Below are 115,343 nucleotides of genomic sequence, written 5' to 3'. Positions count from 1 at the left end.
CCAGCGGAACCAGGTCGCAAAAGTATTACTGTAGCCCTGCGGCTCTTTGTAACCCTTCACCCATCCATCGTAACCGCGCTCACCAAGCAGGGTGTCCGGGAACCCTCCATCTGCATTCTGGAAATCCAGTAATGCCACCAACATACGACGCAGCCAGTGTTCAATTTCATCACGACGATGCGGACAGCGCGTATGGCCGTGCGCCAGAATATCGATAATATCGACATCAATACAGCTGCTGCGGATGGCTAAGGGCTGCTCCAGGCAGCGGCTCATTGACTGGTTAAAATTGGGAATATCTTCCTCAAGGGCATAGAACACGTGCAAATTATGCGTTGCACCGCAGAGCGCAAATAGAAGTGCCTCCTGGCTGAACTGCTGCCCGGGTCCCCAGAAACCGGAATAGGGTTCACTCTGCTGGTTATGCCAGAAAATCATATCCTGTAATCGCTGCGCCGCGGGTCCCTGCGGATCGCGTTGCTTTTCAAGCAGCAGGAAGCTGCCAATATTGACGATGTTGTTACCTTCAAGCCACGGATCGCGCATGTCACGTTGAGCCAGCCATGCCCAAAAATACTGAGGATCGAGATACGGTTTTATAAAAGGCAGTTCCAGCCTGTTGAGCTGATCAAGCACTTCCAGCGCCCCCATACAGTAATTCGTCGCGTGAAAACGCATGTACTGGCGCGTTTTATTGGCATCCGGGCCTTTCCATGTTTCGCTCCAGTTTAAGCCCGGCAGTTCGAAATATCCGTCCTCCCGTTGATGGCGCAATATCCAGTCCGCCAGCGCTTTTTTCTCCGGGATGTTATCTCCTAATAACGCGCGCGCCATCGTACCATCATAAGTTCCTGGCAGAAGCATTTGCGGCCATTGTTCAGCCTGGTGTCGTTCGCTCACACGCAATACGCCCGGGGTTGCGTTCTGAAGTTGCATGCTTTTTAACCAAAGCAGACTTTTATCTTTAGCCGCAAGAATACGTTCCTGTAATAAATTATCGGTTAATGACATTTTTTGTACCTGTGAGATCAATATTATTTAAATTTAGCAACCGACATGGTTGGAATTAATACGTGCATAATCAGGAAACCCAGCAGATAGGCAAATCCGCCCATCAGGAAAATAGACCAGTAGCTGCCCGTAGCCTGCAAAATATGTCCTGTCGCTTGGGTAAAGAGAATGGAACCAAGCGAGCCTACCAGGCAGCCGATACCTACCACGGCACCCACCGCTTGTTTAGGAAACATATCCGATACGCTGGTATAAAGATTGACGGACCAACCCTGATGCGCCGCGACGGCAATACCAATTAACGTTACCGCCACCCACAGATTAGAAACGTTGGAGACCAATAAAATCGGGAGCACGCAGATTGCGCATAATAATAAGGTGAACTTACGCGCCTTATTTACTGCTATTCCACGGTTAACCATCCATGCCGGGAGATAGCCTCCTGCAAGACCGCCAAGTGTTGCCAGCACATTGATGAGCACCAACGGCATCGCCATATGGGCCATATCAATATCGCGAGCGTCGTGTAGCCACTTCGGGATCCAGAAGAGGAAGAACCAAAAAATAGGGTCGGTAAGGAATTTACAGACGGCGAATGCCCAGGTTTGCTTATATTTCAGCAGCCCTAACCAGCTTATTTTTTGCGTGGTTTGCGCTGCCGTCTCAGCATCATCATCCTGATGGATCCAGGCCAATTCTTCTTTGTTTACTTTCTTAACTTTCTCCGGTTTTCCATACAGCAGTAGCCAGAAAGCAATCCAGATAAGCCCTACCGCGCCCGTCACGATAAAGGCTTCACGCCAGCCCCACTGTAAGGCTATCCAGGGAATAATGACCGGCGCAAACACATTCCCGACATTAGAGCCAGCGTTAAATATGCCCGTTGCGAATGCGCGCTCTCGTTTGGGAAACCACTCTGCGGTTACCTTCACGGCTGAAGGGAAGTTGGCGCTTTCACCCAGTCCAAGAAAGATGCGTGCGTAAATAAACCCAACAACCGTACCGACCATGCCGTGCGCCATCGCCGCGATACTCCAGAGTGCGAGTGCAATGGGCAAGACCAGGCGGGCGCCATAAACATCAACAATACGTCCGCACAGAAATAAGCCTACCGCATAGGCCGCCTGAAATGCGGTAACAATATTTCCGTACTCAATCTCATTCCAGCCAATATCCTTCTGGAGCATTGGCGCGAGCAAACCTAAAATAGATCTGTCGAGATTATTAATGGTGACGGAAAAAAAGAGTAATGCGCAAATTGTCCATCGATATCGACTGGTTGTCGATCCTGCCTTTACTGCCTCATTACTGACACCGCTTTGCAACTGCCCCATCGTATTTCCTCCGTCACGATAAGATAATGTATCCAAACAGACCCAATACAAATAACTGTTAACTTTTCGCCATTGTAAGTGACCGGGTCAGAGTCCGTGACGGGTTAGAAATGGAATTGAGATCCCCGAAGTTCCCCTCTGAATTTATGTGAGTAATATCGCTCCCCGTAAATGCTAATGTGATAAAGATCACGCTGATAAAATTTATAATGAGATGTCGATCACGTGAAAACACGCTCCATTTTCGACATCCATCACATTTACAGTTTTTTCCCACTTTCGATTCCGTCAGTGATTGAGGAAGCAGCCCTGAGTATGAATTTGAACCGTTATCCTTCAGAAACACCTCATTTAGGAAGGATATCTCATGCTGGAAAAATCGGACCTGGCTGAAAATGCCGTAGAGTGCTTACACAACGAGCAATATGACATTCCGTACAATACGCAGAATTTTAATCACACCAATCTGTTGTTCACCGGGGGGCGTGACAGTGAAAGCCTGAGTGGCGAGTGGCGCTTTACGCTGGATCTCCATGACACCGGGCTAAGACAAAAGTGGCATCTTCTGGAAAAACGCGATCCTGAAACGCGCCGCGATCCTTACGACTACGATCCTTTTGCTGGCAATTCCGTACTGGTTCCGGGATGCTGGCAGATGATGAACGAAAAGTGGTTCTACTTTGAGGGGAGCGCCTGGTATACCCGCGAAATCGATTATATCGAACGGGATGCGGACGAACGTGTTTTCTTGCGCATTGGCGCGGCTAACTACGATTGCAAAGTATTCCTCAACCACCAATTTATTGGCAACCATTATGGTGGCTCCACTCCATTTTGCGCAGAGTTAACCTCCGAAATTCAGCAGGGAAATAATGTGCTGATGATCTGCGTAAATAATACGCGTACCACTGATCGTTTACCCTTACGAAATAACGACTGGTTTAACTATGGCGGGATATACCGTGAAATTGAACTGTATCGCACCCCGCCATCCTATATCCGGGATCTGTTTGTCTATTTAGTGCCTGATGGGAAATATAACCGGATCGCGGTAAAAATTGCCGTGGAAGGAGAAGCGAAGGAGGTTAACTTAACGATCTCAGAGCTGGGTATTGCCGTCATGCTTCCAGTGATTAACGGCGTGGCGAACGCAGAGCTGTCTGCCATGCCGCAGATCTGGTCCCCTGACCGTCCCAAATTATATCGCGTGATAGCATCGCTGGGACGTGACTACGTGAGCGATCGTGTCGGCTTCAGGCAAATAGAGGTCGTGGGGACGGATATTCGTCTGAACGGCCAGTCACTCTATCTTCGCGGCGTTAACTGTCACGAAGACGATCTTCTGTCCGGAAAAATGACCAGTGAAGCAGATATCCGCCGCCGGTTTCACCATGCAAAAGAGCTTAACTGCAACTACCTGAGGCTGGCACATTATCCACATCATGAGATGGCGGCTCGCATAGCGGATGAAGTCGGCTTGTTGCTCTGGGAAGAGATCCCAAACTACTGGGCGATAGATTTTAAAAATCCGGCTACCCAGCGCGATGCACATAATCAGCTGATGGAGCTGATTTATCGCGACCGTAACCGTGCCAGCGTGATTATCTGGTCGGTCGGCAATGAAAACGCGGATACCGATGAACGGCTGGACTTTATGACCATGCTGGTTGACGCCGCTCGTCAGGCCGATCCAAGCCGTTTAATTTCTGCCGCCTGCCTTGTTAACCATGCCAAAATGAAGATTGAAGATCGCCTGGCGGATCATCTCGATATTATCGGCCTTAACGAGTATTACGGCTGGTATGAAGAGAATTTCGACGATCTGATTATGCTGGGAGAAAATTCATCACCCTCTAAACCCGTCGTTATTACCGAAACCGGGGCTGAAGGGGTTATCGGTGATAATGCGCCGACGTCAGGGCCGTTCTCGGAAAACTATATGGCGGAGGTATATCGCAAGCAGACCGAATATTTGCCAAAACTTAATTACGTTCGGGGTTTTACCCCGTGGTTATTGTATGACTACCGGACAGAACGCCGTCAGAATCCCTATCAGAAGGGATTCAATTGCAAGGGCCTTATTACCGCTGACAAGGTAACGCGTAAAAAAGCATTTTATATCCTGCGTGATTTTTACCAACAGCTTAAAAACACTGACGCGTAAGCTATTCATTTTCAGTCAGACTGTCTGCCAGGCTAATCAGCCTGGCAGGATCAAATAGCATCGCCAGATAATGGGGCTGCTGCTGTTCTTCCTTATCCATCCATTCTGAAAGTCGTGTTGCCAGCAGGCGCAGTTCATTAATTTCTTTCGTTAATTCAAATAAAGAAATACCGCTCTGATGACCATAATTGTCTACCATCATTTTCATGGCAACGCTGCGTGAGACGCGGTTAAACATTTCGGTGTACCAAGGGACGCGTTCCCAGACTCGCTTAAACAGCTCCCTCTTCTCGTCGGACATCGCAACAGAATGGATGATTTGATAGAGCCGGTTACGCGAATCCTGGGCAAGGAAAAGAGCGCGCTCTTTTTCAAGTACCAACTGCTGGAATTGCTCACGTCCTCTATCGGGATCGTTTACCGGAAACAGGGTCGACAGGGCATAATCATCTGATTTGCGCACGTGCAGCTGAAGCTGCTTCACGGCCTGGGCATAGCTCTCCGGCACCTGGCTGTAATGATGCAGAACATGCCCCAGAATGTAGGGGGTCTTTCTCATCCATTCGTAGCTGCAGGTGTACAGCTGGTGGAAAAGGTTCACCTCAGCCGTCCCCACTTTATGCTCAAGCATATCCGTCAGCCAGCAGTGAAACGCCTGTTTTTCGGTCATAAAAATTTCGCGGCCAAACATCGCCAGGCCGTGCAAGTTGACAGAATTGACAGAGTTGATCAGCGAACTGTTCGAAATCCATTCCCAGTTAAGCCGTCCCGTTATAGCCTCCAGCTCTTCGCCCGCCATACTTTCTACCCAGCTTAATCGGCCCTGGATTTCTTCCAGCAAATAGCACGGAAGAAGCGTCCAGCCATATTCCAGCCCCCACATGTCAAATTCGATCCACTTTATTCGCCCATCAAGCTGAGTCAGGAGCGGATTATTAACAAACCCAGGGCGATATCCCTGCGCAACCGCCTTTATGGACACCCGCACATCTGGCGGCAGCACCTGCAAGGCATTAACCAATTGCCACGAGGCGGCTTCATCATCCATATAGTCACGTAACACCATTTTTTTTCCGAGGGTACGCAGCGTTTTATAGAGATATGGGAGTATTGAAACCCAGTTGGCTTTATAAGGCTGATGTCGAGGAAGATTAACAATTGCCCCATCAATATCCGGCAATTTTTCCAGAGCCTCATAAAGATCGTGCTGATAAAAATTCTTCCAGAAAATCTCATCCGCATTGCTGTTATCAATTAGCGGATATTCGGGGTATTTTTCCTGGATTTTAGCGCCACGGGGAAGCGCTTCGCCTTGCAGCCAAACCCGAATGCCGGAAGTACGACAATACCGACATAAACGCTGCAAATAAAGTAAATGCTCCTGATGTTCACGAAGCAGATTTTCACGACCATGCTGACAATATTTTGAAGGAGAGACTAACAAAGAAAATAAGTTCTGTTGGTTAATGACCAGTCCGTTAAATTGATCCCGTATCATCACTGCAATAACACTTTGCAAATACGGCCAGTGCCAAATCAGTGACGAGTTTACTTCCAGTAAACGCAACGGAACGGAAGCTTGCATTTAAAAAATTCTCATTATTTATGCCAAGGTGAATGGACATTTTATAGAGAATCCCCTGGTTGCGCTACTCCAGAATCTTTAAAATGCGCCATATGGTGCCGGTTTACTGATGTGGATTTTCTGGGAATCCCTCCGCCCATAGGAGTGTACAGAGTCCAGGCTCTAAGAACCTTCCTGTCATACTTCTTTTAGTAACAGAAATAGCACTTGCTTGTAACCCGTCCCTGGCGGCTCAACTGAAGGCGCAATGAATATGACAAACAGCAGCAGATACTTTGGCTACCGAAACGGGATCGCATACACCGCGTCATTTTGAGAATGCCAAATGCCAAAAATCCACACCTGTAATTTACTCAGGCATGTTCCAGCCAGTGCCTGAATATTGGGGTTTGCAGTATTCCTTGAAAATCAATCAACCCCGAACAACCAAGTTTCTTGATCAGATTTTGCCTGCTCAGGTAAATCGTTTTTAAGTGCAGGTTCAGCAAGCCAGAAATTTCAGAAATAGACCGCCCTTCCCCTAATTGCGTTAAGATGTATTTATCCCGTTCAGTCAGGACGACATTTATTTCAGCTTGCTGGTCGTGTTCAGTATCAATGCTGATAATTTCAGCGATAAATTTTTTGATTGAGGCTACGCCACTGTCTACAGGAAGCCTGTAGAATGAAAGTTCATTGAGGTACTGATACAGATGACCATCAATCAGAAGCACCAGCCGATGCGTCCTGAGATCATAGTTTTGTTTTTTTACAGTGTTGAAGTAGTTGATCGTAAAGAAAACAAGACGCACATTCTTATCTTTATACTCTATATCAGCGAGAATATTCTCCAGACCTTGCCTGATAAAAACATCATCAATCCATAAGTGTGCTTGTCTGGCGTGTTCCTGAACTGTATTCATCATTTATGACCTCTAAAAAATCACAATTAACCTGACGGGGTTCAGAACGAATAGCTGGTTGAAAGTGACTCATAATCTGCTTATAAAGATCGGTTAATATAGCATTCTTCTCATTCTTCAGCTGTGCACTGAGCGCCTGAACAAGAACATCATCACTGACATAACCCATTTTTAACATCACATTACGCTCTAAATTCTTGTATAAAGCGCACTGGAAAATATAATTTTCCGGAATTGAATTAATCATATCAAGCCCATAATAATGTAGTCTAATAATGAGAAGATGCTATGTGTAGTCTTAATTCAAAGTATACAAATACTCAGCACATACTATGGATGCTGGAGCTTCATGATTATATAATAATTTTATTAGACGTCGTCAGCTGTATAGCGCAACACTATTTCCAGTGTTTTTCTGATGATATCAGCCTGAACAACATCTGTTGTCGATTCCAGTGAAGCGATTAGGCTTAAAATGATGTTTTTATTATTAACATTATCGCCAGCTAAAATCACATTTGTTACTGCCTGCCCCAATACAACGGATTCATCTGCTAATAGCTCACCGGCATTACGGAAGTAACTCGACAAAGCCTTATCTGCAATTGCTCTGTGAACATTCATTTCCTGAAGCATAGTCACCTCGCTTGTATAGTATGGAAAATGGTCTCTAATGTAATTTAGGCTTTTTACTGCCACTGAATACACTCTCATCAACAGTTCTTTCCGGTTTGGGGTTCATCCTTGCCGGATTAGAATCTGTGAAATCATGAATTATGCTGTCAATAAGATGTCTACGCCCGGCATCCACTTCACTCGCCTTCATAAGACGTAATTGCTTAATCAATGCGGGTAATGATATTACCGTGTTTATGCGCAAAATCTGTATAACAGCTAAACCTGTAATTTCGTGTTTCAAGCGTTCATGGTCAGTTTTCTTCATAACTACTTCACTACTTTCCCCATTTATATGTTTTAGGGTGTCCCTTTATTCGAAGAGCAGGCCGATTAGGGCATTGTAATGCTTCTGTTCGTCCTCACCAGATGCTTTTTCAAGACGGTTCAAAAGCTTGGCACAGAGTGACTTTCGGCTCAGGTTGCGTCCATCTTTTAGTATCTCAGTGACGATTTCTCCCAATGTTTCCTGCTGTGTAGGAAGATGCGCTTTTGCAAAGTAACGAGAAATTGCGTTTGCGGAATCAGTGAGAACTCTGTGCTGCTGCATATGTTGCTCCTGTAACAAAATGCTGATGAGTATTGAGTTTTATAACAGTAGCAAAGTTGTACCAAAAATGTGTACACGAAGATAAAGCAAATTTTAACATAAAGTGCTATATGATATTTTTCAATGAATTAGAGTGAAAATAAAAAGTACAACACCTCCAGGTACTGTACAGCCTTTGTTTCCCGGGAGCGGTTACGGCGTCTGTACAGCCTTACACGTGTAAATTTATGGTTAAAATAATGTATTGAAAATCAGGACATAACCGCGTTTGTCTGATACTGTCCTTACCTCACCTCATCCCTTAATCCCGGACTGTCCATGCTCACGACCATTATTTACCGTAGCCATCTACGTGATGACGCCCCCCTCTGTGCGATTGAGGATATGGTGATGGCCGCAAATCTGAAAAACAGGCGCTCTGATGTTACAGGGATCTTGCTCTTTAACGGTCAGCATTTTTTCCAGCTGCTCGAAGGCCCAGAGGAGCAAGTGAAGGAGATTTATCGTTGTATCTGTAACGACTCACGGCACTACAATATTGTCGAGCTGATGTGCGATTATGCCCCTGCGCGCCGGTTCGGGAAGGTCGGGATGGAGTTATTTGATTTGCAAAAACATGAACGGGCTGAGGTCTTACAAGCTGTACTGAATCAGGGGACGTCAAAATTCCAGCTCACCTATGATGACCGGGCATTGCAGTTTTTCCGGACATTCGTACTGGCAACAGAAAAATCGACTTATTTTGAAATCCCTGCTGCCGATTTCTGGGATTTTATTACCGATAAAAGTTGTACAACCCTTAATGAAGCAGAGCTCACGTCAAATACCGACTACACCTTTGCCTTTCAACCAATTATCGACCCTATGTCACAACGCGTTATCGCTCTGGAAGCGCTTATTCGTGGTAAAGATGGGGAAACTCCGGCAGCGTACTTTGACAAATTAAGCACGGAAGAGATGTACACCGCGGATCTGGAAAGTAAAAAGACGGCATTTGCCATGGCCAGCGCTCTGAATCTTGGTGAAAAAATGTTGTCAGTCAATCTGTTACCCATGACGCTGGTGAACAGACCCGACGCTGTTAACTTTCTGATTCATGAAATAGCCGCAAATGGACTGGTCCCTGAACAAATCATCGTGGAATTTACCGAGAGCGAAGTCATCTCCCGCTTTGATGCTTTTGCACAGGCGGTAAAATCACTTAAAGCGGCAGGGATTTGTGTGGCAGTTGATCATTTTGGCGCGGGTTATGCTGGGCTTTTACTTCTGTCTCGTTTCCAGCCGGACAGAATAAAGATAAGCCGTGAACTCATTGCTGATGTCCATAAAAGTGGCCCAAGACAGGCCATCATTCAGGCGATCATTAAATGCTGTACTTCACTTGAGATTCAGCTTTCAGCCGTTGGCATTGAAAAACCCGAAGAATGGATGTGGCTTGAATCCGCTGGGATCGAGCTTTTCCAGGGTAACTTATTTGCAGCAGCCTTGCTGAACGGTACCCCTTCTGTGGCATGGCCTGAGAGAAAATAAATCGCCACACAATAAATCATTAATATTCAATGGATTATGAAAGTCATTTGTTACCTCCCCCTTTTCTGAGGTTAAAGCCAGCAATATTCTCACGCGTGATAGTAAAGTAAATCTTAATTTTGCTAGAATGCTCTGTATGTTTTGTACAATTTGATGCATGTTGTACAAAGTGACAGGAACCGCATATCGGTGACGGAGAATCAGGAGTGTTTGGGGGAACTATGGCTTATTACAGCATCGGCGACGTCGCAGAACGTTGCGGGATAAATCCTGTAACCCTTCGGGCATGGCAACGACGCTACGGTTTACTCAAACCTCAACGAAGCGAAGGCGGACACCGACTCTTTGATGAAGAGGATATTCAACGTATTGAAGAAATCAAACGTTGGATTAGCAATGGTACGCCTGTCGGGAAAGTGAAAGCATTACTGGAAACCAGTACCCGCGAAACTGATGATGACTGGAATCAATTGCAGGAAGAGATGATGAGCATTCTGCGGATGGCCAATCCGCCGAAGCTGCGGGCCAAAATGCTCTCTCTTGGCCGCGCGTATCCGGTCGATGCGTTGATTGACCGAGTCTATCTTCCTGTACGCCAGCGACTCATACTTGATCATAATACCTCTCGCATAATGAACAGCATGCTTGACGGCGCGCTGATCGAATATGTTGCGGTACTTCTGTCAGAAACGCGTCGCAAGTCAGGGAAAGATGCCATTCTGATGGCCTGGGATGTTGAAGACAGAACCCGTTTATGGCTTGAGGCCTGGCGCTTATCGCAATCCGGGTGGCATATCGCTATTCTTGCAGAGCCTATTGAAACACCACGTCCTGAGCTATTCCCCGGGCAAACGCTTTTCGTCTGGACCGGTACGGCGCCAACCAGACGACAAAATGAACTGCTGCAACACTGGAATGAGCAGGGATACAAAGTTATTTTCCACGGGCCTTAAGCCGACAGATGCCCAGCTTAATGCAATAAAGCAAACACATTTTATTATCATATTGTTTACTTTTAGAGGTGCGTCATAAATCTGACAAAATGTGTTTTTTGCAAAATGCGCATATTAAATCACTACAGCCTCGCAAAAAGTCATAAAGACAGCACAAAACAAGCATAGTTATTCATCTTTCAACTAAAGCCCATACTATCCATGCCGATAAGCTGCGTTGGCTGGGGGGGCTACTCCATGAAAAAAATGTTAAATTTAGGTGTATATGGTGAGATTCACTGTATACCACGGCCAAATTAAGAACATATTACTTTTATAACTAAGGTTTATCATGGATAAGTTATCTTACGCTTCAGATAGCAGCACATCTGCCTGGAATACCTACCTGCAACAAATCGAGCGTGTGGCCCCTTACCTGGGCGAACTTTCCCATTGGGTGGATACCCTGCGTCACCCAAAACGCGCGTTGATTGTTGATATCCCGGTACAAATGGATGACGGGACTATCCGTCATTTTGAAGGGTATCGCGTGCAACATAACCTTTCCCGTGGTCCGGGCAAAGGCGGTGTGCGTTTTCATCCTGATGTTGATCTTAATGAAGTGATGGCCCTGTCCGCATGGATGACCATCAAATGCGCAGCATTGAATCTGCCGTACGGCGGTGCCAAAGGTGGTGTGCGCGTCGATCCGTTCTCACTGTCTGAAGGCGAACTGGAGCGTTTGACCCGTCGCTATACCAGCGAAATCGGCATTATTATTGGACCACAGAAAGACATCCCTGCGCCGGATGTGGGTACAAACGGTAAAGTGATGGCCTGGATGATGGATACCTATTCCATGAACCACGGCACCACCGTGACCAGCGTGGTCACCGGTAAACCTATTCACCTCGGGGGCTCGTTAGGCCGTGATAAAGCCACCGGTCGCGGCGTTTTTGTCAGCGGTCTGGAAGTGGCTCGTCGTGCCAATATCGACGTTGAAGGCGCTCGCGTCGCGGTGCAAGGTTTTGGTAACGTCGGCAGTGAAGCCGCCCGTCTTTTCGCGGCAGCTGGCGCACGCGTAGTCGCTATTCAGGATCACACCGCGACGCTGTTTAACGCTACCGGCATCGACATGTCCGCGCTGTCAGCCTGGCAACTGGAGCACAAACAGATTGCTGGTTTCCCGGGGGCTGAAACCATCGCCAGCGAGGCCTTCTGGAGCCTGGAGATGGACATTCTGATCCCTGCCGCGCTCGAAGGTCAGATCACCCGTCACCGCGCTGAAACGCTGACCTGTAAACTGATACTCGAAGGCGCCAACGGTCCAACCTATCCGGATGCCGACGACGTTCTGGCAAGCCGCGGTATTGTGGTTGTTCCTGACGTAGTTTGTAACGCCGGCGGCGTTACCGTCAGCTACTTCGAATGGGTTCAGGACATGGCAAGCTTCTTCTGGAGCGAAGAAGAGATCAACCAACGCATGGATAAAATCATGACCGATGCGATGGTGCACGTGTGGGAAAAAGCCGCCGAGAAATCCTGCTCTCTGCGTACCGCCGCCTATATTGTCGCCTGTGAGCGTATTTTGCTGGCACGTAAAGATCGCGGAATTTATCCGGGCTAAGATTGGATCTTTTCCTGTTCATAAACCACCTGCCTGGCAGGTGGTTTTTTTTCAGCAAAACCCAGCGCGTAATCGCTTTCCCGCCTGATACTGCCCAATCTCACATTTCCGCTGTTTTTTGCGGCCATACGTTTCAATATGGAACATATTGAGATAGCAATGTTCCTTATTGAAACACCACCAACAGCAATTTTCTTTTGCATACCCGTGTGCAAAATTACTTTATCGGCAGCGAGCGGTCGCCGTAGCGTTGTACAAACCGATACCCTACATCAGATGACTGCAGAATTTTGGCAGCATCCAGGACTGTCTGCGGAGCATAAATAATGAAAAAATTGATCAACCGTGTTGAAGACGTACTGAATGAACAACTCGCCGGACTGGCGAAGGCTTACCCCTCCCTGGCGCTGCATCAGGACCCGGTGTACGTCACTCGCGCAGATGCGCCGGTGATGGGCAAAGTGGCGCTCCTTTCCGGCGGCGGCAGCGGACATGAGCCAATGCACTGCGGTTATATTGGGCAGGGCATGCTCGCCGGGGCCTGCCCGGGTGAGATTTTTACCTCACCTACGCCGGATAAAATGTTCGAATGCGCCATGCAAATTGACGGCGGTGAAGGCGTCCTGCTGATCATCAAGAATTACACCGGCGACATTCTTAACTTCGAAACCGCCGCCGAGTTGCTGCACGAAAGCGGTATTAAAGTCACGACCATGGTGGTGGATGACGACGTCGCGGTGAAAGATAGTCTGTATACCGCCGGTCGTCGTGGCGTGGCGAATACCGTATTGATAGAAAAACTGGTCGGTGCGGCAGCCGAACGCGGTGACTCGCTGGAAGCCTGCGCGGCACTCGGGCGTCAACTGAATAACCAAGGACACTCCATTGGGATCGCCATTGGCGCCTGTACCGTTCCGGCCGCCGGGCAACCGTCGTTCACGCTGCAGGATAACGAAATGGAGTTTGGCGTGGGTATCCACGGGGAGCCGGGCATTGACCGCAGAGCCTTCACGTCTCTCGACCAAACCGTAGATGAAATGTTCGACACGCTGCTGGAAAACGGCAACTACAGCCGCACGCTGCGTCATTGGGACAACGTCCAGGGCGCGTGGCAGGAAGGCAAAGAAAGCAAGCGGGCGTTGCAAAGCGGCGATCGCGTCATTGCGCTGGTCAATAATCTCGGTGCGACGCCGTTGTCAGAACTCTTCGGCGTGTATAACCGCCTCGAAAGCCGTTGCCAGGATGCGGGGATCGTCATTGAGCGCAACCTGATCGGCTCTTACTGTACCTCTCTGGATATGACCGGTTTCTCAATCACCCTGTTACAGGTGGATGACGAAACGCTGAATTTATGGGATGCACCGGTTCACACCCCTGCTCTCAACTGGGGTAAATAAGGAGATTCATGATGTCCCTCACCAGAACGCAAATTGTTAACTGGCTCTATCGCTGCGGCGAAATATTCACTACCGAAAGTGATTTTCTCACCGGGCTGGACCGGGAAATCGGTGATGCCGACCACGGTCTGAACATGCATCGTGGCTTTAGTAAAGTGGTCGAAAAACTGCCGTCTATCGCCGATAAAGACATCGGCTTTATTTTAAAAAATACCGGCATGGTCTTGCTCTCCAGCGTTGGCGGAGCCAGCGGCCCGCTGTTCGGTACCTTTTTCATCCGCGCCGCCCAGGTCACGCAAGCCCACCAGAGCCTGACGCTGGACGAGTTGTATCAAATGATTCGCGATGGCGCAGAAGGCGTCATTAGCCGTGGTAAAGCTGAGCCTGGCGACAAAACCATGTGCGACGTTTGGTTGCCGGTGGTGGAATCTTTACGTCAGTCCTGCGAGCAAAAGCTAAGCGTACAGGCGGCGCTGGAAGCCGCAAGCCAACAAGCGGAAGCCGCGGCACAAAGCACCATCACCATGCAGGCACGCAAAGGCCGCGCCAGCTACCTTGGTGAACGCAGCATTGGCCATCAGGATCCTGGCGCAACGTCCGTCATGTTTATGATGCAAATGCTGACTCAGGCGTCCAGAGAGTAAGGATAAAGCGATGGTAAACCTGGTTATTGTGTCTCACAGCGCCCAACTGGGCGAAGGCGTCGGCGCGTTAGCCCGACAAATGTTAATGGGCTATGGCTGTAAACTCGCTATTGCCGCAGGCATTGACGATCCTGAGAATCCCATTGGCACCGATCCGATTAAGGTGATGGAAGCCATCGAGTCCGTGGCCGATACGGATCACGTGTTAGTGATGATGGATATCGGCAGCGCGTTACTGAGTGCGGAAACCGCCCTTGAGCTGCTCGACCCTGACATCGCCGCGAAAGTCCGTCTGTGCGCCGCCCCGCTGGTTGAAGGCACGCTGGCCGCGACGGTTAGCGCTGCTGCGGGTGCTGATATCGATCAGGTCATCCGGGATGCCATGCACGCCCTCGACGCCAAATGTGAGCAACTGGGTTTACCTTCGCCCTCGGCAGCAAAGTCCGCTTCTGCCGAACTATCACCCGACACAGATGCCCGTTCGATTGCCATTGTGGTGAAAAACCCCAACGGTATCCACGTTCGCCCGGCCTCACGGCTGGTATCTACGCTGTCTGGCTTTAACGCCGACATGTGGCTGGAAAAAAACGGCAAGTGCGTCGTTCCTGATAGTCTCAATCAGATAGCCTTGCTGCAGGTGCGTTGTAACGACACGCTGCGCCTGATTGCCAAAGGCGAACAGGCAGAAGATGCCCTGGCCGCGTTCAAACAGTTGGCGGCAGAGAATTTTGGCGAATCGCTCGCACCAATGCAGGCGAAAAACGTGGCGACTCAGGTCCCGTCACGGGTAACGGGGACGGTATTTTGTTACACGCCATTCTCACCCGAGATAAGCCCGCAGCCCGCAGCGTCATTGCAGGCTGAGCAGCAGCGATTACAGGCCGCCATCCAGAGCACGCTGAACGATTTAAGCGAGCTAACCGCGCTTGCTGAAGAGAAGTATTCCGCCGATATCGCCGCGATCTTCTCCGGTCACCACACGCTGTTGGACGATCCCGAGCTGTTCGATATGGCGTGCGACGTAATGCGTGAAAAGCAGTGTAGCGCCGCCTGCGCCTGGCAGCAGGTGCTGAGCGAACTCAGCCAGCAGTATTTACAGCTCGACGATCCCTACTTACAGGCGCGATATATCGACATTGAAGATTTACTGTCTCGTTCGCTGCAGCATTTAACAGGAGCGACGGCGCAAATCCCGACGTTCAGCCGCCCGACAATCCTGGTCGCGGACGTCATTTACCCGTCTACGGTGTTGCAACTCGACCCGCTGACCATCAAAGGGATCGGTCTGCGTGCCGGGAGCGAGGCTTCTCACCCCGCGATTATCGCCCGTGAAATGGGACTTTGTTGGATGTGTCAGCTTGGGGAGACCCTCGATAGTATAAAGACGGGAGATACGGTCACTATTGACTGCGTGGCGCATCGGATAACCCATACAGGTTAATGGCATCAGCACACCCTTTCTCAACAGGGTGTGCATCTTCCTGGCGCGTCGGGAAATGTCTGTTTATTCGCAAAATGGGGAGTCGATCACGCGCAACGGTCGATCCTGAACTAAGGTTTTCTCATGGTAAATGCCGCTGCTTCGGCACACCGCTAAGGAGATTAACCGATGATAATACCAGCAATTCGCCATTCCGGGCTGCTTTCTGTTGCGATAAAACTGACGTTTGCCAGTACCCTTTTTGCCTTTACCTCTTTTACCGTCAATGCGGAGGACGCGCCAGCAACGACACCGCAACCACCTGATATTCTGCTCGGCCCTCTGTTTAACGATGTACAAACGGCCAAATTGTTCCCTGACCAGAAAACCTTTGCTGACGCGGTTCCCAATAGCGATCCGTTAATGATCCTCGCCGATTACCGAATGCAAAAGAATCAATCTGGATTCGATTTACGTCATTTTGTCGGAGTGAACTTTACCTTACCAAAAGAGGGTGAGAAATACGTCCCCCCTGCCGGGCAATCGCTGCGCGAGCATATTGATGGTCTGTGGCCGGTGCTAACCCGCTCAACAACAGACGTTGAAAAATGGGACTCGCTGCTGCCGCTCCCGGAGCCATATGTGGTGCCAGGCGGGCGTTTTCGCGAAATATATTATTGGGACAGCTATTTCACCATGCTGGGGCTTGCCGAAAGTAATCACTGGGACAAGGTCTCCGACATGGTGGCAAATTTCGCTTACGAGATTGATGCCTGGGGACACATTCCTAACGGCAACCGTACCTATTATCTGAGCCGTTCTCAACCGCCGTTCTTTGCCTTTATGGTTGAACTGCTGGCGCAGCACGAAGGGGATGATGCGCTGAAAAAATACCTCCCGCAGATGCTCAAAGAGTACACCTACTGGATGGAGGGCGTCGAAACGCTCCAGCCCGGTCAGCAAAATAAGCGCGTGGTCAAGCTGGATGACGGCACCATTTTGAACCGCTACTGGGATGACCGCGATACACCGCGGCCAGAGTCATGGGTGGAGGATATCGCCACCGCTAAAAGTAACCCGAACCGCCCGGCCACCGAAATCTACCGCGACCTGCGCTCCGCCGCCGCGTCCGGCTGGGACTTTAGTTCCCGCTGGATGGATAACCCCAACCAGCTAGGTACCCTGCGTACCACCAGCATTGTGCCGGTCGATCTCAATGCGCTGATGTACAAAATGGAAAAAATGATCGCCCTCGCCAGTAAAGCCGCTGGTGATGATGCCAAAGCTGCTCAATATGACGGTTTTGCCAATGCCCGACAAAAAGGGATCGAAAAGCACCTGTGGAACGACAAAGAAGGCTGGTATGCCGACTACGATCTAAAGAGCCACAAAGTACGTAACCAACTCACTGCCGCCGCCCTGTTCCCGCTGTATGTTAATGCAGCGGCAAAAGATCGCGCCAGTAAGGTCGCCGCGGCAACCCAGGCGCATTTGCTGCAGCCCGGCGGTCTAGCTACCACCTCGGTGAAAAGCGGCCAACAATGGGATGCGCCAAACGGCTGGGCCCCTCTCCAGTGGGTCGCGGCAGCCGGGTTACAGAATTACGGTCAGGATAACGTCGCCATGGACGTAACCTGGCGATTCCTCACCAACGTGCAGCACACTTACGATCGCGAGAAAAAGCTGGTTGAAAAGTATGACGTGAGTACCACTGGCACCGGCGGCGGTGGCGGTGAATATCCGTTGCAGGATGGGTTTGGCTGGACTAACGGCGTAACGCTAAAAATGCTCGACCTGATTTGCGCCAAAGAAAAACCGTGTGACAGCGTCCCCGCATCGCGTCCAGCCCCGGCAGGGACGGCATCAACTGAGCCTCAAAAGCAGACGCAACCGACGCCATAACGAACTTTCTATTCCAAAGAAACGGCCCCCAGAGGGGGCCGCTCACTCAATCTCGTCGCACAAGCCGGAAAACACCCAGCACAACAATCGCGCCGACTACGGCCACCAGGAAGCTGTGGAGATTAAATCCGCTGACATCACCGCCGATACCAAACATTGTTGCCAGCCATCCGCCGACCACAGCGCCGACAATACCGAGAATACAGGTCAGGATAAATCCACCGCCATCGCGCCCCGGCATAATCAGTTTGGCGATAATACCTGCAATCAGACCAAAAACAATCCAGGCAATAATTCCCATTTTCAGGCCCTCTTTCCAGTGAATGTGCGCTCGTTATTCCCGCGCCAGTGCATTAAGTATAGGCAAGCTGTTGGATGACGTTTTTCCACACAGACTTAATTCATTGGCTTTGGCAAAAAATTTCATTCATTTGTCTTAAGTTCCGTCGTTTGATGCCGATAATCCAACGATAAACCAGGCATCCAGGAGTCATTAGGTGTGAGCAACTACAATGAGCAGTTCCTGAAGCAAAATCCGTTAGCGGTGTTAGGCGTTCTCAGGGACTTAAATTCGCAGCAGGTTCCACTGCGTATCTCCTGGTCAGGTGGCCAGTTCATTAGCAAAATACTGGCGGTCACCCCGGACGAACTGATCATGGACTTTGGCAGTCAGGAATATGAAAACCAGGCCGTGCAGCGGGCCAGCCAGATCTCAATTATCGCCGAAACGCAGGGCGCCAAAGTGGAATTCACGCTGCCGCAGCTTAAAAAAGGCGAGTATCAGCGACTACCGGCATTTATCTCAACGCTGCCGCCTTCCCTGTGGTTCATACAGCGTCGGGAGTATTTCCGTATCGGCGCGCCGCTGCATCCTCCCTATCGCTGCGCGGCAAAGATGCCGGACAACAGCATTCTGCATTTTCGCCTGTTCGATTTGTCTCTCGGCGGCATGGGTGGACTGTTAGAAACGGCAAAGCCAGAGGGACTGGTAGAAGGCATGCGCTTCTCACAAGTTGAACTGAATATGGCGCAATGGGGTGTGTATCACGTTGACGCCCAGCTGATTTCCATCAGCGAGCGCGTGGTTATCGACAGCAAAAACGAAACCATTACCACTCCCCGCCTGAGCTTTCGTTTTCTCAACGTCGGCCCGGCGGTGGAGCGGAACTTACAGCGGATTATTTTTTCCCTTGAGCGCGAAGCCCGGGAAAAAGCAAATAAGGTGCGCGGGTAGCATTACATGAACTACATGACATCCAGCGCTTGCTGGAGCTTCCAGATATAGCGCGGAGCCTGCGGCGCCGGATGATTATCAGCCACATGTTCAATAAATTCATCCGGGCTGAGATCGTTGATCTTATTAATGGCTTTTTTTCTGTCGGAGGAGAATGTTCGCAGCAGTGCGCCCGCCCCGTTAGCGTACGACACCACCAGCGCATATTGCATCACCTGAGGATCTTCAATTCCGGCCAGAGGCCCGGTCTCAAGAATACTCAGGTAGGCGGCTCCCATCGAAATATTACGCTCAGGATTTTTCAGCTCGCTGGTCGACGGCTCTCCGCTCCATCCCATACGACGGTAAACATCGCGTCCTGACGTGGACGCTTTTAACTGCATCAGACCAATCGCATTCGATTTACTGACCGCATTCGGGTTTCCGCCAGATTCAATGGCGATGATAGCGGTAATCAATTGTGGGCTGACACCCCAGGCCGCACCGGCTTTTTCACTGATCGGCATCCATTGCATTGCGCGTTTGACCGGAACTTCAGCATTCCATGGCGGATTTTTGTAATCCTGTTTTGAACTACAGCCCGCAAGTAATACAACCAAAAAAGCAAACCATCTCAATTTCACGTCATCTATCCTTATAGCCGGAACCTGTCGCTGAGGTGACAACGACATACCTACGCGGCATGATATACATTTGGTTTTAGTTGTAGCAAGGAAATGCCATGTCCCGGTTTCACTTAATTGCCCCTTCGGGCTACTGTATCAACCAGCAGGCTGCATTACGTGGGCTTGCGCGGCTTACTGAGGCCGGTCACCAGGTCGATAATTCAGCGGTCATTGCGCGCCGATGCCAGCGTTTTGCGGGCACAGAAGCAGAACGTCTGGCAGATGTGAACTCGCTCGTTAATCTGCACACGCCTGATACTATTGTGATGGCGGTACGCGGCGGCTATGGCGCGAGCCGTTTACTGGAAGGGATCGACTGGCAGGGACTGGCTGCTCGTCAGCAACAAAACCCGCTACTGCTGTGCGGGCACAGCGATTTTACGGCGATTCAGTGCGGTTTGCTGGCGCAGGGCAATGTGATTACCTTCAGCGGCCCAATGCTGGCGGCTAACTTCGGGGCCGCGGAGATGAACGCGTTTACCGAGCACCATTTCTGGCAGGCTTTGCGTCATCCCCAATTTACCCTTGAATGGCAGAGTAACGGCCCGGCGTGTGCAACCGAAGGTACGCTATGGGGCGGAAATCTGGCGATGATCATTTCGCTGATGGGCACACCGTGGATGCCCGCTATCGAAAACGGTGTGTTGGTGCTGGAAGACATTAATGAGCACCCATTCCGTATTGAACGCATGCTGCTGCAGCTATACCATGCGGGAATACTGGCCCGGCAGAACGCCATTATTCTTGGCAGTTTTAGCGGCAGTGCGCCCAATGACTATGACGCCGGTTACAGCCTTGATTCGGTTTGCGCTTTTCTACGCGACAGATTGTCAGTTCCGTTAATCAGCGGTCTTGATTTTGGTCATGAACAACGTACCGTCACCCTGCCTTTGGGTGCCAATGCGGTGCTGAAAAACGATAAAAATGGCGCTCAGCTCACCATAAATGGTCATCCGGTACTTAAATCGTAAAAAAAGCTGCCAACAGGGCTAAGTAAAACGCTGTTTCTGTCGTTATTATGTTAGGGTTTGTTAATACGAAACAGCGTAATTCAGGAGTAAACGAACGTTGGATGCCGCAGCAGTTATTAGCCTTTTTATTTTGGGTTCCGTTCTCGTCACCTGCAGTATCTTACTCAGTTCATTCTCATCACGTCTTGGCATCCCTATTCTGGTGATATTTCTCGCTATCGGGATGTTAGCGGGGGTGGATGGTGTAGGCGGTATTCCTTTTGACAACTACCCTTTTGCCTACATGGTGAGCAACCTCGCGCTGGCGGTTATCCTGCTCGACGGCGGCATGCGCACCCAGGCCAGCTCTTTTCGCGTCGCGCTGGGTCCGGCGCTATCGCTGGCGACCGTCGGGGTACTGATTACTTCCGGACTTACCGGCATGATGGCCGCATGGTTGTTTAATCTGGATCTCATTGAGGGGCTATTGATTGGCGCGATAGTCGGTTCCACCGATGCGGCGGCGGTCTTTTCCTTGCTTGGTGGTAAGGGGCTTAACGAACGTGTTGGCTCTACGCTGGAAATTGAATCCGGGAGTAATGACCCGATGGCGGTATTTTTGACTATCACGCTTATCGCCATGATCCAAAACCACGAGACCGGTTTAAGCTGGATGTTCGCGGTGCATATACTCCAGCAGTTTGGTTTAGGGATTGTGCTGGGTCTGGGCGGCGGCTATCTGCTGCAGCAAATGATTAACCGCATTTCGTTGCCTGCCGGGCTGTATCCGTTACTGGCTTTAAGCGGCGGGATCCTCATTTTTGCCCTGACTACCGCACTGGAAGGCAGCGGTATTCTGGCGGTTTATCTGTGCGGTTTCCTGCTGGGTAATCGCCCGATTCGCAACCGATTTGGTATTCTGCAAAACTTCGATGGTCTGGCCTGGCTGGCGCAAATCGCCATGTTCCTGGTGCTGGGGCTACTGGTCACGCCTTCCGATCTGCTGCCTATCGCGATTCCAGCGCTGATTTTGTCCGCATGGATGATTTTCGTGGCTCGCCCGCTGTCGGTCTTCGCCGGGCTGCTGCCGTTCCGTGGCTTCAATCTGCGCGAGCGTATTTTTATCAGTTGGGTGGGCTTGCGCGGCGCGGTGCCGATCATCCTTGCCGTCTTCCCGATGATGGCCGGCCTGGAGAATGCGCGTCTGTTCTTTAATGTGGCGTTCTTCGTGGTTCTGATCTCCCTGCTGTTTCAGGGAACGTCACTTTCCTGGGCGGCTAAAAAGGCCAAAGTGGTGGTTCCCCCGGTCGGCTGGCCCGTTTCGCGTATTGGTCTGGATATTCACCCGGATAACCCCTGGGAGCAGTTTGTTTATCAGCTCAGCGCGGATAAGTGGTGTGTGGGAGCCGCATTGCGCGACCTGCATATGCCGGAAGAAACGCGAATTGCCGCCCTGTTTCGTGACAATGTCTTGTTTCATCCGTCGGGCAGCACGCGCCTGCGTGAAGGTGACGTGTTGTGCGTCATTGGTCGCGAGCGCGATCTCCCCGCTCTCGGCAAGCTATTCAGCCAGTCGCCGCCGGTATCGTTAGACCAGCGCTTCTTTGGGGATTTTATTCTCGAAGCCAGCGCAAAATATGCCGACGTGGCGCTGATATATGGCCTCGACGATGGCACAGAGTATCGCGATAAACAGCAAACGCTGGGTGAAATCGTTCAGCACCTGTTAGGCGCCGCGCCGGTCGTCGGTGACCAGGTTGAATTTGCTGGCATGATCTGGACGGTGGCCGAGAAAGAAGATAATGCGGTGCTGAAGGTTGGTGTTCGCGTTGCTGAAGATGAGGATGAGTGACGTAGCTGTTTTTGCCGGGTGGGAGCTGCGCCTACCCGGCATACAAAAGTTACACCGTCACAACCGGTACGCGCAGCGCCAGCGAACACATCAGTTCGTAGCCCACCGTACCCGCAGCAGCGGCCACATCGTCAATTTTAATCTCTTTGCCCCACAGCTCTACCGGCGTGCCGATCCCCGCCTGAGGACATGGCGTCAGGTCAACCGCCAACATATCCATTGAGACCGTTCCGACCGTTTTGGTGCGTACACCATCTACCAGCACTGGCGTGCCGCTCGGCGCATGGCGCGGATAACCATCTGCATACCCGGTCGCCACAATGCCGATGCGTTGCTCCCCGCTGGCGGTGTAACGCCCGCCGTAACCGACCCGATCGCCGGCTTTCAGCGTTTGTATGCCGATAATTTCGCTGCTTAACGTCATCACAGGTTTCAGGCCCGTATTGGCGATGTCTCGCCACTGTCCAGACGGCGATGCTCCGTACAAAATGATGCCCGGACGAACCCAATCATAATGCGCTTCAGGATGCCACAGCGTCGCAGCCGAATTGGACAGTGACCGTCTGCACTCCAGCCCTTCTGTCGCCTGCGCAATACGTGTCATCGCTTCCTGAATGCCATCCGGGTGTTCTGCATCAGCGAAGTGCGACATCAGCGTCATTTCACCGACATTGGGCATGGCCCGCAGCTGTTGCCAGACTGTGGAAACTCTGTCTGGTAAGAAACCCAGCCGGTTCATGCCGCTGTTCACCTTCAGATAAACATCGAGCGGTGCGTTCAGGCGCGCATTCTGCAATGCTTTTAGCTGCCAGTTACTGTGCACACACGTTGTCAGACGATATTTGTCATATATCGTCAGGTCGTCGGCGTGGAAAAAACCCTCCAGCATTAATATCGGGCCTTTCCATCCCCGCTCGCGCAGGGTTATCGCCTCTTCAAGATTGAGCATGGCAAAACCGTCGGTTGTGCCCAGCGCATTCCATACTCGTTCAATGCCATGTCCGTAAGCATTGGCTTTCACTACCGACCAGACGCGGGCGTCCGGTGCGGCCTGGCGAGTAATGGCCAGATTTTGTTTCAACGCCTGCAGGTCAATGCTGGCCAGTATCGGGCGGGTCATCTCTCATCCTTATCAGTTATGTGCGCCGTGTAAATGCCGTGGCCGAGAGGGGGTAAACCCCGGGCTGTAACGCGCCACGCTCAAATCGTCGTAAGGAATGGCTGGGGTACGACCAGATAAAATATCGCTCAGCAGCTGGCCGGATCCACAGGCCATGGTCCAGCCCAGTGTGCCATGACCCGTATTAAGCAGCAGATTTTTAAAGCGGGTTCGTCCCACGACCGGCGTACCGTCCGGGGTCATCGGACGCAGTCCGGTCCAGAATGTAGCCTGCTCCACATGACCGCCGCGCGGGAAAAGATCGCGTACAACCATCTCCAGCGTTTCGCGGCGAGGCTGCAGCAATTCGGTATTGAAGCCAACAATCTCCGCCATGCCGCCAACGCGAATACGGTTATCAAAGCGGGTTATGGCGATCTTGTAGGTTTCATCAAGGATAGTAGAAACCGGGGCCCCATCATCCTGCGCCACAGGAATGGTCAAGGAATAACCTTTAAGCGGATAGACCGGAATATCAACAATACCTTTGAGCATCGCCGTGGAGTAAGAGCCAAACGCCATCACATAAGCATCGGCTTTAATAATTTCATCCCCACACTGGACGCCATATATTTGCTCCCCCTCGCTGAGTAGCTTATCGACCGGGGTGTTAAAGCGGAACGTGACGCCCGCTTGCTCGGCCATCTGCGCCAGGCGCTGGGTAAACAGCTGGCAATCACCGGTTTCGTCATTTGGTAAACGCAAGCCGCCGGTCAGCTTATGCGCCACTTCCGCCAGCGCGGGTTCGACTTCCGCCAGGCGGTTTGCTTCAAGCAACTGATATGGCACGCCCGCATCTTCGAGCACGGCGATATCGCGGGTGGCGTTCTCATACTGTTGAGCTGTACGGAACAGCTGTAACGTTCCACCCTGACGTCCTTCATACTCAATGCCGGTAGAGGCGCGCAACGCTTTCAGGCAATCACGGCTGTATTCCGCCAGCCGTACCATGCGTCCTTTGTTTTCCATGTAGTGACTGGTGTCGCAGTTACGCAGCATTTGCCACATCCATTTCAACTGGAACTGAGTCCCGTCGAGACGGACGGCCAGCGGGGCATGGCGCTGAAACATCCATTTAATTGCTTTAAGCGGTACGCCGGGCGCCGCCCATGGTGCTGCATATCCTGGAGAGATTTGTCCGGCGTTTGCCGCACTGGTTTCCAGTGCCGGACCGGGCTCACGATCAATGACGGTGACATCATGTCCAGCCTGACTTAAGTACCAGGCGCTGGTCACGCCAACGACACCACTTCCCAGTATGACAACTCGCATAGCCACTCCGTTAACAGTAAAAGAACAATCATCTAATTACATCTTGATAACTCAGTTGAAAATATTATTCAACATATGGCTTTTTTATGGTGACTTATCTCACATATAGCGGTGATTGCTGGGAACTCCCGGCTTTGGAATCTCATGCTGTGCGTTATTTTTATCCAGCATAAAATTTTGCGGATATGCCTTTTTTCTACGCTTCGCTAACGTGAAATCGCAAAGAAAAAATTTCTGCCGCAGCACGTTTTTTAACACCATGATCTATGCTTGAAATGAGGTACTCCACACAGAGAGTGCCGCCAACAATGAGGGTGCGCGAATGGCTACGATTGATTCCATGAACAAGGACAGCACACGGTTAAGCGATGGACCCGACTGGACGTTTGATCTGCTGGATGTCTATCTGGCGGAAATAGACCGCGTGGCGAAACTCTACAGACTGGATACCTACCCGCACCAAATCGAGGTGATTACCTCCGAACAGATGATGGATGCCTACTCCAGCGTCGGGATGCCAATCAACTATCCACACTGGTCGTTTGGTAAGAAGTTTATTGAAACCGAGCGCTTGTATAAGCATGGTCAGCAGGGGCTGGCCTATGAAATCGTCATTAACTCCAATCCGTGTATCGCATATCTGATGGAAGAGAACACCATCACCATGCAGGCGCTGGTGATGGCGCATGCCTGCTACGGACATAACTCTTTCTTCAAAAATAACTACCTGTTCCGTAGCTGGACGGATGCCAGCTCCATTGTCGACTATCTGATCTTCGCGCGAAACTACATTACCCAGTGTGAAGAGCGTTACGGTGTGGATGAAGTCGAAAAGCTCCTCGACTCCTGCCATGCGCTGATGAACTACGGCGTGGACCGTTACAAACGACCGCAAAAAATCTCGCTGCAGGAAGAGAAAGCCCGGCAGAAAAGCCGTGAAGAGTATCTACAAAGCCAGGTGAATATGCTGTGGCGCACGCTGCCGAAGAAAGAGGAAGAGAAAACCATTTCCGAAGCGCGGCGATATCCTTCCGAGCCGCAAGAAAACCTGCTCTATTTTATGGAAAAAAACGCGCCGCTACTGGAGTCCTGGCAGCGTGAGGTCTTACGCATCGTGCGCAAGGTCAGCCAGTATTTTTATCCGCAGAAACAGACGCAGGTGATGAATGAAGGCTGGGCCACCTTCTGGCATTACACCATCCTTAACCACCTTTATGATGAAGGTAAAGTTACCGAGCGTTTTATGCTGGAGTTTCTGCATAGCCATACCAACGTGGTTTTCCAGCCGCCGTACAATAGTCCGTGGTATAGCGGGATAAACCCTTACGCGCTGGGCTTTGCGATGTTCCAGGATATCAAGCGTATCTGTCAGTCCCCCACCGAGGAAGACAGGTACTGGTTCCCGGATATTGCCGGTTCCGACTGGCTGGAAACGCTGCATTTTGCGATGCGCGATTTTAAAGATGAGAGTTTTATCAGTCAGTTCCTGTCACCAAAAGTGATGCGCGATTTCCGCCTGTTCACCGTGCTGGATGACGATCGCCACAATTACCTGGAGATTTCCGCTATCCATAATGAGGAAGGATATCGTGAAATCCGTAGCCGACTGTCGTCGCAATATAACCTCAGCAACCTGGAGCCGAATATTCAAGTCTGGAATGTCGATCTGCGCGGCGACCGTTCGCTCACCTTGCGTTATATTCCGCATAACCGTGCCCCGCTGGATAAGGGACGCAAAGAGGTACTGAAACATGTGCACCGGTTATGGGGTTTTGACGTGATGCTGGAGCAGCAGAATGAAGATGGCAGCGTGGAGCTGCTGGAGCGTTGCCCGCCGAGGATGAACGGTCTGTAAATCTTATTGCCGGAGGCGGTGTAAACACCTTATCCGGCCTGCGCATTCGAGGCCGGATAACACGCTTTAGCGTCGCCATCCGGCATTGCGTAATTAGCGTCCCTGAATAGCTAAATCGCCCGGCAGGTTTTTCTGCATACGATGCCAAATCTCGCCGCTGTCGTGACCATAGCGGCGCACCGTTTCATAAACCTGCTCATGAGCGCCCTGCTCGCACAGTTCTGACAGCTTACGATAGAAGCTCAGCGCCAGACCACGCGCTTCTGGATTAGCAAAATAATGACGACCAATACGGGTATATAACCCTTTCATTCCGTTGAGGATCAGACCGTATATGGGGTTACCGGACGCAAATGCCAGACCGCGAAAAATGTTGTAGTCCAGATCGGCGAACGCATCAGCGTGGTCAGCTACCTGATTTGCTGTCGCCAACACCTCCTGCGCTTTGTCAGGATGCTGGCGAAACGCGGTGCGGATAAAGATGGTTGAAATGTTGGTGCGCACAGACAGCAGATTATCGATCAACTGCGGTACGCTCTCGTGATCAAGGCGCGCCAGCGTTTCAAGAATATTCAACCCGGAGGTTTCCCAGAAGTTATTCACCTTCGTCGGTTTGCCGTGTTGAATGGTCAACCAGCCGTCCCGCGCCAGACGCTGTAATACTTCGCGCAACGTAGTACGTGTCACTCCGATCAGTTCAGAGAGTTCACGTTCAGCGGGCAAAATAGTGCCAGGTGGGAAGCGGTTATTCCAGATACTCTCAATGATGTACTCTTCCGCGAACCCCGCCGGGCTTTGCGCCTTAATGACCATAGTAATAATTCCATTACACAGCAAAACATAGTTACAGTTATCATACCAGACGGGTTTCATAGCTGATAGCTGACGAAATGAAGAAAAAGTGGATCAAGGCTTCATTTTCCAGATAACGCTGATACTCACTCCCCCCTTGCCATTCACGTGAAGAGCTTGCCTGCGCCCCCTCCTCCCGCTAAGCTTTGCGGTCAAACATAAAAACATCATTTCATTTTTAAAGGTAGGGAAATCACCATGGAGCTATCATGGAGCCGCGCGATGTGGCGCAATTTTTTAGGTCAGTCGCCAGACTGGTATAAACTTGCACTGCTCATCTTCTTAGTCGCTAACCCGATTATTTTTTTCATCAATCCCTTTATTGCAGGCTGGTTGTTGGTGGCCGAGTTCATTTTTACGCTGGCAATGGCGCTAAAATGTTATCCGCTGCTGCCGGGCGGGCTGTTGGCAATTGAAGCTGTCATCATAGGCATGACCAGCGCCGCGCATGTGCGTGAAGAAGTTGCCGCCAACCTTGAGGTGTTACTGCTGCTGATGTTTATGGTGGCAGGCATCTACTTTATGAAGCAACTGCTGTTGTTTATTTTCACCCGTCTTCTGCTCAGTATTCGTTCCAAGTCACTGCTGTCGCTCTCCTTTTGCATTGCTGCCGCCTTCCTGTCCGCGTTTCTTGACGCGTTGACCGTCGTTGCCGTGGTAATAAGCGTAGCGGTCGGTTTTTATGGCATCTACCATCGCGTGGCCTCTTCCCGTGGGGAAGATAACAATATGCTCGATGACAGCCATATCGATCAGCACAACAAGGTCGTTCTGGAGCAGTTCCGTGGTTTTCTGCGTAGCCTGATGATGCACGCAGGCGTCGGTACGGCGTTAGGCGGCGTAATGACCATGGTTGGTGAACCGCAAAACCTGATTATCGCCAAAGCTGCTGGCTGGCACTTTGGCGACTTCTTCCTGCGCATGTCACCGGTCACCGTTCCGGTGCTGATTTGCGGTCTGCTAACCTGCGTGCTGGTCGAGAAATTACGTTGGTTCGGCTATGGCGAAACGCTGCCGGAGACCGTCCGCGATGTCCTGCAAAAATTTGACGATCAGAGCCGTCAGCAGCGAACCCGCCAGGACAAGATCAAACTGATTATCCAGGCGATTATCGGCGTCTGGCTGGTGGTCGCCCTGGCACTGCATCTGGCGGAAGTGGGATTAATTGGTCTGTCAGTGATTATTCTGGCAACGTCGTTAACCGGCGTTACCGACGAACATGCTATAGGCAAAGCCTTTACCGAGTCGCTGCCCTTCACCGCCCTGCTGACCGTGTTCTTCTCTGTTGTTGCGGTGATCATCGATCAGCAGCTCTTTTCGCCGATTATTCAGTTCGTTTTACAAGCCTCTGAACACGCGCAATTAACGCTGTTCTATCTGTTTAATGGTCTGCTGTCGTCTATCTCTGATAACGTCTTTGTCGGCACTATCTACATCAACGAAGCCAAAGCGGCCCTGGAACAGGGGACTATCAGCCTTAATCAGTATGAACTGTTAGCGGTGGCGATTAACACCGGGACCAACTTGCCTTCCGTGGCCACACCAAACGGGCAGGCGGCGTTCCTGTTTCTGCTGACTTCCGCCCTGGCACCATTGATTCGCCTCTCTTATGGTCGCATGGTATGGATGGCTCTGCCTTATACCCTTGTCCTGACGCTCGTCGGGTTGCTTTGCGTGGAGTTCACACTTGTTCCAATGACCGAATGGATGACCCAGTCGGGCTGGTTAGCTACACTTTCATAACAATTAGCCGGGCAAATCACTGCCCGGTTTGACTTTTTGCATGATAATTATCCGATTACGCAAATTTTCAATTCCCGCTAGTGGCGCATAAAGTGAATTGGTTTAAACTGCGGTCTCTACGCATGTTGCAGGGAAATTATTATGTTGCGATTTTTAAACCAGTGTTCCCGTGGTCGTGGAGCGTGGTTATTGTTGGCGTTTACCGCCTTTGCGCTGGAACTCGTTGCGTTGTGGTTCCAGCACGTCATGCTGCTAAAACCTTGCGTGTTGTGTATTTATGAACGTAGCGCATTATTTGGCGTGATGGGTGCGGGACTGGTGGGGGCTATCGCGCCAAAAACACCGCTGCGCTATGTGGCAATGGTTATCTGGATTTACAGTGCCTGGCGCGGTCTTCAGTTAGCGTATGAACACACCATGATTCAGCTTCACCCGTCACCATTTATGACCTGTGATTTTGCCGCGCGCTTTCCGAGCTGGTTACCGCTGGATAAATGGCTGCCGCAGGTGTTTGTGGCATCAGGCGACTGCGCTGAGCGTCAGTGGTCGTTTTTAACCCTCGAAATGCCGCAGTGGCTGCTCGGGATCTTCGCCGCATATCTTATTGTGGCGATACTGGTCGTCATAGCACAACCGTTTAAACCGAAAAAACGTGACCTTTTCGGTCGCTAACAGAGACGCTCCTTCGGGAGCGTTTTTTTTGGCTTAAGTTCATTGCCTGCTGGCATCTATAAGATGTATATTAAATACATCTTATAGATGCCACACGAAGGAGATGTCTTATGTCCCATTTACGCATCCCGGCAAACTGGAAAGTTAAACGCTCTACTCCCTTCTTTACGAAAGACAATGTTCCTGCGGCACTGCTCTCCCACCACAACACCGCTGCGGGGGTGTTTGGACAGCTCTGCGTGATGGAAGGCACAGTAACGTATTATGGCTTTGCCAATGAAGACGCAAAAGAACCCGAAGTGAAAGTAGTGATTAATGCCGGCCAGTTCGCGACCAGCCCACCACAATACTGGCATCGCGTTGAATTAAGTGACGATGCGCAATTCAACATCAATTTCTGGGTTGAAGACGACAACCATGGAGATGATATGTATCAGGCGAAAAAATCTTAACCCTTAACGCCTGCTAATCGATGGGCGGCTCAGTCCGCCCATGAAGGTTTGTTCAGGATATGATCCTGCCAGTCGCGCACTTCTGATTCTTTTACCGCAATATGACGTACCGAAATACGTTCGCCATGCATTGCCGCTTTCGACCCGGTCAGCAACGGATGCCATTCTGGCAACCCTTTTCCTTCCGCCAGCAGACGATAGGCGCAGGTCATCGGCAACCATTCAAAGGTAGGCAGATTATCACGCGTGAGTTTGATGCAGTCCGGCTCGTATTCGAATCGACGTTCGTAGTTACGGCACTGGCAGGTTTTAATATTGAGCTGCTTACAGGCGACGTTGGTAAAATAGATTTCGTCAGTGTCTTCATCCATCAGCTTATGCAGGCAGCATTGACCACACCCATCACATAATGACTCCCACTCGGCATCGGTCATTTCATCAAGGGTTTTACTTTGCCAGAAAGGTATGTCGCTCATCAGGGTATCCGCTATCGTAATAAAGCTGCACCTTATAACCAGTCTGGCACGCTGATGCAAGTTTTGCCGCCCGAAAAGGCGGCAAGCATAGATTACAGCACTCGGGTGGTCAGAGTTTGTCCGTGGAAACTGATAGCCAGTTCATCACCACTACTTAACGGTCCAACCCCTGCTGGCGTACCCGTCAGCACCACATCGCCCGCTTTGAGCGTAAAGAAACGGCTCATGTAGGCAATCAAAGGAACAATGGGATGGATCATATCTGCCGTCGAGCCGTGCTGACGCGTTTCGCCGTTTACCGTCAAGCCGAGCATTGTATCCTGCGGATCACCATCAAATTCCGCCACCGGGATAAATCCTGACAGCGGGCATGAGTTATCAAAGCCCTTGGCTTTTTCCCACGGCTGACCGGCTTTCTTCATTTTGCCCTGAATATCGCGCAGGGTTAGATCCAGCGCTACGCCATAGCCAGCGATGGCTTTACGCACATGTTCTTCTGTCGCCTGGCGTAAGGTTGCGCCAATCAGTACCGCCAGCTCAACCTCATGGTGAACCGACCCCATATCGGATGGGATCGCCAGCGGCTGGCGCAAATCACACAGCGCAGTTTCCGGTTTGATAAACAGTACCGGCTCTTCCGGGGGGGGTCCCCCCATCTCTTTTATATGGTTGGCATAGTTACTGCCTACGCAAACCACCTTACTCACCGGATAATCCAGCAGAGCACCATGCCAGTTGTGATGTTGATACATTACTTTCCCCTAACGTAGTCATAGATTTCAGGTACTGCATCGATGGAACGTGCTGCTGCCGGATGCAGTTTAACGTTTAGCGTCTGATGTATTTTGTTTGGCCGCTGCCAGATGCTGTTTGAGCAAATCTTCTGGCGGTGGCGGTATTTGTAAATAATAGCCCTGCTCGATTAGCGCCTGTTTTACTTTTTCAAGATCGGCATTAACCAGTTTTTTTCGACCATCAAGCGGTAACATCATTGCCAGCGTTGGCTGACCAAATCCTTTCATCAGTTCTTCAGGAACTCGCGAGAAATCGTCTTTTTTTTCGACATATAAATAAGTCTGGTCACGTTTGCTGCTTCGGTAGATCACACAAAACATATCTTTTACTCTGAATTCACGGAATGGTGGCTTGCCTCAATATAATACTGACTATAACATGCCTTATAGTCTTCGGAATATCACCCCGCGCTGGGGATGATAAATAGCAAATTGAGTAAGGCCAGGATGTCAAACACGCCAATCGAGCTTAAAGGCAGTAGCTTCACCTTATCAGTGGTTCATTTACATGAAGCAGAACCCGAGGTTATTCGTCAGGCGTTGGAAGACAAAATCGCGCAGGCCCCTGCATTTTTAAAACATGCGCCCGTAGTGGTTAACGTGAGTGGTCTTGAAAGCCCGGTAAACTGGTCGGCGCTGCAGGAAGTTGTCGCGTCTACCGGCTTGCGAATTATCGGCGTTAGCGGATGCAAAGACGCTCGATTAAAGGCTGAAATTGACGAAATGGGACTTCCTTTACTGACTGAAGGTAAAGAAAAAGCGCTTCGTCCCGCGCCTGTTGAGGCTCCAGTTCCCGTCCCGCCGCCGCAAAACGTTACTCCCATCACAAAAACACGATTAATAAATGTACCGGTTCGTTCCGGTCAGCGCATTTATGCTCCACAATGTGATCTGATTGTTACAAGCCACGTCAGTGCGGGCGCAGAGCTTATCGCTGATGGCAATATTCATGTTTATGGGATGATGAGAGGTCGAGCGCTGGCAGGCGCAAGCGGTGACCGGGAAGCGCAAATTTTTTGTACCCATCTGACGGCAGAACTGGTGTCTATCGCAGGTGTTTATTGGCTGAGTGATAAAATCCCAGCAGAATTTTATGGCAAAGCGGCACGCCTGCAATTAGCAGAGAACGCTTTGACAGTTCAACCGTTGAATTGATCCCTTTTTAACAAGGAATTTCTATGGCACGCATTATTGTTGTTACTTCGGGTAAAGGGGGCGTTGGCAAAACCACCTCCAGCGCGGCCATCGCTACAGGTTTGGCCCAGAAGGGAAAGAAAACTGTCGTTATTGATTTTGATATCGGCCTGCGTAATCTTGATCTGATTATGGGTTGTGAACGCCGCGTCGTTTACGACTTCGTCAACGTTATTCAGGGCGATGCGTCGTTAAATCAGGCGTTAATCAAAGATAAGCGTACCGAGAATCTCTTTATTCTTCCGGCCTCACAGACCCGCGATAAAGACGCGCTGACGCGTGAAGGCGTCGCAAAAGTTCTGGACGATCTGAAAGCGATGGACTTTGACTTCATCGTCTGCGATTCCCCGGCGGGTATCGAAACCGGCGCGCTGATGGCCCTGTATTTTGCTGATGAAGCCATTATCACCACAAACCCGGAAGTCTCTTCTGTACGCGACTCAGACCGTATTCTGGGTATTCTGGCGTCGAAATCCCGCCGCGCAGAAAACGGTGAAGAGCCGATTAAAGAGCATCTGTTGCTTACGCGCTACAACCCTGGCCGCGTAAATAAAGGTGACATGCTGAGCATGGAAGACGTACTGGAAATTCTGCGAATCAAGCTGGTTGGCGTGATTCCTGAAGATCAGTCAGTCCTGCGCGCGTCTAACCAGGGTGAGCCGGTTATTCTCGACATCAATGCTGATGCCGGTAAAGCCTATGCTGATACCGTAGACCGTCTGTTGGGAGAAGAACGTCCTTTCCGCTTCATTGAAGAAGAGAAGAAAGGTTTCCTCAAACGCCTGTTCGGAGGATAAGTTATGGCATTACTGGATTTTTTTCTCTCGCGGAAAAAGAGCACAGCGAACATCGCTAAAGAGCGACTGCAGATTATTGTTGCGGAACGTCGTCGTAGTGACGCCGAGCCACATTATTTACCGCAGCTAAGGAAGGATATTCTCGACGTTATCTGCAAGTATGTACAAATTGATCCAGAAATGGTCACCGTACAGCTTGAACAAAAAGACGGCGATATTTCGATCCTCGAGCTCAACGTAACATTACCTGAAGCAGAAGAGTCTAAATAACCTTTTGTGTAAATGCGTCATGGTTGCAAAAAAGGCAGATTATTCTGCCTTTTTTAATTTTCGTCCTTTGCCAATCTGCAACACATTTATTCCAACGTAAACTTCGGGTAGTTTTCGGCAAAATAGCGGCGCAAATACTCAACGGTAATACGGATTTTTGCCGACGTCGCCAGGCGTGAAACATAAACCGCCCAAATATTTGCTGGTTGATAATACTCAGGCAATATGTGTATCAGATGTCCGCTGGCAATGTTGCCACAGACATCCCACCACGAACGCAGAGCAATTCCCTGGCCGTCAAGACACCATTGATGCACCACTTCGCCATGATTAGATGACAGAGGTCCGGTCACTTTAATTGAGTGAGTCCCCTCTTTATTGCGCATTTGCCAGATACCAAACGGATGGTCACGCTCTTTAATGACCAGACAGGGAAAAGTAGAGAGATCGTTCAGTTGCTTCGGCATTCCATGCTGCGCCACAAACTCCGGCGAGGCGCAAAGAATGCGATAGTTAGTCGCCAGTTTACGGGCAATCAGATTAGGTGCGATATCATCCCCGATACGAATATCGAGATCGACGCCCTCATTCACCAGGTCCACCAGGCGGTCTTCAACATCGAATCTCAGCTCCAACTGCGGGTACTCTTTCGCCAGCGCAGACAACGCAGGAGCCACCACCCGGCGGCCAAAACCAAAACTGCTGATAATACGTAACATCCCTTGCGGGATCTGCCTGACATCGGACAGCTCGTCCATCATCTGATCGACATCATGCAGGATCCGCTGCGCCCATTCGTATATCCGCTCCCCCTCTTCCGTTATGGTCACCCGCCGTGTTGTCCGGTGTAATAGCACCACGTTCAGCGTCTGCTCCAGGAGGGCTACACGCTTACTGATATAAGCCGGTGATACACCCAACTCTTCGGCGACGGCGGCAAAACCCGCGCGGCGCGCAACCAGCATAAAGACGCGCAAATCATTTAACAGCGGCAGATTATTCATGATCTGTGTTTTATGTTTCACCAGTTAGGGGGATTAACTATCGTCCAGTCAATTATAGGATGAGGGGAAAGTCAATTTTGATGGCGTACAAGTGAGAGCTGCTATGAAGAAAACCTATCGTATTGCCGCTATCCCCGGAGATGGCATTGGTAAAGAAGTCCTGCCTGAAGGCATTCATGTGTTACAGGCAGCCGCCGAACGCTGGGGCCTGTCGCTTAACTTTGAACAAATAGAGTGGGCCAGTTGCGAATACTACGCCCATCACGGCAAGATGATGCCGGATGACTGGCGTGAACAGCTGCAATCCTTCGATGCGATCTATTTTGGTGCCGTGGGCTGGCCGGACACCGTCCCGGACCACATTTCACTATGGGGTTCGCTGCTTAAGTTTCGCCGCGAATTCGATCAGTACGTTAACCTGCGCCCGGTGCGGCTGTTTCCCGGCGTCCCTTGTCCGCTGGCGGGCAAACAGCCGGGAGACATTGATTTCTACGTCGTGCGTGAGAACACCGAGGGGGAGTACTCTTCCCTCGGCGGACGTGTGAGCGAAGGTACCGAACACGAGATGGTGATCCAGGAGTCGGTTTTCACCCGTCGTGGTGTCGACCGTATATTGCGTTACGCCTTTGAACTGGCGCAAAGCCGCCCGCGCAAAACGCTAACCTCAGCGACTAAATCAAACGGTCTTGCCATCAGTATGCCCTACTGGGACGAGCGCGTCGAAGCGATGGCGGCCAACTATCCAGAGATCCGCTGGGATAAACAGCATATTGATATTCTCTGCGCCCGCTTTGTGATGCAGCCGGAACGTTTTGACGTCGTGGTCGCTTCCAATCTGTTTGGCGATATTCTCTCCGATCTCGGTCCGGCCTGTACCGGTACAATTGGCATTGCGCCATCTGCCAACTTAAACCCGGAACGCACCTTCCCGTCCCTGTTCGAGCCGGTACACGGTTCAGCCCCCGATATCTACGGTAAAAATATCGCTAACCCAATCGCGACAATCTGGGCTGGCGCGATGATGCTCGACTTCCTTGGTCACGGTGATGCCAACTATAAGGCCGCCCACGACGGCATTCTGGCGGCAATTGAGCAAGTTATTGCCAGCGGCCCGAAAACGCCAGATATGAAAGGTAACGCCACCACACAGCAGGTTGGTGAGGCCATTAGTCGGGCATTGCGCCTTTAAGCTTCGTGCCATTAAAAACGGGAGCACCCGGCTCTAATACCGATCAGTTAAGCATGTATGGAGAACATGTGATTCTTACTCAGGATTCCGTTCACCTCAGCGCTGTCATTTCTTGAAACGCAGTTACCCGTGAACGGGCAAGGGAGGCTCACCGCCTCCTCCCTTGCAACCCAGGCTCCCGGCGGGATTGTAAAGGGCGTGGCGGAGAACGCCCTTTATACGCTCACAGGAATCAGTGTCTCAGAGAAACGATGAACATGAGGTGAACGGAACCCTTTCTCTGATATTGCATGTTCATTACTTCCGCTAATACTGGTTGATGCTTTCTGATACTGAGACGCTCACTGACTAGCATTAAAGCACCCGGCTCCCGTTTTAGCTTGCTTACTGCGGATACTCCAACAGCAGCGCGTTAAGACGCTCAGCCATCAGTTCGCCACGCCAGCCGGAAATCAGCTCAGGCAGGGATTGCTGCGGCTTTAATTTCCAGTGCCAGTTGAGCAACTGGTTGATCTGGCGGCGTGAAGCCAGCAGCTCGACGCTGAGATTTTGCTCCGCACTGACTTCGGCAACCAGCGCCTTAATGGCTTTGAACGCCTTGCGGTAGCCTGGCATATCCATCAGATTCAGTAGCGGTTGCGGCAGCGACGCCTCCGGTAAAGCCTGCGCTTTCTCGACAAGGGAAATCAGCGTCTTGCCGTGGAAGCGAATTTCGCTGCCGGAAAGACCCAGGCTGTCCAGTTCGCCCAGACTACCCGGCATATAACGCGCCACCGCCCATAAGTGTTCCTCACGCACCACGAAGTTTACCGCCAGATCGCGCTCGCGCGCTTTACGCAGTCGCCAGTCGGCAAGCAGTTGCAGACAGGCCAACTGACGGGTACGCAGTTGCCAGGCATTGGTGATCTCGCGCCAGGCATCCTCGGGCGCCAGAATCTCCTGGCGACGCTGCTGCATTAAGCGACATTCGTCCAGCGCGGCGGGCAGCCAGCCGCTGGCTTCGGTTTCAGCCATCAGCGTTGTGGTGATCGGTAACAAATACCAGACGTCAGCCGCCGCGTATTCACACTGACGCTCGGTCAGCGGCCTGGCCAGCCAGTCGGTACGGGATTCGCTTTTGTCCAGGGCTATGCCGGTAAACTCTTCCACCATCGCGGCAAACCCCCACGACAGCGGACGACCGCAAAAAGCGGCGAGGATTTGCGTGTCAATCAACGGCTGCGGGAGTTCCCCAAAGGCATTGAGAAACACCTCCAGATCTTCACTACCGGCATGCAGAAACTTGGTTATCGCCGTATCACGTAAAATATCGCGTAGTGGCGACCAGTCAGTGATCCCCTGTGGGTCAATCAGAGCAACGTGTTTGCCATCAAACAGCTGGATCAACCCCAACTGCGGATAATAGGTACGCGTGCGAACAAATTCGGTATCCAGGGCTATCGCCGGAAATTCACGGACGGCTTCGCACAGCGTGGCCAACGCGTCGTCCGTAGTGATCATTTGATAATTCAAATCGTGCTCTCTTAGGTTTACGCCAAAAAAAACGCCGGATTACCCGGCGTTTTCTGCTGGCTGACTTAACGCTCAGCCTTTATTGTCCACTTTGGCACGTGCTTCGTCACGTAATTCTCGTCGCAAAATCTTTCCAACGTTAGATTTTGGCAACTCATCACGAAACTCCACCAGCTTCGGTACTTTATAGCCCGTCAGATGGCGACGACAAAAAGTGACCAGCGCCTCTTCGGTTAGCGAGGCATCTTTCTTCACCACGAAGATTTTCACCGCCTCACCGCTGCTGCCCGATGGAACGCCAACCGCAGCGACTTCCTGTACGCCAGAATGTTGCATCACCACGTCTTCAATTTCATTCGGATAAACGTTAAAGCCGGACACCAGGATCATATCTTTCTTACGATCGACAATCCGCAGGAAGCCTTCATCATCCATCACCGCAATATCGCCAGTGTGCAACCAGCCGTCTTTGACGATTTCATCAGTCGCATCCGGTCGCTGCCAGTAACCCAGCATCACCTGCGGACCTTTCACGCACAGTTCACCCGGCTCTCCCGGCGGCACTTCGTTATCGTCGTCATCCACCAGCTTGACCTCGGTGGAAGGAACCGGTAAACCGATACTGCCGCTGTGGTAGTCGATATCGTGAGGGTTGACGCTCACCAGCGGAGCGCACTCCGTCAGGCCATAGCCTTCCAGCAGATACTGACCCGTCAGCTTCACCCAACGCTCGGCCACCGCCTGTTGAACCGGCATGCCGCCGCCTGCAGAAAGATGCAGTGAGGAGAAATCCAGTTGCTGGAACTCTTTGTTATTCAGCAGCGCGTTAAACAGCGTGTTGACGCCAGTCATTGCGGTGAAGGGGTATTTCGCCAGCTCTTTGACCAGTCCCGGAATATCGCGCGGATTCGTAATCAGCAGGTTTTGACCGCCCAGCTCAATAAACAGCAGGCAGTTCATTGTCAGCGCGAAAATGTGATACAGCGGTAAGGCCGTTACCACCAGCTCTTTACCCGGATGCAGCAACGGTCCGTAGGTGGCGTTAACCTGCTCAAGGTTAGCCAGCATGTTGCGGTGCGTGAGCATCGCGCCTTTCGCCACACCGGTTGTCCCGCCGGTATATTGCAGGAACGCCAAATCTTCCGACACCACTTCAGGCTTCACATACTGCATGCGATAACCGTTTTGCAGCGCACTGCGAAACGAGATGGCATCCGGCAGGTGATATTTTGGCACCAGGCGCTTAATGTACTTCACGACAAAGTTAACCAGCGTCCCTTTGGCGGTAGAAAGTTGATCGCCCATACGCGTCAGGATCACGTGTTGCACCGACGTTTTATCGACCACCTTTTCCAGCGTGTGAGCAAAGTTAGACACGATGACAATCGCCGACGCGCCGCTGTCATTGAGCTGGTGTTCCAGCTCGCGAGGCGTGTACAGGGGGTTCACGTTCACGACGATCATGCCAGCACGTAAAATCCCAAACAGGGCGACAGGATATTGCAGCAGGTTCGGCATCATCAGCGCGACGCGATCGCCCTTTTTCAGCCCGAGCCCTTGTTGCAAATAGGCCGCAAACGCCCGGCTGCGCTCTTCAAGCTTGCGGAAGGTCATCACCTCCCCCATGTTTACAAACGCGGGCTGATCGGCATAGCGCCTTACTGAGTGTTCAAAGAGTTCCACCAGGGATTGATAACGGTCAGGATTGATCTCCGCAGGGACACCAGCGGGATAACGGTTAAGCCAAACCTTTTTCAATACATCACCTCTAAAATGCATATTCGTCGTCATCACAACCCCAGGCAATAAACAAACTATTAACATAATATTAACTCAGCGTACCAGTTTGTTTATTACACAACGACAAGGTTGCGAAGCACGTCACTATTTATTTTTCTTATATCCACATTAATGCAGAAACAGCGGACGAGCCGCTGTTTCTTTTACTAATAAAACAAAGAGTTACTCAGTTACTATGGTCTGAACCTGTGCCGGACCGGGATTGTACCATCCCCATCCGCCGTAGCCACCGTAAGGCCAGCCACGCGCGCCGTAGAACCAGGGGTCGATCGGCTGAGGCGGCATAACAATCTGCTGAGTAATATGCCAGCGTTTATAACCGGTTACCTGCATCAGCATGAATTTATACGGCGTACTGCCAATTTTTCCGTCCACTGTTCCGCTAATCGGACCGACGACGGTAACCAGTTGACCACGAAAATCCACCGGGTCGAGAAAGCCGTTTACATCGGCAAAAATTCGTCCGCGAGAGGCTTCGCCCAGCACGGGGCGCGCCCCGCTATCGAGAGGAACCGTGGCAATTTCCAGACGGGATTTCCCCTGCTGGTTCTGAATATCCACCACTTTGCCGCCGAAACGCGCTTCCTGTCCGACATAAAGCTGCGGCGCATTCATCACCCGCACCAGATCCTGCTGTGGCGTAGGGCTTGAGCCTTTAATCGCATCCGGGATGGTAACGCAGCCGCTTAGCATTAACGCCAATACGCCCGCCAACACACCTTTCACTACCTGCTTTTGCACCGCCATATTGCGACTCCCTCTTCTTAGCGCCTGCCCCGGAAAATTCACCGATGCGGGTCACTGACGACTGCGCGAATTAACCGGGGATGTACTACTAAGATTCATTCTTTACCGGGAAGTTTCTTCCACGCCACGGTGTTACGTAAATAAACCGGTTCAGCATGTTCAACCGCCACGGTCTTACCGGCAGCCAGCAATTGCGTGGCGACAGGCAGCATGTCTTCAGCCGCCGGCAGCAGAACAGCGCCATCGCTCAGCGTCAGGCCGCTGTCTTTACCCAGTTCAGGCCAGGCAGGCCACCCAGTTCCGACAGTGACCCATTCGCCAGACAGTTGCAGCAAGCGTTCATGTACTTGTTCAGGCGTTAACACGGCTTCGGTTTCTTCACCGCGCCAGATGCCATTTTCATCACGCTGGTATTCGGCCCAGTAAACCTCGCCCATTCGCGCATCAATCGCCGCCAGCACGCGGGTGGCGCCAGACTTACGCCAGGCCCCCTGCGCCATGGTCGCCAGGGTAGAGACGCCGATCATCGGTAAATTCGCGCCTAACGCCAACCCCTGAGCAATACCAATCCCGATACGTACGCCGGTGAAACTGCCTGGGCCGCGACCAAACGCCAGGGCGTCGATATCGGATAAGGCTAATTCGCCAGCGGCCAGGATCTCCTGGACCATCGGTAAAATTCGTTGGGTATGTTCTCGTGGGCAAAGCTCGAAATGAGCTTTGATAGTACCGTCATTCCACAGGGCAACAGAGCACGCCTCTGTGGCGGTATCGATAGCCAGAATTCGCATGGGTGTTTGTGATCAGATCAATAAATTTGGCGCGCATCTTACCACACTCCGTAACAAATTACTCAGTCGATGGTATGGCAAGAAAACGGACAGCACGCGCAATGTCACGCGTGCGCGGCGCAGGCGGAAGACTCGCCAGGAAGGTAGCGCCGTAGGGTCGCATCACCAGGCGGTTGTCGCAAATTACCAGCACGCCGCGATCGTCTGCGTCACGAATCAGTCGTCCTACCCCCTGTTTCAGGGTGATTACCGCATCCGGGAGTTGAACCTCGTCGAAGGGATCGCCGCCGCGCAGGCGACAGTCTTCCATCCGGGCTTTTAACAGCGGGTCATCCGGCGAAGTGAACGGCAGTTTATCGATAATGACCAGCGACAGCGTATCGCCACGCACGTCTACCCCTTCCCAGAAGCTGCTGGTAGCAACCAGTAACGCATTACCTGCGCTGACAAACTGCTGTAACAGTTGCCCTTTACTGGTTTCGCCCTGCAACAGGACCGGCAGCGTCATGGTGGCGCGGAATTGTTCTGCCAGATCGCGCATCATCGCGTGTGAGGTACACAGCATAAAGCAGCGACCGTTGTTTGCTTCAATAATGGGACGCAGCATTGACGCTAACTGGCGCGCGGCTCCCGGCTGGTTGGTTTGCGGGAGATTACGCGGCACGCAGAGCAGCGCCTGACGCGTGTAATCAAAAGGACTCGGCAATAGCATCGACTCGGCGTCATCTATGCCCAGCCGGGCGGTGAAATGATGAAGATCATCATTTACCGACAGCGTCGCGGAGGTAAAAATCCAACAGCCCGGCTTTTGTTCCATCACTTCTTTGAATTTATCCGCCACGGTGAGCGGCGTTAGCGCAAGAGTGAAATGGCGGGAGGTGCATTCATACCAATAGCTGAAGCCTGGCTGGTTAATCTCTTTCAGGCGCTTCAAACGGGCGCGATAAAGCGTGGCGCGCTCAAACGCAGCATCCAACAACGCCGAACGTCCAAGAGACAGTTTCGCCACGTCGTAACACAGCTCCAGCGTGTCATCGAGCAACAAAAACGCGCGCTGCACACGCTGGTCAGCCAGCAGTTCGCGCAGATTGCCGCGATAGCCCGGCTCGCCAAGTTGCAGGCGGAAGTCCTGCGCGCTTTGCGCCAGGCGATCGGCGCACTTCTGCAACTGCTGAGTGTCTTTCAGCTCGGTGCGATAGGCAATGGTGATGTCTTTCGCCAGGTCTAACAACTGACGACTGGAGAGCGATTGACCAAAGTACTGGCTGGCGATATCCGGTAACTGATGCGCTTCATCGAAGATCATCACTTCAGCTTCGGGGATCAGTTCGCCAAACCCGCTCTCTTTCACCACCATATCAGCGAGAAACAGATGGTGGTTGACCACAACCACATCTGCCTCCATCGCTTTTTTACGCGCTTTAACGACAAAACACTCTTTGTACAGCGGGCAGTCGCTGCCCAGACAATTGTCGTTGGTGCTGGTGACCAGCGGCCAGGCCTGAGAATCTTCCGCCACGCTGACGCAGGTACTGATGTCGCCATCAAGGGTTTGATTTGACCAGGAGCGCAGCAGAATGACGTCGCTTAAGGTTTGTACCGGCAGGTCGCCGCCCGCCAGCGCCTGCTGTTCAAGGCGTTCCAGACACAGATAGTTGGAGCGCCCTTTCAGCAGCGCCAGTTTGCCGGTGAATTCCAGCGCCTTTGCGACGGTCGGGAGATCGCGGCTATAAAGCTGATCCTGCAACGCTTTCGAACCGGTAGAGACGATGACTTTTTTACCCGAACGCAACGCAGGTGCCAGATAAGCGTAGGTTTTACCCGTTCCGGTTCCGGCTTCTACAACAAGCGGCTGTGATTTTTCAATGGCATGGCTAACGGCGAAGGCCATCTGCCGCTGTGGTTCACGCGGTTTAAAACCCGGTATCGCTTTAGCCAACTGACCGTCTGCTGCAAAATCGTCCGTCACACTACCCCCTGTTCATTTGAACAGGGATTATGTCAGGCCAGCGGGTCTTTCGCCAGTTGAAGAGGTGACGTAGGCACAACATTATGGCAGTCTTGGCGCAACCTGAAGCCATTATGAAAAACGTAAATGAGGAATGATTTATGACAATTGTGCGCATTGATGCCGAAGCGCGTTGGTCCGACGTGGTTATCCATAACAACACGTTGTATTACACTGGTGTACCGGAAAACCTGGATGCAGACGCCTTTGAACAAACGGCGAATACGCTGGCGCAAATTGACGCAGTTCTGGAAAAACAGGGCAGCAACAAGTCACGTATTCTTGATGCCACCCTTTTTCTGGCAGATAAAAGTGACTTTGCCGCGATGAACAAAGCCTGGGACGCGTGGGTCGTTGCCGGTCACGCGCCGGTACGTTGTACGGTCCAGGCCGGGTTGATGAACCCGAAATACAAAGTAGAGATCAAGATTATCGCTGCGGTGTAAGCGACGTTACTCGTCTTCATCTTCGAAACGCGCCACGATCCGCTCGCCGGTATGGCTGGCGCGTAACTCTTCAGCAACCAGAGCAATCGCTTGTCCGCTGCTCATCCCTTGCGACATCAGTTCCTGAATACGCTCGACTGCTTTTTGCTGCTGCTCATGACTGAGTGAAGGTAAACCTGCAAACATTGTTAACTCCTGCTAAATTGTCTGCGCTAATTATTTCATGCTACCGGGCGGTTAGCCAGTAGAGTAGCAACGAGTCAGGACAGATGAAGACGTTATCTCCCGCAGTAATCACATTACCCTGGCGTCAGGACGCCGCTGAACGCTATTTTTCGACCTTAAGCCATCTCCCCTGGGCGATGCTGTTGCATTCGGGTCATGCTGACCATCCACATAACCGTTTTGATATTCTGGTGGCGGATCCCGTCGCCACGCTGGTTACGCGCGCAGAAGAAACCGTTGTCTATGACGGACACGCAACTGTACGCACGCTTGATGACCCAATGACGGTATTACATTCAGCGCTCAGCGCACGGGGGATTCACCCGAGCTATCACCCCAATCTGCCGTTTCAGGGCGGCGCGTTAGGTCTGTTTGGCTACGATCTTGGCAGAAGATTTGAATCGCTGCCCACGATTGCCACGCGCGATATTGCCCTGCCGGATATGGCCGTCGGCATTTACGACTGGGCGCTGATTGTCGATCATCAGTTGCAGACCGTATCCCTGCTCAGCCATACCGATGTCGAAGCGCGGCTGCAATGGCTCAACGTGCAACAATCATCAAAACGTGAGCTATTTACATTAACCTCGGCGTGGCAGTCCAATATGAGCCGTGCCCAGTACGGCGAAAAATTTCGCCAGGTCCAGAGTTATCTGCACAGCGGCGACTGTTATCAGGTCAACCTTGCTCAACGTTTTCAGGCGCATTATCAGGGCGATGAGTGGCAGGCATTTGTACGACTCAATCACGCTAATCGTGCGCCGTTTAGCGCGTTCATTCGTCTTGAGGAAGGCGCAATCCTCAGCCTTTCACCCGAACGGTTTATTCTGTTGGAAAGCCAGCACATCCAGACGCGTCCTATTAAAGGGACGTTGCCAAGACGTGAAGAGGCTGATGCCGATCGTGAGCAGGCCCAACTGCTGGCGAACTCACCGAAGGATCGTGCGGAAAACCTGATGATCGTCGATTTAATGCGCAATGACATCGGTCGCGTTGCCGTGCCGGGTTCGGTACAGGTTCCGGAGCTGTTTGTAGTCGAGCCGTTCCCTGCCGTTCATCATTTAGTCAGCACCATTACCGCACGTTTGCCGGAATCTTTGCACGCTACCGACCTGCTGCGCGCCGCCTTCCCCGGCGGCTCAATTACCGGCGCGCCGAAAGTGCGGGCGATGGAAATTATAGATGAGCTGGAGCCGCACCGACGTAATGCCTGGTGTGGCAGCATTGGTTACCTGAGCTTTTGCGGCAATATGGACACCAGCATCACCATTCGCACACTGACGACGACGGGCGGACAGATTTACTGTTCAGCCGGTGGTGGCATTGTGGCGGACAGTCAGGAAGACGCGGAGTATCAGGAAACATTTGATAAAGTGAATCGTATTTTGCACCAACTGGAGAACTGACACGTGGAATACAGCAGCCTGACGCTTGATGATTTTTTATCGCGCTTCCAACTCCTGCGCCCGCAGGTCAACCATGCCGCGTTAAACCAGCGCCAGGCAGCCGTGCTGATCCCCGTCGTCCGCCGACCACAGCCGGGGCTGCTGCTAACCCAGCGATCCGTTCATCTACGCAAACATGCCGGCCAGGTCGCCTTTCCCGGCGGCGCGGTGGACAGCACCGATGCCTCGTTGATCGCCGCAGCCCTTCGCGAGGCGCATGAAGAAGTGGCCATTCCGCCGTCATGCGTTGAAGTGATCGGGGTCCTGCCGCCGGTCGACAGCGTCACCGGTTTTCAGGTTACCCCGGTCGTCGGCATTATCCCGCCTAATCTGCCGTATCGCGCCAGTGAAGATGAGGTTTCCGCGGTGTTTGAAATGCCGCTGGCGCAGGCGTTACATTTGGGGCGTTACCATCCGCTCGATATTTATCGTCGCGGTGATTCTCATCGCGTGTGGCTTTCGTGGTATGAGCAATATTTCGTCTGGGGAATGACCGCCGGGATAATTCGTGAGCTGGCTCTGCAAATTGGCGTCAAGCCCTGACTATACTTATCTTTACGCACGCCATAGACAACTTGAAACTCAGGTCACAGCATTAGTAAAACCGCGGTTATCTATTAGTTTAATTCATGTGAATAGTTAAGCCGATCGCCGCGTTCCCTCTTACACTATGCGCAGTTATAACATCGTTACTGGAAAGCCCAGTCGCCCTGTAGGAGTATTATCGTGATTAGTCTATTCGACATGTTTAAGGTGGGGATTGGTCCCTCATCTTCCCATACCGTAGGGCCTATGAAGGCGGGTAAACAGTTCGTCGATGACCTGGTCGAAAAAGGATTACTGGACAGCGTTACTCGTGTTGCCGTCGACGTGTATGGTTCACTGTCGCTCACGGGTAAAGGTCACCACACCGATATCGCCATTATTATGGGTCTGGCGGGCAACGAGCCTGCTACCGTAAACATTGACAGCATTCCCGGATTTATCCGCGATGTAGAAGCGCGTGGACGCCTGCTGCTTGCACAGGGTCAGCACGAAGTGGATTTCCCGCAGAATGATGGCATGCGTTTTCATAACGGCAACCTGCCGCTGCATGAAAACGGCATGCAGATCCATGCGTATAATGGCGAAACCGTCATTTACAGCAAAACGTACTACTCAATCGGCGGTGGATTCATCGTTGATGAAGAACATTTTGGTCAGGATACCGCCAATGAGGTCAGCGTACCTTATCCGTTCAAATCCGCCACTGAAATGCTGGAATACTGCAACAGCACCGGCCTGTCCCTCTCTGGCATGGTGATGCAGAACGAACTTGCTCTGCACAGCAAAAAAGAGATTGAAGAGTACTTTGGCAACGTCTGGCAAACCATGCAGGCCTGTATCGATCGTGGGATGAACACCGAAGGCGTTCTGCCTGGGCCTCTGCGCGTTCCGCGTCGCGCCTCTGCCCTGCGTCGTATGTTGGTCTCCAGCGACAAGCTCTCCAACGATCCGATGAACGTGATCGACTGGGTGAACATGTTTGCGCTGGCCGTTAACGAAGAAAACGCCGCGGGTGGTCGCGTTGTCACAGCGCCAACTAACGGTGCCTGCGGTATCGTGCCTGCGGTCCTGGCCTATTACGATCATTTCATTGAGTCCGTCAGCCCGGATATCTACACCCGCTATTTCCTGGCGGCCGGCGCGATTGGCGCGCTGTACAAAATGAACGCATCTATCTCCGGTGCTGAAGTCGGCTGTCAGGGTGAAGTTGGCGTGGCTTGTTCTATGGCGGCTGCCGGTCTGGCTGAGCTACTGGGTGCAAGTCCTGAACAGGTGTGTGTTGCGGCAGAAATCGGTATGGAGCATAACCTCGGTTTAACCTGTGACCCGGTTGCCGGTCAGGTTCAGGTTCCGTGCATCGAACGTAACGCCATTGCTTCCGTGAAAGCTATCAATGCCGCACGTATGGCAATGCGCCGTACCAGTGCGCCACGCGTTTCACTGGATAAAGTCATTGAGACCATGTACGAAACGGGTAAAGACATGAACGCCAAATACCGCGAAACGTCCCGTGGTGGTCTGGCAATCAAAGTTCAGTGTGACTAATACTTAATTTTCGCCCATCTGCGACGGATGGGCGAATTTATCTCCCCTTCCTCGTCTACTGTAATTTTCCCCACTACACTTGCTCTGTTGCTTTTGGCTTTTGTGACCAACGGCTTATCGGGCGGCCCGCATGCATACAGCACAACGGATCATTAAAAACTATCGCCGGAATCGCTTATTTGTTTGCACCCTATGTGCCCTGGTAACGCTTATCCTCACGTTAACGGTCCGATTTATTTCGGAGCGTAATTTAAATCATCGAAATACCGTAACCTTTGCCAACCACGCGGTTGAAGAGTTGGATCACGTGCTTTTGCCCCTTCAGACCGGACGAGATGTGCTGTTGCCGTTGATTGGTCTCCCCTGTTCAGTCGCGCGTTTACCGTTGAGCAAGCATGCTGCCAGGCTGCAAACGGTACGCTCTGTCAACCTGGTTAAAGATGGGATTCTGTATTGCTCCAGCATTTTTGGTTATCGCAATGAGCCTGTTCGTCGACTGGAGCCTGAATTACCAAGCCAGGAGTCGCTACTGCTGTTATCAACCGACCATTCGATAATTAAAGGCAGTCCGATTCTGACACAATGGTATCCATCCTCTGCCGATGGTGAAGATGGCGTGCTGGAAATCGTCAACATTGAGTTATTATCATCCATGTTGCTTGAGCCACAACTGCCGCAGATCACCCATGCCAGCTTAAGCGTCGGCAATCGCCATCTGCTCTACGGACAAGGTGTTGTCGATACGCTACCTGAACTAAAGAATGAAAAACGCTACCAGCTCTCATCACAGCATTTCCCGTTTACTATCAGCGTTACCGGTCCGGGCGCCAGTGAACTGGCGATTAAACATCTGCCAACACAACTGCCGCTGGCGGTGATCCTCAGTCTGTTAGTGGGGTACCTGGCGTGGCTGGCAACCGCCAACAGAATGAGTTTCTCCTGGGAGATAAATCTGGCCCTTGCCGCCCGGGAATTCGAGCTGTTCTGCCAGCCGCTGCTCAATGCGCAAACGCAGCAATGCATGGGGGTGGAAATCCTGTTACGCTGGAATAATCCGCGTCAGGGTTGGATCTCTCCCGAAGTGTTTATTCCCATCGCCGAGGAGCACAACCTGATCGTGCCCCTGACGCGTCATGTCATCGCAGAAACCATTCAGCAACGACACGTCTTCCCCATGAGCAGTCAGTTTCATATCGGGATCAATGTCGCCGCCAGCCATTTTCGCCATGGCACGCTGTTAAAAGATCTCAACCAGTATTGGTTTAGCCAGCATCCCATTCAGCAGTTAGTCATCGAACTTACCGAACGTGATGCGTTACTGGATGTGGATTATCGGGTTGTACGAGAGCTAAATCGCCTTGGCGTAAAACTGGCGATTGACGATTTTGGCACCGGCAACAGCTCGCTCTCCTGGCTGGAAAAACTCCGCCCGGATGTACTAAAAATTGATAAATCATTTACTTCTGCGATCGGTACCGATGCCGTGAACTCAACCGTTACAGACATCATCATCGCGCTGGGAAAAAGACTGAATATCGAACTGGTGGCGGAAGGGGTTGAAACGCAGGCGCAGGCACAGCATTTGCGCCGGCACGGTGTACATTTATTGCAAGGTTTTCTGTATGCGAAGCCAATGCCGCTACGCGATTTTCCAAAATGGCTGGCGGGCAGCACGCCGCCGCCCACCCGGCATAACGGGCGACATAGTATGCCCGTTATGCCGTTTCGCTAAACCCGATTACTCGTCTTCATCGTGAGCGGGTTGTTCTTTAACAATGCGAACTAAATCCACACGATAGTCATTCGCTTCGACAATCGTAATACTCAGCGGCGCAACCTCGATAACATCGCCGACGCGTGGAATATGACCGTTAGCCGCGATGACTAAACCTGCCACCGTCGCGATATCTTCGTCTTCATCCACCAGCGTGTCCACGTCCAGCGCCTGCTGCAATGCATGCAGGTCGGTTCCGCCTTTCACCAACCAGCCGCCCGCATCAGCAATAATTTCAGGCGTTTCATCGGCATCGGGGAACTCACCGGCGATAGCTTCTAATACGTCCAGCGGTGTAACCAGCCCCTGCACGACACCAAATTCGTTAGTAACGATCACGAAACTGCCGCGGGCACGACGCAGAACGCCCAACAGATTGATCGGGTCCAGCGTTTCCGGGACCACAATAGCCGGAGAGGCTGAGGCAATCGCCGCCACATCCACACCCTCTTCCAGCGCCACCAGCAGTTCTTTGGCACGGACGATACCGATAATTTCGTCCAGCTCACCGCGACATACCGGGAACAGGCTGTGCGGTGACGAAAGCAATTGCTCGCGAATTTCCGCTACGCTCAGGTCCGCATCAACCCAGCTAATCTCGCCACGAGGCGTCATAATGCCACGTAATGAACGCGAGGCCAGGGAGAGTACGCCGTTGATCATATAGCGTTCTTCTTCCACAAATGCGCCTTCCGGAACGGGCACAGGTACCGGATTGTCGGATTCCATCTGCGCGCTGGCCTGACGTTTACCGCCCATCAGACGCAGGATTGCATCCGCAGTCCGCGCACGCAGCGGCAGAGTCGACTGGTGGCGAATAAAGTTACGACGGGCAATCTGGTTAAACAACTCGATAATGATCGAGAAGCCAATCGCCGCATACAGATAACCTTTCGGAATGTGGAAGCCAAACCCTTCGGCAACCAGACTCAGACCAATCATCAACAGGAAGCTCAGACACAGCACCACCACCGTCGGATGTTGGTTCACAAATCGCGTCAACGGCTTGGAAGCCAGCAGCATCACGGCCATAGCTATCACGACCGCCGCCATCATGACCGGCAGATGGTTGACCATACCGACCGCAGTAATCACCGCATCCAGCGAGAACACCGCATCAAGGATGACAATTTGCGTCACCACAACCCAAAAGCTCGCATAGCCTTTCGTCTGCCCGGTATCATGTTCACGGTTTTCCAGTCGCTCATGCAGCTCTGTTGTTGCCTTGAACAAGAGGAAGATACCGCCCAGCAGCATAATCAGATCGCGCCCCGAGAACGCATAGTCCATTACCGTAAACAGCGGCTTTGTCAGCGTCACCATCCACGAAATCACGGACAACAAGCCCAGACGCATAATCAGTGCCAGTGATAAACCGATTAAACGCGCTTTATCTCGCTGTTTCGGCGGCAGCTTATCAGCCAGGATCGCAATGAAGACCAGGTTATCAATACCCAGAACAATTTCGAGAACGACAAGCGTGAGCAAACCCACCCAAATCTGCGGGTCCATTAATAATTCCATGACAAGCTCCTGCTTAAGGAATGACCAAACTGCGCGCTGAGGATCTCAGGCGTTAAAGCATTATGCAGAGAAAATTTGTGGCAAAAAGTGCCAATCTGACAGGCGCAAAGCGGCCTGAGGGTGAAATGACGTCGGTGACGATCCATATGGTGGGCTACTGCCCTATACTCCTGAGTAATTAAACAGATGCTAAACATAACAGAGACAACCGGTTTTTAGCAAAGATTTACCTTCCTTTGCAATAAGTTGTTTCGGAGATATTTTACCCTTCGAAATTTCTTTTCATCGGAAGTTAAATTACGGATCTTCATCACATAAAATATTTTTTTCGATATCTAAAATAATTCACGAAAATCATAGGTTTTTCTTTGTAACCCTTATCTGAATCGATTCGATTGCGGACGACGATTCAAATACATCTTTACGTTGATGTGTTAACGATAATAAAGGAGGTAGCAAGTGACCATTGCTATTGTAATAGGCACACATGGTTGGGCTGCAGAGCAGTTACTTAAGACAGCAGAGATGCTGTTAGGCGAGCAGGAAAACGTCGGCTGGATCGATTTCGTTCCAGGCGAAAATGCCGAAACGCTGATCGAAAAGTACAACGCTCAGTTGGCAAAACTCGATACCAGTAAAGGCGTGCTGTTTCTCGTTGACACATGGGGAGGCAGCCCGTTTAACGCTGCGAGCCGCATTGTCGTCGATAAAGAGCATTACGAAGTTATCGCCGGTGTGAACATTCCCATGCTGGTTGAAACCTTCATGGCGCGTGATGACAACCCGAGCTTTGATGAATTAGTGGCACTGGCCGTTGAAACCGGTAGCGAAGGCGTGAAAGCGTTGAAAGCGAAACCGGTGGAAAAAGCCGCTCCTGCCCCCGTTGCGGCACCAAAAGCAGCAGCACCGGCGAAACCGATGGGCCCGAACGATTATATGCAGATCGGTCTGGCGCGTATCGATGACCGTTTAATTCATGGTCAGGTAGCCACTCGCTGGACCAAAGAAACCAACGTAACGCGCATTATCGTCGTCAGCGATGAAGTTGCCGCCGATACCGTGCGTAAAACGCTGCTGACTCAGGTAGCACCTCCGGGTGTGACGGCGCATGTGGTTGATGTCGCGAAAATGATCCGCGTCTACAACAACCCGAAATATGCAGGCGAGCGTGTGATGCTGTTGTTCACCAACCCGACCGATGTGGAACGTATCGTTGAAGGTGGTGTGAAAATTACCTCTGTAAACATTGGCGGTATGGCTTTCCGTCAGGGTAAAACACAGGTAAACAACGCAATTTCTGTTGATGAAAAAGACATCGAAGCCTTCAAAAAACTCAACGAACGCGGTATTGAGCTCGAAGCGCGTAAAGTTTCGACCGATCAGAAACTGAAAATGATGGATTTGATTGCCAAGGCGAAATAATTCCCTGGCATTTACTTAGTTTTCACACTTAAGTCTGTATAGCAATAGGAGAAGTACAATGGAGATTACCACTCTTCAGATTGTGCTGGTGTTCATCGTCGCATGTATCGCGGGTATGGAGTCGGTACTCGATGAATTTCAGTTCCACCGTCCGTTGGTGGCCTGTACGCTTATTGGCGCCGTTCTCGGGGATATGAAAACCGGTATTATCATCGGTGGTACCCTGGAAATGATCGCCCTGGGCTGGATGAATATCGGTGCTGCGGTTGCACCGGATGCCGCACTGGCGTCAATTATCTCTACCGTTCTGGTTATCGCGGGTCACCAAAGCATTGGTGCCGGTATCGCGCTGGCTATCCCGCTGGCAGCAGCAGGCCAGGTTCTGACCATCATCGTTCGTACTATCACCGTAGCATTCCAGCACGCAGCGGATAAGGCGGCCGAAAACGGCAACCTGACGGCGCTCTCCTGGCTGCACGTGTCCTCACTGTTCCTGCAGGCTATGCGTATCGCTATCCCGGCGGTAATCGTGGCGATCTCTGTAGGTACCAGTGAAGTTCAGAGCATGCTCAACGCCATTCCGGAAGTCGTCACCGGCGGCCTGAATATCGCAGGCGGTATGATCGTGGTGGTTGGTTATGCGATGGTCATCAATATGATGCGCGCGGGCTACCTGATGCCGTTCTTCTACCTCGGCTTCGTCACCGCGGCATTTACTAACTTCAACCTGGTTGCTCTGGGTGTGATTGGCGCAGTGATGGCAATCCTCTACATTCAGCTGAGCCCGAAATATAACCGCGTCGCCGGTGCGCCAGTTCAGGCAGCTGGTAACAACGATCTTGATAACGAACTGGACTAGCAGGTGAGCGAAATGGTTGATATGACTAAAACTACCACCGAGAAAAAACTCACTCCGAGTGACATTCGTGGCGTGTTCATTCGTTCTAACCTGTTTCAGGGTTCATGGAACTTCGAACGTATGCAGGCGCTGGGTTTTTGTTTCTCCATGGTACCGGCTATCCGCCGTTTGTACCCGGAAAACAACGACGCACGTAAGCAGGCTATTAAGCGTCACCTGGAATTCTTTAACACCCATCCGTACGTAGCCGCACCTGTGCTGGGCGTTACGCTGGCGATGGAAGAGCAGCGTGCCAACGGCGCAGAGATTGACGATGGTGCTATCAACGGTATCAAAGTTGGTCTGATGGGACCGCTGGCAGGCGTCGGCGACCCAATCTTCTGGGGTACGGTACGTCCGGTATTTGCTGCGCTTGGCGCTGGTATCGCGATGAGCGGCAGCCTGCTTGGACCACTGTTGTTCTTCATCCTGTTTAACCTGGTGCGTCTGGCAACCCGTTACTACGGTGTGGCATACGGCTACCGTAAAGGGGTCGATATCGTTAAGGATATGGGCGGTGGCTTCCTGCAGAAACTGACTGAGGGGGCGTCAATCCTCGGCCTGTTTGTCATGGGGGCATTGGTTAACAAGTGGACGCACGTGAATATCCCGTTGGTGGTCTCCACTATCACCGGTCAGGATGGTCAGACTCGCGTCACCACCGTGCAGACTATCCTTGACCAGCTGATGCCGGGCCTGGTTCCTCTGCTGCTGACTTTCGCTTGTATGTGGCTGCTGCGTAAGAAAGTGAACCCGCTGTGGATTATCGTTGGCTTCTTCATCATCGGTATCGCGGGCTACGCTGTCGGCCTGCTTGGCCTGTAAGACTGTTGTACACCACCGGGGGCTTGCCCCCGGTTTTTCTATTCAGAGGATTGAGGATTCATGACTATCACGGACCTGGTGCTGGTTCTTTTTATCTTTTCGCTGCTGGCGTATGCCATTTACGATCAGTTCATCATGCCCCGCCGTAATGGCCTTACTCTGCTGACGGTCGCCCTGCTTCCTCGCAGCCGTGTTGACAGTGTTATCTTCATTGGCCTGGTAGCTATTCTTATTTACAACAACGTCACCAGCCACGGGGCGCAATTCACCACGTGGTTATTATGCGCACTGATATTGATGGGGTTGTATCTGTTCTGGATCCGTACGCCGAAAATCATCTTCAAGCAAAAAGGGTTTTTCTTTGCCAACGTCTGGATTGAATATAACCGCATTAAAGAGATGAATTTATCAGAGGACGGCGTGCTGGTGATGCAATTAGAACAGCGGAGATTGCTGGTTCGCGTACGAAATATAGACGATCTTGAAAAAATATATAAACTTCTCATTTCAAATCAGTGAATTAGAAAGATAGCCTGAACTATGTTTTTTATATTTTTTTGAAAACAAAACATAGCTAAGGCTATATTACAACGTCCGTAATGTTATTTATTTTAACGTTCTGTTTATAAATAAATCTAAATGAAAATCGTTTTCAATTAGAAGTCAAATATTATTTCCCTGTTTCTTGTTTTATATTCTCAATATATGTTAAGGTTGCGCCCGTCGTTGGGGAGTAGCCGATTTCCAGACTCCGGAAATGTACGTGTCAACATACTCGTTGAAAAACGTGGCGCGTACGGACTGAACATACAGCTTCAGTCAGGCGAGACCATAGGCACATCAACTGCAATGCATACCTGAATGGCACGATATATTTCGTGATTTTAATCTGTGTGCATGGTTACTGGGGGCAGTGATGTGTTTTATGGATACCCCGGTCAGGACGCTGTTATGAATCTCACCGCTACTGTACTTCTCGCTTTCGGCATGTCGATGGATGCTTTCGCTGCATCAATTGGCAAAGGCGCCACCCTGCATAAACCCAAATTTTCTGAAGCTCTGCGCACCGGTCTCATTTTCGGCGCAGTTGAAACCCTGACGCCGCTGATTGGCTGGGGAATGGGCATGCTGGCAAGCAAATTCGTGCTGGAGTGGAACCACTGGATCGCTTTCATTCTGCTGATTTTCTTAGGTGGGCGAATGATAATCGAAGGTTTTCGCGACAACGGTGATGAAGATGAAGAACCGCCGCGCCGCCACGGATTCTGGCTGCTGGTCACCACCGCTATCGCCACCAGTCTCGACGCGATGGCCGTCGGGGTGGGTCTGGCGTTCCTGCAGGTTAACATTATTGCGACTGCGCTGGCCATCGGCTGCGCCACGTTGATGATGTCCACGCTCGGCATGATGATCGGTCGTTTTATTGGTCCGATGCTGGGCAAACGAGCTGAAATCCTGGGCGGGGTGGTACTGATTGGTATCGGCGCCCAGATCCTCTGGGCGCACTTCCACGGTTAATTCTGGCGCTGCCAGATGTGAATACTAAAATCTGTCTGGCAGTCAAACGTCGTTTTTCCTGCCAGCGTTTCCCACACTTCCGGTTTTGCCCGCCAGGCGAACGGCGTCATTTGCAGTAATGCTACGGCTTCGCTGCCCTGGAGCTGCATCTGATAGCCCAGCGCAATACTTTGCTGCAGAACAAAACCTTCCAGTTGTTCGGTATGTGGCGCATGCAAACGCACCTCATCATAAATCAGCCCTTTCAGCTCCATTAAATGACGCGGCCCAGGCGTGGCGGTGATTACCCATCCCCCCGGTTTCACCACGCGAGCCAGCTCTTGCGCTTTACAAGGCGCGTAGATCCTGATGATGGCATCCATGGACGCATCGGCAAACGGCAGACGATGGCTGGAAGCCACGCAAAAGGTGACCTGCGGATAACGGCGGGCTGCGGCCTTAATCGCCACTTTAGAGACGTCGAGGCCAACGGTCTTGCCGCCAGTCAGCGTATCGGCAAAGGCATGGGTGTAATACCCTTCTCCACAGCCGATATCCAGAATCGCCGCGTTCGCTGAACTCAGCGTCTGCGCAAGCACATTCACAATCGCGTCACGCAGCGGTTGATAGTGTCCGGCATCAAGAAACGCCCGGCGCGCCTGCATCATCTCAGCGCTGTCACCCGGATCGCGCGACCGCTTATGCTGAACCGGCAGTAAGTTGACATACCCTTCTTTCGCCACATCAAACTGGTGCCGCTCAGGGCAAATAAAACTGTTTTTCGTTTGAGTAAGAGGCTGGTGGCAAAGAGGACAGGAAAACGACATGACAACTCCGGCAGGTGATTTGAGGGCGCAAGTGTAACGCGAATTGCGCCCCGGGAAAATAACTTACAGCGTCGGCGAGGATACGCTGTCGCCATGCATCACCAGCAGGTGATCGGAGTCGGCAGGCATGCCGTCTGGTTTAACATTTTCCAGGCGTAAAACATCTCCCATAATCTGGCTGAATACCGGCGCGGAGACGGCGCCCCCATAGTAAGCACCGTTTTGTGGATTATTAATAACCACGACTAAGGCGAATTTCGGGTCGCTCGCTGGCGCAACGCCTGCCGTATAAGCCACGTATTTATCAACATATTTACCATCATCGCCAATTTTTTTCGCCGTCCCGGTCTTCACCGCAACCCGATAATCCCTGACCGCGGCCTTGGTTCCCCCACCGCCGGGTAACGCGACGCTTTCCATCATATGTTCAACCTGATGAACCAGCGCCTCCGGCATCACCCGCGTCCCTATTACCGGCGGATCAATACGCGTGATAGAAAGGGGGCGATAGATGCCAAAACTACCGATGGTGGCATAGACATGCGCCAACTGGAGCGGCGTCACCATGAGCCCATAACCGAATGCAAAGGTGGCGCGATCCAAATCGCTCCAGTAACGGCGTTGAGGCATTAAACCACTGCTTTCGCCGGTTAATCCCAACCCGGTTGGGTCGCCAAAGCCAAAACGTTTATAGGTATCCAGCAATTTCTGCACCGGCATAGCTAACGACAAGTGCGAAACGCCCGTGTCGCTCGATTTCTGCAAAATGCCGGTCAGCGACAGCTCCGGGTAAAATCCGACGTCGCGAATACGATGCCCGTCGACATTAAAAGGATGGGTATCAATTACGCTGTCCGGTTGCACAATCCCCTGCTGGAGCGCGGTCATGATCACCAGCGGCTTAACGGTTGAACCGGGTTCAAAGGTGTCGCTAATGGCACGGTTACGAAAATCATCCAGTACCGCGCCGTCTCGATTGTTGGGGTTAAAGTCGGGGAAGCTTGCCATGGAGAGAATTTCGCCGGTCTCAATATTAACCAGTACCGCGGCCCCGGATTCCGCTTTATTCCATGTAACGGCATTGTCCAGCGCGTCTTCGGTGACCGTCTGCAAACGCTCATCAATACTGAGTTGTAACTCATGTGCAGGCACCGGCATCACTTCGGTGATATTTTCGATGACATGGCCAAATTTGTCTTTACGGACCAGGCGGGAGCCGGGTTTGCCCATCAACTGGCTATTGAAGCTTTTCTCCAGGCCTTCAATACCCTGGCCATCAATATTGGTGAAACCAATGAGATTAGCCGCAACATGTCCGGCGGGATAAAAGCGGCGTGATTCTTCACGCAGATTGATTCCCGGAAGATTAAGGTTATCGATCCATTCAGCCTGCTGAGGAGAGATCTGGCGCGCCAGATAAATAAAGCGTCCCGCAGGATTACTGTTAACACGCTCAGCCAGAGAACTGAGCGAAATGTTCAGAGTCTTTGCTAACGCCTGCCAACGTTCGTTGTAGCCCACGCCTCCCTTGCTGATAATGGTTTTAGGGTCTGCCCAGACGGCATTCACCGGGACACTTACCGCCAGCGGTCGCCCTTCTCTGTCGGTAATCATTCCGCGTGGCGAGGCAATGGTAACCTCGCGTAACGAACGCATATCTTCCTGTTTTACCAAAGTTGTCGGCGTGACAATTTGTAGCCACGCCACACGACCCAGCAGCAATCCCAGGCTTAATAATATCGCCACACAAAGCAGGGCAAAACGTACGGGAGTAAAATTGCGCGCATCTATGTCGTTTTTCTTTTTCACCTGGACTCCCGCATGATAGTTTTTCAGGTGTCTGATTTAACGAGAAATGCCGCGAGAATGCGGGGAAAACTATGCTACGAACATCACGCCTTTGCAACAAAGCGCTAATGGATGGGCTTTCAGAAATATTTTGACGTAATTTGAATTAAAAAGCCCCGCATAAGCGAGGCTTTATATCTGAGATGGTTGCGCAAGAGCGCATCAAATCAGTGGTGTCGATCAGATAGCTGTTACGTTTACAGCAGCCGGACCTTTCTGGCCGTCCTGAATTTCGAACTCAACGTTCTGGCCTTCAGCCAGAGTTTTGAAGCCGTTACCCTGGATAGCGGAGAAGTGTACGAACACGTCTTTGCTGCCATCAGCCGGAGTAATGAAGCCAAAACCTTTAGACTCGTTGAACCACTTAACTTGACCTTTAATCTTTGCCATTTGCAAAATTCCTTAGAGTATTTTCTTCGCCCGCGGGCATAACATAGATAAAACTGAGACATTACTGCTTGAGGCACTAATATAAGGTTCGGCAGAGAAGCGGTATTCAACGTCAACGTGTTTACTCAGGACTTCTTTACTGAAAATGCCACACATAAACAGAACTGTACCTCGTTTAACCCAAAACGTGTTATCACATACAACGTAAATAATGGCAAGCCATTTTTAAACGTGTCTCGATCGGTCGCACAAATCCTGTTGTTCATCAAACAACCACTGCACAGTTATGCGCCAGACCGAGCAGAGTTATATTCTCACTTCTCTCCCCTTGCCCCGTCAGGCTTGCACCGTCACAGGGACATTTCTACCATAGCTCAATAGCTTCGGTTGTTCCAGGTTATCTGTCACAGGGGCTGGTAGATATCATTTTTTATGCTTAGTAATGCATAAAATGTCACAAGCGTAAAAATGAGATCCGCCTTCTGGTTTTGCACTAAAATAATGAAAGAATGATGACAATGCACAAAAAAAGTAAGAGAAACGTTTCGCTGTGAATAAGACGATCGCTATCACAAAAATGACATAATCATATTTTTAACGTATGGGAAAATATATTAGATCAGACCGCACATAAGATATTAATTGGATAGAGTATCTGAAAATACTCAGGTGACAGGCGACACCGAACGCTAATTACGCGGCGAGAGCAGAAGAAAATGATCTGACATGTTGACGACAGGATGAGGTATCTGCGAACCGCATCAGCAGACCTTCACCCTGCCATACTGTTTTTAGCGCTCAGCTACCAGGCGGATGATGTCGTCATCTTCATCCTTCGCAGCAACCGCTGCAGGCTCTGCCGTTTTTTCTGGTTCGTTAGCTTCACAAAGGCGACGGAGCAATGCGTTCTGTCTTTTTTGCTGGTCTAACAATGCTTCAAGCAGTTCTATCTGCTCGTTAGTACGCGAACTTGCCCGATTGACGAAAAACCACAACACAAGCCCAACAACCAAAACCACCACCGATACCGCTAAAGACGCAAAACTCAACGCGCCAGAATTCAAAACTTCGTTCATTTCACCACCTCAATGTAGACAGCGTAGTTTACCACTGCCGCACAAGAAGGTAATCAACTGTTGTAAAAATGCGCTTACCAGGGAATAAATTTATTGATGGCACAAATACCGCTGAAAAATTGTACGTCCTGATCGCACATGATGTTAAACACCTGCGCCCACATCAATATGCATACCAGCACGATAACAATCAGTACCACCCAGCGTATTTTTTTCACTCCAGCTCCACTCTTCAACTCTACATCTTATGACTATAAATTATCATGCGTTACCTAAACCCAGCGTTAACTGTAACGGCATTCCATCTTTTTAGGAATGATTGACTTGTTTCATCCCGTGTACAGGCTAATCTACTAATAACGAGAAAAGATAAGAGGTTGTAATGCGTCTGATTATCCGCGCTATTGTGTTGTTAGCTCTGGTTTGGATCGGTTTATTACTCAGCGGCTATGGCATTTTGATTGGGAGTAAAGAGAATGCGGCCGGTCTGGGTCTGCAATGCCAATATCTGACCGCCCGCGGGACCAGCACCGCACAATATGTCCACTCAAACAGCGGCCTTATTGGCCTTTCAGATTGCCCTGTATTGCGGAAAAGTACTGTCGTTATCGATAACGGTTAAGATAGCGGCAATACATTCTCAATGCTATTTGCGCAAAACAGCGTTAATTTTATTCATTAAAAAACCCCAGGTACGCAATACCTGGGGTTTTACACTTAGCGCTATTGCTGCGGATTAGAACGGATAGTCGTTATAGCCCATTTGTTCAGAAATCTTACGCGCTGCCGTATGCAGCATCGCCACATATTCGTGTAAACGCTCTTCGGAAAAGCGCAGCGTCGGGAATGAGATACTCAAGCCCGCAATCACCACGCCAAAACGGTCAAACACTGGAACACCGATGCAGCGCAGGCCTTCTTCCTGCTCTTCGTTATCTTCGCCGTATCCCTGTTCACGTACTTTATCTAACAATACCAGCAATTCATCAGTATTTGTGATAGTACGGTCGGTGCTGCGTTTATACTCGATGCCGTCAAGAATTTCCTTCACTTCATCGCGGTCACGCCATGCCAGAAGAACTTTACCGATAGCCGTGCTGTACAATGGGTTACGACGACCGACGCGGGAATACATACGCAGATTGTACATGGAGTCGATTTTATGAATGTAGACGATGCTGTCTTCATCCAGCGCACCAAGGTGTACGGTCTCTTTGGTCAAACGTGAAAGTTCACGCATCTGGATGTCAGCACTACGGATCAGATCAACGTTTTGTAACGCGCGCGCACCCAGTTCGAATAATTTCAGGGTCAGGGAGTATTTCTCTGACTCCCCTTCTTGTGCCACATAACCCAGCGTTTTCATGGTCTGCAAAAAGCGATAAACGGTGCTTTTCGACATCATGACGCGTTGCGACAGCTCGGTAATACCAATTTCGCGCTCTTCACCCAGCGCCTGCAGGATGCCAAAAACTTTCAGCACGGAAGATACAGAATCAGGTTGTTTATCCAGATCTGCGATTGCCATTTATCACCTCATTACGAGTGTTTTATAAAAATCAGAACCGGTTTTTATTATAATTTCACGGACCTGCCCTCGCAATCGCTCTTTGCTTACTTAGTTACAAATCTGCGACCTAACACCTGTATATCAATGCTAAGATTATTATTCTCATCATAATTCCCGATAAAATGACCCCTTATGGAAAAAATTCAGGCTGATGGCCTGCCATTGCCCCAGCGATATGGTGCAATTTTAACCATTGTTATTGGCATCTCTATGGCAGTACTCGACGGCGCAATAGCTAACGTCGCACTTCCGACGATTGCTACCGACCTTCAGGCGTCACCCGCCAGTTCAATCTGGATCGTTAACGCCTATCAAATCGCCATTGTCGTTTCACTGCTGTCACTCTCATTTTTAGGTGATATGTTTGGCTATCGACGCATTTATAAATGTGGTCTCGTCGTATTCCTGCTTGCCTCGCTGTTCTGTGCTTTATCAGACTCGCTACAAATGTTAACTCTGGCCCGCGTGGCTCAGGGGTTTGGCGGCGCGGCTCTGATGAGTGTAAATACAGCATTAATTAGACTTATTTATCCCCAGCGTCAGCTTGGTCGGGGGATGGGAATTAACTCCTTCATCGTGGCGGTATCCTCAGCGGCAGGCCCCACCATTGCCGCGGCGATCCTCTCTATCTCGTCATGGAAATGGCTGTTTCTGATTAACGTCCCGCTGGGAATAATTGCCCTGCTGCTGGCTATGCGCTTTTTGCCACCTAATTCGTCCCGCAGCAATAAACCACGCTTTGACCTGCCAAGTGCGGTAATGAATGCCTTAACGTTTGGCTTGTTAATTACCGCGCTCAGTGGATTTGCGCAAGGGCAGTCGCTAAAATTGATTGGCACCGAGCTTGTGGCGCTTATCGTGGTCGGTTTTTTCTTTATCCGCCGCCAGTTGGCGTTGCCGGTACCGTTATTACCGGTTGACCTGCTGCGCATTCCGCTGTTTTCACTCTCGATTTGCACGTCAATCTGTTCATTTAGCGCGCAAATGCTGGCGATGGTTTCTCTGCCCTTCTTTCTTCAAACCGTGCTCGGTCGTAGCGAAGTCGAAACGGGCCTGCTATTGACCCCATGGCCGCTGGCAACCATGGTGATGGCGCCGCTGGCCGGATATCTTATCGAACGCGTCCACGCGGGGCTATTGGGTGCACTGGGTATGGCCGTGATGGCAAGCGGATTATTTGCCCTGGTGTTACTTCCCTCTGCGCCCTCCGATATTAATATCATCTGGCCGATGATATTGTGCGGCGCGGGTTTTGGTCTATTTCAGTCACCGAATAACCACACCATCATCACCTCCGCACCGCGTGAACGCAGCGGCGGGGCGAGCGGGATGCTGGGGACTGCGCGCTTGTTAGGGCAAAGTACCGGCGCGGCACTGGTGGCGTTAATGCTCAATCAGTTTGGTGACAGCGGAACACATATGTCGCTGATAACTGCGGGTGTACTGGCAACGGCTGCCGCCATAGTGAGCGGCTTACGTATCACGCAGCCGCGCGTTCAGGCATAAAAAAAGCGCGTCTGACGACGCGCTTTTTCTTCCAGACTTCTTCGGGTTACTTCAGGTATTCCCCACTACGCAGCGCTTCAATACGCTTATCCAACGGCGGGTGAGTCATAAACAGCTCACTCAACGATTTGGATTTACCGTTGATACAGAACGCCATCATGCTGGTGGCTTCCTGCGGTTCATAGCTTGTTTTCAGACGCTGCAACGCGGCGATCATCTTCTCACGGCCGACCAGTTTGGCAGAACCGGCATCCGCATGGAATTCACGGTGGCGTGAGAACCACATGGTAATAATGCTGGCCAGAATACCAAACACCAGTTCCAGCACCGTCGCCACCGCAAAGTAGATTAATGGGTTACCGTTGCTGCCCTCGCCCTCATCGCGGTTACCGCCCATAAATCCGGCGGCAATTTGCGCCAGAATACGGGAGATAAAGATAACGAAGGTGTTGACCACCCCCTGAATGAGGGTCATGGTCACCATATCGCCATTAGCAATGTGGCTGATCTCGTGCGCGATAACTGCTTCGGCTTCGTCCGGGCTCATGTTTTGCAACAGGCCAGTACTCACAGCCACCAGCGAAGCATCCCGGCGCGCACCGGTAGCAAACGCGTTAATATCTGGCGCATGGTAGATTGCAACCTGCGGCATAGCGATACCCGCCTGACGGGCCTGATTCGCTACCGTATTCATCAGCCAGCGTTCTCTTTCATTACGGGGCTGTTCGATCACTTCCCCGCCAACGGACTTTAACGCCATCCATTTGGACATCAGCAGCGAAATGAAGGAACCACCAAAACCAAACAGCAGTGCCATGATCAACAAGCCTTGAACGCTGCTTGACTGAATCCCTGTCAGGCTCAATACCAGCCCGAAAACGACCATCACAGCCAGGTTCGTCAGCAGGAAGAGCGCGATTCGCATCATAATTTTCTTTTAACCTCAATTTAACAAAACGCACTATGCGATTACCCATATCGTATGGGTCTTATGGCTATTTTCAAGCATCCATAGGTGCTAAGTCACCAGAAAGACACAACTTTACATTTTATCGTATCAGACTGACGTCTTCATGCGGTTGTTAAAAAAACAGGCACAATTTCTTGTGCCTGTTGGCGGTTATTGACTGGTTGCGGGCTGTTCCGCTGGCTTCTCTTTTTCAAGATGCGCCAGGTCGAGCGCTATTTTTACCGTTTCATCCAGATACGGATCCGGCTCCTGGTAATCTTTCGGCAGATCGTCCAGTTTCTTCAACAATGGTTTGCCTTCACGCTTAAACCGGTCGTTGATGCGCGCCAGACGCAGTGCATCATCTTCGTTATTCTCTTTCTCACGCTGAGCGTAATTCAGAGAAGCAATGCTGCGCTTATCCTTCATCGCATTAAATCGCGCAATGTCCTTCATGATGTACTGGAACTCAGGATCGTTCGCAATACGTGCATTGTGCTCTTTTAGCAATTCAGGTCCAAATGGCGTCAGGTTATCAGACTTTGTATAGGTTGCCGCGTCAATGCTATCCCACGGCAGCGCGTTATCTTCAAACTTCTCACCGGTTTCAGTTTCTTCATTACCTGTCGGCATGATGATATCCGGCGTAACGCCCTTACGCTGCGTACTGCCACCATTTACACGGTAGAATTTCTGGATCGTGTACTGAACGGAACCCAGCGCTGGCCATTCCGGACGCAGCATCTGATCGTAAATACGGTTCAGAGAACGATACTGCTGTACGGTGCCCTTCCCAAAGGTCGGTTCACCGACGATCAGCGCACGGCCATAATCCTGCATTGCCGCGGCAAAAATTTCCGATGCCGAGGCACTGAAGCGATCGACTAACACCACCAGCGGACCTTTGTAATACACAACACCGTCGGTATCGCTGTCTTCACGCACTTTGCCGTTATTGTCACGAACCTGAACCACCGGGCCGGAAGGAATGAACAGACCAGAAAGCGAGACCGCTTCGGTCAGTGCGCCACCACCGTTAGTACGCAGATCGATAATCACGCTGCTGACATTCTGTTTTTCCAGTTTCTGCAGTTGAACTTTTACGTCATCCGTCAGGCCAACATAGAAACCAGGAATATCCAGTACGCCGACCTTTTCTTTGCCAACGGTTTTCACAGACATTTTAACAGCGCGGTCTTCGAGACGAATGCGTTCACGCGTTAGCGTGACAATGCGCGTCTTGGTGCCTTTACCAGCAGGCAGGATTTCGAGGCGAACTTTGCTGCCTTTAGGTCCTTTGATCAGCGCCACAACATCATCCAGACGCCAGCCAATCACATCGACCATGCCTTTTCCGGTCTGGCCCACGCCGACAATACGGTCGCCAACGCTTATCGCTTTGCTCTTGGCTGCCGGGCCGCCTGCCACCATGGAGTTAATGACGGTGTAGTCATCATCCATTTGCAGAACTGCGCCAATACCTTCCAGAGACAAGCTCATTTCAGTATTAAACTGTTCTGTGTTGCGCGGAGAAAGATAGTTAGTATGCGGGTCTATTTCACGAGCAAAAGCCGTCATCGCCAGTGAGAACACATCTTCACTGTTCGTCTGCGCCAGGCGGCGAATGGCAAATTTATAGCGACGTGTCAGCGTTTCGCGAATTTCCGCATCGGTTTTACCGGTCAGCTTCAGGCTGAGTTCGTCAAATTTTACTTTGCCGTCCCACAGCGCATTGAGCTCTGCTTCGCTCTTCGGCCACGGAGCTTTGCTCCGGTCGAGGTTAAAGGTGTCAGTCCCGGTAAAATCCATTGGACGCGCCAGCACGCTTAGTGCGTACTGATATCGTTCAAATCGGCGTTTTTGCGCCAGATTATAAAGATCGTAAAAGACATCCAGCTTGCCCGTGCGCAGTTCATCGCCGAGGACAGTTTTCTTTTTTGCATACTGTTCGATATCGCTCGCCAACAGCACGTTATGGCTGTAGTCGAGCAGATTCAGATAGCGGTCAAAAATTTTTGCCGAAAACGCCTGATCCAGATCGAACTGGCGATAGTGTGAACGTGTAAAACGTGAAGTTACACGTTCACTCACCGTCGCATGCTGGGTTTCTTCCTTTAAAACGGGGATTTGATCGGCACGCGTGATGTCTTCTACAGCAAGTGCCTGGCCTGCTAATGCAAGCAGACCAGCTAACGCAGTAAGCCTAAAAAAAGTGTTCATGCCAGGCCTGGCCTCCGTTTCAGAACACCAGGTGTTCTGCGCGTACAATCAAAGACATACCCGAATTCAGCTGTACACGGACGCCATCTTTGGTGATTTCTAATACGGTGGCATCCATCGCATTATTACCTGCTTTCACCTTCAAGGACTGCCCTACCGTCAGCACTGAAATATCAGATACCGGGGTATGCTGTTCTTCACGAGGAGCACGCGGTGCTTTTGCTGCTGGTTTTTCAGCGCGAGGTTTACGTTCAGCCCCTTCTTTACGACGCGGAGCAGGACGCGGCTTACGCTCGCGACGCGGTGCGTCTTCTTTTTCGCCGGCAGCAGCGGCCGCTTCGCGTTTTTTCGCCTGTTGCTCTGCACGTTGCGCCTGAACGCGAGCTTTAGCTTCTTCCAGCTGTTTGCGAGCATGTTCAACATGTTGCTCATCCAACTCACCACATGGGTTGCCGTCGAGATCAACACGCGTTGCGCCCAATTTAACGCCATACAGATAGCGCCAGCTTGAAGTATAGAGACGTAAGGCAGAACGGAGCTGTGTCTTGCTGAGGTTCATTTCGCCCTCAACACGCTCTACCAAATCCTGAAAAATGCCAATTTTCAGTGGGCGCGCTTCGCCTTCAGCACTAAAACACTGCGGGAAGCGTTCGGCCAGAAACGCGATGACTTCTTTACTGCTATTCAACTTAGGTTGATTTTCCATGAAATTTCCTGATTACAACGGACGTAGCCAACAAGCGCAGGCATGAACAGGCGACATTATAATGACGTCATCAGTAATTGCTACGTTATCCGTTGATTATCCTGCGACGCTCGCAAAGAATTTTTTGTAATCCGTCGTTGCAAGCACGGTTTCAAGCTGTGCCACAAGCGTACGCAGCCCCTGTTCGTCTTCTTCAGTGAAGCGACCAAACGCAGTGCTATCAATATCCAGCACGCCGATTATCTGATTTTCAACGGTGACAGGCAGAACGATTTCCGCGTTGCTGGCGGCATCGCATGCGATGTGCCCGTCAAACGCGTGCACGTCTTCGATACGCTGCACCTGATTGCGCGCCACCGCGGTACCGCATACACCACGCCCTACCGGGATCCGCACACAGGCAATTTTGCCCTGGAAAGGGCCAAGTACCAGAGTCTCGCCCTCAAGCAGGTAAAAACCGGCCCAGTTTACTTGTGCCAGACGCTCGTACAACAATGCGCTGGTATTTGCCAGCGTTGCCAGAAAACTGGTTTCACCTGCCATTAATGCCTGAAAATCGCGGTTCAGATCCGTGTATAGCTCTGATTTGTTCATTATGTAATCACTTAGTTGTCTTACTTAAAACTGCAGCCTACTAAAATAAACATTAAATGCGTTAATGCTCAAGATCATTCCCGTCATGAGTTAAGATAACATTACTTCAACATTTTGATACGCGATACATGGCCCTTACGACATCACGCATCACGCCAACTAAAAAAATAGCCATCAGGTCTATCGGCGAGGCACTACCGCGTGCACATTATCATCGTTGTCCTGAATGCGACCTGATATTTAGCTTGCCTAAAATGCGCTCGCACCAAAGCGCATTCTGCCCACGCTGTCAGGCAAAAATCCGTGACGGACGCGACTGGTCCTTAACGCGGCTGGCAGCAATGGCTGTCACCATGTTGCTGCTGATGCCCTTCGCCTGGGGAGAGCCGCTGTTACATATTTTTTTGCTCGGTGTACGCATTGACGCCAATGTGATGCAGGGTATCTGGCAAATGACCCGCCAGGGTGACCCACTCACCGCATCTTTCGTGCTATTTTGCGTTGCGGGCGCGCCGATTATTCTCGTTACCTCAATCGCTTATCTGTGGTTTGGTAATATTCTCGGGATGAACCTGCGTCCGGTGCTACTGATGCTGGAAAGGCTCAAAGAGTGGGTGATGCTCGATATCTATCTTGTGGGTATCGGCGTCGCGTCAATTAAAGTTCAGGACTATGCTTATTTGCAACCTGGGGTGGGACTGTTTGCTTTTATTGCGCTGGTGATCCTCAGTATTTTGACGTTATCGCACCTCAACGTAGAACAGCTTTGGGACCGTTTTTACCCACAAAGGCCTGCTCGTCGGCCCGATGAAAAGCTTCGCGTTTGCCTTGGTTGCCACTTTACAGGGTATCCGGACGCCCGCGGCCGCTGCCCTCGTTGCCACATACCGTTGCGCTGGCGCAGAAATCAAAGTATTCAAAAATGTTGGGCTGCTCTGCTGGCCTCGATTGTCCTGCTGCTGCCTGCTAACCTCCTGCCTATCTCGATTATTTATGTCAATGGCTCCCGGCAGGAAGACACGATCATGTCAGGCATACTGTCTCTGGCGAACAGTAATATCGGCGTGGCGGCGATCGTGTTTATTGCCAGTATTCTGGTGCCATTCACCAAAGTGATTGTGATGTTTACGTTGCTCATCAGCATTCATTTTAAATGTGAGCAAGGATTGCGTACCCGCATCAAACTGCTGCGCATAGTGACCTGGATTGGTCGCTGGTCAATGCTGGATCTTTTTGTTATCGCTTTAACCATGTCGCTGATTAATCGCGATCAGATACTTGCTTTTACTATGGGACCGGCTGCGTTTTATTTCGGCGCAGCGGTAATATTGACTATTCTTGCAGTGGAATGGCTGGACAGCCGCTTACTTTGGGATGCACATGAGTCAGGAAACGCCCGCTTCGCAGACTGAAGCGCAGATTAAAACAAAACGTCGTATCTCCCCGTTCTGGCTGCTGCCGTTCATCGCATTGATGATTGCAGGATGGCTTATCTGGGGAAGCTATGAAGATCGCGGTAATACCGTAACCATTGACTTTATGTCGGCGGACGGCATTGTGCCTGGCCGTACCCCTGTTCGCTATCAGGGCGTCGAAGTGGGCACGGTGCAGGACATCAACCTCAGCAAAGACCTGCGTAAAATTGAAGTCCGCGTCAGCATCAAATCAAATATGAAAGATGCACTGCGCAAAGATACCCAGTTCTGGCTGGTCACGCCGAAAGCGTCACTGGCGGGGGTTTCCGGCCTGGATGCGTTAGTTGGCGGCAACTATATCGGCATGATGCCCGGAACCGGCGAGCCAGAGGATCATTTCGTCGCGCTCGATACGCAGCCGAAATACCGTCTGAACAATGGCGATTTGATGCTGCACCTGCGGGCCCCCGACCTCGGTTCGCTTAATAGCGGCTCGCTGGTTTATTTCCGCAAAATCCCGGTAGGTCGGGTCTATGACTACACCATTAACCCAAATAATCAGGGCGTAACCATCGACGTGCTGATTGAACGTCGCTTTACCAATCTGGTGAAAAAAGGCAGTCGTTTCTGGAACGTATCAGGGGTAGACGCGGATGTCAGCCTCAGCGGTGCCAAAGTGAAACTGGAGAGTCTGGCTGCGCTGGTAAATGGCGCCATTGCCTTTGACTCACCGGAAGATTCGCAACCCGCCGTTGCCGACGACACGTTTGGTTTGTATCAGGATCTCGCACACAGCCAGCGCGGCGTGATCGTTAAGCTCGACTTACCCAGCGGCGACGGACTGAAAGCAGGCTCAACTTCGCTGATGTATCAAGGATTAGAAGTCGGTCAACTGACCAAACTGGATTTAAATCCGGGCGGGAAAGTCACCGGCGAGATGACGGTCGATCCCAGCGTCGTCACGCTATTGCGCGACAACACGCGTATTGAATTACACAGCCCTAAATTATCATTAAGCGATGCGAATCTCAGTTCGCTGCTGACGGGCAAAACATTCGAACTGATACCTGGCGAGGGCGAGCCGCGTAACCAGTTTGCGGTGATTCCTGCAGAGCAATCATTGCTACACGATCCGGGCGTCATGACGCTGACGCTGACCGCGCCGGAAAGTTACGGTATTGATGCCGGCCAACCGCTGATTCTTCACGGCGTACAGGTCGGTCAGGTGATTGAGCGCACGCTCTCCAGCAAAGGCGTTTCGTTTACCGTCGCCATCGAACCGCAGCATCGCGCGCTGGTGCAAGGCGACAGTAAGTTTGTGGTCAACAGTCGGGTCGATGTCAAAGTTGGGCTTGATGGCGTGGAGTTTCTTGGCGCCAGCGCCAGTGAGTGGATCAGCGGCGGCATTCGTATTTTGCCTGGTACAAAAGGTGAAATGAAAAAAAGCTACCCGCTGTATGCCAACCTGGAAAAAGCGATTGAGAACAGCCTGAGCGATCTGCCAACCACCACGGTCAGCCTGAGTGCCGAGACGCTACCGGATGTGCAGGCCGGTTCGGTGGTCTTATATCGTAAATTCGAAGTCGGTGAAGTGATTAGCGTTCGTCCACGCGCCGATGCGTTTGATATCGATCTGCATATCAAACCGGAATATCGCAACCTGCTGACCAGCAACAGTGTGTTCTGGGCCGAGGGCGGCGCCAAGGTTCAGCTTAACGGCAGCGGTTTAACCGTTCAGGCTTCTCCCCTGTCGCGAGCGATTAAAGGCGCAATTAGCTTCGATAACCTGAGCGGCGCCAGCGCCAGCCAACGCAAAGGCGACAAGCGGATTCTGTATGCGTCAGAAACCGCTGCGCGTGCGGTGGGCGGCCAGATAACCCTGCACGCTTTCGATGCCGGTAAACTGGCGGCCGGGATGCCGATTCGCTACCTGGGAATCGATATTGGCCAGATCCAGACGCTTGAGCTGATCACTGCCCGTAACGAAGTTCAGGCCAAAGCGGTACTGTATCCGGAGTACGTACAGACCTTTGCGCGGAGCGGCACACGCTTCTCCGTGATTACCCCGCAAATCTCAGCAGCCGGCGTGGAGCATTTAGATACCATCTTACAGCCGTATATCAACGTTGAACCTGGCCGCGGTAACCCGCGCCGTGATTTTGAGCTGCAGGAAGCTACTATCACCGACTCTCGTTACCTCGATGGTCTGAGTATTGTGGTGGAAGCACCGGAAGCGGGTTCATTGAACATCGGTACGCCAGTTCTGTTCAGAGGTATTGAAGTGGGGACCGTCACCGGGTTGACGCTCGGTTCCCTTTCCGATCGCGTGATGATCGCTATGCGCATCAGCCAGCGCTATCAGCATCTGGTGCGTAACAACTCTGTATTCTGGCTGGCATCCGGCTACAGTCTCGACTTCGGCCTGACCGGCGGCGTCGTGAAGACCGGTACCTTTAATCAGTTCATTCGCGGCGGTATCGCCTTTGCAACCCCTCCGGGTACGCCACTGGCCCCGAAAGCACAGGCTGGTAAACACTTCCTGTTGCAGGAAAGCGAACCGAAAGAGTGGCGTGAATGGGGAACCGCCCTGCCACGATAATCTCTCCCTTTGCTCCGGCGTACTCGCGCCGGAGCACTTATGCTACACTGCGCACCTGTTTTTTTGCCGGTGGTACCAAGTGGCTTATTTTCCCGACGCCTTTCTGACACAAATGCGTGAAGCAATGCCTTCCACGCTCTCATTCGATGATTTTCTCGCTGCCTGCCAGCGTCCGCTACGCCGTAGCATCCGCGTCAATACGCTGAAAATCTCTGTTGCCGATTTCCTCACTCTGACAGCACCATATAACTGGTCGCTCACCCCTGTTCCATGGTGTGCTGAAGGCTTCTGGATTGAACGCGATGATGAAACGTCACTGCCGCTCGGCAGCACCGCAGAACATTTAAGCGGCCTGTTTTATATTCAGGAAGCCAGCTCAATGCTGCCAGTCGCCGCGCTGTTTGCCGATGACAATACCCCGAAACGCGTAATGGATGTCGCGGCAGCTCCCGGCTCCAAAACCACGCAAATTGCCGCCAAAATGAATAATCAGGGCGCGATTCTGGCAAATGAGTTTTCCGCCAGTCGCGTCAAAGTCCTGCATGCCAATATCAGCCGTTGCGGTATCAACAATGTCGCCCTGACCCATTTTGACGGGCGGGTATTCGGCGCGGCATTACCAGAAACATTCGATGCCATATTGCTGGATGCTCCATGTTCCGGCGAAGGCGTGGTACGTAAAGATCCCGATGCGCTGAAAAACTGGTCCATAGAAAGTAATCTGGAAATTGCCGCAACCCAGCGTGAGCTCCTCGACAGCGCTTTTCACGCTCTGCGTCCCGGCGGCACATTGGTTTATTCAACCTGTACGCTGAACCGTGACGAAAACGAAGCCATTATGCAGTGGTTGATTGAAACCTACCCGGATGCCGTTGAATTTTTACCGTTGGGCGATTTATTCCCGGAGGCTGAACACGCCCTGACGCCGGAAGGATTCCTGCATGTGTTCCCGCAGATCTACGATTGTGAAGGTTTCTTCGTCGCGCGTTTGCGCAAAACGGCCGCCATTCCTGCGCTACCCTCACCGAAATATAAAGTGGGTAACTTCCCGTTCAGCCCGCTGAAAGGACGTGAATCCGCGCTTGTTGCCCAGGCCGCTAACGCCTGCGGATTACAATGGGCAGATAATTTGCGCCTGTGGCAGCGCGATAAAGAGATCTGGTTATTTCCGACAGAGATTGAACCCCTGATTGGCAAAGTTCGTTTTTCCCGCCTCGGGGTTAAACTGGCTGAGACCCACAACAAAGGGTACCGTTGGCAGCATGAAGCCGTCATCGCCCTCGCCGATCCAGGCCATAGCCATGCGTTCGAACTGAGCCTTGCCGAAGCGGAAGAGTGGTATCGCGGTAGAGATGTTTATCCGCAAACTTCACCCACAACTGACGACGTGTTGGTTACCTTCCAGCATCAGCCGATCGGCCTGGCAAAGCGTATTGGATCGCGATTGAAGAATAGCTATCCACGCGATCTTGTCCGGGATGGCAAACTCTTTACAGGATAACGCACGTTTTGACTGGCGCTTTTGCTAACGTTGACTACGCTGAAAAATGGACGGCCTAACTGGTCGTACCACAATCAGCAGATAAACGGAGAGCACGATGATGAAAACCAGTGTGCGCATTGGCGCTTTTGAAATCGACGACGCCGAGTTGCATGGCGAATCGCCGGGGGACCGAACGTTAACCATTCCATGTAAATCCGATCCGGATTTATGTATGCAACTGGACGCCTGGGATGCCGACACCAGCGTCCCGGCCCTTCTGAATGGAGAACATTCTGTTCTGTTTCGCGAGCACTACGATCGTAAGTCAGATGCCTGGATCATGCGCCTTGCCTGATTCAAAAAGAACCCGTCGCCAGACGGGTTATTTCCTGGCTAATTTCCCTCATCTATCAACATCTTCTACACTAGAGGTATGGCTTTACCATTAGAGGTATGGCTTTACCATTAGAGGATGGAATGTTCACGCTGGTTCTTTTTGTGTGCTACCTTGACGGCGGTTGTGAAGATATCGTGGTTGATGTCTACAAAACTGAGCAGCAATGCCTTGTATCGATGGACGATCAGCGTATCCGTAACGGCGGATGTTTGCCTGCGGACGATTATATCGACAGCTTCTGGCGTCCGGCCCAGGAATACAGTGATTTCTGATTATTGCAGTTGCACCAGCGTTAATTCGCCGCCAAATACCGCACCGGTATCAATATAGTGCAGATTGTCGCGATCCAACCGATGCCGCAGCGGCGTATGGCCAAACCAAAAGTGATCCGCACCGCGTATGCCGTTACCATTGTTCATCAACCGCGCACGATCCCACAGTACCCGCTGTAAATCGACCTCTTTTTGCCACTGGTATTCATCATCCGGGTAATCAGCATGAGCAACAACGTGTATACCACTCCGGCAGCGTAGTTCCAGAATCCAGGGTAACTTTCGGCACGCTTCCAGTGCTAACCTCGCCGCGGGCTGATCCGCGTGAGCAAACCACGCGCCGCCGTTCATAAACCACGACAGTTGCTCCCCCGTCGCCAGTGCATCCAACGCCATCTGCTCATGATTGCCCCTGACTGCCACAATCCAGCGTTTACGCATCAGGCGCAGGCAACGGAGACTGTCAGGGCCACGGTCGATAACATCGCCCACTGAAACCAACAGATCCTGCCAGGGATCAAAATGGCACTGGCGCAGTTTAGCCATCAATAAAGAGAAGCAACCGTGGAGATCCCCAACGACCCAGACGTGTCGCCAGTTTGTTGCTGCGATCCGCTGGTAGATATTGTCAGGCTGTCCCATTTGACCTCCTGCATACAAATATTACCCTTCACTTAATTAAACCATAGCAGCAAAATTCCGAACGATGGTGGTGTCACGACCCTATGTGATCAGCCCGCCTAACAGGCACCTGGGCAACAGCTTCCAGCTCTTCTTCCAGTTCTGTAACAATAGATTGCAGGTCATAAGTGGGTGCATTTCGCGTGCTGGCTCTTTCTTCTCTTTTATGTTTGCTAGTTATTTTTATATAAAAATCAATAACCTCAGGTATGTCTGCTGTGATTTTTTTCACGTCATTATCATGGTAAAAGAGCAGTGGCGGCCCACCCTGGGTATTAAATGCAACGGCCTTTAATGGTGTCAGCTCCATAGCTTCAATAAATCCTTTATCACAGCTTAAAATTCCAGGGAAAAAATACCGTTGGTCATTTCCGGTATTGAAGGTAATAGCTTGTTCTAAATATCTGCAATGAGTAAGGTCCCATGCCATCCCATGTAAAGCTGGCCACATATTTTTTGATTTTTTATGTATCTTGTTAAAAAATCTAAATTGAGTACCTCTTTTAAAGAACTCACTTGCAAGAATCAGCTCTCTTGTGGCCAGAAAACCGACTTTGTTGTGTGCAAAAATTAACAGATCGATAAGTTTATTCTTTAGCGATCTGGCGGGTGACTTGATTTGGATGATACTCATCATTAGAAGGTAAGCATATATACTATCATGTCGATCTCGTAGCGCACGCCTGAACTCAGAATCCTTGTGTTTAGCAAGCATAGAATTAAAATGCCTGTCAGTTTTAAGTAAAAGCTCACTTTGTGATATTTTTGATGTCAATTTCCCGGTATTTCCCGTTTTGATGAAATCTACATCCTTTATAAACTCGTAACCTAACAATTTATCAAATATTTTATGATGGTTTTCTTTTACATCTAAATTGTTAAGATTCTCCAGTTCATACAGTACAGAATCTACCTGAGTATTTTTATGGGAAATAAAATTGAATATTTCTTCAATGTCATCATCTAAACCTGAGACCTTTCCGTTAATATAAGGCCGCAAATAACTTAATGCCTGGCTATCAAGGGATATTGAGTAGTCTATTTTAAAAGTAGAGCAGCGTTTATCACTAAACATTTCTTCTATCGTTTGAGGATCCATGACGAACACGTTTTCATCATTGAATAAAGAACGAATAGATGCTCCGTTTTCGAACTTTTTGTTAGTTTGAAAGCCCGGATATGGACCTTTAGGAGACGAAAATACAAATTTATATTCAGGTATTAACTGATAGACATTAGTGTAGAGATTTAATGAGGAAGAGAGATCGTCTGCATTACCAATTTCCATCACCAGCCATTCTTTAAACTTATCCATTTCTTCTGTCTCTTTACTGTGAGTCTAAGTCCCGAGTCAGTGGTGAGAACTTCACCTATTGATGAAGAAGTATACCGCTATCGGTACAAGCGAGTCCAAACGTCTGAGGGAACAAGAACCCACTGAAAACACTGACACATACGTCATGCACACTCTAGGATACGAGGAAAAACAGCGCCCATCCCTGTTCTTTTTCTCTGCAAATACACTGTGAATGTTAAAAACTGTGTGGTATAACGAAGCAATCCCAAATACTGATATGTGGACAAATTTCGGAAATTTTTGGACATGACGTTCTAACTTATTGAAATGAAATCCGCATAAAAAGAGACCGAATACGATTCCTGTATTCGGTCCAGGGAAATGGCTCTTGGGAGAGAGCCGTGCGCTAAAAGTTGGCATTAATGCAGGCTAAGTTACCCTGCCATTTAAGAATAGATGACAGCGCCAGGTTTTCCAGTCCGCGACTAAAGTGACCGGAAAAAAAGGCAGTCTGTTACACGACCAAATGTAAAAACCGCAAGTTCTCCTGTGAGACCCTGCGGTTTTTTTATTGGAAATCAGAACGCTACATCTGACAATTAACAGAGTTTTTCTGCACGCTCAACAAACGGCGCCAGGCTCATTTTTTCACCCGGTTTCGTCGGGTCATCAATCTGGATAATCTCAATCGGCTTCGCCGTGGTTTTACCGCTCGCAACCTGTTCTCTGGCAACATCATTCAATGGATATTGCACCAGCGTGCTGGGATTGATGACATACAGCGCGTGACCTGCACGGCAGGTCAGCATCACCTCTTCCCGATTAAACGCCCATTTATCTTTGCCAACCTCAAAACGGCTGACGGTGATGACCTGTGGCGCTGCCAGCGCGGCCCCTGAACTTGCCAGTAGTAGTAAAGAGAGAATGATTTTTTTCATGCGTTTTGCCAGTCCATCAATCAAAAAGGTTCGAGGGTTGCAAACAGGCTGACAATCGCCAGCACAACGGCCCCTATTCCCCATTCCAGTTTTGTCATCCAAATGAAATAGAGCGTCACACAGCCATTATCCTGCTGCATGCGTGGTACCAGAACATACCGATTCGCCAGGGCAATCGCTACCATTAGCATGACAAGGGCACCTTTTAACAAAAGCAGTTGCCCATAAGCCATGTGCCAGGAGCCGGAAACACCGACAATAAACAGGGCATTCATAATCCCGGTAAGTAAAACCCCGGCCACGAAGAGATGCCCATAGCGGGAGAAACGCATCATGGTTCCGATCGCTTGTTCCCGCCAGCGGCCCTGCGCCATTCTCATACAGTAAAGTACGGGCAGCAAGCCGCCAAACCAGGCGGCGGCACATATCAGATGTAAGGCATGGTTAACCTGTTGGATAGCCCCAGCGACGCCAGTATGCAGCGTTGCATGTCCAACGCCTGCCAGCAAAATAAACTGAGCAATCGTCAGCATCAAGAGCAGTCGCGACATGCTGCGCGGCACAACGATGGTCACCACCAACGTGACCATCGCGAGGATAATCTGCCATAGCCAGACGCCGCCAAATTGCGTCTGCAGAACGGCGCCCCAAACGTCTGTAGAGACGACATCCCGCCATCCTGAGCCCATTAAGCCCCCCTGGATCGCCAGCATTAGCGTCGCGCTGATAAAACTCCACGTCGCGGCATGGCGTTGCAGACGTAAAAAACGACGCATCATTAAACGGCGAACCGAAACGGGAGCCAGCCATGCGCCGTAAAGCGCACAACCAAACACCAGCATCAACGCGGTAAAATGAATAAATCGCAGGGCAACCCAGGTAAATGCCAGCATCGGTTATTTCACGCTAAAGGTATATTGTCCCTTTGTCTTGTGACCATCCACGGATACAACGTGCCAGTCAACCGTATATTTTCCGGCCTCCAGCGTTTGAGCGAGCGGAATAATCAGTTGCGTTTTGTCCTGATCGCTGCGGGTCGCTTTGCCCGTCTTGATTGATTCCTTTTGTGGACCTGTCAGCGTTGCGCCGCTGAACGCAGGTTCGACGCCCTCAGAAAAATTCAGCGTCAGCGCCTGGGGAGAAGCGGTGACTTCCGCATTCGCCGCCGGACTTTGTTTTGTCAGGTGAGCATGCGCCAATGCAGCGGGTGTTGCGAGGAGGCTGGCGAGTACGATGAGAGTATTACGTAGCGAAGATGCAGATGAAGCCATATCAACTATTCCTTTTTGTTATGTCTAATCTATAGAGAATAACCTTCTACAATGCTCGAGTCGAGAATCATCAATTGTGTCTTGCCATTACTGCGCACTCTTAGTAACTTTGCGCGCCGGAAGACAGAGAAAAGGAGCAGCCTATGAACATCAATCTGGCCAAACTTGAGCAAGCCGAAATGGATAAGGTCAATGTTGACCTGGCCGCGGCGGGTGTCGCATTTAAAGAACGCTACAATATGCCGATCGTTGCCGAAGTGGTTGAACGTGAACAGCCCGAACATTTACGCGACTGGTTTCGTGAAAGACTCATCGCGCATCGCCTGGCATCCGTCTCCCTTTCACGTTTACCGTACGAGCCGAAAGTTAAATAAAACTTATATTACGTTACGATTCCTTACATGATGCCTGCTACAGTATAAGTATATTCTTAATCTATACTTTAAAGATGGTTGTAGACACTATGAAAAGGAAATCATTATGTCACACTGGAAAATCGCAGCAGCACAATACGAACCCCTTCACGCGTCAGTGACCGAAAACGTTGCCCATCACCTGCAATTCATTCAGGCAGCCGCACAATGCCAATGTGAATTGCTGGTCTTCCCCGCCCTCTCCTTGTTGGGCTGCGTCGATGAGAATGACTCCCTCCCAGCGCCACCTGATGAAGCGTTGCTGGAACCGCTGGCGCATGCCGCAGCGACTTACCGCATGACAATTATCGCGGGATTGCCGGTAGAGCATAACAATCGTTTTGTGAAAGGCATTGCGCTTTTCTCTCCCTGGATGACATCACCATTAACGTTTCATCAGAGCCACGGGGCCTGTATTGCCAGACAGCGCAATGCCATCAGCGTTGTGGATAGTCAGCCAGAAGGTATTGATATCGATCCTGCTTTTTCGTTATTCACCAGTAGCCAGTCCGTCAGCGAGCCAGAACTCCTCTCATCCACATCTCAGCTACAAAGTTTCTCACATAAATTTGCCATCGCGGTATTAATGGCCAATGCACGCGGGAGCAGCGCGTTATGGGACGAGCGAGGTCGATTGATTGTACGCGCCGACAGCGGTTCTTTGCTCTTAACCGGTCAACGCACGCCACGGGGTTGGCAAGGTGATATCATTCCATTACGCTAGTCGTTTTGGTCAGGAGCATGGCATGTTGCGCATAATAGATACAGAAACCTGTGGTCTGCAGGGAGGCATTGTTGAGATTGCTTCTGTCGATGTGGTTGATGGAAAGATAGTTAACCCAATGAGCCACCTGGTGCGCCCTGACCGCCCCATTAGCCCCCAGGCGATGGCTATTCATCGCATTACTGAAGCGATGGTAGCCGATAAGCCATGGATTGAAGATATCATTCCGCACTATTACGGCAGTGAGTGGTATGTGGCGCACAACGCAAGTTTCGACCGCCGCGTATTGCCAGAGATGCCCGGAGAGTGGATCTGCACCATGAAGCTCTCCCGTCGATTGTGGCCAGGAATCAAATACAGCAATATGGCGCTGTACAAATCACGTAAGCTGAACGTTCAGACGCCTGCAGGCCTGCATCACCACCGCGCTCTGTACGATTGCTACATCACTGCGGCTTTGCTGATCGACATCATGCAGACTTCAGGCTGGACCGCAGAGCAGATGGTCGACATTACCGGCCGCCCTGCATTACTCACTACTTTCACATTTGGTAAGTACCGTGGAAAACCGGTATCAGAGGTGGCAGAACGCGATCCGGGCTATCTGCGTTGGTTATTTAATAACCTCGACAGTATGAGCCCGGAGCTGCGATTAACGCTGAAGCACTATCTGGATAACATCTGATCTGAAGCTTGCCCAGACAGCGTTCCCTGTGCCAGCCCAATCAAAAACGCGTACTCCAGGGCCACGCCTTCGTAAGATTTAAAACGCCCGGACTTACCGCCGTGCCCGGAATCCATATCCGTGCACAGTAACAGCAAGCGATCGTCCGTTTTCAGCTCACGCAATTTTGCCACCCACTTTGCCGGTTCCCAGTATTGCACCTGGGAGTCGTGTAATCCCGTCGTGACCAGCAAATGCGGATAATCCTGCGCGGTGACGTTGTCATAGGGGCTGTAGCTTTTCATATACGCATAGTACTGCGGATCCTGCGGATTACCCCATTCCTCAAATTCACCGGTGGTCAATGGAATTGACTCATCCAGCATCGTGGTCACCACATCGATAAACGGCACCTGGGCAATCACGCCATGGAACAAGTCCGGGCGCTCGTTGATGGCGACACCCATTAACATTCCGCCGGCGCTTCCCCCCATGCCGTAACATAACGATGGCGCGCCATAGCCCATTTTTAGCAGCGCATCGCAGACGTCGAGGTAATCATTAAAGGTATTTTTCTTGTGCAGAAACTTACCGTCTTCGTACCATTGCTGACCCAACTCACCGCCGCCACGCACATGGGCAATGGCATAAACAAAACCGCGATCCAATAAGCTTAAACGGCTGCTACTGAAATCAGCATCCATACTGGCGCCATACGAACCATAGCCGTAAACCAGTAATGGGTTTTTCCCTTTCTGGAAATACTTTTGATGATAAACCAGTGAGACCGGAACCTCGGTACCATCGCGCGCGGTGATCCAGACATGTTCGCTGCGGTAATTCGCCGCATCAAATCCGGGGACCTCCGTCTGCTTAAGCACGCGACGCTCCCCGGTGTCCATATCCAGTTCAAACAACGTGTCCGGCGTGGTCATGGAGGAATAGCCATAGCGCAGTCGCGATGTCTCCGGTTCCGGGTTATAGGCAAGCCAGGTCACATACGCCGGATCGTCAAAGGCGATACCGATCACTTCGCGCGTTTTGCGATTGATCTGACGCAGACTGGTTAAACCCTGCTGGCGTTCTTCCACCACCAGCCAGTCGGTAAACAGGGTAAACCCCTCCAGCATGACGTTTTCGCGCGGCGGGATCAGCACCTCCCACGCTTGTTCATTGCGTACGCGCGTGCGGTACAGACCAAAGTTTTTACCTTCACGATTAGAGCGCAGATAAAACTTGTGCTGATAGTGATCGAGGCTGTACTCGTGGTCTTTACGCCGCGCTAAAAAAAGCAACGGTTCGGCGTCGGCCAGTTCTGCATCCAACAGCAGAACCTCACTGGTCGTCGCGCTGGCGATATGGATCACCACATAATGTAACGAGGTGGTTTTATGCAGACTGACATAAAACATGTCATCGGCTTCTTCGTACACCAATTCGTCCAGTGACGAGGGAGATCCAACGGTATGCCGCCAGACCTGGTACGGCAGTAACGTCGTGGCGTGTTTGCGAACGTAATAGAAGGTCTGGGAATCATTCGCCCAGACCAGATCCGCTTCAACGTTATCCAGTACTTCCGGATACCAGTTGCCGCTTTCCAGATTGCGGAAGCGAACGCCATATTGCCGACGAGAGAGGTAATCTTCGGCCAGCGCCATAATGCTGTTATCGGGTGATATCGCCAGCCCTCCCAGCGTATAAAATTCACTGTGGGCTGCGCGTTGGTTGCCGTCCAGCAGAGTATCCCATTCATCCCACTCTTCGCTGAGAACCGACTGGCGCTGATAAATGGCATATTCACATCCCGGTTCATAAATATGCCGGTAACGATAACCATTTTTCACATAGGGAGCGGACGCATCCTGTGGGGGAATACGGTCGATAATCTCTTTCAGAACGCGGTCCTGCAAAGCCTGCTGCGAAGCCATAACCTGATGGCCATACGCATTTTCCTGTTGCAGGTATTCGAGCACGTCCGGCTGCGAGCGGGTGTCGTCTCGCAACCAGTAATAATTATCAACACGTGTATCGCCATGCTGCGTCATGGCGTGAGGAATACGAGAAGCTTTTGGTAGCATGTCATTGTTCTTTTGCTTAAACATCCTATAAGGGTGGCAAAAGACAGCGATGATGCAAGCGAAACATGCGCCTTAGCGATAAGTAATTAACCCGGTAAAGCCTGTTTTTGCGCCTTGAGATCCTGTTCAATGCCGTCACGAACATCCTGTGGGATCTTCAACGCGTCACCCAGCGCATTCAGATAGCTGCGCTCCATAAAGTGGTCGATATCAATCGCCGCACAGCTCAGGAAGTAAATTTCCAGCGCCTCTTCTTCGTTGCGGATCCCTTGCGCCAGGCGCTGAGGATCCAGCGGTTGTTCGATAGCCCGCTCAATCAGAACGCGGCCTTGCTCCTCAACACCCGCGTCACGAAGCTGCTGTTCAATGGCGGTACGCTCTTTGGCATCAATATGACCATCGCTTTTAGCCGCAAAAACCAGCGCCAGGATCAGGCGTTCAGTTCGCTCATCCAGCGGCGAGCTTTGTACGCCGAACTGCGGCTCATCCTGATGCGCGGCGCGAACTTTATCTTTGTATTTGTTCCACAGCACGGTTCCGGCAACCGCACCACCACCCACCAGAAGCGCGCTGGTGCCGTATTTGCTCAGTAACTTACGTGAGGATTTGTTGGCAACCAGTAATCCCGCCAGACCGCCTAACGCGCCAGGGACCAGAAGTTTACTCAGCCCTTGCTCGCCGGAAGATGATGCGGAGGATCCTTTTTGCCCAAGAAGAGATTGTAGTTGGTTCAGCCAGTTAGCCATTTTGCCCCTCAAGTACAGACGAATAATCGTCAAAGCGTACCCGAGGGGATGTCAGGAAGTGTTCAGCTCATCAAAAGATGTGCAAATACGCTCATTACTGCGGTTGATACTCCGCCGTTCCGGCCTGGCAGTCGACTTTTACCTGATAGTGAATATCCGCGCTTTTTCCGCGAACCGTCAGCGGGACCGACCATTTGCCATCTTTGCCCGTAATATCGGGGGTATTAACCCAGGCGACAGGATCGGCTTGCCCAACACGCTTTTGATCGTCAGCCCAGCGCGCGATGCGATTTTGTTGATAATCACGTTTCACGCTCGCCGCAATACCATCAGCATTCAGCCCTTCGCATTTTGGAAACTGAACATTTTTGCTTTCCATGTTTGCCGCAAAAACAGATACGCTGGCAGATAACAACAGCAGGCTTAATAACGCTCTTTTTTTATACATTTTTTTCTCCTTTATCTCCCCTTCTTCTTTCCGGTTGCATGTAGCAACGCGAAAGGACGTCAGGGATTGCACAATGATTCAGGGAAAAGCATGGTACAAAACGTCAGGAGCGCAAGTCGTTTCAGGCAGCCTGGGTATCATCCTCAGCGTGCGCGTCATTTTTAACGGCCTGCGGAGACGGCAGCTTGCCGTTTTTCAGGATGGCGCTCAGCACATCTTTTTGCTCAGCCAGCCACAGGGAAAGCGCTTCACGCTGCTCGTCTTCAAGCGCTACCGGTGACTGCTCCAGCCATGTGTCGAGCAAATCCGCTGTATCAAGCATTTTGTCATACGCATCGGCTTCCTTTTTGCTGGTAAACGACATTTTTTCCTCACCTTCCCGAATGACTACGTATTTAACTTCAACCGCCATTTTTGCAGCCTCTTAAATTACCTGTATTTATGTACAGTATATTCTTTTTGCGCCCCAAAATCAACCTGGTAATAAAGACAGACGCAAACGTTTTCGTATATACTGCGCCCAGATAAAACAGGGGATTAATTTATGACGTTATTAGGCACAGCGCTGCGTCCCGCAGCAACGCGAGTGATGTTATTAGGTTCAGGTGAACTGGGTAAAGAAGTGGCGATCGAATGCCAACGCCTGGGTGTGGAAGTCATTGCCGTGGATCGTTACCCCGACGCGCCAGCCATGCACGTTGCCCATCGCTCATACGTAATCAATATGCTCGATGGCGAAGCGTTACGCGAGGTTGTCGAGCGCGAAAAACCACATTATATCGTGCCGGAAATAGAAGCGATTGCCACGGATATGCTGGTAAAGCTGGAACAGGAAGGGCAACACGTTGTGCCGTGCGCACGAGCGACCCAACTGACCATGAACCGCGAAGGGATCCGTCGCCTCGCCGCAGAGGAGCTGTCTTTACCAACCTCTTCTTTTCGCTTTGCAGACAGCGAAACTCGCTTTCGCGAGGCCGTCGCCGAAATTGGCTTTCCTTGCATCGTGAAGCCAGTAATGAGTTCCTCAGGTAAGGGGCAAAGCTTTATTCGTTCAGCCGATCGGCTCACCGAAGCCTGGAACTATGCTCAACAGGGAGGCCGGGCAGGCGCCGGGCGCGTTATCGTCGAAGGCGTGGTAGATTTTGATTTTGAAATTACCCTGCTTACCGTTAGCGCCGTTGATGGCGTACACTTTTGCGCGCCGGTAGGGCATCGTCAGGAAGATGGCGATTATCGTGAATCCTGGCAGCCTCAGCAGATGAGCGACCTGGCGCTGGCGCGCGCGCAGGAGATTGCCCGTAAAGTCGTGCTGGCGTTAGGCGGCTACGGTCTGTTTGGCGTGGAGCTGTTTGTCTGCGGTGATGAGGTCATTTTTAGCGAAGTCTCCCCTCGCCCGCACGACACCGGGATGGTGACCTTAATTTCGCAGGACCTGTCTGAATTTGCCCTGCACGTCCGCGCATTTCTCGGTCTGCCCGTTAGCGCAATCCGTCAGTACGGGCCTTCCGCTTCCGCCGTTATTCTGCCGCAACTTAGCAGCCAGAATGTGACGTTTGATAACGTACAGGCCGCCGTGGGTGCTGGCCTGCAAGTACGATTCTTTGGTAAGCCGGAGATCGACGGGAGCCGTCGTTTAGGCGTGGTACTGGCTACAGCGCAAACCATTGAAGACGCGGTTGAACGCGCGAAACACGCCGCCGCACAGGTGAAAGTTACAGGATAAAAAACCAGCCCCGTAGGCCGGATAAGGCGTTGATGCCGCATCCGGCCTACGGTTTACACATTAACGGCTTACTGCTTCGCGCCTTCTACTGCTTCACGAGCCAGTTTGGTAATGCGTTCGTAATCGCCAGCTTCCAGCGCATCTGCCGGAACCAGCCAGGAACCACCGATGCACAGCACGCTTTTCAGCGCGAGGTAGTCACGGTAATTCGCCGGAGAGATACCACCGGTCGGGCAGAAACGTACCTGAGAGAACGGGCCCGCAATCGCCTGCAGCGCTTTAGTACCGCCGTTCGCTTCCGCCGGGAAGAATTTGAACTCTTTCAATCCGTAGTCCATACCCAGCATCAGTTCAGAAACCGTGCTGATGCCAGGGATCAGCGGAATAGTCCCTTCCGTTGCGGCTTTTAACAGCGGCTCGGTCAGACCCGGGCTGATAGCAAACTGCGCACCGGCTTCGGTGACTTCAGCCAGTTGTTGCGGATTCAGTACAGTACCTGCGCCGACGATGGCGTCCGGAACTTCTTTCGCGATCGCGCGAATGGCATCCATCGCACATGCAGTACGTAAGGTCACTTCCAGAACGCGCACGCCACCTGCAACCAGCGCTTTTGCCATCGGCACCGCATGTTCCAGTTTATTAACCACAATAACCGGTACAACCGGGCCAGTGGTCAGGATTGCTTCTGCACTTGTCTTCCAGTTTTTCATCAGAGTTTTCTCTCGCCTGATTACAAAATAAGTCTTAAAAAGTGATACAGGTTGCGCCCTGCTCCGCTCCGGACAGCTTCTCACGCAACGCGCTGAACATTTCACGTCCGGTCCCCACGCGCGATGCGCTGAGGTCTGGAATGTGAGGCTGACGTGAAGCAAGTTCTTCTTCGTCAACCAGCAGCGTCAATTCACCTGTCTGTCCATTCACACGAATGATGTCGCCATCACGTACTTTTGCCAGCAGACCGCCATCATAGGCTTCTGGGGTTACATGGATTGCTGAAGGCACTTTACCTGAAGCACCTGAAAGTCGTCCATCGGTAACTAACGCAATTTTGAAACAACGGTCCAATAATACACCAAGTGGCGGCATGAGTTTATGTAATTCTGGCATTCCGTTCGCTTTTGGTCCCTGATGACGCACAACAACTACGCAATCGCGGTCAAGCAGACCGGCATCGAACGCCGGTAACACATCGTGCTGACTTTCAAAAACGACTGCCGGCGCTTCAATAACCTGATTTTCAACCGGTACCGCCGACGTTTTCATCACTGCGCGCCCGAGGTTACCGCTCAGCACTTTAGTGCCGCCGTGGTGAGAGAAAGGTTGGTCAAAGGTGGCAATCACGTTGCTGTCCAGTGATTTCGCCGCCCCTTCGCGCCAGTCCAGTTCACCGTTGTTAAGCCACGGCTCCATGGTGTAACGCGATAAACCGAATCCGGCAACGGTATTCACATCTTCATGCAGCAGACCCGCGTTCAGCAGCTCACGCATTAGCACCGGTACGCCGCCCGCCGCCTGGAAATGGTTAATATCCGCCGGACCGTTCGGGTACAAACGCGCCATCAGCGGCACGATATCGGACAGATCGGAGAAGTCATCCCAGTTAATCAGAATCCCGGCCGCGCGCGCCATGGCCACCAGATGCATCGTGTGGTTAGTTGAGCCCCCGGTCGCCAGCAGCGCCACAATTCCGTTCACCACCACTTTTTCATCGATCATTTTACCGATCGGCATCCATTCATTGCCGTTCCCGGTAAGACGCGTAACCTGACGGGCGGCAGCAGCGGTCAACGCTTCACGCAGCGGCGCATCCGGATGGACGAATGAGGAGCCTGGCAGTTGCATCCCCATGAACTCAACAACCATCTGGTTGGTATTCGCCGTACCGTAGAACGTACAGGTACCCGGTGCGTGATAAGACGCCGCCTCGGACTCGAGCAGCGCCATGCGATCAACTTTGCCTTCCGCATAGAGTTGACGAATACGCACTTTTTCTTTATTCGCCAGGCCGCTCGCCATCGGCCCGGAAGGAATGAAGATTGACGGCAGATGACCGAATGACAGCGCCGCCATCACCAGGCCAGGGACAATTTTATCGCACACGCCGAGGAACAACGCGCCATCGAACATATTGTGAGAGAGACCTACAGCCGCTGACATCGCAATCACTTCACGACTCAGCAGCGAAAGCTCCATCCCATCCTGTCCCTGGGTAACACCGTCACACATGGCCGGCACACCACCGGCAACCTGACCTACCGCATTGGCTTCATGCAGCGCCTGGCGAATGATAGCCGGATAATGTTCATATGGCTGATGCGCAGAAAGCATGTCGTTGTAGGAGGTAATGATCGCGATATTGTTACGCAGCATGCTTTTCAGCGATGCTTTGTCGTCCGGTTGACACGCGGCAAAGCCATGCGCCAGGTTACCGCATGCCAGTTGCGAACGATGAACGGTGGTCGATTTAGCTTGTTCAATACGGGCGAGGTAGGCAGAACGTGTATGGCGAGAACGTTCGACGATACGTTGTGTTACGCGTAACAAATTCGGATTCATAGAGGCTCCTAAAATTTATCTGTCAGAGCGGTAGGGTTAACAATGCTTATCAGTCGTGTTAAAAAGTGCTGAATCGCTTGTTTGCCGTAGCTCAGGGGCAAAATCGTTTCAGGCAGTGTAATAAAAAAAGCCCCGCGGGTGAATCCACGCGAGGCTTAAAAGTGCAAAAATTATTCTGCAATCTGTGTCAGATCATGTTACCGGTAAAATAACCCCTATGGGTAAGGCGATCTTTTACTCGAATTCGTTCCAGGAACGACCATCTCGGGTGATCATTGCCACAGAGGCAACCGGTCCCCAGGTCCCTGCCTGATACGGTTTCGGCGCATCGTTGTCCATCGCCCATGCTTCAGTAATTGAGTCGACCCACTTCCAGGCTTCTTCAACTTCATCACGACGCACAAACAGCGCCTGAATACCGCGCATTGTTTCAAGCAGCAGTCGCTCATAGGCGTCGGCCAGATGTGTCTGGTTAAAGGTTTCAGAATAACTCAGATCAAGCTTGGTGATTTGCAGGTTATGCTTGTGATCCAGACCCGGCACTTTATTCAGCACCTGGATATCAACACCTTCATCAGGCTGCAAACGAATAGTCAGCTTGTTCTGCGGCAGATCCTGCCAGGATTCCCGGAACAGATTCAGCTCAGGCGTTTTGAAATAGACGACGACTTCAGAGCACTTCGTCGGTAAACGCTTGCCGGTACGCAGATAGAACGGAACGCCCGCCCAACGCCAGTTATCGATATCCACACGGATCGCCACAAACGTTTCCGTATTGCTGCTTTTGTTCGCGCCCTCTTCTTCCAGATATCCCGGAACTTTTTTGCCTTGGGCAAAACCCGCGGTGTACTGACCGCGAACCGTCTTTTCACGCACGTTTGAGCGGTCGATACGGCGTAGTGATTTCAGTACCTTCACTTTTTCATCACGAATGCTGTCAGCGCTCAGGTCCGACGGCGGAGACATCGCGATCATGCACAAGATCTGCAGCAGGTGGTTTTGGATCATGTCGCGCATTTGACCGGCCTGATCAAAATAGCCCCAGCGACCTTCAATACCCACTTCTTCCGCGACGGTAATTTCAACGTGATCGATCGTGCGGTTATCCCAGTTGTTTACAAACAGGGAGTTGGCAAAACGCAGTGCCAGCAGGTTCAGCACCGTCTCTTTACCGAGATAGTGGTCGATACGATAAACCTGACACTCTTCGAAATATTCACCGACCTGATCATTGATCTCGCGCGATGTTGCCAGTGACGTTCCCAACGGTTTTTCCATCACAACGCGGGCAGGTTTAGCATTCAGCTTTGCTTCACCCAAACCTTTGCAGATCGCGCCAAAGGTGCTTGGCGGCATCGCGAAATAGTTAATCGTAGTCCGTGATTTCTGATCCAGCATTTCACCCAGACGGCTAAATGCGGCGGTATCATTGACGTCCAGATTACAAAACTCCAGACGGCCGCTGAGGGTCTCCCACAAACCTTCATCAATTTTTTCTTTCATGAAGGTTTCGAGCGCTTCGCGCACAACCTTGGTATAGGCTGCTTTGTCCCAGTCGGCACGCCCTACCCCGATGATACGGGTTTCCGGGTTAATCTGGCCGGCCTTTTCCAGTTGATACAGGGAAGGCAGCAATTTCCGCCGCGCCAGGTCGCCCTTCGCGCCGAAAATGACCAGGTCACATGCCTGGGCTGTTTGCGTTACCGCCATGTCATTCTCCTCAATTAAGTGTCTGGTGCTTTTGCCAGAAACTGGTTGTAATTTTATTACAGTGCACTGTACTGCTTTTACGTGAATCCGGAAACCGTAAACGCTTATCCAGCCGTGCTGTTACCGCAAACAGGCGTTTGATTGGCGTTTACCTCTGCAAAATGGATAAAAAAGTCGCTTTTTTTCGTAGCCATGAAGAAGTAACAAAACCAGACTTCGATCATGTAATGAAAAAAAACAACAACTATTCTGTCCATTTTGTCCCGTTCCTTCCGTGGCAGGGGTAATATCTAGCAAATGTATCCCCCGATTTCCCCGTATCGCTGAAATCGTTTTTTCCCATGAGCCATGAGTCGACCTACATCATGAATATGCTGGAAAAAATCCAGTTAAAACTGGAACAGTTGAGCAAATCAGAGCGTAAAGTCGCTGACATTATTCTTGCCTCACCCGACCGGGCAATCCATTCAAGCATCGCTGCGCTTGCGCTGGAAGCCAACGTCAGCGAGCCGACGGTGAACCGCTTCTGTCGCAGTATGGATACGCGCGGCTTTCCTGATTTTAAACTGCATCTGGCGCAAAGTCTGGCAAATGGCACCCCTTATGTTAATCGTAATGTGGATGAGGATGACAGCGTAGAATCTTACACGGGAAAAATCTTCGAGTCGGCGATGGCAAGTCTTGACCACGTTCGCCAGTCTCTGGATAACACCGCGGTAAACAGGGCGGTGGATTTGTTAACCCAGGCGAAGAAAATTGCCTTTTTTGGCCTTGGGTCTTCCGCCGCGGTAGCGCACGACGCGATGAACAAATTTTTTCGTTTTAACGTACCGGTGATCTATTCCGACGATATTGTACTGCAACGTATGAGTTGCATGAATTGTAGCGACGACGACGTTATTGTGCTGATTTCGCATACCGGAAGAACCAAAACTCTGGTTGAACTGGCGCAGTTGGCGAGGGAAAACGACGCGATGGTTATCGCCTTGACCTCTCCCGGCACGCCGCTGGCGCGCGAAGCCACGCTGGCCATTACCCTCGACGTACCGGAAGATACTGACATTTATATGCCCATGGTCTCTCGACTTGCTCAACTGACCGTGATAGATGTGCTGGCTACAGGATTTACTTTGCGCCGCGGGGCAAAATTTAGAGATAACTTGAAGCGTGTCAAGGAAGCACTCAAGGAATCGCGTTTTGATAAAGAATTACTCATCAAGAGTGATGATCGCTAAAAGCAATAACAATGTTCTACCCTTTTATCATCCGGGTCGTTCATTTACCGTCAATGTTTGAGAACGACCGGATTAATGTTCACGCAACACCTAGTTGTTTCAGTCAACGGAGTATTACATGTCCAGAAGGCTTCGCAGAACCAAAATCGTTACCACGTTAGGCCCAGCAACTGATCGCGATAACAACCTCGAAAAAATTATCGCTGCGGGTGCGAACGTCGTACGTATGAACTTTTCGCACGGCTCTCCAGAAGATCACAAAATGCGGGCGGATAAGGTCCGTGAAATTGCCGCAAAACTGGGACGCCATGTAGCTATTTTGGGTGACCTGCAGGGACCTAAAATCCGCGTATCAACCTTTAAAGAAGGTAAAGTTTTTCTTAATGTTGGCGACAAGTTCCTGTTAGACGCCAACCTTGGCAAAGGCGAAGGCGACAAAGAAAAAGTCGGGATCGATTATAAAGGTCTGCCTGCTGACGTCGTGCCAGGCGATATCCTGCTACTTGATGACGGTCGCGTACAGCTTAAGGTGCTGGAAGTCCAGGGAATGAAAGTCTTCACCGAAGTCACCGTCGGTGGCCCGCTGTCCAATAATAAGGGCATCAACAAATTGGGCGGCGGTCTTTCTGCTGAAGCCCTGACCGAAAAAGATAAAGCTGACATCGTCACTGCAGCGCAAATCAGCGTTGATTATCTGGCCGTCTCCTTCCCGCGCTGCGGCGAAGACCTGAACTATGCCCGTCGTCTGGCGCGCGACGCAGGTTGCGATGCGAAAATCGTCGCCAAGGTAGAACGTGCGGAAGCTGTCTGCGACCAGAATGCGATGGATGACATCATTCTGGCTTCCGACGTGGTGATGGTCGCGCGTGGCGACCTGGGCGTTGAAATCGGCGATCCTGAGCTGGTAGGTATTCAAAAAGCGTTGATTCGTCGCGCACGTCAGCTGAACCGTGCGGTCATTACCGCCACACAGATGATGGAGTCGATGATTACCAACCCAATGCCGACCCGTGCGGAAGTGATGGACGTGGCTAACGCCGTTCTGGACGGTACCGATGCCGTTATGCTCTCTGCAGAAACGGCAGCAGGTCAGTACCCGGCAGAAACCGTCGCGGCAATGGCTCGCGTATGCCTGGGTGCCGAGAAGATCCCGAGCATCAATGTCTCCAAACACCGTCTTGACGTGCAGTTTGACAACGTCGAAGAAGCAATTGCTATGTCAGCGATGTATGCCGCTAACCACCTGAAAGGGGTAACCGCTATCATCGCGATGACTGAGTCTGGTCGTACCGCGCTGATGACCTCTCGTATCAGTTCTGGCCTGCCGATTTTCGCGATGTCTCGTCATGAGCGTACGCTGAATCTGACCTCTCTGTATCGCGGTGTCACCCCGGTTCACTTTGACAGCGAAACTGATGGCGTGGTTGCCGCAAATGAAGCGGTGAACCTCCTGCGCGATAAAGGTTATCTGGTTTCCGGCGACCTGGTGATTGTGACCCAGGGCGATGTCATGAGCACCATTGGCTCAACCAATACCACGCGTATTCTGACCGTCGAGTAACTACTGTCTGATGTAAAAAGGCCTCTCACATGAGAGGCCTTTTTTTATTTCTTCGGATAGAGATCTTTGCGTTTATAAGGCTCAATTTCACCCGGTTTACGCGTCTTAAGCAGTTTTAAAATCCAGGTGTATTGCTCAAGGTGTGGGGCAACAAAAATTTCCACCTCTTCGTTCATTCGTCTGGCAATTGTGTGATCATCCGCCGTCAGGATGTCATCCATCGGAGGACGTACCTGGATCGTCAGGCGGTGCGTTTTACCATCATATACCGGGAACAGAGGCACCACGCGCGCATGGCACACCTTCATCAGACGGCCAATCGCCGGTAACGTTGCTTTATAGGTCGCAAAAAAGTCCACAAACTCGCTGTGTTCAGGACCATGGTCCTGATCCGGCAAATAGTATCCCCAATATCCCTGACGTACAGACTGAATAAACGGTTTGATACCATCGTTACGCGCATGCAGGCGGCCACCGAAACGACGGCGCACCGTGTTCCAGACGTAATCGAATACCGGGTTTCCCTGGTTGTGGAACATCGCCGCCATTTTCTGCCCCTGGGAAGCCATCAACATCGCCGGGATGTCCACCCCCCAGCCATGAGGAACGAGAAAAATCACCTTTTCATCGTTGCGACGCATCTCTTCGATGATATCCAGGCCTTGCCAGTCAACCCGACTCTGAATTTTCTCTGGGCCGCGTATCGCCAGTTCCGCCATCATGACCATCGCCTGAGGCGCGGTCGCGAACATTTCATCGACAATGGCCTCGCGCTCAGCTTCACTACGCTCAGGAAAGCAGAGAGACAAATTGATCAATGCTCTGCGACGCGAGCTTTTTCCCAGTCTTCCGGCGAGCCGTCCGAGCTTTGCCAAAATAGGATCGCGGAATGATGCTGGCGTTAACGCAATCCCGGCTATCGCCGCCACGCCAAGCCAGGCGCCCCAGTAGCGCGGATGACGAAATGATTTGTGAAACTCAGGGATATACTCAATATTCTTTTTTTTCGTTTCCATGCTCTTCCAGTGTCTGGTATCGCGAAAAGTAAATCTGCTGATAGTGTAGCGGCGCACCGTGTGCCGTACAAAATAAAAAAGCCGGCACGCATCGCGTACCGGCTCTGTCAGTGTGCTAATTAATCAAAACGCAGCTGAGGAACAACTTCTTTCACCTGTGCCAGGTAATCAGTGCGATCTGAACCGGTCAACCCTTCTGTACGCGGCAGTTTCGCCGTCAGCGGGTTAACAGCCTGCTGGTTGATCCAAACTTCGTAATGCAGGTGCGGGCCCGTTGAACGTCCGGTATTGCCTGACAGCGCGATACGGTCGCCACGTTTCACTTTTTGTCCTGGCTTAACCAATAGCTTACGCAGGTGCATATAACGCGTAGTGTAGGTGCGACCATGACGTACCGCAACATAGTACCCAGCGGCGCCGCTGCGCTTCGCGACAACCACTTCACCATCACCCACCGATAGCACTGGCGTCCCCTGCGGCATCGCAAAGTCGACACCTTTATGCGGCGCTACGCGTCCCGTCACCGGGTTCAGGCGACGTGGGTTAAAGTTCGAGGAGATGCGGAACTGTTTCGCCGTTGGGAAACGCATAAAGCCTTTCGCCAGTCCGGTACCATTTCGGTCATAGAACTTACCGTCTTCAGCGCGGATGGCGTAATAATCTTTGCCTTCAGAACGCAAACGCACGCCCAGCAGTTGGCTTTGCTCACGTTTGCCGTCGAGCATTTCGCGAGACATCAGCACCGAGAACTCATCGCCTTTTTTCAGTTTGCGGAAATCCATCTGCCACTGCATGGCCTTGATCACCGCACTGATTTCAGAACTGGTCAGCCCGGCATCTTTAGCACTGGCAACGAAGCTCCCGCCGACTGTGCCTTTGATACGGCTGTTGACCCAATCGCCCTGCTGCATTTCGCTACTCATTTTGAAACCCGTCGCAGTGCGATCGTAAGTACGAGTTTCGCGACGAGAAACTTCCCAGGTCAGGCGTTGCAGGTCACCTTCCGCGCTTAGCGTCCAGGAAAGTTGCTGGCCAATTTTCAGGTTACGCAACTCTTTATCGGAAGCAGCAAGCTGGCTGATGTCACCCATATCGATGCCGTACTGATTCAGAATACTGCTCAGCGTATCGCCCGTAGAGACGACATACTCATGCACACCGGCCTCACCAGACGTTTTGTCATCCAGTTCATCCTGGGGGATAGCTTCATCTTCCTGAGCGGCCTGATCGATAGGTTCGCTGGCCTCAGGCAACAGAGAACGAATCTCGCTTTTTTCCAGCTCGATAGTTTTGACGATGGGTGCAGAATCGGGGTGGTAAACATAGGGCCGCCAGACAGCGACGGCCAATGTCAGTACGGTAAGCGACCCCAGCATAACGCGATGGGGTCGCGGCAGATTATTAAATGCCAGAGCGACAGAGCGGGCTATCTGTTGCACGTATTCACTTCCTCATTAATCTCCTTTCAGGCAGCTCGCATACTGGTTGGCTAATTGGTTCAAAAACGCTGAATAGCTTGTTTTACCCAGTTTGATATTCGTTCCGAGTGGATCCAATGTTCCCATTCGAACGGTTGTCCCTCTCGCGACGGCTTCAACGACCGCTGGCCTGAACTGTGGCTCAGCAAAAACGCAGGTTGCTTTTTGCTCAACCAACTGTGTTCTTATTTCATGTAAACGCTGCGCACCAGGTTGAATCTCAGGGTTCACGGTAAAGTGACCAAGCGGTGTTAGTCCGTAGTGTTTCTCGTAGTAGCCATAGGCGTCATGAAAAACGAAATAACCTTTGCCCTTGAGCGGCGCGAGCTCGTTACCTACCTGCTTATCGGTTGCGGCTAATTGTGCCTCAAAATCCTTCAGGTTGGCGTCAAGTTTGGTTCGACTTTGCGGCATAAGTTCCACTAATTTTTCATGGATTGCAACCGCTGAGGCCCGCGCTATCTCTGGGGAGAGCCAAAGATGCATGTTGTAATCGCCGTGATGGTGATGCTCGTCACTTTTTTCACCACCCGCATCGCTGTGTCCATGATCGTCATCGTCGTCGTCAGCACCTTTCATGAGTAACGGTTTCACGTCATTAAGCTGCGCAATCGTTACCTGTTTCGCGTTAGGAATATTCTTGACTGACTTTTCCATAAACGCTTCCATCTCAGGTCCAATCCACACGACTAAGTCCGCGCCCTGTAAGCGTTTTACGTCTGAAGGACGCAGTGAGTAATCGTGTTCGGAAGCCCCGTCAGGCAGCAGAACCTGGGTATCAGTTACCCCATCAGCAATGGCTGAAGCGATAAATCCCAGCGGCTTAAGAGACGCCACAACGGCGGCATTTGCCGCCTGTGTTGCACTACCCCAAAGAGCAGCGGATAATGCTGCGAAAAGAAGCGTATTTTTATGTAACATAATGCGACCAATCATCGTAACGAATGTAAGAAATGTGATATTATAACATTCTATAACTTCTGCAAGACTAAAATTGATATGACGACTTTGGTTTCACTGGAAAATGTCTCGGTCTCTTATGGTCAACGCCGCGTCCTTTCTGACGTATCGCTTGAACTTCGACCCGGTAAAATTTTGACGCTTCTCGGCCCAAATGGTGCCGGGAAGTCAACCCTGGTGCGCGTTGTTTTAGGGCTGGTAGCGGCTGACGAGGGAGTTATCAAGCGTAATGGTCAATTGCGGATTGGCTATGTGCCGCAAAAGCTGTACCTCGATACCACGCTTCCGCTGACGGTCAGTCGTTTTCTGCGCTTACGTCCCGGCACCAAAAAAGAGGATATTCTTCCGGCGCTGAAGCGCGTTCAGGCCGGGCATCTGATGAATGCGCCGATGCAAAAACTCTCTGGCGGGGAAACGCAACGCGTCCTGTTGGCCCGTGCTTTATTGAATAAGCCTCAGCTACTGGTTCTTGATGAACCGACCCAGGGTGTGGATGTCAATGGTCAGGTCGCACTGTACGATCTTATCGACCAGTTACGACGTGAACTGGATTGCGCCGTACTGATGGTTTCCCATGACCTGCATCTGGTGATGGCTAAAACCGATGAAGTGCTGTGCCTCAACCACCATATTTGCTGTTCCGGCGCACCGGAAGTGGTTTCCATGCACCCGGAATTCATCTCAATGTTCGGGCAACGCGGCGCCGAACAACTCGGAATTTACCGTCATAATCATAATCATCGCCACGATTTACAGGGTCGTATCGTCTTACGCCGGGGAAATGGTCACTCATGATTGAATTGTTATTACCCGGTTGGTTAGCCGGGATCATGCTGGCCTGTGCCGCCGGCCCACTCGGCTCGTTCGTTGTCTGGCGTCGTATGTCTTATTTTGGTGATACGCTGGCCCACGCTTCACTGCTGGGCGTCGCTTTTGGTCTGCTGCTGAATGTAAATCCTTTCTATGCCGTCATTGCCGTGACCCTGATGCTGGCGGCCGGTCTGGTATGGCTGGAGAAGCGCCCTCACCTCGCGATCGATACCTTGCTTGGTATTATGGCGCACAGCGCGTTGTCATTGGGGCTGGTTGTCGTCAGCTTGATGTCAAACATCCGCGTGGATCTGATGGCCTACCTGTTTGGTGATTTACTCGCCGTGACGCCAGAAGATCTCATATCCATCGCCATTGGCGTGATTATCGTTCTGGCGATTCTGTTCTGGCAGTGGCGCAACCTGCTGTCGATGACCATCAGTCCGGACCTGGCGTTTGTCGATGGCGTGAAGCTGCAACGCGTTAAGCTGTTGCTGATGCTGGTTACAGCTTTAACTATCGGTGTGGCGATGAAGTTTGTCGGGGCGCTGATTATCACCTCTCTACTGATCATCCCTGCGGCAACCGCCCGTCGTTTCGCCCGCACACCGGAACAGATGGCAGGCGTCGCCATTGGTGTGGGTATGATAGCGGTTACAGGGGGGCTGACCTTCTCAGCCTTTTATGATACCCCAGCAGGGCCATCCGTGGTGCTGTGTGCCGCGCTGCTGTTTATCTTCAGCATGATGAAAAAGCAGGCGAGCTAAGCGAGTGTTGCCCGGTGGCGCTGCGCTTACCGGGCCTACAAAATCGCCCTGGCCTGGTGAGCGTAGCGACTTCAGCCGCTAAGGCATCTCTGGCGGCGTGATCCCGAAATGGTTCCAGGCGCGCACCGTTGCCATTCTTCCGCGCGGCGTACGCTGCAGAAAACCTTGCTGAATCAGATACGGCTCCAGCACATCCTCAATGGTTTCACGTTCTTCCCCGATCGCCGCCGCCAGGTTATCCAGGCCGACCGGTCCACCGAAGAATTTATCGATCACCGCCAGCAGCAGCTTGCGGTCCATATAATCGAAGCCTTCCGCGTCGACGTTGAGCATATCCAGCGCCTGAGCGGCGATATCCGCCGAAATGGTGCCGTCATGCTTCACCTCCGCAAAATCACGTACCCGGCGTAATAAACGGTTGGCGATACGCGGCGTACCACGGGCGCGACGCGCCACTTCCAACGCCCCTTCATCGCTCATTTCCAGTCCCATGAAGCGGGCGCTACGTCCGACAATGTGCTGCAGATCGGCAACCTGATAGAACTCCAGTCGCTGCACAATACCAAAGCGATCACGCAGCGGGGACGTTAACGACCCGGCGCGCGTCGTCGCCCCAATCAGGGTAAACGGCGGCAGATCGATCTTAATTGAACGTGCAGCAGGCCCTTCGCCAATCATGATATCCAGTTGATAATCTTCCATCGCCGGATACAGCACCTCTTCCACCACCGGCGACAGGCGATGGATTTCATCGATAAAGAGAACATCGTGGGGTTCAAGGTTAGTGAGCATCGCCGCCAGATCGCCCGCTTTCTCCAGCACAGGTCCGGATGTGGTGCGCAGGTTGACGCCCATTTCATTGGCCACAATATTGGCAAGCGTGGTTTTACCGAGGCCAGGAGGACCAAAAATCAGCAGGTGATCGAGGGCATCACCGCGCAGCTTTGCCGCCTGAATAAAAATCTCCATTTGCGAGCGTACCTGAGGCTGGCCAATATACTCTTCCAGCAATTTAGGGCGGATCGCACGATCCACCAGGTCTTCAGGTGTCGTGCTGACAGCCGAAATCAGGCGATCTGCTTCAATCATCCTTTACCTCACAATGCCGCGCGAAGCGCTTCACGAATCAGGGTTTCACTGCTGGCATCAGGGCGAGCAATTTTGCTCACCATGCGGCTGGCTTCCTGTGGTTTATAGCCTAACGCCACCAGCGCAGCAACCGCTTCCTGCTCGGCGTCCTCCGTTGCCGGACTTGCCGGAGAGGTCAGGACCAGATCCGCCGCCGGGGTAAAGAGATCGCCATGCAGACCTTTAAAGCGGTCCTTCATTTCTACAATCAAACGCTCGGCAGTTTTCTTTCCAATGCCGGGTAACTTCACCAGCGCGCCAAGTTCTTCACGTTCAACGGCATTCACGAACTGCTGGGCAGACATACCGGAGAGGATCGCCAGCGCCAGCTTCGGGCCTACGCCATTGGTTTTAATTAACTCTTTAAATAGCGTGCGTTCTTGCTTGTTGTTGAAGCCATACAGCAACTGCGCGTCTTCACGCACCACAAAATGGGTGAAGATAATCGCTTCCTGTCCGGCTTCCGGCAGCTCGTAAAAACAGGTCATGGGCATATGCACTTCATAGCCTACCCCACCCGTTTCCAGAAGGACCAGCGGGGGTTGTTTTTCAAGAATGATGCCTCTGAGTCTGCCTATCACATGACGCTCCTGCGTTAAGGGCTAAAAGGTAATGCGCTATCATAAAAAAAGGCTGGATAGATATCCAGCCTCATTTGTCACTAACGTAACCGACCTCGCGCCAGATTCAGCCTCGACTCGCTCATTTGCATGGCATTCTGACTGACATGGCAGTGGGTAATGGCAATCGCCAACGCATCCGCGGCGTCCGCCTGCGGGTTGGCGGGCAGCTTCAGTAGCGTACGCACCATATGCTGCACCTGACTTTTTTCCGCGCTACCGATACCAACCACGGTCTGTTTTACCTGGCGGGCCGCGTATTCAAAGACCGGAAGGTCCTGATTGGTCGCCGCAACGATTGCCACGCCGCGCGCCTGCCCCAGCTTTAGCGCCGAGTCGGCATTCTTCGCCATAAAAACCTGCTCAATGGCAAAATAGTCCGGCTGGAACTGGGTAATAATCTCCGTCACGCCCGCATAAATCAGCTTCAGACGTGACGGAAGATCGTCGACTTTGGTGCGAATACAGCCGCTGCCGAGGTAGGTCAGTTGCCTGCCGACCTGACGGATTACGCCATAACCGGTAATGCGTGACCCCGGGTCAATGCCGAGAATAATAGACATCACGCATCTCCTGTTATTGTATGGCTTAACCACATCATTCTAAGGTCGCAGCAACCTCATCGGAGATCTCACCGTTGTGGTAAACTTCCTGTACGTCGTCGCAGTCTTCCAGCATATCGATCAGACGCATCAGTTTCGGTGCCGTTTCTGCATCCATGTCTGCTTTAGTGGACGGGATCATCGTCACTTCAGCGCTGTCTGCTTTCAGGCCAGCCGCTTCCAGCGCGTCACGCACTTTGCCCATCTCTTCCCACGCGGTGTAAACATCAATTGCGCCGTCGTCGTAGGTCACTACATCTTCTGCACCGGCTTCCAGTGCCGCTTCCATGATGGTGTCTTCGTCGCCTTTCTCAAAAGAGATCACGCCTTTTTTGCTGAACAGGTAAGCCACGGAGCCGTCGGTGCCCAGGTTACCGCCGGTTTTGCTGAACGCATGACGCACTTCAGCCACGGTACGGTTACGGTTGTCAGACAGGCATTCAATCATCACCGCGGTGCCGCCAGGGCCGTAACCTTCATAGATGATGGTCTCCATATTCGAGTCTTCATCACCGCCCACGCCACGCGCGATGGCACGGTTCAGGGTGTCACGGGTCATGTTGTTGGACAGCGCTTTATCCACCGCCGCGCGCAGACGCGGGTTAGCATCCGGATCGCCCCCGCCCAGCTTAGCCGCCGTCACCAGCTCACGAATGATTTTGGTGAAAATTTTACCGCGCTTGGCATCCTGCGCGGCTTTACGATGTCTGGTATTGGCCCATTTACTATGACCTGCCATAAATAATATCTCCAAAAAGCGCGCCTTCTCAGGCGACGTTAATCACAAATTCTTCAATCGCCTGCCGATTACTCCACGACTTGGTTAACTGGGCGGCTTCAACCGCATTAACCCAACGATAGGTCAGATGTTCGGTGAACACGATCTCTCGTTCTGAGGGAAGTGCCAGGCAAAACCAGGATTCAGTATTACGTTCAATTCCCGGCGCATAGCGATGACGTAAATGGCTAAAAATCTCAAACTCCACCGTGCGCTGACAGTCAATTAAGGTCAGTTGCTCAGTCGCAACATCAATGGCGACCTCTTCCTTTACTTCGCGCATGGCGGCCTGCGACGCGGTTTCACCCTCTTCCAGACTGCCGGTGACCGACTGCCAGAAGTCAGGATCGTCGCGTCGCTGTAACATCAGCACTCTCCCGGTGTCCTTTGCATAAATCACGACCAACACCGAGACAGGCTGTTTGTACTTCATATCAGTTATTCTCGGCCTTCTTCACAACCTGAATGCTCAGTTCCGCCAGCGCTGCTTCGTTAGCGAAGCTTGGCGCTTCAGTCATCAGACACGCGGCTGCCGTCGTTTTCGGGAAGGCAATAACGTCGCGAATGTTATCAGTACCCGTCAGCAACATGGTCAGACGATCCAGACCAAACGCCAGGCCCGCATGCGGCGGAGTACCATATTTTAGCGCATCCAGCAGGAAGCCGAATTTCTCGCGCTGCTCTTGCTCGTTAATGCCCAGAATACCGAATACGGTCTGCTGCATGTCACCGTTGTGAATACGTACGGAACCACCACCTACTTCATAGCCGTTGATAACCATATCGTAAGCATTGGCAACCGCATCTTCCGGCGCAGCTTTCAGCTCAGCAGCGGTCATGTCTTTCGGCGAGGTGAACGGGTGGTGCATCGCGGTCAGACCGCCTTCACCATCGTCTTCAAACATCGGGAAGTCGATGACCCACAGCGGCGCCCATTTCGACTCGTCGGTAATACTCAGATCTTTACCCAGTTTCAGACGCAGCGCGCCCATCGCGTCGGCAACCACTTTCTTGTTGTCGGCACCGAAGAAAATCATGTCGCCGTCTTGCGCTCCGGTACGCGCCAGAATCGCTTCCACGATTTCTGCGTTCAGGAACTTAGCCACCGGGCTGGTGATACCTTCCAGACCTTTCGCACGCTCGGTGACTTTGATGTAAGCCAGACCTTTCGCGCCGTAGATCTTAATAAAGTTACCGTAATCATCGATCTGCTTACGGCTTAAGCTCGCACCGCCCGGTACGCGCAGAGCGGCTACACGGCCTTTCGGATCGTTCGCCGGACCAGAGAACACCGCGAACTCAACGTCTTTCACCAGATCGGCGACGTCAACCAGTTCCATTGGGTTACGCAGGTCTGGTTTATCAGAGCCGTAACGGCGCTCAGCCTCGGCAAAGGTCATGATCGGGAAATCGCCCAGATCCACACCTTTCACTTCCAGCCACAGATTCCGCACTAACGCTTCCATTACTTCACGCACCTGCGGCGCAGTCATGAAAGACGTCTCGACGTCGATCTGGGTAAATTCAGGCTGACGGTCAGCACGTAAGTCTTCATCGCGGAAGCATTTTACGATCTGATAGTAGCGGTCAAAGCCAGACATCATCAGCAGTTGTTTGAACAGCTGAGGAGACTGCGGCAGCGCGTAAAACTTGCCTTTATGAACGCGGGAAGGCACCAGATAGTCACGCGCCCCTTCCGGCGTCGCTTTGGTCAACATCGGGGTTTCGATGTCAAGGAAGCCGTGATCGTCCATAAAACGACGCACCAGGCTGGTAATTTTGGCGCGTGTTTTCAGGCGCTGCGCCATTTCAGGACGACGCAGATCCAGATAACGATACTTCAGACGCGCTTCTTCGGTATTGACGTGGTTAGAGTCCAGCGGCAGTGAGTCTGAGCGGTTGATGATGGTCAGATCGGACGCCAGTACTTCAATTTCGCCAGTCGCCATATCGGCATTGACGTTTTTCGCATCACGCGCACGCACGGTGCCCGTAACCTGGATGCAGAACTCATTACGCAGTTCGGAGGCCAGCTTTAACGCGTCCGCACGGTCCGGATCGAAAAATACCTGCACGATACCTTCGCGGTCGCGCATATCGATAAAGATCAGGCTACCAAGGTCACGACGACGGTTGACCCAACCACACAGAGTCACCTGCTGCCCCTCGTGGGACAGACGTAGCTGCCCGCAATATTCTGTACGCATGAGATATCCCTTAACTTTGCCGCAGGCGGATTGTCATCTGTCTCGCAGATGACGAAGTCGCAGCTTTAGCTGAATGTCACAACTGAATGAAAAAAGGCGGCTATTATACTGGAAATTCTGCCGCACGATAAGTCCGGTACTGACTGTACGCCTGTTTCCTCGACGGGCATTGCGTAATCTCACAAAAAATAACAAAAATTGTCGCCCCTTTCACACTGATTCGCGATTAAGGTGTAACGGATTTCTTATTTTTTACTGGAGTGACCATGCTGGAACTGAACGCAACAACAACCGCCCTTGTCGTCATTGACTTACAGGAAGGGATCCTGCCTTTCGCTGGCGGACCACATACGGCACACGATGTGGTTATCCGCGCCGCACGGTTGGCGGAAAAATTTCGTGCTAAGGGTTCTCCAGTAGTGATGGTACGCGTTGGCTGGTCTGATGATTATGCTGAAGCGCTGAAACAGCCGGTTGATGCCCAGGCCCCCGCCAAAGCGTTACCCGACAACTGGTGGGATTATCCGCAAGCCCTGGGCAAATGCGCCAGCGATCTGGAAGTCACCAAACGTCAGTGGGGCGCGTTCTACGGTACCGATCTCGAGCTACAGTTGCGCCGCCGGGGTATCGATACCATCGTCCTGTGTGGCATTTCCACGAACATTGGCGTGGAATCCACCGCGCGAAACGCGTGGGAGCTAGGATTCAATCTGATTGTTGCGGAAGATGCCTGTAGCGCCGCCAGTGCTGACCAGCATCAAGGCAGCATGACTCACATTTTCCCACGCATTGCGCGCGTGCGAAGCGTGGACGAGATCCTGCACGCGTTATGATCTATATCGGCTTACCCCAGTGGTCGCACCCGAGATGGGTGCGACTTGGGATCACCAGCCTGGAAGAGTATGCCCGGCACTTTAACTCCGTGGAGGGCAACACCACGCTGTATGCGTTGCCAAAAGCCGAGATTGTCACCCGCTGGCATGCACAAACCACCGATGCGTTTCGATTTTGTTTTAAGTTTCCGGCCACCATTTCACATCAGGCCGCGTTGCGTAACTGTGATGATTTGGTACAGGAATTTTTCACGCGCATGTCACCGCTGGAGGCGCGCATCGGGCAATACTGGTTACAATTACCCGCCACCTTCGCCCCACGCGATCTGTCCGTTCTGTGGCCGTTTCTCGACGCGCTCCCCAAATCCTTTACCTACGGTGTCGAAGTTCGCCATCCGGACTTCTTTGCCAAAGGCGAAGCCGAGCAGCAACTGAATCGCGGCCTGCATGAGCGAGGTGTAAACCGGGTGATTTTAGACAGTCGCCCGGTGCATGCCGCCATCCCGCATACTGAAGCGGTACGCGAAGCTCAGCGTAAGAAACCAAAGGTTCCGGTTCATGCAGTGGTAACAGCCAATCATCCGATGGTGCGTTTTATCGGTAGCGATGATATGGCACAAAACCGGCAGTTATTTGCAGTTTGGTTAACCAAGCTGTCGCAGTGGCAACAATCCACGACGCCGTATCTTTTTTTACATACGCCGGATATCGCGCAGGCCCCGGAGCTGGTAGACACGTTATGGGCGGATTTACGTAGCGCCCTGCCAGAGATCGGATCAGCACCGTCTATTCCACAGCAATCTTCTCTTTTCTGAAATTGCCACCTATCATAGACAATGCCATCAGCCATTTTAAAGGGAGTTTGTATGGTAAGCGCGCTTTATGCCGTATTGGGTGCGTTATTGTTAATAAAGTTCTCATTTGACGTCGTGCGCCTGCGTATGCTGTACCGCGTTGCCTATGGTGACGGTGGTTTTAGCGAACTGCAAAGCGCTATCCGTATTCATGGTAATGCGGTGGAATATATTCCTGTCGCGTTAGTGCTGCTGTTATTTATGGAAATGAACGGCGCAGAAACGTGGATGGTGCATATTTGCGGACTGATGTTGATTGCCGGACGACTGATGCATTATTACGGATTCCACCACCGGCTTTTCCGCTGGCGGCGTTCAGGCATGAGCGCGACCTGGTGTTCGCTGTTGCTAATGGTGCTGGCGAATCTTTGGTATATGCCCTGGGAGTTGGTTTTCTCCCTGCATTAGCGCACAATACGCCACTTTATTTTTCCCGGATTTTTACGTTATGTCTCACCGCGACACGCTTTTTTCTGCGCCTATCGCCAGTCTGGGTGACTGGACCTTTGATGAACGGGTAGCTGAAGTCTTCCCGGATATGATCCAGCGTTCCGTTCCCGGCTACTCCAATATCATTTCGATGATTGGCATGCTGGCCGAACGTTTCGTACAACCCAACACACAGGTCTACGATCTCGGCTGCTCTTTGGGCGCGGCGACGCTCTCGGTGCGTCGCAATATTCATCACGAGAATTGCAAAATTATTGCCATTGATAATTCCCCGGCGATGGTTGAGCGCTGCCGTCGTCATATTGACGCTTATAAGGCACCAACCCCGGTTGACGTCATCGAAGGCGATATTCGCGACATTACTATCGAAAACGCCTCGATGGTGGTGCTGAATTTTACCCTGCAGTTCCTTGAGCCACCTGAGCGCCAGGCATTGTTGGATAAGATTTATCAGGGACTGAATCCCGGCGGTGCGCTGGTGCTGTCGGAGAAATTCAGTTTCGAAGACGCTCAAGTTGGCGAGCTGCTGTTCAACATGCACCATGACTTCAAACGCGCAAATGGCTATAGCGAACTGGAAATCAGCCAGAAGCGCAGCATGCTGGAGAACGTGATGCTGACCGACTCCGTAGAAACACACAAAGCGCGACTGCATCAGGCAGGCTTTGAGCACAGCGAATTGTGGTTCCAGTGCTTCAACTTTGGTTCCCTGGTGGCGCTGAAAGCTGAGGTTTGCGCATGATCGATTTTGGTAACTTTTATCAGTTGATTGCCAAAAATCACCTTTCCCACTGGCTGGAAACACTCCCGGCGCAAATCGCTGCCTGGCAGCGCGATCAGCATGGCTTATTTAAGCAGTGGTCGAATGCGGTGGAGTTTTTGCCAGAGTTAACGCCGTATCGTCTGGACTTACTGCATAGCGTCACCGCAGAAAGCGAGCAACCACTTAGCGACGGTCAGCTCAAACGCATCGACACCCTGATGCGGAACCTGATGCCATGGCGTAAAGGGCCATACTCGCTCTACGGCGTCAATATTGATACCGAATGGCGCTCAGACTGGAAATGGGATCGCGTCCTGCCGCATTTATCGGATCTTACCGGCCGTACCATTCTCGATGTCGGCTGCGGCAGCGGATATCACATGTGGCGTATGATTGGCGCGGGGGCGCACCTGGCGGTGGGCATCGATCCTACGCAATTGTTCCTGTGCCAGTTTGAAGCGGTGCGTAAACTGCTGGGCAACGATCAGCGCGCGCATCTGCTGCCGCTGGGTATTGAACAGCTTCCGGCGCTCAACGCCTTTGATACCGTATTTTCCATGGGTGTGCTGTATCATCGACGTTCCCCGCTGGAACACCTGTGGCAGTTGAAAGATCAGTTGGTTAAAGAGGGTGAACTGGTACTGGAAACGTTGGTAGTCGAGGGTGATGAAAATACCGTACTGGTGCCGGGTGACCGCTACGCGCAGATGCGTAACGTCTATTTTATCCCCTCTGCGTTGGCGCTAAAAAACTGGCTGGAAAAATGCGGATTTGTTGATGTGCGCATCGCCGATGTCTGCGTCACCACCACCGAAGAGCAGCGCCGCACCGAGTGGATGATAACCGAATCGCTGGCCGATTTTCTCGACCCGAACGACCACAGTAAAACGGTGGAAGGCTACCCCGCCCCATTACGTGCGGTATTGATTGCGCGTAAGCCGTAATGGATTGCCCGGTGGCGCTACGCTTACCGGGCCTACAACTCCCGTAGGCCTGATAAGGCATTGCCGCCATCAGGCATAAAAGAATAAAAAAAGGCCCCTGTTGAAATTGCAGGGGCCTGGTACGAGCAAGCATCATATTGGGCGACATGATGCAACGGTAAAAATCAGCTGGCCTGATGGCGTGCCATGATTGCTTTCATTTCAGCAACCGCCGCTCCGTCTACCGCATAGCGAGAATACTCATCCGCCTGCGTATCCGAAGACATCGACAACCCCGAATGGCGATAACGCATTGGGGAAGCCAGCCATACTCCGGCAGAACTATGGACTTCCTGCACTCCAGCATCCAGGAACAGGGACAAATTCGAGGCGCGAACCCCCGCTCCGGCCATAATGATTGGAGCACCCGCCTGCGCAATAAGTTCCATTATTTTTGTTAAACCTTGCACTGCATCTGATTTTTGCCCGGAAGTCAGTACCCTGGCGATGCCCAATTGAGAGAGTTTTTGTAGCGCATTGAGTGGGTTAGCGCACATATCAAACGCCCGATGAAAAGTGACATTCAGCGGACCGGCAGCCGCCATTATTTTTTCCATGCGCGGCATATCGACATTGCCATCCACATCTAAAATACCGGTCACCAGCCCTGGAAATCCCAGTTCTCTGACCATCGCAATATCATCCAGCATTGCCGCGAATTCACCGTCGGTATAACAAAAATCCCCTCCACGCGGGCGGATAATCGGGTTGACGGGAATAGCAACATGCTGACGAACCGAACGCAATACGCCCAGTGACGGCGTTAAGCCCCCTTCTTTCGGCGCCGAGCAAAGCTCAATGCGATCCGCGCCGTTTTGCTGCGCCGTAAGCGCGCATTCCATGCTGTAACAGCAAACTTCCAGTAAGGCCATGTTTACTCCTGTCGCTCACTTGCCACAATGGTTTCAATCGACCACGGGTGAAACTTTATCGTCACACTGCCATCGCTGACCGCCAGCGTAGGATTGGGTAATCGCTCACGCTCTCCTTTCGGTGAGCTGGTTTTCACGAAAATGCCCGGCTGACTCAAGCCTTGATCGGAAAGCAGCGCCAACGCTCGCGCATTCAGCGTTTGTGCATCACCCGGCAGGACAATCTCAATATGCTCCCAACCTTCATGTGGATAACGCTTTTCTCCCGGCCACGGCAGCTCTACGATGGAAAATGTCCAGTGCAGTACGCAAACCGGCTCATGAAGTTTGAACAGGCAAATGGGTCTGCCATTGATGACATTCTCTGACAATAGTTCACCGCACTGCTCAAACCCACGACGCCAGCGCTCTGCGGTAGTATTTTGATGGCAACGCAAAGAAATGTGATCGGCTTCAAGCGGTGTGACATCCAGACCAAGACGGGTGGAAAGTTCTGTTAACGCCTGCGTGAAATGCGGTAAATCTGCGGAAATATCATGCAGTTCTGCAACTGTTTGCCAGTTCGCCATAATAAAAGCTCATATCCATGTTCAAAGCCGCTAATTTACTCTGTTGCGCTGCGCCATCCAACCGCTGTTTTTTTCAAACGCGATATGCATAATTATACGTAATTGCGTTGCTTTCATTTCCGACAATGCACTGTACTCGCAATGCTGACGGCAACGGGCATTTGCAGTATACTCCCGCCCTAAATTCTTAAACTGGCGCGGTGAATTTTATCCCGCTTCATAAATGTAAGGTATTCCGGTGAATATTCAGGCTCTTCTCTCAGAAAAAGTCAGTCAGGCCATGATTGCTGCAGGCGCGCCTGCAGATTGCGAACCGCAGGTTCGTCAGTCAGCAAAAATACAGTTCGGTGACTATCAGGCCAACGGCATGATGGCTGTCGCTAAAAAACTGGGTATGGCGCCGCGACAACTGGCTGAGCAGGTGCTGACTCATCTGGATCTCAACGGGATTGCCAGCAAGGTTGAAATTGCTGGCCCGGGCTTTATCAATATTTTTCTCGATCCGGCATTTCTGGCGCAGCATGTTCAGCAGGCGCTGGCCTCCGATCGTCTGGGCGTAACCCAACCGGCTAAACAAACCGTTGTTGTCGACTACTCCGCGCCTAACGTAGCGAAAGAGATGCACGTGGGTCACCTGCGTTCCACCATCATCGGTGACGCTGCGGTGCGTACGCTGGAGTTCCTCGGCCACAATGTTATTCGTGCTAACCACGTTGGCGACTGGGGTACTCAGTTCGGTATGCTGATCGCATGGCTGGAAAAACAGCAGCAAGAAAACGCCGGAGAGATGGCGCTGGCTGACCTGGAAGGTTTCTACCGTGACGCGAAAAAGCATTACGACGAAGATGAAGCCTTCGCAGAACGCGCCCGTAGCTATGTTGTTAAACTGCAAGGCGGCGACGAATATTTCCGTGAGATGTGGCGCAAACTGGTCGACATTACCATGTCGCAGAACCAGTTAACTTACGATCGCCTGAACGTCACGCTGACCCGTGACGACGTCATGGGGGAAAGCCTGTACAACCCGATGCTGCCAGGTATCGTGGCCGATCTGAAGGCGAAAGGTCTGGCCGTTGAGAGCGAAGGCGCTACCGTCGTATTCCTTGATGAGTATAAGAACAAGGAAGGCGAACCGATGGGCGTTATCATTCAGAAGAAAGATGGCGGCTATCTCTACACCACCACCGACATCGCCTGCGCCAAATATCGTTACGAAACGCTGCATGCCGACCGCGTTCTCTATTACATCGATTCCCGTCAGCATCAGCACTTGATGCAGGCCTGGACCATCGTCCGTAAAGCCGGCTATGTGCCGGATTCCGTGCCGCTGGAACACCACATGTTCGGTATGATGCTGGGCAAAGACGGTAAACCGTTCAAAACCCGTGCGGGCGGTACGGTTAAACTGGCCGATCTGCTGGATGAAGCGCTGGAACGCGCGCGTCGTCTGGTGGCTGAGAAGAACCCGGATATGCCTACCGATGAGCTGGAAAAGCTGGCGAATGCGGTCGGTATCGGCGCGGTGAAATATGCGGATTTGTCCAAAAACCGTACCACTGACTACATCTTCGACTGGGACAATATGCTGGCGTTCGAAGGCAACACCGCGCCGTACATGCAGTATGCCTACACCCGCGTACTGTCCGTGTTCCGTAAAGCGGAAATCGACGAGAGCACGCTGGCAAATGCGCAGGTCATTATCAATGAAGATCGCGAGGCCCAGTTGGCTGCGCGTCTGCTGCAGTTTGAAGAAACGCTCACCGTCGTGGCCCGTGAAGGTACGCCGCACGTGATGTGTGCCTACCTGTACGACGTAGCGGGTCTGTTCTCCGGCTTCTACGAGCATTGCCCTATCCTCAGCGCGGAGAACGAAGAGATTCGTAACAGCCGTCTGAAGCTGGCGCAACTGACGGCGAAAACCCTGAAGCTGGGTCTGGATACGCTGGGTATCGAAACCGTAGAACGTATGTAAGTACGCAATGATTGAGGCCTGAGTCTGTAACGCGGACTCAGGCCTTTTTTATTTCCGTAACAGGCTATCTGTAACAACTCACAAGGAATGACACATTTCCGTAGAGATATGGAACATTTTTTGCCTGTCATCCCGTTTGAGCCTCCGTATCATTAGGCGGCGAATTAATCGGGTACGGGTCAATGACATTCAGAGATTTTGAGGCGGAAGAAAAACTCTTCCAGCGGCGTGTGATAGTGGCCTTTGGCCTTGTGGTTATCTGTTTTGGCATCCTGATTTACAATCTCTACAATTTACAAATCTGTCAGCACCAGTATTACACCACCCGCTCGAATGCAAACGACATTAAAATGCTGCCCGTCGCCCCAACGCGAGGCATGATTTACGATCGCAACGGCATCCCGCTGGTGCGCAACGTAACCTGGTACGACATTTCCGTTACACCTTATAAAATCAGCGATATGGATGCCCTAATCAGGCAGCTAACGCCGATCGTTGACCTCACCCCGGATGACATTGACCAGTTCCGCCATGAGTTAAAATCCAGCAGCCGTTATCGCCCGGTAGTGCTAAAAAATGCGCTGACCGATGTAGAAATCGCTCGCTTCTCGGTTAACCAGTTTCGTTTCAGTGGCGTCAATATCAATAGCTATGAAGACCGCCAGTACCCCTATGGGGCCGCACTGGCGCATGTACTTGGCTATGTTTCAAAAATCAACGACAACGATCTGAAAGCACTGGATAAAAAAGGTCTGGCAGAAAACTACGCCGCCGATCACAACATCGGCAAGCAGGGTATTGAGCACTATTACGAAAACGAACTGCATGGAAAAACCGGTTATCAGGAGGTGGAAGTCGATAACCACGGACGCATCGTCCGCTTGATCAAGGATGTGCCGCCCGTTGCCGGGAAAGATATCCATCTGACGCTGGACTTACATTTACAGCAATACATTGAGAGTCTGTTGGTGGGCCAGCGTGCGGCAGTACTGGTGGAAGATCCGCACGATGGTTCCGTGCTGGCGATGGTCTCCAATCCCAGCTATGACCCCAATCCGTTTGTCAAAGGCATCAGCTATCAGGACTATAACAAGCTGTTGCAGGATAAAGACCTGCCTTTAATCAACCGCGTCACGCAGGGGTTATACCCTCCTGCCTCCACGGTCAAACCATACATGGCGATGTCAGCGTTACTGAACGGCGTCATCACCCCGCAGACCAGTTTCTTCGGCGCGCCCACCTGGACGCTACCCGGCACCGAGCGACATTATCGTGACTGGAAAAAAACCGGTCACGGTATGCTGGACGTCACCAAAGCGATTGAAGAATCCGCCGATACCTTCTTTTATCAGGTGGCGTATATGATGGGGATCGACCGGATTAACAGCATGCTCAGCCAGTTTGGTTACGGTAAACCGACCGGTATCGATCTTGATGAGGAGTATAACGGCCTGCTCCCGAGTCGCGAATGGAAACAGAAAGTACATAAAAAAGCATGGTATCAAGGGGATACCATTTCTGTTGGTATCGGCCAGGGCTACTGGATTGCCACGCCGATCCAGATGGTAAAGGCTATGGTAGCGCTGATTAACAACGGCAAAGTCATCGCTCCTCACCTGCTACTCGATGAAGAAAGCGGCAAAACCCTCACGCCATACCAGGCTCCTGAACCGCCGTCGCAAATCGCCTCTGCGTCGTCACCCTACTGGGGGCTGGTGCGTCAGGCGATGTTCGGCATGGCAAATGAACCAAACGGTACCGGGTATAAGTTCTTTCACACCGCACCTTACGGCATTGCGGCGAAAAGTGGCACATCGCAGGTCTTCAGCCTGAAAGAAAATCAGACCTACAATGCGAAAATGATTCCTGTCCGTTTGCGCGACCATGTGTTTTATACCGCTTTTGCGCCCTATAAGAACCCGAAAGTCGCCGTGGCGTTAATCCTCGAAAACGGCGGCAGCGACGGTGTTACCGCCGCGCCGGTCATGCGGCAAATCATGGATCATCTGTTTGCGCCGCAGGATAATGCCGCGCAAACAGAGGTGAATCAACAATCAGGTCCGTTAGCGGCAGCCCCCTCTGCCAACGAGATCAAAAATACTTACGCAAGTATTCGGTAAGGCACAGTATCGCCATGGCCTGTCCATATGGCATGGAGGTCCGCGGGATATTGCGGTAAAAATCGAGATTGTGCCCCATTCCGGTACCAAACGAGGTGTGCATCAATTCACCTTCTGGTGAGATATGTTGCACAATGCCTCTGATGGCTTTTTCGGCCACCGCGGCATACTCTTGTCCGACATAGCGTTTACGTACTGCTTTGAGGATCCCATACGCAAATCCGGCGGTAGCTGACGCTTCCAGATACGACTGCGGATCGTCCAGCAGCGTGTGCCACAATCCACTTTCATCCTGGCACCTTGCCAGCGCCGCGATTTGCGCGTGCAGGACCTGCACCAGATAGCGGCGAACGGCACTGTTTTCTGGTAAATCGAGCAGTTCGAGGAAGTCCGGGATTACGATAGTTAACCAGCTGTTACCACGCGCCCAGCGGGCGTTGGCAAAATTATGCCGCCCTTCATAGCTCCAGCCGTGGAACCACAGCCCCGTTTCTTTATCCATCAGGTTCTGCACATGCAGCAGGAACTGATAGGTTGCCTCTTCGATATATTCTGGACGGTTGAGCAACTTGCCGATTTTCGCCAGTGGCAAAACCGTCATCATCAACGTGTCATCCCACATTTGCTGATGATTCTCTTCCGCCAGCGTAATGTGCTGCATACCGCCGAATTCGGTACGCGGCATATCATGCATGGCCCACTCAGCCCAGCTGTCGAGCCACGGCAGATACGCGGGGTTACGCGTCTCTTCATAGCGATACGCCAGCGTTAAAAACGGCGCCATAGTGTTGACGTTTTTGGTGGTCGCACCTTCAGCAAAGCGATCGGCAAACCAGCTATCGATGATATCGCGCATCGTTTCATCGCCGGTTTGCTGATAATACTGATACATCCCGTACAGGCCGACGCCGTGCGTCCACTCCCATCCCGCCCAGCCTTTGGTATCAATAACGCGGCCGTCGTCCAGACGCAGCAGGAATTCGCCTGTCTCATCATGAATATTGACCAGGTTATGCGTCACCTTTTTGATCAACGTTTTTAATTCATCCCTGGCAATAAAATGGTCTGGTTGACGCAACAACGGGCTGTGTTTAACCGGGTAAACAATCATTTACTTCACCTCTGTCAATGTCGAATTCAATGCGGCACCCTTTTCCAGTTTCGGTGCTGCTGGCTTATTACGATTCAGGTAACCAATATTGTTGTTGCCCCAAAGTGATTCATATGGCATGCCCGACAGCATCTCTACGGTCGCGCGGCCTTTGGCGGAGAGCCCTTCCGGCACGGGGCGTCCCGATGCCCGCATTTTTGCGGTCTCTTCACGCAGGGTACTGTGAGTTTGCAGGTTCAGTTTGAAACGTAAGGAAACCAGGAAACCCAGCGCCAGAACAATTAGCGTACCGCAGCTCAGAATTAACAAAATGGTATGGCTGACCGCCGCGGGTTGTACGCTGTGACCGGAGACAAAACCGGACATCTGCATGACAATCCCAACCAGCATCACCGCTCCCGCCTGTGACGCCTTACGCGTTAAGGTCATAATGCCGGCGAAGATCCCTTCCCGGCGCTGGCCGGTAATCACTTCGTCAACGTCAGCAATATAGGTGTAGGTATTCCAGGGGACATAATTGATACCGCCGCGTCCCAGACCCGCAATGGCAGAGACCAGCAGCAACAGAGAATAAACATCGCTTAACCCGGCATAGTAAAGCAGCACATAAGAGAGAGAGCTCGCGCCAAACAGGACAACCACCATCCGGTATGATGGCGCGGGTCCAAAGCGGATACACAATGGGATCATGGCGATAACGGCAATGAACTGGAAGATAGCCATCGTTCCCAGCAGGTTTGACGCCATCGAGGCTTCCTGCATCAGCACAAACACCACATAGTAAGTAAAGACGGCGTTAAAAACGTCCTGCGCTATATAGCCGCCGAGATACATTCCTAAATGCTGGCGGAAGATTCGGATGCGCAGTGTTGAACTCAGTTCAACAAACAGACGGGTCATGCTTTGGCTAAAGGTCAGCTTTTTCTTCTCTTCTTCGGCTCGCAGCGCGGCTTCAGTCCACTCAGAACGTGGGCGCTCCCAGGTAAAGAACCAGACGAAAATTAGCATCAGCGCGCACAGCACAGAGAACACCAGGCTGGCGTAGAAAAAAGACACCGGGTTATCTTTGCCAAACAGCGTCAGCAGAACGCCGGGTAAGAACGAGGCCAGAATAGCTGACATTTGCGCCATCGAAATACGCGCGCCGGAAAACTTGGTTTTCTGTTTAAAGTCATCGGTCATTTCGGGCACCAGCGTTTCATAAGGCACCAGAATCATGGTGTAGACCACGTCAAAAATCAGATAGGTCAGCAGGTAGTACCAGAAACCCATGTCACCCACCCACATCAGCGAGTAGCTAAAGACGCAGGGGATCCCCAACAGAATAAAAAACTTACGTCGCCCGAAGCGTTTACCGAGCCAGGTGGAACCAAAGTTATCGGTTAAAAAACCCATTAACGGGCTAACCACGGCATCCAGCACCCTGGCGGTGGCAAAAATGAAGGTCGCCTCGATAGGCGTCAGGCCACAAAACGTAGTGTAAAAATAGAGCAGCCAGGCGGCGGTTAATGCCGTGGTGCCTGCGCCCAAAAAATCCCCCGAACCGTAGGCAAAATAGTTAACCAGTCCGATTTTACGTGTCTTCATTGCCGTTACCCCTGCACATTATTGGGAGGCCCCGCAATCCTCGCGTTGATATTGGGCGTCCTTACAGGGTCACAGTAAAAGCTAACAGGAAGTGAAACCTTTCTGTTTCTGCCAGGGATGTTCGCGAAATGGCAACAGCACAAAGAGTCCGGCAACGTATGTCACCAATTTTATAAAACAGCGTTTCTTTTTAATCAAAGCGGCGGGCTAAAATTGCGAAGCAGCCAGCAGTTTCTGCTGCTGGCCTAATGAAGGAAGGCGTTAACGATAGTTTACTATTACCTGATTGCTCTGTACTTGTAAGGCGGGGATCAGACGACCGCCGCCGGGAACTTCCCAGACAAAATGCATCGGTTCGATGGCGGGAACATTATTAAACCCGTTGGTGGTGCCACTTTGTCCGTCCAGCTCGACACAGCGGGACTGAGAACATAAACGCACACGTAACCCCGCAGGGGTTGGTCCATTAAGCGCATAGCGCCACGCCACCAGGGTCATCAAACCCGAGACGGGCTGACTGGGAACCAGAGGTGCGGACGAGGCTGACTGACCACGATGGTTTAAGGTGATGCCCATTCCGCTCGCCTGCCATGCCCCTTCTCCGGCCGCCTGCGCCACCAAAGGAAAAAGCAACAGCCACAGTAAGTTACGCATTATTTACCTCCAATGGTCGCCGTCATACGAATATGGCGGTTATCGGAAAGCTCCATGTTCGATAACACCACCAGTTGCGGTATGCTGCGGCGTAAAAAGCGTGCCAGTAACGGACGCAACGCGTGATTAACCAGCAATACCGGCGGCGCACCCAACATTTCCTGGCGGGAGAGCGCTTCCTGAGTTTGGGCCAGCAGCCTGTCTGCCAAACCAGGCTCCAGACCGCCGCCGCCCTGTAATGCTTGCAGCAGCAGACGTTCAAGCGGGGTATCCAGACCAATAACCTGAACCTCTTCATTACCCGGGAACCATTGCTGGGTGATGGCGCGCCCCAGCGCAACGCGGACTACCGCAGTAAGCTCATGCGGATCGTTTTGCAGCGGCGCATGTTCAGCCAGCGTTTCAAGAATGGTGCGCATATCGCGAATCGGTACTTTTTCGTCCAGTAAGTTCTGCAGCACTTTGTGCAGTGTGGTCAGCGTCACAACCCCAGGGACCAGATCTTCGGTTAGCTTTGGCATCTCCTGTGAGACGCGGTCCAGTAGCTGTTGCGCTTCCTGACGCCCGAACAGCTCAGCGGCAAACTGACCAATCAGGTGATTCAGATGCGTAGCGACAACGGTACTGGCTTCAACCACCGTAAAGCCCTGAATCTGCGCCTGTTCCTTCAATGCGCTCTCAATCCAGATAGCGTCCAGACCGAAAGCCGGATCGACCGTTTTCTCTCCCGGCAACGAACCTGCCGCCGTCCCCGGGTTAATAGCCAGCCAACGTCCGGGATAGGCGTCCCCGCTGCCGATTTCCACCCCTTTCATCAGAATGCGATAGCGGGCGGGTTGCAGATCCATATTGTCGCGAATGTGGACCACCGGCGGCAGGAAGCCCATATCCTGGGCAAATTTCTTACGAATACTGCGAATTCGCCCCAGTAGCTCGCCATCCTGCTGAAAATCCACCATTGGGATCAGGCGATAACCCACCTCCATTCCCAGTGAATCCTCCAGTTGCACATCGTTCCAGGTGGCTTCCACCACAGAGTTATTTTCCGGCATTTTTACCGGCTGAGGTTCAGCAGGCGCTTTGAGTTCGCGACCACGCATCCACCAGGCCAGGCCGAGTAATGCGGCGGTAAACATCAAAAATACCAGGTTTGGCATACCAGGTACCAGGCCCAGCAAACCCAGCACCGCTGCACTAAGCAGCA

114 protein-coding genes and 1 riboswitch (2 of these 115 running past the window's edge) are annotated in these 115,343 nt (G+C 51.7%); of the genes, 51 read left to right on the top strand and 63 right to left on the bottom strand.

The features are described from left to right. Positions 1-1,011, bottom strand: partial view of a hypothetical protein gene (locus M4I31_RS10335; RefSeq protein ID WP_085048074.1) — the 5' portion only. The gene continues 102 nt to the left of window position 1, outside the view; 1,011 of the gene's 1,113 nt are visible here — the first part of the coding sequence; the start codon lies at positions 1,009-1,011; its stop codon lies off the left edge, out of view. Positions 1,012-1,034: 23 nt separating this feature from the next. Continuing rightward, entirely contained in the window at positions 1,035-2,345 is a 1,311-nt protein-coding gene (locus tag M4I31_RS10330; protein WP_233593108.1) for an MFS transporter, read from the bottom strand. A 367-nt stretch (positions 2,346-2,712) separates the two neighbouring features. Between M4I31_RS10330 and M4I31_RS10325 the strand changes: the two genes are divergently transcribed. Next, positions 2,713-4,509: a glycoside hydrolase family 2 protein gene (locus tag M4I31_RS10325; RefSeq protein WP_085048073.1), complete on the top strand. Its 1,797-nt coding sequence runs from the start codon at positions 2,713-2,715 to the stop codon at positions 4,507-4,509. A 1-nt stretch (position 4,510) separates the two neighbouring features. Here the strand turns inward: M4I31_RS10325 and M4I31_RS10320 are convergent, their stop codons facing one another. The 6 genes from M4I31_RS10320 to ycgZ all read right to left on the bottom strand — a co-directional run bounded on the left by M4I31_RS10320 (position 4,511) and on the right by ycgZ (position 8,221). Then, a complete protein-coding gene (locus tag M4I31_RS10320; RefSeq protein ID WP_139815556.1) occupies positions 4,511-6,076 on the bottom strand; it encodes a hypothetical protein in 1,566 nt (521 codons plus the stop codon). A 371-nt stretch (positions 6,077-6,447) separates the two neighbouring features. Next, entirely contained in the window at positions 6,448-6,999 is a 552-nt protein-coding gene (locus tag M4I31_RS10315; RefSeq protein ID WP_085048071.1) for a LuxR C-terminal-related transcriptional regulator, read from the bottom strand. After that, the gene (locus M4I31_RS10310; protein WP_085048070.1) at positions 6,950-7,243 is read right to left on the bottom strand and encodes a hypothetical protein; all 294 of its coding nucleotides are present in this window, start codon (positions 7,241-7,243) and stop codon (positions 6,950-6,952) included. The genes M4I31_RS10315 and M4I31_RS10310 overlap by 50 nt, the downstream gene beginning before the upstream one ends. Before the next feature lie 122 nt (positions 7,244-7,365). Further along, positions 7,366-7,632 carry a biofilm/acid-resistance regulator YmgB/AriR gene (locus M4I31_RS10305; RefSeq protein ID WP_038641176.1) on the bottom strand — a complete coding sequence of 89 codons (267 nt, stop codon included), beginning with the start codon at positions 7,630-7,632 and terminating at the stop codon, positions 7,366-7,368. Positions 7,633-7,666: 34 nt separating this feature from the next. Further along, the gene (locus tag M4I31_RS10300) at positions 7,667-7,939 is read right to left on the bottom strand and encodes a hypothetical protein (RefSeq protein WP_085048069.1); all 273 of its coding nucleotides are present in this window, start codon (positions 7,937-7,939) and stop codon (positions 7,667-7,669) included. A 45-nt stretch (positions 7,940-7,984) separates the two neighbouring features. Further along, positions 7,985-8,221, bottom strand: coding sequence for a regulatory protein YcgZ (gene ycgZ, locus M4I31_RS10295; RefSeq protein WP_038641180.1), 237 nt, complete (start codon positions 8,219-8,221; stop codon positions 7,985-7,987). A 318-nt stretch (positions 8,222-8,539) separates the two neighbouring features. Here ycgZ and M4I31_RS10290 point away from each other — a divergent pair, with 318 nt between their 5' ends. The 7 genes from M4I31_RS10290 (at position 8,540) to M4I31_RS10260 (ending at position 17,673) form a co-directional block, all read left to right on the top strand. Continuing rightward, positions 8,540-9,751, top strand: coding sequence for a diguanylate phosphodiesterase (locus tag M4I31_RS10290; RefSeq protein ID WP_085048068.1), 1,212 nt, complete (start codon positions 8,540-8,542; stop codon positions 9,749-9,751). A 221-nt stretch (positions 9,752-9,972) separates the two neighbouring features. Continuing rightward, positions 9,973-10,704, top strand: a complete 732-nt coding sequence (locus tag M4I31_RS10285) for a MerR family transcriptional regulator (RefSeq protein WP_038641185.1) — start codon at positions 9,973-9,975, stop codon at positions 10,702-10,704. Positions 10,705-11,035: 331 nt separating this feature from the next. Continuing rightward, positions 11,036-12,310, top strand: coding sequence for a Glu/Leu/Phe/Val dehydrogenase (locus tag M4I31_RS10280; RefSeq protein ID WP_038641196.1), 1,275 nt, complete (start codon positions 11,036-11,038; stop codon positions 12,308-12,310). Between the two features lie 326 nt (positions 12,311-12,636). After that, positions 12,637-13,707, top strand: coding sequence for a dihydroxyacetone kinase subunit DhaK (gene dhaK, locus M4I31_RS10275; protein ID WP_038641209.1), 1,071 nt, complete (start codon positions 12,637-12,639; stop codon positions 13,705-13,707). A gap of 11 nt (positions 13,708-13,718) precedes the next feature. After that, positions 13,719-14,351: a dihydroxyacetone kinase subunit DhaL gene (gene dhaL, locus M4I31_RS10270; RefSeq protein ID WP_085048067.1), complete on the top strand. Its 633-nt coding sequence runs from the start codon at positions 13,719-13,721 to the stop codon at positions 14,349-14,351. A gap of 10 nt (positions 14,352-14,361) precedes the next feature. After that, positions 14,362-15,792, top strand: coding sequence for a dihydroxyacetone kinase phosphoryl donor subunit DhaM (dhaM, locus tag M4I31_RS10265; RefSeq protein ID WP_085048066.1), 1,431 nt, complete (start codon positions 14,362-14,364; stop codon positions 15,790-15,792). A 168-nt stretch (positions 15,793-15,960) separates the two neighbouring features. After that, a complete protein-coding gene (locus tag M4I31_RS10260) occupies positions 15,961-17,673 on the top strand; it encodes an alpha,alpha-trehalase (RefSeq protein ID WP_085048065.1) in 1,713 nt (570 codons plus the stop codon). Between the two features lie 46 nt (positions 17,674-17,719). Here M4I31_RS10260 and M4I31_RS10255 read toward each other — a convergent pair whose 3' ends face one another. Further along, entirely contained in the window at positions 17,720-17,974 is a 255-nt protein-coding gene (locus M4I31_RS10255; RefSeq protein ID WP_069324680.1) for a GlsB/YeaQ/YmgE family stress response membrane protein, read from the bottom strand. 198 nt (positions 17,975-18,172) lie between these two features. Here M4I31_RS10255 and ycgR point away from each other — a divergent pair, with 198 nt between their 5' ends. Next, entirely contained in the window at positions 18,173-18,907 is a 735-nt protein-coding gene (gene ycgR / locus M4I31_RS10250) for a flagellar brake protein YcgR (RefSeq protein ID WP_038641216.1), read from the top strand. Positions 18,908-18,918: 11 nt separating this feature from the next. Here the strand turns inward: ycgR and emtA are convergent, their stop codons facing one another. After that, positions 18,919-19,530: a membrane-bound lytic murein transglycosylase EmtA gene (emtA, locus tag M4I31_RS10245; protein ID WP_016153365.1), complete on the bottom strand. Its 612-nt coding sequence runs from the start codon at positions 19,528-19,530 to the stop codon at positions 18,919-18,921. 98 nt (positions 19,531-19,628) lie between these two features. Here emtA and ldcA point away from each other — a divergent pair, with 98 nt between their 5' ends. Continuing rightward, the gene (gene ldcA / locus M4I31_RS10240; RefSeq protein ID WP_085048064.1) at positions 19,629-20,543 is read left to right on the top strand and encodes a muramoyltetrapeptide carboxypeptidase; all 915 of its coding nucleotides are present in this window, start codon (positions 19,629-19,631) and stop codon (positions 20,541-20,543) included. A 97-nt stretch (positions 20,544-20,640) separates the two neighbouring features. Then, positions 20,641-22,374 carry a potassium/proton antiporter gene (locus M4I31_RS10235; RefSeq protein WP_038641221.1) on the top strand — a complete coding sequence of 578 codons (1,734 nt, stop codon included), beginning with the start codon at positions 20,641-20,643 and terminating at the stop codon, positions 22,372-22,374. A 49-nt stretch (positions 22,375-22,423) separates the two neighbouring features. Here the strand turns inward: M4I31_RS10235 and dadX are convergent, their stop codons facing one another. Together dadX and M4I31_RS10225 are read right to left on the bottom strand one after the other, a co-directional pair. After that, positions 22,424-23,494 carry a catabolic alanine racemase DadX gene (gene dadX, locus M4I31_RS10230; RefSeq protein ID WP_038641223.1) on the bottom strand — a complete coding sequence of 357 codons (1,071 nt, stop codon included), beginning with the start codon at positions 23,492-23,494 and terminating at the stop codon, positions 22,424-22,426. Between the two features lie 12 nt (positions 23,495-23,506). Beyond that, complete coding sequence (locus tag M4I31_RS10225; protein ID WP_085048063.1) at positions 23,507-24,805, bottom strand: D-amino acid dehydrogenase; 1,299 nt, start codon at positions 24,803-24,805, stop codon at positions 23,507-23,509. Between the two features lie 322 nt (positions 24,806-25,127). Here M4I31_RS10225 and M4I31_RS10220 point away from each other — a divergent pair, with 322 nt between their 5' ends. Further along, positions 25,128-26,660, top strand: coding sequence for a SpoVR family protein (locus M4I31_RS10220; protein WP_069324685.1), 1,533 nt, complete (start codon positions 25,128-25,130; stop codon positions 26,658-26,660). 93 nt (positions 26,661-26,753) lie between these two features. On the opposite strand, the gene fadR is transcribed toward M4I31_RS10220, so the two are convergent. Beyond that, the gene (fadR, locus tag M4I31_RS10215) at positions 26,754-27,473 is read right to left on the bottom strand and encodes a fatty acid metabolism transcriptional regulator FadR (protein ID WP_038641229.1); all 720 of its coding nucleotides are present in this window, start codon (positions 27,471-27,473) and stop codon (positions 26,754-26,756) included. Between the two features lie 237 nt (positions 27,474-27,710). Here fadR and nhaB point away from each other — a divergent pair, with 237 nt between their 5' ends. From nhaB to M4I31_RS10200, 3 genes are all read left to right on the top strand, one after another. Beyond that, complete coding sequence (nhaB, locus tag M4I31_RS10210; RefSeq protein WP_038641231.1) at positions 27,711-29,255, top strand: Na(+)/H(+) antiporter NhaB; 1,545 nt, start codon at positions 27,711-27,713, stop codon at positions 29,253-29,255. Between the two features lie 141 nt (positions 29,256-29,396). After that, the gene (gene dsbB / locus M4I31_RS10205) at positions 29,397-29,927 is read left to right on the top strand and encodes a disulfide bond formation protein DsbB (RefSeq protein ID WP_085048062.1); all 531 of its coding nucleotides are present in this window, start codon (positions 29,397-29,399) and stop codon (positions 29,925-29,927) included. A gap of 110 nt (positions 29,928-30,037) precedes the next feature. After that, positions 30,038-30,379: a DUF1971 domain-containing protein gene (locus M4I31_RS10200; protein WP_085048061.1), complete on the top strand. Its 342-nt coding sequence runs from the start codon at positions 30,038-30,040 to the stop codon at positions 30,377-30,379. Between the two features lie 29 nt (positions 30,380-30,408). On the opposite strand, the gene M4I31_RS10195 is transcribed toward M4I31_RS10200, so the two are convergent. The 3 genes from M4I31_RS10195 to M4I31_RS10185 all read right to left on the bottom strand — a co-directional run bounded on the left by M4I31_RS10195 (position 30,409) and on the right by M4I31_RS10185 (position 31,970). After that, positions 30,409-30,855 carry a YcgN family cysteine cluster protein gene (locus tag M4I31_RS10195; RefSeq protein WP_003020944.1) on the bottom strand — a complete coding sequence of 149 codons (447 nt, stop codon included), beginning with the start codon at positions 30,853-30,855 and terminating at the stop codon, positions 30,409-30,411. A gap of 92 nt (positions 30,856-30,947) precedes the next feature. Beyond that, entirely contained in the window at positions 30,948-31,607 is a 660-nt protein-coding gene (locus M4I31_RS10190; RefSeq protein WP_085048060.1) for a fumarylacetoacetate hydrolase family protein, read from the bottom strand. Positions 31,608-31,676: 69 nt separating this feature from the next. Next, positions 31,677-31,970, bottom strand: a complete 294-nt coding sequence (locus M4I31_RS10185; RefSeq protein WP_038641242.1) for a YcgL domain-containing protein — start codon at positions 31,968-31,970, stop codon at positions 31,677-31,679. Between the two features lie 126 nt (positions 31,971-32,096). Between M4I31_RS10185 and minC the strand changes: the two genes are divergently transcribed. From minC to minE, 3 genes are read left to right on the top strand one after another with little or no spacing between them, the layout of a single operon-like run. Continuing rightward, the gene (minC, locus tag M4I31_RS10180; RefSeq protein ID WP_038641244.1) at positions 32,097-32,804 is read left to right on the top strand and encodes a septum site-determining protein MinC; all 708 of its coding nucleotides are present in this window, start codon (positions 32,097-32,099) and stop codon (positions 32,802-32,804) included. Between the two features lie 23 nt (positions 32,805-32,827). Further along, positions 32,828-33,640 (top strand): septum site-determining protein MinD, encoded by an 813-nt coding sequence (gene minD / locus M4I31_RS10175; protein WP_038641246.1) that lies wholly within the window; start codon positions 32,828-32,830, stop codon positions 33,638-33,640. 3 nt (positions 33,641-33,643) lie between these two features. Continuing rightward, on the top strand, positions 33,644-33,910 hold the full coding sequence (gene minE / locus M4I31_RS10170; RefSeq protein ID WP_003833739.1) for a cell division topological specificity factor MinE: 267 nt from the start codon (positions 33,644-33,646) through the stop codon (positions 33,908-33,910). A gap of 86 nt (positions 33,911-33,996) precedes the next feature. On the opposite strand, the gene M4I31_RS10165 is transcribed toward minE, so the two are convergent. Continuing rightward, entirely contained in the window at positions 33,997-34,914 is a 918-nt protein-coding gene (locus M4I31_RS10165; RefSeq protein WP_038641248.1) for a LysR family transcriptional regulator, read from the bottom strand. Between the two features lie 103 nt (positions 34,915-35,017). Between M4I31_RS10165 and M4I31_RS10160 the strand changes: the two genes are divergently transcribed. Further along, on the top strand, positions 35,018-36,103 hold the full coding sequence (locus M4I31_RS10160; RefSeq protein WP_085048059.1) for a tartrate dehydrogenase: 1,086 nt from the start codon (positions 35,018-35,020) through the stop codon (positions 36,101-36,103). A 384-nt stretch (positions 36,104-36,487) separates the two neighbouring features. Here the strand turns inward: M4I31_RS10160 and rnd are convergent, their stop codons facing one another. The 5 genes from rnd to M4I31_RS10135 form a co-directional block, all read right to left on the bottom strand. Beyond that, positions 36,488-37,603 carry a ribonuclease D gene (rnd, locus tag M4I31_RS10155; protein WP_038641255.1) on the bottom strand — a complete coding sequence of 372 codons (1,116 nt, stop codon included), beginning with the start codon at positions 37,601-37,603 and terminating at the stop codon, positions 36,488-36,490. An 84-nt stretch (positions 37,604-37,687) separates the two neighbouring features. After that, positions 37,688-39,373 (bottom strand): long-chain-fatty-acid--CoA ligase FadD, encoded by a 1,686-nt coding sequence (fadD, locus tag M4I31_RS10150; protein WP_123261005.1) that lies wholly within the window; start codon positions 39,371-39,373, stop codon positions 37,688-37,690. A 204-nt stretch (positions 39,374-39,577) separates the two neighbouring features. Next, positions 39,578-40,162, bottom strand: coding sequence for a Slp family lipoprotein (locus M4I31_RS10145; protein WP_038641259.1), 585 nt, complete (start codon positions 40,160-40,162; stop codon positions 39,578-39,580). Positions 40,163-40,257: 95 nt separating this feature from the next. After that, a complete protein-coding gene (gene tsaB / locus M4I31_RS10140) occupies positions 40,258-40,953 on the bottom strand; it encodes a tRNA (adenosine(37)-N6)-threonylcarbamoyltransferase complex dimerization subunit type 1 TsaB (protein ID WP_038641261.1) in 696 nt (231 codons plus the stop codon). Between the two features lie 58 nt (positions 40,954-41,011). Then, positions 41,012-42,922, bottom strand: a complete 1,911-nt coding sequence (locus M4I31_RS10135; protein ID WP_085048056.1) for an ATP-dependent DNA helicase — start codon at positions 42,920-42,922, stop codon at positions 41,012-41,014. A gap of 140 nt (positions 42,923-43,062) precedes the next feature. Here M4I31_RS10135 and M4I31_RS10130 point away from each other — a divergent pair, with 140 nt between their 5' ends. Next, positions 43,063-43,407 carry a RidA family protein gene (locus M4I31_RS10130; protein WP_042307863.1) on the top strand — a complete coding sequence of 115 codons (345 nt, stop codon included), beginning with the start codon at positions 43,063-43,065 and terminating at the stop codon, positions 43,405-43,407. A 6-nt stretch (positions 43,408-43,413) separates the two neighbouring features. Here M4I31_RS10130 and M4I31_RS10125 read toward each other — a convergent pair whose 3' ends face one another. Then, positions 43,414-43,593 carry a YoaH family protein gene (locus tag M4I31_RS10125; RefSeq protein ID WP_003020986.1) on the bottom strand — a complete coding sequence of 60 codons (180 nt, stop codon included), beginning with the start codon at positions 43,591-43,593 and terminating at the stop codon, positions 43,414-43,416. Positions 43,594-43,676: 83 nt separating this feature from the next. On the opposite strand from M4I31_RS10125, the gene pabB reads away from it, so the two are divergent. The 4 genes from pabB to M4I31_RS10105 all read left to right on the top strand — a co-directional run bounded on the left by pabB (position 43,677) and on the right by M4I31_RS10105 (position 48,900). Then, positions 43,677-45,038: an aminodeoxychorismate synthase component 1 gene (gene pabB / locus M4I31_RS10120; RefSeq protein ID WP_085048055.1), complete on the top strand. Its 1,362-nt coding sequence runs from the start codon at positions 43,677-43,679 to the stop codon at positions 45,036-45,038. Positions 45,039-45,041: 3 nt separating this feature from the next. Next, the gene (locus tag M4I31_RS10115; RefSeq protein ID WP_038641269.1) at positions 45,042-45,620 is read left to right on the top strand and encodes a CoA pyrophosphatase; all 579 of its coding nucleotides are present in this window, start codon (positions 45,042-45,044) and stop codon (positions 45,618-45,620) included. 183 nt (positions 45,621-45,803) lie between these two features. After that, a complete protein-coding gene (gene sdaA, locus M4I31_RS10110) occupies positions 45,804-47,168 on the top strand; it encodes an L-serine ammonia-lyase (RefSeq protein WP_038641271.1) in 1,365 nt (454 codons plus the stop codon). A 130-nt stretch (positions 47,169-47,298) separates the two neighbouring features. Continuing rightward, complete coding sequence (locus tag M4I31_RS10105) at positions 47,299-48,900, top strand: EAL domain-containing protein (protein WP_085048054.1); 1,602 nt, start codon at positions 47,299-47,301, stop codon at positions 48,898-48,900. 6 nt (positions 48,901-48,906) lie between these two features. Here the strand turns inward: M4I31_RS10105 and yoaE are convergent, their stop codons facing one another. Further along, positions 48,907-50,466, bottom strand: a complete 1,560-nt coding sequence (gene yoaE, locus M4I31_RS10100; RefSeq protein WP_038641275.1) for a CNNM family cation transport protein YoaE — start codon at positions 50,464-50,466, stop codon at positions 48,907-48,909. Then, positions 50,454-50,612: a hypothetical protein gene (locus tag M4I31_RS24105; protein WP_371924024.1), complete on the bottom strand. Its 159-nt coding sequence runs from the start codon at positions 50,610-50,612 to the stop codon at positions 50,454-50,456. Before M4I31_RS24105 ends, yoaE begins: the two co-directional genes overlap by 13 nt. A gap of 313 nt (positions 50,613-50,925) precedes the next feature. On the opposite strand from M4I31_RS24105, the gene manX reads away from it, so the two are divergent. From manX to mntP, 5 genes are all read left to right on the top strand, one after another. Further along, positions 50,926-51,888, top strand: coding sequence for a PTS mannose transporter subunit IIAB (manX, locus tag M4I31_RS10095; protein WP_005122176.1), 963 nt, complete (start codon positions 50,926-50,928; stop codon positions 51,886-51,888). Between the two features lie 58 nt (positions 51,889-51,946). Continuing rightward, a complete protein-coding gene (locus M4I31_RS10090; RefSeq protein WP_005122174.1) occupies positions 51,947-52,747 on the top strand; it encodes a PTS mannose/fructose/sorbose transporter subunit IIC in 801 nt (266 codons plus the stop codon). 12 nt (positions 52,748-52,759) lie between these two features. Continuing rightward, the gene (locus M4I31_RS10085; RefSeq protein WP_006684184.1) at positions 52,760-53,611 is read left to right on the top strand and encodes a PTS mannose transporter subunit IID; all 852 of its coding nucleotides are present in this window, start codon (positions 52,760-52,762) and stop codon (positions 53,609-53,611) included. Positions 53,612-53,671: 60 nt separating this feature from the next. Beyond that, positions 53,672-54,130 carry a DUF986 family protein gene (locus M4I31_RS10080; protein WP_038641277.1) on the top strand — a complete coding sequence of 153 codons (459 nt, stop codon included), beginning with the start codon at positions 53,672-53,674 and terminating at the stop codon, positions 54,128-54,130. 197 nt (positions 54,131-54,327) lie between these two features. Beyond that, positions 54,328-54,432, top strand: a riboswitch (yybP-ykoY riboswitch). Positions 54,433-54,562: 130 nt separating this feature from the next. Then, complete coding sequence (gene mntP, locus M4I31_RS10075; RefSeq protein WP_038641279.1) at positions 54,563-55,129, top strand: manganese efflux pump MntP; 567 nt, start codon at positions 54,563-54,565, stop codon at positions 55,127-55,129. Here mntP and rlmA read toward each other — a convergent pair. From rlmA to mgrB, 6 genes are all read right to left on the bottom strand, one after another. Next, positions 55,126-55,935 carry a 23S rRNA (guanine(745)-N(1))-methyltransferase gene (gene rlmA / locus M4I31_RS10070; RefSeq protein WP_085048053.1) on the bottom strand — a complete coding sequence of 270 codons (810 nt, stop codon included), beginning with the start codon at positions 55,933-55,935 and terminating at the stop codon, positions 55,126-55,128. The two genes, mntP and rlmA, sit on opposite strands and share 4 nt — an antisense overlap. 63 nt (positions 55,936-55,998) lie before the next feature. Continuing rightward, positions 55,999-57,744 (bottom strand): peptidoglycan glycosyltransferase FtsI, encoded by a 1,746-nt coding sequence (gene ftsI, locus M4I31_RS10065; RefSeq protein WP_085048052.1) that lies wholly within the window; start codon positions 57,742-57,744, stop codon positions 55,999-56,001. A 219-nt stretch (positions 57,745-57,963) separates the two neighbouring features. After that, positions 57,964-58,173: a transcription antiterminator/RNA stability regulator CspE gene (gene cspE / locus M4I31_RS10060; RefSeq protein ID WP_001062678.1), complete on the bottom strand. Its 210-nt coding sequence runs from the start codon at positions 58,171-58,173 to the stop codon at positions 57,964-57,966. Positions 58,174-58,185: 12 nt separating this feature from the next. Then, positions 58,186-58,329 (bottom strand): DUF2627 domain-containing protein, encoded by a 144-nt coding sequence (locus M4I31_RS10055; RefSeq protein WP_006684179.1) that lies wholly within the window; start codon positions 58,327-58,329, stop codon positions 58,186-58,188. A 635-nt stretch (positions 58,330-58,964) separates the two neighbouring features. Then, positions 58,965-59,249 carry a YebO family protein gene (locus tag M4I31_RS10050; protein ID WP_069324695.1) on the bottom strand — a complete coding sequence of 95 codons (285 nt, stop codon included), beginning with the start codon at positions 59,247-59,249 and terminating at the stop codon, positions 58,965-58,967. Between the two features lie 74 nt (positions 59,250-59,323). Continuing rightward, on the bottom strand, positions 59,324-59,467 hold the full coding sequence (mgrB, locus tag M4I31_RS10045) for a PhoP/PhoQ regulator MgrB (RefSeq protein WP_038641290.1): 144 nt from the start codon (positions 59,465-59,467) through the stop codon (positions 59,324-59,326). A gap of 164 nt (positions 59,468-59,631) precedes the next feature. Here mgrB and M4I31_RS10040 point away from each other — a divergent pair, with 164 nt between their 5' ends. After that, the gene (locus M4I31_RS10040) at positions 59,632-59,871 is read left to right on the top strand and encodes a YobH family protein (protein WP_038641292.1); all 240 of its coding nucleotides are present in this window, start codon (positions 59,632-59,634) and stop codon (positions 59,869-59,871) included. A gap of 114 nt (positions 59,872-59,985) precedes the next feature. On the opposite strand, the gene kdgR is transcribed toward M4I31_RS10040, so the two are convergent. Further along, a complete protein-coding gene (gene kdgR / locus M4I31_RS10035; protein WP_006684175.1) occupies positions 59,986-60,777 on the bottom strand; it encodes a DNA-binding transcriptional regulator KdgR in 792 nt (263 codons plus the stop codon). Between the two features lie 174 nt (positions 60,778-60,951). Between kdgR and M4I31_RS10030 the strand changes: the two genes are divergently transcribed. Next, positions 60,952-62,325 (top strand): MFS transporter, encoded by a 1,374-nt coding sequence (locus M4I31_RS10030; protein ID WP_038641296.1) that lies wholly within the window; start codon positions 60,952-60,954, stop codon positions 62,323-62,325. A 46-nt stretch (positions 62,326-62,371) separates the two neighbouring features. Here the strand turns inward: M4I31_RS10030 and htpX are convergent, their stop codons facing one another. From htpX to M4I31_RS10010, 4 genes are all read right to left on the bottom strand, one after another. Continuing rightward, positions 62,372-63,253, bottom strand: coding sequence for a protease HtpX (htpX, locus tag M4I31_RS10025; protein ID WP_003034964.1), 882 nt, complete (start codon positions 63,251-63,253; stop codon positions 62,372-62,374). A gap of 192 nt (positions 63,254-63,445) precedes the next feature. Continuing rightward, positions 63,446-65,494 (bottom strand): carboxy terminal-processing peptidase, encoded by a 2,049-nt coding sequence (gene prc / locus M4I31_RS10020; protein ID WP_069324696.1) that lies wholly within the window; start codon positions 65,492-65,494, stop codon positions 63,446-63,448. Between the two features lie 19 nt (positions 65,495-65,513). Then, entirely contained in the window at positions 65,514-66,200 is a 687-nt protein-coding gene (proQ, locus tag M4I31_RS10015) for an RNA chaperone ProQ (protein ID WP_003833781.1), read from the bottom strand. Positions 66,201-66,296: 96 nt separating this feature from the next. After that, positions 66,297-66,794 (bottom strand): GAF domain-containing protein, encoded by a 498-nt coding sequence (locus M4I31_RS10010; protein ID WP_038641301.1) that lies wholly within the window; start codon positions 66,792-66,794, stop codon positions 66,297-66,299. A gap of 128 nt (positions 66,795-66,922) precedes the next feature. Between M4I31_RS10010 and yebS the strand changes: the two genes are divergently transcribed. From yebS to M4I31_RS09985, 5 genes are all read left to right on the top strand, one after another. Next, positions 66,923-68,206 (top strand): membrane integrity lipid transport subunit YebS, encoded by a 1,284-nt coding sequence (gene yebS / locus M4I31_RS10005; RefSeq protein WP_038641303.1) that lies wholly within the window; start codon positions 66,923-66,925, stop codon positions 68,204-68,206. Then, positions 68,175-70,808 (top strand): PqiB family protein, encoded by a 2,634-nt coding sequence (locus M4I31_RS10000; RefSeq protein ID WP_038641305.1) that lies wholly within the window; start codon positions 68,175-68,177, stop codon positions 70,806-70,808. Before yebS ends, M4I31_RS10000 begins: the two co-directional genes overlap by 32 nt. 79 nt (positions 70,809-70,887) lie before the next feature. After that, a complete protein-coding gene (rsmF, locus tag M4I31_RS09995; RefSeq protein ID WP_085048051.1) occupies positions 70,888-72,309 on the top strand; it encodes a 16S rRNA (cytosine(1407)-C(5))-methyltransferase RsmF in 1,422 nt (473 codons plus the stop codon). 100 nt (positions 72,310-72,409) lie between these two features. Continuing rightward, positions 72,410-72,646 carry a YebV family protein gene (locus tag M4I31_RS09990; RefSeq protein WP_029139506.1) on the top strand — a complete coding sequence of 79 codons (237 nt, stop codon included), beginning with the start codon at positions 72,410-72,412 and terminating at the stop codon, positions 72,644-72,646. Positions 72,647-72,768: 122 nt separating this feature from the next. Next, entirely contained in the window at positions 72,769-72,960 is a 192-nt protein-coding gene (locus M4I31_RS09985; protein ID WP_032939629.1) for a YebW family protein, read from the top strand. Here M4I31_RS09985 and pphA read toward each other — a convergent pair whose 3' ends face one another. From pphA to yobA, 5 genes are all read right to left on the bottom strand, one after another. Next, the gene (pphA, locus tag M4I31_RS09980) at positions 72,961-73,602 is read right to left on the bottom strand and encodes a protein-serine/threonine phosphatase (protein ID WP_085048050.1); all 642 of its coding nucleotides are present in this window, start codon (positions 73,600-73,602) and stop codon (positions 72,961-72,963) included. 73 nt (positions 73,603-73,675) lie between these two features. Then, positions 73,676-74,956, bottom strand: a complete 1,281-nt coding sequence (locus M4I31_RS09975; RefSeq protein ID WP_085048049.1) for a hypothetical protein — start codon at positions 74,954-74,956, stop codon at positions 73,676-73,678. Positions 74,957-75,537: 581 nt separating this feature from the next. Beyond that, complete coding sequence (locus tag M4I31_RS09970) at positions 75,538-75,876, bottom strand: YebY family protein (protein ID WP_038641391.1); 339 nt, start codon at positions 75,874-75,876, stop codon at positions 75,538-75,540. 20 nt (positions 75,877-75,896) lie between these two features. Next, positions 75,897-76,769 carry a copper homeostasis membrane protein CopD gene (copD, locus tag M4I31_RS09965; protein ID WP_069324700.1) on the bottom strand — a complete coding sequence of 291 codons (873 nt, stop codon included), beginning with the start codon at positions 76,767-76,769 and terminating at the stop codon, positions 75,897-75,899. Between the two features lie 3 nt (positions 76,770-76,772). Further along, complete coding sequence (gene yobA, locus M4I31_RS09960; protein WP_038641395.1) at positions 76,773-77,147, bottom strand: CopC domain-containing protein YobA; 375 nt, start codon at positions 77,145-77,147, stop codon at positions 76,773-76,775. A 143-nt stretch (positions 77,148-77,290) separates the two neighbouring features. Between yobA and M4I31_RS09955 the strand changes: the two genes are divergently transcribed. The 3 genes from M4I31_RS09955 (at position 77,291) to exoX (ending at position 78,969) form a co-directional block, all read left to right on the top strand. Then, complete coding sequence (locus M4I31_RS09955; protein WP_038641397.1) at positions 77,291-77,521, top strand: DNA polymerase III subunit theta; 231 nt, start codon at positions 77,291-77,293, stop codon at positions 77,519-77,521. Positions 77,522-77,627: 106 nt separating this feature from the next. Then, positions 77,628-78,284: a carbon-nitrogen hydrolase family protein gene (locus tag M4I31_RS09950; RefSeq protein WP_085048048.1), complete on the top strand. Its 657-nt coding sequence runs from the start codon at positions 77,628-77,630 to the stop codon at positions 78,282-78,284. Between the two features lie 22 nt (positions 78,285-78,306). Beyond that, entirely contained in the window at positions 78,307-78,969 is a 663-nt protein-coding gene (gene exoX, locus M4I31_RS09945) for an exodeoxyribonuclease X (RefSeq protein ID WP_038641401.1), read from the top strand. Here the strand turns inward: exoX and ptrB are convergent. From ptrB to yebG, 4 genes are all read right to left on the bottom strand, one after another. Then, positions 78,951-81,026: an oligopeptidase B gene (gene ptrB / locus M4I31_RS09940; protein WP_176281249.1), complete on the bottom strand. Its 2,076-nt coding sequence runs from the start codon at positions 81,024-81,026 to the stop codon at positions 78,951-78,953. The two genes, exoX and ptrB, sit on opposite strands and share 19 nt — an antisense overlap. A gap of 86 nt (positions 81,027-81,112) precedes the next feature. Continuing rightward, complete coding sequence (locus tag M4I31_RS09935; RefSeq protein ID WP_038641405.1) at positions 81,113-81,772, bottom strand: tellurite resistance TerB family protein; 660 nt, start codon at positions 81,770-81,772, stop codon at positions 81,113-81,115. Positions 81,773-81,866: 94 nt separating this feature from the next. Then, positions 81,867-82,220, bottom strand: coding sequence for a protein YebF (gene yebF, locus M4I31_RS09930; RefSeq protein ID WP_038641408.1), 354 nt, complete (start codon positions 82,218-82,220; stop codon positions 81,867-81,869). A 121-nt stretch (positions 82,221-82,341) separates the two neighbouring features. Continuing rightward, positions 82,342-82,632, bottom strand: coding sequence for a DNA damage-inducible protein YebG (gene yebG / locus M4I31_RS09925; protein ID WP_085048046.1), 291 nt, complete (start codon positions 82,630-82,632; stop codon positions 82,342-82,344). A 132-nt stretch (positions 82,633-82,764) separates the two neighbouring features. Between yebG and purT the strand changes: the two genes are divergently transcribed. Continuing rightward, complete coding sequence (gene purT, locus M4I31_RS09920) at positions 82,765-83,943, top strand: formate-dependent phosphoribosylglycinamide formyltransferase (protein ID WP_085048045.1); 1,179 nt, start codon at positions 82,765-82,767, stop codon at positions 83,941-83,943. 68 nt (positions 83,944-84,011) lie between these two features. Here the strand turns inward: purT and kdgA are convergent, their stop codons facing one another. From kdgA to zwf, 3 genes are all read right to left on the bottom strand, one after another. Further along, complete coding sequence (gene kdgA / locus M4I31_RS09915) at positions 84,012-84,653, bottom strand: bifunctional 4-hydroxy-2-oxoglutarate aldolase/2-dehydro-3-deoxy-phosphogluconate aldolase (RefSeq protein WP_038641415.1); 642 nt, start codon at positions 84,651-84,653, stop codon at positions 84,012-84,014. 34 nt (positions 84,654-84,687) lie between these two features. Continuing rightward, a complete protein-coding gene (gene edd / locus M4I31_RS09910; RefSeq protein ID WP_085048044.1) occupies positions 84,688-86,499 on the bottom strand; it encodes a phosphogluconate dehydratase in 1,812 nt (603 codons plus the stop codon). Between the two features lie 234 nt (positions 86,500-86,733). Then, on the bottom strand, positions 86,734-88,209 hold the full coding sequence (gene zwf, locus M4I31_RS09905; RefSeq protein WP_003034896.1) for a glucose-6-phosphate dehydrogenase: 1,476 nt from the start codon (positions 88,207-88,209) through the stop codon (positions 86,734-86,736). 365 nt (positions 88,210-88,574) lie between these two features. Here zwf and M4I31_RS09900 point away from each other — a divergent pair, with 365 nt between their 5' ends. Beyond that, the gene (locus M4I31_RS09900) at positions 88,575-89,444 is read left to right on the top strand and encodes a MurR/RpiR family transcriptional regulator (RefSeq protein ID WP_038643240.1); all 870 of its coding nucleotides are present in this window, start codon (positions 88,575-88,577) and stop codon (positions 89,442-89,444) included. Between the two features lie 118 nt (positions 89,445-89,562). Then, positions 89,563-91,005 carry a pyruvate kinase gene (gene pyk, locus M4I31_RS09895; protein WP_038641420.1) on the top strand — a complete coding sequence of 481 codons (1,443 nt, stop codon included), beginning with the start codon at positions 89,563-89,565 and terminating at the stop codon, positions 91,003-91,005. 44 nt (positions 91,006-91,049) lie between these two features. On the opposite strand, the gene lpxM is transcribed toward pyk, so the two are convergent. From lpxM to znuA, 3 genes are all read right to left on the bottom strand, one after another. Further along, positions 91,050-92,021, bottom strand: coding sequence for a lauroyl-Kdo(2)-lipid IV(A) myristoyltransferase (lpxM, locus tag M4I31_RS09890; protein WP_085048042.1), 972 nt, complete (start codon positions 92,019-92,021; stop codon positions 91,050-91,052). Between the two features lie 119 nt (positions 92,022-92,140). Beyond that, on the bottom strand, positions 92,141-93,460 hold the full coding sequence (gene mepM, locus M4I31_RS09885; protein ID WP_050764953.1) for a murein DD-endopeptidase MepM: 1,320 nt from the start codon (positions 93,458-93,460) through the stop codon (positions 92,141-92,143). A 15-nt stretch (positions 93,461-93,475) separates the two neighbouring features. Beyond that, positions 93,476-94,420: a zinc ABC transporter substrate-binding protein ZnuA gene (gene znuA, locus M4I31_RS09880; protein ID WP_085048260.1), complete on the bottom strand. Its 945-nt coding sequence runs from the start codon at positions 94,418-94,420 to the stop codon at positions 93,476-93,478. A 78-nt stretch (positions 94,421-94,498) separates the two neighbouring features. On the opposite strand from znuA, the gene znuC reads away from it, so the two are divergent. Together znuC and znuB are read left to right on the top strand one after the other, a co-directional pair. Next, positions 94,499-95,254, top strand: coding sequence for a zinc ABC transporter ATP-binding protein ZnuC (gene znuC, locus M4I31_RS09875; RefSeq protein WP_006684140.1), 756 nt, complete (start codon positions 94,499-94,501; stop codon positions 95,252-95,254). Further along, a complete protein-coding gene (znuB, locus tag M4I31_RS09870; protein WP_085048041.1) occupies positions 95,251-96,036 on the top strand; it encodes a zinc ABC transporter permease subunit ZnuB in 786 nt (261 codons plus the stop codon). The genes znuC and znuB overlap by 4 nt, the downstream gene beginning before the upstream one ends. A gap of 78 nt (positions 96,037-96,114) precedes the next feature. Here znuB and ruvB read toward each other — a convergent pair whose 3' ends face one another. From ruvB to aspS, 6 genes are all read right to left on the bottom strand, one after another. Further along, positions 96,115-97,125, bottom strand: coding sequence for a Holliday junction branch migration DNA helicase RuvB (gene ruvB / locus M4I31_RS09865; RefSeq protein ID WP_005120696.1), 1,011 nt, complete (start codon positions 97,123-97,125; stop codon positions 96,115-96,117). Positions 97,126-97,133: 8 nt separating this feature from the next. Continuing rightward, positions 97,134-97,745 carry a Holliday junction branch migration protein RuvA gene (gene ruvA / locus M4I31_RS09860; protein ID WP_038641428.1) on the bottom strand — a complete coding sequence of 204 codons (612 nt, stop codon included), beginning with the start codon at positions 97,743-97,745 and terminating at the stop codon, positions 97,134-97,136. Positions 97,746-97,825: 80 nt separating this feature from the next. Next, a complete protein-coding gene (gene ruvC / locus M4I31_RS09855; protein ID WP_003034867.1) occupies positions 97,826-98,347 on the bottom strand; it encodes a crossover junction endodeoxyribonuclease RuvC in 522 nt (173 codons plus the stop codon). 34 nt (positions 98,348-98,381) lie between these two features. Continuing rightward, complete coding sequence (locus tag M4I31_RS09850) at positions 98,382-99,125, bottom strand: YebC/PmpR family DNA-binding transcriptional regulator (protein WP_006684137.1); 744 nt, start codon at positions 99,123-99,125, stop codon at positions 98,382-98,384. A 28-nt stretch (positions 99,126-99,153) separates the two neighbouring features. Beyond that, positions 99,154-99,597 carry a dihydroneopterin triphosphate diphosphatase gene (gene nudB, locus M4I31_RS09845; protein ID WP_038641430.1) on the bottom strand — a complete coding sequence of 148 codons (444 nt, stop codon included), beginning with the start codon at positions 99,595-99,597 and terminating at the stop codon, positions 99,154-99,156. A gap of 1 nt (position 99,598) precedes the next feature. Beyond that, on the bottom strand, positions 99,599-101,371 hold the full coding sequence (gene aspS / locus M4I31_RS09840; protein ID WP_042307805.1) for an aspartate--tRNA ligase: 1,773 nt from the start codon (positions 101,369-101,371) through the stop codon (positions 99,599-99,601). 266 nt (positions 101,372-101,637) lie between these two features. On the opposite strand from aspS, the gene M4I31_RS09835 reads away from it, so the two are divergent. The 5 genes from M4I31_RS09835 to cmoB are packed head-to-tail and all read left to right on the top strand — an operon-like array spanning position 101,638 to position 105,215. Then, on the top strand, positions 101,638-102,204 hold the full coding sequence (locus M4I31_RS09835) for a hydrolase (protein WP_038641434.1): 567 nt from the start codon (positions 101,638-101,640) through the stop codon (positions 102,202-102,204). Beyond that, positions 102,201-103,019: a DUF72 domain-containing protein gene (locus M4I31_RS09830; RefSeq protein WP_085048040.1), complete on the top strand. Its 819-nt coding sequence runs from the start codon at positions 102,201-102,203 to the stop codon at positions 103,017-103,019. The genes M4I31_RS09835 and M4I31_RS09830 overlap by 4 nt, the downstream gene beginning before the upstream one ends. Positions 103,020-103,070: 51 nt before the next feature. Further along, complete coding sequence (locus tag M4I31_RS09825) at positions 103,071-103,466, top strand: MAPEG family protein (protein WP_038641437.1); 396 nt, start codon at positions 103,071-103,073, stop codon at positions 103,464-103,466. A gap of 40 nt (positions 103,467-103,506) precedes the next feature. After that, positions 103,507-104,250, top strand: coding sequence for a carboxy-S-adenosyl-L-methionine synthase CmoA (gene cmoA / locus M4I31_RS09820; protein ID WP_038641439.1), 744 nt, complete (start codon positions 103,507-103,509; stop codon positions 104,248-104,250). Continuing rightward, a complete protein-coding gene (gene cmoB, locus M4I31_RS09815) occupies positions 104,247-105,215 on the top strand; it encodes a tRNA 5-methoxyuridine(34)/uridine 5-oxyacetic acid(34) synthase CmoB (protein WP_038641441.1) in 969 nt (322 codons plus the stop codon). The genes cmoA and cmoB overlap by 4 nt, the downstream gene beginning before the upstream one ends. 164 nt (positions 105,216-105,379) lie before the next feature. Here the strand turns inward: cmoB and cutC are convergent, their stop codons facing one another. Continuing rightward, a complete protein-coding gene (gene cutC / locus M4I31_RS09810) occupies positions 105,380-106,126 on the bottom strand; it encodes a copper homeostasis protein CutC (protein ID WP_085048039.1) in 747 nt (248 codons plus the stop codon). 2 nt (positions 106,127-106,128) lie between these two features. Continuing rightward, positions 106,129-106,695 (bottom strand): VOC family protein, encoded by a 567-nt coding sequence (locus M4I31_RS09805; RefSeq protein ID WP_085048038.1) that lies wholly within the window; start codon positions 106,693-106,695, stop codon positions 106,129-106,131. A gap of 238 nt (positions 106,696-106,933) precedes the next feature. Between M4I31_RS09805 and argS the strand changes: the two genes are divergently transcribed. Together argS and mrdA are read left to right on the top strand one after the other, a co-directional pair. Continuing rightward, the gene (argS, locus tag M4I31_RS09800; protein ID WP_085048037.1) at positions 106,934-108,667 is read left to right on the top strand and encodes an arginine--tRNA ligase; all 1,734 of its coding nucleotides are present in this window, start codon (positions 106,934-106,936) and stop codon (positions 108,665-108,667) included. Between the two features lie 182 nt (positions 108,668-108,849). Further along, positions 108,850-110,787: a penicillin-binding protein 2 gene (gene mrdA / locus M4I31_RS09795; RefSeq protein ID WP_085048036.1), complete on the top strand. Its 1,938-nt coding sequence runs from the start codon at positions 108,850-108,852 to the stop codon at positions 110,785-110,787. On the opposite strand, the gene M4I31_RS09790 is transcribed toward mrdA, so the two are convergent. The 4 genes from M4I31_RS09790 to flhA all read right to left on the bottom strand — a co-directional run. Continuing rightward, positions 110,759-111,898 (bottom strand): glycoside hydrolase family 105 protein, encoded by a 1,140-nt coding sequence (locus M4I31_RS09790; RefSeq protein ID WP_085048035.1) that lies wholly within the window; start codon positions 111,896-111,898, stop codon positions 110,759-110,761. The genes mrdA and M4I31_RS09790 overlap by 29 nt on opposite strands. Further along, positions 111,899-113,485, bottom strand: coding sequence for an MFS transporter (locus M4I31_RS09785; protein WP_085048034.1), 1,587 nt, complete (start codon positions 113,483-113,485; stop codon positions 111,899-111,901). It abuts the gene before it with no gap. Positions 113,486-113,746: 261 nt separating this feature from the next. After that, a complete protein-coding gene (gene flhe / locus M4I31_RS09780; protein ID WP_085048033.1) occupies positions 113,747-114,139 on the bottom strand; it encodes a flagellar protein FlhE in 393 nt (130 codons plus the stop codon). Next, a protein-coding gene (flhA, locus tag M4I31_RS09775) for a flagellar biosynthesis protein FlhA (protein WP_006684120.1) crosses the window boundary here: on the bottom strand, positions 114,139-115,343 show its 3' portion. 874 nt of this gene lie beyond the right edge of the window; only the last 1,205 of its 2,079 coding nucleotides appear in the window; its start codon lies off the right edge, out of view; it ends in the stop codon at positions 114,139-114,141. The genes flhe and flhA overlap by 1 nt, the downstream gene beginning before the upstream one ends.

Source organism: Citrobacter sp. XT1-2-2 (genome assembly GCF_023516235.1).
GTDB lineage: Bacteria > Pseudomonadota > Gammaproteobacteria > Enterobacterales > Enterobacteriaceae > Citrobacter > Citrobacter werkmanii.
Note: the sequence above shows the minus strand (reverse complement) of the source record. Positions and strands in the feature narration are given on the sequence as shown.

What these genes read in the sequence shown, in the direction of transcription:
- M4I31_RS10330 (WP_233593108.1), bottom strand. Translation starts at nt 2,345, where the DNA reads ATGGGGCAGTTGCAAAGCGGTGTCAGTAATGAGGCAGTAAAGGCAGGA.
- M4I31_RS10325 (WP_085048073.1), top strand. Translation starts at nt 2,713, where the DNA reads ATGCTGGAAAAATCGGACCTGGCTGAAAATGCCGTAGAGTGCTTACAC.
- M4I31_RS10315 (WP_085048071.1), bottom strand. Translation starts at nt 6,999, where the DNA reads ATGATGAATACAGTTCAGGAACACGCCAGACAAGCACACTTATGGATT.
- M4I31_RS10310 (WP_085048070.1), bottom strand. Translation starts at nt 7,243, where the DNA reads ATGATTAATTCAATTCCGGAAAATTATATTTTCCAGTGCGCTTTATAC.
- M4I31_RS10305 (WP_038641176.1), bottom strand. Translation starts at nt 7,632, where the DNA reads ATGCTTCAGGAAATGAATGTTCACAGAGCAATTGCAGATAAGGCTTTG.
- M4I31_RS10300 (WP_085048069.1), bottom strand. Translation starts at nt 7,939, where the DNA reads ATGAAGAAAACTGACCATGAACGCTTGAAACACGAAATTACAGGTTTA.
- ycgZ (WP_038641180.1), bottom strand. Translation starts at nt 8,221, where the DNA reads ATGCAGCAGCACAGAGTTCTCACTGATTCCGCAAACGCAATTTCTCGT.
- M4I31_RS10290 (WP_085048068.1), top strand. Translation starts at nt 8,540, where the DNA reads ATGCTCACGACCATTATTTACCGTAGCCATCTACGTGATGACGCCCCC.
- M4I31_RS10285 (WP_038641185.1), top strand. Translation starts at nt 9,973, where the DNA reads ATGGCTTATTACAGCATCGGCGACGTCGCAGAACGTTGCGGGATAAAT.
- M4I31_RS10280 (WP_038641196.1), top strand. Translation starts at nt 11,036, where the DNA reads ATGGATAAGTTATCTTACGCTTCAGATAGCAGCACATCTGCCTGGAAT.
- dhaK (WP_038641209.1), top strand. Translation starts at nt 12,637, where the DNA reads ATGAAAAAATTGATCAACCGTGTTGAAGACGTACTGAATGAACAACTC.
- dhaL (WP_085048067.1), top strand. Translation starts at nt 13,719, where the DNA reads ATGTCCCTCACCAGAACGCAAATTGTTAACTGGCTCTATCGCTGCGGC.
- dhaM (WP_085048066.1), top strand. Translation starts at nt 14,362, where the DNA reads ATGGTAAACCTGGTTATTGTGTCTCACAGCGCCCAACTGGGCGAAGGC.
- M4I31_RS10260 (WP_085048065.1), top strand. Translation starts at nt 15,961, where the DNA reads ATGATAATACCAGCAATTCGCCATTCCGGGCTGCTTTCTGTTGCGATA.
- M4I31_RS10255 (WP_069324680.1), bottom strand. Translation starts at nt 17,974, where the DNA reads ATGGGAATTATTGCCTGGATTGTTTTTGGTCTGATTGCAGGTATTATC.
- ldcA (WP_085048064.1), top strand. Translation starts at nt 19,629, where the DNA reads ATGTCCCGGTTTCACTTAATTGCCCCTTCGGGCTACTGTATCAACCAG.
- dadX (WP_038641223.1), bottom strand. Translation starts at nt 23,494, where the DNA reads ATGACCCGCCCGATACTGGCCAGCATTGACCTGCAGGCGTTGAAACAA.
- M4I31_RS10225 (WP_085048063.1), bottom strand. Translation starts at nt 24,805, where the DNA reads ATGCGAGTTGTCATACTGGGAAGTGGTGTCGTTGGCGTGACCAGCGCC.
- M4I31_RS10220 (WP_069324685.1), top strand. Translation starts at nt 25,128, where the DNA reads ATGGCTACGATTGATTCCATGAACAAGGACAGCACACGGTTAAGCGAT.
- fadR (WP_038641229.1), bottom strand. Translation starts at nt 27,473, where the DNA reads ATGGTCATTAAGGCGCAAAGCCCGGCGGGGTTCGCGGAAGAGTACATC.
- nhaB (WP_038641231.1), top strand. Translation starts at nt 27,711, where the DNA reads ATGGAGCTATCATGGAGCCGCGCGATGTGGCGCAATTTTTTAGGTCAG.
- dsbB (WP_085048062.1), top strand. Translation starts at nt 29,397, where the DNA reads ATGTTGCGATTTTTAAACCAGTGTTCCCGTGGTCGTGGAGCGTGGTTA.
- M4I31_RS10200 (WP_085048061.1), top strand. Translation starts at nt 30,038, where the DNA reads ATGTCCCATTTACGCATCCCGGCAAACTGGAAAGTTAAACGCTCTACT.
- M4I31_RS10195 (WP_003020944.1), bottom strand. Translation starts at nt 30,855, where the DNA reads ATGAGCGACATACCTTTCTGGCAAAGTAAAACCCTTGATGAAATGACC.
- M4I31_RS10190 (WP_085048060.1), bottom strand. Translation starts at nt 31,607, where the DNA reads ATGTATCAACATCACAACTGGCATGGTGCTCTGCTGGATTATCCGGTG.
- M4I31_RS10185 (WP_038641242.1), bottom strand. Translation starts at nt 31,970, where the DNA reads ATGTTTTGTGTGATCTACCGAAGCAGCAAACGTGACCAGACTTATTTA.
- minC (WP_038641244.1), top strand. Translation starts at nt 32,097, where the DNA reads ATGTCAAACACGCCAATCGAGCTTAAAGGCAGTAGCTTCACCTTATCA.
- minD (WP_038641246.1), top strand. Translation starts at nt 32,828, where the DNA reads ATGGCACGCATTATTGTTGTTACTTCGGGTAAAGGGGGCGTTGGCAAA.
- minE (WP_003833739.1), top strand. Translation starts at nt 33,644, where the DNA reads ATGGCATTACTGGATTTTTTTCTCTCGCGGAAAAAGAGCACAGCGAAC.
- M4I31_RS10165 (WP_038641248.1), bottom strand. Translation starts at nt 34,914, where the DNA reads ATGAATAATCTGCCGCTGTTAAATGATTTGCGCGTCTTTATGCTGGTT.
- M4I31_RS10160 (WP_085048059.1), top strand. Translation starts at nt 35,018, where the DNA reads ATGAAGAAAACCTATCGTATTGCCGCTATCCCCGGAGATGGCATTGGT.
- rnd (WP_038641255.1), bottom strand. Translation starts at nt 37,603, where the DNA reads ATGATCACTACGGACGACGCGTTGGCCACGCTGTGCGAAGCCGTCCGT.
- M4I31_RS10145 (WP_038641259.1), bottom strand. Translation starts at nt 40,162, where the DNA reads ATGGCGGTGCAAAAGCAGGTAGTGAAAGGTGTGTTGGCGGGCGTATTG.
- tsaB (WP_038641261.1), bottom strand. Translation starts at nt 40,953, where the DNA reads ATGCGAATTCTGGCTATCGATACCGCCACAGAGGCGTGCTCTGTTGCC.
- M4I31_RS10130 (WP_042307863.1), top strand. Translation starts at nt 43,063, where the DNA reads ATGACAATTGTGCGCATTGATGCCGAAGCGCGTTGGTCCGACGTGGTT.
- M4I31_RS10125 (WP_003020986.1), bottom strand. Translation starts at nt 43,593, where the DNA reads ATGTTTGCAGGTTTACCTTCACTCAGTCATGAGCAGCAGCAAAAAGCA.
- pabB (WP_085048055.1), top strand. Translation starts at nt 43,677, where the DNA reads ATGAAGACGTTATCTCCCGCAGTAATCACATTACCCTGGCGTCAGGAC.
- M4I31_RS10105 (WP_085048054.1), top strand. Translation starts at nt 47,299, where the DNA reads ATGCATACAGCACAACGGATCATTAAAAACTATCGCCGGAATCGCTTA.
- yoaE (WP_038641275.1), bottom strand. Translation starts at nt 50,466, where the DNA reads ATGGAATTATTAATGGACCCGCAGATTTGGGTGGGTTTGCTCACGCTT.
- M4I31_RS24105 (WP_371924024.1), bottom strand. Translation starts at nt 50,612, where the DNA reads ATGGATCGTCACCGACGTCATTTCACCCTCAGGCCGCTTTGCGCCTGT.
- M4I31_RS10090 (WP_005122174.1), top strand. Translation starts at nt 51,947, where the DNA reads ATGGAGATTACCACTCTTCAGATTGTGCTGGTGTTCATCGTCGCATGT.
- M4I31_RS10085 (WP_006684184.1), top strand. Translation starts at nt 52,760, where the DNA reads ATGGTTGATATGACTAAAACTACCACCGAGAAAAAACTCACTCCGAGT.
- M4I31_RS10080 (WP_038641277.1), top strand. Translation starts at nt 53,672, where the DNA reads ATGACTATCACGGACCTGGTGCTGGTTCTTTTTATCTTTTCGCTGCTG.
- mntP (WP_038641279.1), top strand. Translation starts at nt 54,563, where the DNA reads ATGAATCTCACCGCTACTGTACTTCTCGCTTTCGGCATGTCGATGGAT.
- rlmA (WP_085048053.1), bottom strand. Translation starts at nt 55,935, where the DNA reads ATGTCGTTTTCCTGTCCTCTTTGCCACCAGCCTCTTACTCAAACGAAA.
- cspE (WP_001062678.1), bottom strand. Translation starts at nt 58,173, where the DNA reads ATGGCAAAGATTAAAGGTCAAGTTAAGTGGTTCAACGAGTCTAAAGGT.
- M4I31_RS10055 (WP_006684179.1), bottom strand. Translation starts at nt 58,329, where the DNA reads ATGTGTGGCATTTTCAGTAAAGAAGTCCTGAGTAAACACGTTGACGTT.
- M4I31_RS10050 (WP_069324695.1), bottom strand. Translation starts at nt 59,249, where the DNA reads ATGAACGAAGTTTTGAATTCTGGCGCGTTGAGTTTTGCGTCTTTAGCG.
- M4I31_RS10040 (WP_038641292.1), top strand. Translation starts at nt 59,632, where the DNA reads ATGCGTCTGATTATCCGCGCTATTGTGTTGTTAGCTCTGGTTTGGATC.
- kdgR (WP_006684175.1), bottom strand. Translation starts at nt 60,777, where the DNA reads ATGGCAATCGCAGATCTGGATAAACAACCTGATTCTGTATCTTCCGTG.
- M4I31_RS10030 (WP_038641296.1), top strand. Translation starts at nt 60,952, where the DNA reads ATGGAAAAAATTCAGGCTGATGGCCTGCCATTGCCCCAGCGATATGGT.
- htpX (WP_003034964.1), bottom strand. Translation starts at nt 63,253, where the DNA reads ATGATGCGAATCGCGCTCTTCCTGCTGACGAACCTGGCTGTGATGGTC.
- prc (WP_069324696.1), bottom strand. Translation starts at nt 65,494, where the DNA reads ATGAACACTTTTTTTAGGCTTACTGCGTTAGCTGGTCTGCTTGCATTA.
- proQ (WP_003833781.1), bottom strand. Translation starts at nt 66,200, where the DNA reads ATGGAAAATCAACCTAAGTTGAATAGCAGTAAAGAAGTCATCGCGTTT.
- M4I31_RS10010 (WP_038641301.1), bottom strand. Translation starts at nt 66,794, where the DNA reads ATGAACAAATCAGAGCTATACACGGATCTGAACCGCGATTTTCAGGCA.
- yebS (WP_038641303.1), top strand. Translation starts at nt 66,923, where the DNA reads ATGGCCCTTACGACATCACGCATCACGCCAACTAAAAAAATAGCCATC.
- M4I31_RS10000 (WP_038641305.1), top strand. Translation starts at nt 68,175, where the DNA reads ATGAGTCAGGAAACGCCCGCTTCGCAGACTGAAGCGCAGATTAAAACA.
- M4I31_RS09990 (WP_029139506.1), top strand. Translation starts at nt 72,410, where the DNA reads ATGAAAACCAGTGTGCGCATTGGCGCTTTTGAAATCGACGACGCCGAG.
- M4I31_RS09985 (WP_032939629.1), top strand. Translation starts at nt 72,769, where the DNA reads ATGTTCACGCTGGTTCTTTTTGTGTGCTACCTTGACGGCGGTTGTGAA.
- pphA (WP_085048050.1), bottom strand. Translation starts at nt 73,602, where the DNA reads ATGGGACAGCCTGACAATATCTACCAGCGGATCGCAGCAACAAACTGG.
- M4I31_RS09975 (WP_085048049.1), bottom strand. Translation starts at nt 74,956, where the DNA reads ATGGATAAGTTTAAAGAATGGCTGGTGATGGAAATTGGTAATGCAGAC.
- M4I31_RS09970 (WP_038641391.1), bottom strand. Translation starts at nt 75,876, where the DNA reads ATGAAAAAAATCATTCTCTCTTTACTACTACTGGCAAGTTCAGGGGCC.
- copD (WP_069324700.1), bottom strand. Translation starts at nt 76,769, where the DNA reads ATGCTGGCATTTACCTGGGTTGCCCTGCGATTTATTCATTTTACCGCG.
- yobA (WP_038641395.1), bottom strand. Translation starts at nt 77,147, where the DNA reads ATGGCTTCATCTGCATCTTCGCTACGTAATACTCTCATCGTACTCGCC.
- M4I31_RS09955 (WP_038641397.1), top strand. Translation starts at nt 77,291, where the DNA reads ATGAACATCAATCTGGCCAAACTTGAGCAAGCCGAAATGGATAAGGTC.
- M4I31_RS09950 (WP_085048048.1), top strand. Translation starts at nt 77,628, where the DNA reads ATGTCACACTGGAAAATCGCAGCAGCACAATACGAACCCCTTCACGCG.
- exoX (WP_038641401.1), top strand. Translation starts at nt 78,307, where the DNA reads ATGTTGCGCATAATAGATACAGAAACCTGTGGTCTGCAGGGAGGCATT.
- ptrB (WP_176281249.1), bottom strand. Translation starts at nt 81,026, where the DNA reads ATGCTACCAAAAGCTTCTCGTATTCCTCACGCCATGACGCAGCATGGC.
- M4I31_RS09935 (WP_038641405.1), bottom strand. Translation starts at nt 81,772, where the DNA reads ATGGCTAACTGGCTGAACCAACTACAATCTCTTCTTGGGCAAAAAGGA.
- yebF (WP_038641408.1), bottom strand. Translation starts at nt 82,220, where the DNA reads ATGTATAAAAAAAGAGCGTTATTAAGCCTGCTGTTGTTATCTGCCAGC.
- yebG (WP_085048046.1), bottom strand. Translation starts at nt 82,632, where the DNA reads ATGGCGGTTGAAGTTAAATACGTAGTCATTCGGGAAGGTGAGGAAAAA.
- purT (WP_085048045.1), top strand. Translation starts at nt 82,765, where the DNA reads ATGACGTTATTAGGCACAGCGCTGCGTCCCGCAGCAACGCGAGTGATG.
- kdgA (WP_038641415.1), bottom strand. Translation starts at nt 84,653, where the DNA reads ATGAAAAACTGGAAGACAAGTGCAGAAGCAATCCTGACCACTGGCCCG.
- edd (WP_085048044.1), bottom strand. Translation starts at nt 86,499, where the DNA reads ATGAATCCGAATTTGTTACGCGTAACACAACGTATCGTCGAACGTTCT.
- zwf (WP_003034896.1), bottom strand. Translation starts at nt 88,209, where the DNA reads ATGGCGGTAACGCAAACAGCCCAGGCATGTGACCTGGTCATTTTCGGC.
- M4I31_RS09900 (WP_038643240.1), top strand. Translation starts at nt 88,575, where the DNA reads ATGAATATGCTGGAAAAAATCCAGTTAAAACTGGAACAGTTGAGCAAA.
- pyk (WP_038641420.1), top strand. Translation starts at nt 89,563, where the DNA reads ATGTCCAGAAGGCTTCGCAGAACCAAAATCGTTACCACGTTAGGCCCA.
- lpxM (WP_085048042.1), bottom strand. Translation starts at nt 92,021, where the DNA reads ATGGAAACGAAAAAAAAGAATATTGAGTATATCCCTGAGTTTCACAAA.
- znuA (WP_085048260.1), bottom strand. Translation starts at nt 94,420, where the DNA reads ATGTTACATAAAAATACGCTTCTTTTCGCAGCATTATCCGCTGCTCTT.
- znuC (WP_006684140.1), top strand. Translation starts at nt 94,499, where the DNA reads ATGACGACTTTGGTTTCACTGGAAAATGTCTCGGTCTCTTATGGTCAA.
- znuB (WP_085048041.1), top strand. Translation starts at nt 95,251, where the DNA reads ATGATTGAATTGTTATTACCCGGTTGGTTAGCCGGGATCATGCTGGCC.
- ruvB (WP_005120696.1), bottom strand. Translation starts at nt 97,125, where the DNA reads ATGATTGAAGCAGATCGCCTGATTTCGGCTGTCAGCACGACACCTGAA.
- ruvC (WP_003034867.1), bottom strand. Translation starts at nt 98,347, where the DNA reads ATGTCTATTATTCTCGGCATTGACCCGGGGTCACGCATTACCGGTTAT.
- M4I31_RS09850 (WP_006684137.1), bottom strand. Translation starts at nt 99,125, where the DNA reads ATGGCAGGTCATAGTAAATGGGCCAATACCAGACATCGTAAAGCCGCG.
- nudB (WP_038641430.1), bottom strand. Translation starts at nt 99,597, where the DNA reads ATGAAGTACAAACAGCCTGTCTCGGTGTTGGTCGTGATTTATGCAAAG.
- aspS (WP_042307805.1), bottom strand. Translation starts at nt 101,371, where the DNA reads ATGCGTACAGAATATTGCGGGCAGCTACGTCTGTCCCACGAGGGGCAG.
- M4I31_RS09835 (WP_038641434.1), top strand. Translation starts at nt 101,638, where the DNA reads ATGCTGGAACTGAACGCAACAACAACCGCCCTTGTCGTCATTGACTTA.
- M4I31_RS09830 (WP_085048040.1), top strand. Translation starts at nt 102,201, where the DNA reads ATGATCTATATCGGCTTACCCCAGTGGTCGCACCCGAGATGGGTGCGA.
- M4I31_RS09825 (WP_038641437.1), top strand. Translation starts at nt 103,071, where the DNA reads ATGGTAAGCGCGCTTTATGCCGTATTGGGTGCGTTATTGTTAATAAAG.
- cmoA (WP_038641439.1), top strand. Translation starts at nt 103,507, where the DNA reads ATGTCTCACCGCGACACGCTTTTTTCTGCGCCTATCGCCAGTCTGGGT.
- cmoB (WP_038641441.1), top strand. Translation starts at nt 104,247, where the DNA reads ATGATCGATTTTGGTAACTTTTATCAGTTGATTGCCAAAAATCACCTT.
- cutC (WP_085048039.1), bottom strand. Translation starts at nt 106,126, where the DNA reads ATGGCCTTACTGGAAGTTTGCTGTTACAGCATGGAATGCGCGCTTACG.
- M4I31_RS09805 (WP_085048038.1), bottom strand. Translation starts at nt 106,695, where the DNA reads ATGGCGAACTGGCAAACAGTTGCAGAACTGCATGATATTTCCGCAGAT.
- mrdA (WP_085048036.1), top strand. Translation starts at nt 108,850, where the DNA reads ATGACATTCAGAGATTTTGAGGCGGAAGAAAAACTCTTCCAGCGGCGT.
- M4I31_RS09790 (WP_085048035.1), bottom strand. Translation starts at nt 111,898, where the DNA reads ATGATTGTTTACCCGGTTAAACACAGCCCGTTGTTGCGTCAACCAGAC.
- M4I31_RS09785 (WP_085048034.1), bottom strand. Translation starts at nt 113,485, where the DNA reads ATGAAGACACGTAAAATCGGACTGGTTAACTATTTTGCCTACGGTTCG.
- flhe (WP_085048033.1), bottom strand. Translation starts at nt 114,139, where the DNA reads ATGCGTAACTTACTGTGGCTGTTGCTTTTTCCTTTGGTGGCGCAGGCG.